This is a genomic window from Stenotrophomonas maltophilia (assembly GCF_006970445.1).
GTDB classification, from domain to species: Bacteria; Pseudomonadota; Gammaproteobacteria; order Xanthomonadales; family Xanthomonadaceae; genus Stenotrophomonas; species Stenotrophomonas maltophilia_AU.
Map to the genome: position 1 here is coordinate 286,290 of NZ_CP033877.1, position 91,211 is coordinate 377,500.

The 91,211-nt window shown below is 67.5% G+C and carries 90 protein-coding genes and 1 tRNA gene (2 of these 91 cut by a window edge); 47 read left to right on the top strand and 44 right to left on the bottom strand.

Going from position 1 to position 91,211, the window contains the following annotated elements; translation table 11 throughout:
* From EGM71_RS01210 to EGM71_RS01275, 14 genes are all read left to right on the top strand, one after another.
* A protein-coding gene (locus EGM71_RS01210; protein ID WP_188487228.1) for a hypothetical protein crosses the window boundary here: on the top strand, nt 1-113 show its end. The gene continues 1,024 nt to the left of window position 1, outside the view; 113 of the gene's 1,137 nt are visible here — the last part of the coding sequence; its start codon lies off the left edge, out of view; the stop codon is at nt 111-113.
* A gap of 152 nt (nt 114-265) precedes the next feature.
* Nucleotides 266-961, top strand: a complete 696-nt coding sequence (locus tag EGM71_RS01215) for a phage minor tail protein L (protein ID WP_188487230.1) — start codon at nt 266-268, stop codon at nt 959-961.
* Between the two features lie 61 nt (nt 962-1,022).
* On the top strand, nt 1,023-1,763 hold the full coding sequence (locus EGM71_RS01220; RefSeq protein ID WP_188487232.1) for a C40 family peptidase: 741 nt from the start codon (nt 1,023-1,025) through the stop codon (nt 1,761-1,763).
* Nucleotides 1,764-1,830: 67 nt separating this feature from the next.
* Nucleotides 1,831-2,370, top strand: a complete 540-nt coding sequence (locus tag EGM71_RS01225; RefSeq protein ID WP_262975128.1) for a tail assembly protein — start codon at nt 1,831-1,833, stop codon at nt 2,368-2,370.
* Nucleotides 2,367-5,855, top strand: coding sequence for a host specificity protein J (locus EGM71_RS01230; protein WP_188487235.1), 3,489 nt, complete (start codon nt 2,367-2,369; stop codon nt 5,853-5,855). Before EGM71_RS01225 ends, EGM71_RS01230 begins: the two co-directional genes overlap by 4 nt.
* A complete protein-coding gene (locus EGM71_RS01235; protein WP_188487237.1) occupies nt 5,855-6,133 on the top strand; it encodes a hypothetical protein in 279 nt (92 codons plus the stop codon). Before EGM71_RS01230 ends, EGM71_RS01235 begins: the two co-directional genes overlap by 1 nt.
* 1 nt (nt 6,134) lies before the next feature.
* Nucleotides 6,135-6,812, top strand: coding sequence for a hypothetical protein (locus tag EGM71_RS01240; RefSeq protein WP_188487239.1), 678 nt, complete (start codon nt 6,135-6,137; stop codon nt 6,810-6,812).
* Nucleotides 6,813-7,037: 225 nt separating this feature from the next.
* Nucleotides 7,038-8,492, top strand: a complete 1,455-nt coding sequence (locus tag EGM71_RS01245; RefSeq protein ID WP_188487240.1) for a SulP family inorganic anion transporter — start codon at nt 7,038-7,040, stop codon at nt 8,490-8,492.
* Between the two features lie 155 nt (nt 8,493-8,647).
* Nucleotides 8,648-9,241 carry a lysozyme inhibitor LprI family protein gene (locus EGM71_RS01250; RefSeq protein ID WP_188487242.1) on the top strand — a complete coding sequence of 198 codons (594 nt, stop codon included), beginning with the start codon at nt 8,648-8,650 and terminating at the stop codon, nt 9,239-9,241.
* Nucleotides 9,242-9,266: 25 nt separating this feature from the next.
* Nucleotides 9,267-11,663: a peptidoglycan-binding protein gene (locus tag EGM71_RS01255; protein ID WP_188487244.1), complete on the top strand. Its 2,397-nt coding sequence runs from the start codon at nt 9,267-9,269 to the stop codon at nt 11,661-11,663.
* A gap of 89 nt (nt 11,664-11,752) precedes the next feature.
* A complete protein-coding gene (dusA, locus tag EGM71_RS01260) occupies nt 11,753-12,784 on the top strand; it encodes a tRNA dihydrouridine(20/20a) synthase DusA (RefSeq protein ID WP_188487246.1) in 1,032 nt (343 codons plus the stop codon).
* A 212-nt stretch (nt 12,785-12,996) separates the two neighbouring features.
* A complete protein-coding gene (locus tag EGM71_RS01265) occupies nt 12,997-13,371 on the top strand; it encodes a hypothetical protein (RefSeq protein ID WP_010487000.1) in 375 nt (124 codons plus the stop codon).
* A 73-nt stretch (nt 13,372-13,444) separates the two neighbouring features.
* The gene (locus tag EGM71_RS01270; RefSeq protein WP_004136763.1) at nt 13,445-14,128 is read left to right on the top strand and encodes a response regulator transcription factor; all 684 of its coding nucleotides are present in this window, start codon (nt 13,445-13,447) and stop codon (nt 14,126-14,128) included.
* 25 nt (nt 14,129-14,153) lie between these two features.
* On the top strand, nt 14,154-15,578 hold the full coding sequence (locus EGM71_RS01275) for an ATP-binding protein (protein WP_188487248.1): 1,425 nt from the start codon (nt 14,154-14,156) through the stop codon (nt 15,576-15,578).
* Between the two features lie 127 nt (nt 15,579-15,705).
* Here EGM71_RS01275 and EGM71_RS01280 read toward each other — a convergent pair whose 3' ends face one another.
* Together EGM71_RS01280 and EGM71_RS01285 are read right to left on the bottom strand one after the other, a co-directional pair.
* Complete coding sequence (locus EGM71_RS01280) at nt 15,706-16,497, bottom strand: zinc-dependent peptidase (RefSeq protein WP_188487250.1); 792 nt, start codon at nt 16,495-16,497, stop codon at nt 15,706-15,708.
* A complete protein-coding gene (locus tag EGM71_RS01285; protein ID WP_188487251.1) occupies nt 16,464-16,742 on the bottom strand; it encodes a hypothetical protein in 279 nt (92 codons plus the stop codon). Before EGM71_RS01285 ends, EGM71_RS01280 begins: the two co-directional genes overlap by 34 nt.
* 144 nt (nt 16,743-16,886) lie before the next feature.
* Between EGM71_RS01285 and birA the strand changes: the two genes are divergently transcribed.
* The 4 genes from birA to EGM71_RS01305 all read left to right on the top strand — a co-directional run bounded on the left by birA (nt 16,887) and on the right by EGM71_RS01305 (nt 19,563).
* Entirely contained in the window at nt 16,887-17,855 is a 969-nt protein-coding gene (gene birA, locus EGM71_RS01290; protein ID WP_188487253.1) for a bifunctional biotin--[acetyl-CoA-carboxylase] ligase/biotin operon repressor BirA, read from the top strand.
* Nucleotides 17,852-18,583 carry a type III pantothenate kinase gene (locus EGM71_RS01295; protein ID WP_188487255.1) on the top strand — a complete coding sequence of 244 codons (732 nt, stop codon included), beginning with the start codon at nt 17,852-17,854 and terminating at the stop codon, nt 18,581-18,583. Before birA ends, EGM71_RS01295 begins: the two co-directional genes overlap by 4 nt.
* A gap of 9 nt (nt 18,584-18,592) precedes the next feature.
* The gene (locus EGM71_RS01300; RefSeq protein ID WP_188487257.1) at nt 18,593-19,447 is read left to right on the top strand and encodes an SPOR domain-containing protein; all 855 of its coding nucleotides are present in this window, start codon (nt 18,593-18,595) and stop codon (nt 19,445-19,447) included.
* Between the two features lie 40 nt (nt 19,448-19,487).
* A tRNA-Thr gene (locus EGM71_RS01305) sits at nt 19,488-19,563 on the top strand.
* Nucleotides 19,564-19,697: 134 nt separating this feature from the next.
* Here EGM71_RS01305 and EGM71_RS01310 read toward each other — a convergent pair.
* On the bottom strand, nt 19,698-20,120 hold the full coding sequence (locus EGM71_RS01310; RefSeq protein WP_188487258.1) for a hypothetical protein: 423 nt from the start codon (nt 20,118-20,120) through the stop codon (nt 19,698-19,700).
* Between the two features lie 333 nt (nt 20,121-20,453).
* Here EGM71_RS01310 and EGM71_RS20925 point away from each other — a divergent pair, with 333 nt between their 5' ends.
* The gene (locus EGM71_RS20925; protein ID WP_430544079.1) at nt 20,454-20,540 is read left to right on the top strand and encodes a hypothetical protein; all 87 of its coding nucleotides are present in this window, start codon (nt 20,454-20,456) and stop codon (nt 20,538-20,540) included.
* A gap of 57 nt (nt 20,541-20,597) precedes the next feature.
* Here EGM71_RS20925 and EGM71_RS01315 read toward each other — a convergent pair whose 3' ends face one another.
* Entirely contained in the window at nt 20,598-20,921 is a 324-nt protein-coding gene (locus EGM71_RS01315; protein WP_188487260.1) for a hypothetical protein, read from the bottom strand.
* A gap of 80 nt (nt 20,922-21,001) precedes the next feature.
* A complete protein-coding gene (locus EGM71_RS01320; protein ID WP_188487262.1) occupies nt 21,002-21,409 on the bottom strand; it encodes a hypothetical protein in 408 nt (135 codons plus the stop codon).
* A gap of 599 nt (nt 21,410-22,008) precedes the next feature.
* Between EGM71_RS01320 and EGM71_RS01325 the strand changes: the two genes are divergently transcribed.
* Nucleotides 22,009-22,779, top strand: coding sequence for a DUF3011 domain-containing protein (locus tag EGM71_RS01325; RefSeq protein ID WP_014035653.1), 771 nt, complete (start codon nt 22,009-22,011; stop codon nt 22,777-22,779).
* Nucleotides 22,780-22,803: 24 nt separating this feature from the next.
* Here EGM71_RS01325 and EGM71_RS01330 read toward each other — a convergent pair whose 3' ends face one another.
* Together EGM71_RS01330 and EGM71_RS01335 are read right to left on the bottom strand one after the other, a co-directional pair.
* Entirely contained in the window at nt 22,804-23,151 is a 348-nt protein-coding gene (locus EGM71_RS01330; protein WP_188487264.1) for a hypothetical protein, read from the bottom strand.
* Nucleotides 23,152-23,239: 88 nt separating this feature from the next.
* Nucleotides 23,240-23,689: a hypothetical protein gene (locus EGM71_RS01335; protein WP_188487265.1), complete on the bottom strand. Its 450-nt coding sequence runs from the start codon at nt 23,687-23,689 to the stop codon at nt 23,240-23,242.
* Between the two features lie 275 nt (nt 23,690-23,964).
* On the opposite strand from EGM71_RS01335, the gene rocF reads away from it, so the two are divergent.
* The 3 genes from rocF to EGM71_RS01350 all read left to right on the top strand — a co-directional run bounded on the left by rocF (nt 23,965) and on the right by EGM71_RS01350 (nt 25,609).
* Nucleotides 23,965-24,885, top strand: a complete 921-nt coding sequence (gene rocF / locus EGM71_RS01340; protein ID WP_004153767.1) for an arginase — start codon at nt 23,965-23,967, stop codon at nt 24,883-24,885.
* 162 nt (nt 24,886-25,047) lie between these two features.
* A complete protein-coding gene (locus EGM71_RS01345; RefSeq protein ID WP_008266021.1) occupies nt 25,048-25,185 on the top strand; it encodes an entericidin A/B family lipoprotein in 138 nt (45 codons plus the stop codon).
* Between the two features lie 202 nt (nt 25,186-25,387).
* Nucleotides 25,388-25,609: a CsbD family protein gene (locus tag EGM71_RS01350; RefSeq protein ID WP_004137109.1), complete on the top strand. Its 222-nt coding sequence runs from the start codon at nt 25,388-25,390 to the stop codon at nt 25,607-25,609.
* A 73-nt stretch (nt 25,610-25,682) separates the two neighbouring features.
* Here the strand turns inward: EGM71_RS01350 and EGM71_RS01355 are convergent, their stop codons facing one another.
* On the bottom strand, nt 25,683-26,486 hold the full coding sequence (locus EGM71_RS01355; RefSeq protein WP_188487267.1) for a hypothetical protein: 804 nt from the start codon (nt 26,484-26,486) through the stop codon (nt 25,683-25,685).
* 108 nt (nt 26,487-26,594) lie between these two features.
* On the opposite strand from EGM71_RS01355, the gene EGM71_RS01360 reads away from it, so the two are divergent.
* The 4 genes from EGM71_RS01360 to EGM71_RS01375 all read left to right on the top strand — a co-directional run bounded on the left by EGM71_RS01360 (nt 26,595) and on the right by EGM71_RS01375 (nt 31,172).
* On the top strand, nt 26,595-27,887 hold the full coding sequence (locus tag EGM71_RS01360; RefSeq protein WP_188487269.1) for a tryptophan--tRNA ligase: 1,293 nt from the start codon (nt 26,595-26,597) through the stop codon (nt 27,885-27,887).
* A 166-nt stretch (nt 27,888-28,053) separates the two neighbouring features.
* A complete protein-coding gene (locus EGM71_RS01365) occupies nt 28,054-28,350 on the top strand; it encodes a hypothetical protein (protein WP_188487271.1) in 297 nt (98 codons plus the stop codon).
* A 131-nt stretch (nt 28,351-28,481) separates the two neighbouring features.
* Nucleotides 28,482-29,414, top strand: coding sequence for an MBL fold metallo-hydrolase (locus EGM71_RS01370; protein ID WP_188487273.1), 933 nt, complete (start codon nt 28,482-28,484; stop codon nt 29,412-29,414).
* 105 nt (nt 29,415-29,519) lie between these two features.
* Nucleotides 29,520-31,172, top strand: coding sequence for a M28 family metallopeptidase (locus EGM71_RS01375; protein ID WP_188489721.1), 1,653 nt, complete (start codon nt 29,520-29,522; stop codon nt 31,170-31,172).
* 127 nt (nt 31,173-31,299) lie between these two features.
* On the opposite strand, the gene EGM71_RS01380 is transcribed toward EGM71_RS01375, so the two are convergent.
* A complete protein-coding gene (locus EGM71_RS01380; protein WP_188489723.1) occupies nt 31,300-31,596 on the bottom strand; it encodes a hypothetical protein in 297 nt (98 codons plus the stop codon).
* Nucleotides 31,597-31,663: 67 nt separating this feature from the next.
* A complete protein-coding gene (locus EGM71_RS01385) occupies nt 31,664-32,998 on the bottom strand; it encodes an MFS transporter (RefSeq protein ID WP_010486964.1) in 1,335 nt (444 codons plus the stop codon).
* Nucleotides 32,999-33,222: 224 nt separating this feature from the next.
* On the opposite strand from EGM71_RS01385, the gene yedA reads away from it, so the two are divergent.
* Nucleotides 33,223-34,128 carry a drug/metabolite exporter YedA gene (gene yedA, locus EGM71_RS01390; RefSeq protein ID WP_188487275.1) on the top strand — a complete coding sequence of 302 codons (906 nt, stop codon included), beginning with the start codon at nt 33,223-33,225 and terminating at the stop codon, nt 34,126-34,128.
* The gene (gene rarD / locus EGM71_RS01395; protein ID WP_188487277.1) at nt 34,125-35,021 is read left to right on the top strand and encodes an EamA family transporter RarD; all 897 of its coding nucleotides are present in this window, start codon (nt 34,125-34,127) and stop codon (nt 35,019-35,021) included. Before yedA ends, rarD begins: the two co-directional genes overlap by 4 nt.
* A gap of 153 nt (nt 35,022-35,174) precedes the next feature.
* Here the strand turns inward: rarD and EGM71_RS01400 are convergent, their stop codons facing one another.
* The 5 genes from EGM71_RS01400 to EGM71_RS01420 all read right to left on the bottom strand — a co-directional run bounded on the left by EGM71_RS01400 (nt 35,175) and on the right by EGM71_RS01420 (nt 42,927).
* Complete coding sequence (locus EGM71_RS01400) at nt 35,175-38,000, bottom strand: TonB-dependent receptor (RefSeq protein ID WP_188487279.1); 2,826 nt, start codon at nt 37,998-38,000, stop codon at nt 35,175-35,177.
* Nucleotides 38,001-38,379: 379 nt separating this feature from the next.
* Nucleotides 38,380-39,702 (bottom strand): ABC transporter permease, encoded by a 1,323-nt coding sequence (locus tag EGM71_RS01405; RefSeq protein ID WP_188487281.1) that lies wholly within the window; start codon nt 39,700-39,702, stop codon nt 38,380-38,382.
* A gap of 13 nt (nt 39,703-39,715) precedes the next feature.
* The gene (locus EGM71_RS01410) at nt 39,716-40,873 is read right to left on the bottom strand and encodes an ABC transporter permease (protein ID WP_188487284.1); all 1,158 of its coding nucleotides are present in this window, start codon (nt 40,871-40,873) and stop codon (nt 39,716-39,718) included.
* Nucleotides 40,874-40,887: 14 nt separating this feature from the next.
* Nucleotides 40,888-41,577 (bottom strand): ABC transporter ATP-binding protein, encoded by a 690-nt coding sequence (locus EGM71_RS01415; protein WP_049435531.1) that lies wholly within the window; start codon nt 41,575-41,577, stop codon nt 40,888-40,890.
* 102 nt (nt 41,578-41,679) lie between these two features.
* The gene (locus tag EGM71_RS01420) at nt 41,680-42,927 is read right to left on the bottom strand and encodes an efflux RND transporter periplasmic adaptor subunit (RefSeq protein ID WP_135967475.1); all 1,248 of its coding nucleotides are present in this window, start codon (nt 42,925-42,927) and stop codon (nt 41,680-41,682) included.
* 201 nt (nt 42,928-43,128) lie between these two features.
* Between EGM71_RS01420 and EGM71_RS01425 the strand changes: the two genes are divergently transcribed.
* Genes EGM71_RS01425 through EGM71_RS01440 form a run of 4 tightly spaced genes read left to right on the top strand, consistent with a single transcriptional unit; the run spans nt 43,129 to nt 46,618 of the window.
* Nucleotides 43,129-44,025 carry an ABC transporter ATP-binding protein gene (locus EGM71_RS01425; RefSeq protein ID WP_188487286.1) on the top strand — a complete coding sequence of 299 codons (897 nt, stop codon included), beginning with the start codon at nt 43,129-43,131 and terminating at the stop codon, nt 44,023-44,025.
* Complete coding sequence (locus EGM71_RS01430) at nt 44,022-44,798, top strand: ABC transporter permease (RefSeq protein ID WP_188487287.1); 777 nt, start codon at nt 44,022-44,024, stop codon at nt 44,796-44,798. Before EGM71_RS01425 ends, EGM71_RS01430 begins: the two co-directional genes overlap by 4 nt.
* Before the next feature lie 6 nt (nt 44,799-44,804).
* A complete protein-coding gene (locus EGM71_RS01435; protein WP_188487289.1) occupies nt 44,805-46,019 on the top strand; it encodes a sensor histidine kinase in 1,215 nt (404 codons plus the stop codon).
* Nucleotides 46,016-46,618 (top strand): response regulator transcription factor, encoded by a 603-nt coding sequence (locus EGM71_RS01440; protein ID WP_014645643.1) that lies wholly within the window; start codon nt 46,016-46,018, stop codon nt 46,616-46,618. Before EGM71_RS01435 ends, EGM71_RS01440 begins: the two co-directional genes overlap by 4 nt.
* Nucleotides 46,619-47,151: 533 nt before the next feature.
* Here the strand turns inward: EGM71_RS01440 and EGM71_RS01445 are convergent.
* The 10 genes from EGM71_RS01445 to EGM71_RS01490 all read right to left on the bottom strand — a co-directional run bounded on the left by EGM71_RS01445 (nt 47,152) and on the right by EGM71_RS01490 (nt 55,651).
* Entirely contained in the window at nt 47,152-47,688 is a 537-nt protein-coding gene (locus EGM71_RS01445) for a cytochrome b (protein WP_126928219.1), read from the bottom strand.
* Complete coding sequence (locus EGM71_RS01450) at nt 47,685-48,788, bottom strand: catalase family peroxidase (RefSeq protein ID WP_188487291.1); 1,104 nt, start codon at nt 48,786-48,788, stop codon at nt 47,685-47,687. Before EGM71_RS01450 ends, EGM71_RS01445 begins: the two co-directional genes overlap by 4 nt.
* Nucleotides 48,789-48,923: 135 nt before the next feature.
* On the bottom strand, nt 48,924-50,291 hold the full coding sequence (locus EGM71_RS01455) for a leucyl aminopeptidase family protein (protein ID WP_188487293.1): 1,368 nt from the start codon (nt 50,289-50,291) through the stop codon (nt 48,924-48,926).
* 3 nt (nt 50,292-50,294) lie between these two features.
* Nucleotides 50,295-51,014, bottom strand: coding sequence for an HAD family hydrolase (locus tag EGM71_RS01460; protein WP_188487295.1), 720 nt, complete (start codon nt 51,012-51,014; stop codon nt 50,295-50,297).
* Between the two features lie 62 nt (nt 51,015-51,076).
* On the bottom strand, nt 51,077-51,547 hold the full coding sequence (locus EGM71_RS01465) for a hypothetical protein (RefSeq protein WP_188487297.1): 471 nt from the start codon (nt 51,545-51,547) through the stop codon (nt 51,077-51,079).
* A gap of 95 nt (nt 51,548-51,642) precedes the next feature.
* On the bottom strand, nt 51,643-52,752 hold the full coding sequence (locus tag EGM71_RS01470) for an AI-2E family transporter (protein WP_188487299.1): 1,110 nt from the start codon (nt 52,750-52,752) through the stop codon (nt 51,643-51,645).
* A 67-nt stretch (nt 52,753-52,819) separates the two neighbouring features.
* Nucleotides 52,820-53,275 (bottom strand): protein sip-5, encoded by a 456-nt coding sequence (locus EGM71_RS01475; RefSeq protein WP_188487301.1) that lies wholly within the window; start codon nt 53,273-53,275, stop codon nt 52,820-52,822.
* Entirely contained in the window at nt 53,272-53,742 is a 471-nt protein-coding gene (locus EGM71_RS01480; RefSeq protein ID WP_188487303.1) for a phage holin family protein, read from the bottom strand. Before EGM71_RS01480 ends, EGM71_RS01475 begins: the two co-directional genes overlap by 4 nt.
* 8 nt (nt 53,743-53,750) lie before the next feature.
* The gene (locus EGM71_RS01485; RefSeq protein ID WP_099551487.1) at nt 53,751-54,116 is read right to left on the bottom strand and encodes a hypothetical protein; all 366 of its coding nucleotides are present in this window, start codon (nt 54,114-54,116) and stop codon (nt 53,751-53,753) included.
* Nucleotides 54,117-54,217: 101 nt separating this feature from the next.
* Complete coding sequence (locus EGM71_RS01490; protein WP_188487305.1) at nt 54,218-55,651, bottom strand: Do family serine endopeptidase; 1,434 nt, start codon at nt 55,649-55,651, stop codon at nt 54,218-54,220.
* A gap of 490 nt (nt 55,652-56,141) precedes the next feature.
* Between EGM71_RS01490 and EGM71_RS01495 the strand changes: the two genes are divergently transcribed.
* Together EGM71_RS01495 and EGM71_RS01500 are read left to right on the top strand one after the other, a co-directional pair.
* A complete protein-coding gene (locus EGM71_RS01495; protein ID WP_188487307.1) occupies nt 56,142-57,029 on the top strand; it encodes a histone in 888 nt (295 codons plus the stop codon).
* A 106-nt stretch (nt 57,030-57,135) separates the two neighbouring features.
* Complete coding sequence (locus EGM71_RS01500; protein WP_188487309.1) at nt 57,136-57,828, top strand: hypothetical protein; 693 nt, start codon at nt 57,136-57,138, stop codon at nt 57,826-57,828.
* 15 nt (nt 57,829-57,843) lie between these two features.
* Here EGM71_RS01500 and EGM71_RS01505 read toward each other — a convergent pair whose 3' ends face one another.
* A complete protein-coding gene (locus EGM71_RS01505) occupies nt 57,844-58,203 on the bottom strand; it encodes a DUF1428 domain-containing protein (RefSeq protein ID WP_049414306.1) in 360 nt (119 codons plus the stop codon).
* Nucleotides 58,204-58,294: 91 nt separating this feature from the next.
* The gene (locus EGM71_RS01510; RefSeq protein WP_188487310.1) at nt 58,295-60,697 is read right to left on the bottom strand and encodes a S9 family peptidase; all 2,403 of its coding nucleotides are present in this window, start codon (nt 60,695-60,697) and stop codon (nt 58,295-58,297) included.
* A gap of 210 nt (nt 60,698-60,907) precedes the next feature.
* On the opposite strand from EGM71_RS01510, the gene EGM71_RS01515 reads away from it, so the two are divergent.
* Together EGM71_RS01515 and EGM71_RS01520 are read left to right on the top strand one after the other, a co-directional pair.
* On the top strand, nt 60,908-61,480 hold the full coding sequence (locus EGM71_RS01515; protein ID WP_188487312.1) for an Ax21 family protein: 573 nt from the start codon (nt 60,908-60,910) through the stop codon (nt 61,478-61,480).
* Nucleotides 61,481-61,657: 177 nt separating this feature from the next.
* Complete coding sequence (locus EGM71_RS01520) at nt 61,658-62,356, top strand: response regulator transcription factor (protein ID WP_223224522.1); 699 nt, start codon at nt 61,658-61,660, stop codon at nt 62,354-62,356.
* Between the two features lie 6 nt (nt 62,357-62,362).
* Here EGM71_RS01520 and EGM71_RS01525 read toward each other — a convergent pair whose 3' ends face one another.
* Nucleotides 62,363-62,752, bottom strand: coding sequence for a DUF6165 family protein (locus EGM71_RS01525; RefSeq protein ID WP_026347234.1), 390 nt, complete (start codon nt 62,750-62,752; stop codon nt 62,363-62,365).
* Nucleotides 62,753-62,930: 178 nt separating this feature from the next.
* On the opposite strand from EGM71_RS01525, the gene EGM71_RS01530 reads away from it, so the two are divergent.
* Nucleotides 62,931-63,629 (top strand): TorF family putative porin, encoded by a 699-nt coding sequence (locus EGM71_RS01530; RefSeq protein ID WP_188487314.1) that lies wholly within the window; start codon nt 62,931-62,933, stop codon nt 63,627-63,629.
* Here the strand turns inward: EGM71_RS01530 and EGM71_RS01535 are convergent.
* Nucleotides 63,626-64,774, bottom strand: coding sequence for an MFS transporter (locus EGM71_RS01535; RefSeq protein ID WP_345775939.1), 1,149 nt, complete (start codon nt 64,772-64,774; stop codon nt 63,626-63,628). The two genes, EGM71_RS01530 and EGM71_RS01535, sit on opposite strands and share 4 nt — an antisense overlap.
* A gap of 144 nt (nt 64,775-64,918) precedes the next feature.
* Between EGM71_RS01535 and EGM71_RS01540 the strand changes: the two genes are divergently transcribed.
* Nucleotides 64,919-65,806, top strand: coding sequence for a LysR family transcriptional regulator (locus EGM71_RS01540; protein ID WP_188487318.1), 888 nt, complete (start codon nt 64,919-64,921; stop codon nt 65,804-65,806).
* On the opposite strand, the gene EGM71_RS01545 is transcribed toward EGM71_RS01540, so the two are convergent.
* Nucleotides 65,775-66,242, bottom strand: coding sequence for a DUF1456 family protein (locus EGM71_RS01545; protein ID WP_014645662.1), 468 nt, complete (start codon nt 66,240-66,242; stop codon nt 65,775-65,777). The genes EGM71_RS01540 and EGM71_RS01545 overlap by 32 nt on opposite strands.
* 149 nt (nt 66,243-66,391) lie before the next feature.
* Between EGM71_RS01545 and EGM71_RS01550 the strand changes: the two genes are divergently transcribed.
* Nucleotides 66,392-67,144 (top strand): SDR family NAD(P)-dependent oxidoreductase, encoded by a 753-nt coding sequence (locus tag EGM71_RS01550; protein ID WP_049448698.1) that lies wholly within the window; start codon nt 66,392-66,394, stop codon nt 67,142-67,144.
* Between the two features lie 90 nt (nt 67,145-67,234).
* On the opposite strand, the gene EGM71_RS01555 is transcribed toward EGM71_RS01550, so the two are convergent.
* From EGM71_RS01555 to EGM71_RS01570, 4 genes are all read right to left on the bottom strand, one after another.
* Nucleotides 67,235-68,149, bottom strand: coding sequence for an SPOR domain-containing protein (locus EGM71_RS01555; protein ID WP_188487320.1), 915 nt, complete (start codon nt 68,147-68,149; stop codon nt 67,235-67,237).
* A 21-nt stretch (nt 68,150-68,170) separates the two neighbouring features.
* The gene (argS, locus tag EGM71_RS01560; RefSeq protein ID WP_188487322.1) at nt 68,171-69,859 is read right to left on the bottom strand and encodes an arginine--tRNA ligase; all 1,689 of its coding nucleotides are present in this window, start codon (nt 69,857-69,859) and stop codon (nt 68,171-68,173) included.
* 113 nt (nt 69,860-69,972) lie between these two features.
* Nucleotides 69,973-70,677, bottom strand: a complete 705-nt coding sequence (gene radC / locus EGM71_RS01565) for a RadC family protein (protein ID WP_014035697.1) — start codon at nt 70,675-70,677, stop codon at nt 69,973-69,975.
* A gap of 70 nt (nt 70,678-70,747) precedes the next feature.
* Nucleotides 70,748-71,374, bottom strand: coding sequence for a response regulator transcription factor (locus tag EGM71_RS01570; RefSeq protein WP_049443446.1), 627 nt, complete (start codon nt 71,372-71,374; stop codon nt 70,748-70,750).
* Nucleotides 71,375-71,573: 199 nt separating this feature from the next.
* Here EGM71_RS01570 and coaBC point away from each other — a divergent pair, with 199 nt between their 5' ends.
* The 3 genes from coaBC to EGM71_RS01585 are packed head-to-tail and all read left to right on the top strand — an operon-like array spanning nt 71,574 to nt 75,694.
* On the top strand, nt 71,574-72,863 hold the full coding sequence (gene coaBC, locus EGM71_RS01575; RefSeq protein WP_188487324.1) for a bifunctional phosphopantothenoylcysteine decarboxylase/phosphopantothenate--cysteine ligase CoaBC: 1,290 nt from the start codon (nt 71,574-71,576) through the stop codon (nt 72,861-72,863).
* Nucleotides 72,860-73,333 carry a dUTP diphosphatase gene (gene dut / locus EGM71_RS01580; RefSeq protein WP_188487326.1) on the top strand — a complete coding sequence of 158 codons (474 nt, stop codon included), beginning with the start codon at nt 72,860-72,862 and terminating at the stop codon, nt 73,331-73,333. Before coaBC ends, dut begins: the two co-directional genes overlap by 4 nt.
* Before the next feature lie 12 nt (nt 73,334-73,345).
* Nucleotides 73,346-75,694 (top strand): phosphomannomutase/phosphoglucomutase, encoded by a 2,349-nt coding sequence (locus EGM71_RS01585; protein WP_188487327.1) that lies wholly within the window; start codon nt 73,346-73,348, stop codon nt 75,692-75,694.
* Between the two features lie 275 nt (nt 75,695-75,969).
* On the opposite strand, the gene EGM71_RS01590 is transcribed toward EGM71_RS01585, so the two are convergent.
* From EGM71_RS01590 to pyrE, 8 genes are all read right to left on the bottom strand, one after another.
* Nucleotides 75,970-76,683, bottom strand: a complete 714-nt coding sequence (locus EGM71_RS01590) for a response regulator transcription factor (protein WP_100474881.1) — start codon at nt 76,681-76,683, stop codon at nt 75,970-75,972.
* Nucleotides 76,664-79,324, bottom strand: a complete 2,661-nt coding sequence (locus tag EGM71_RS01595; protein WP_188487329.1) for a sensor histidine kinase — start codon at nt 79,322-79,324, stop codon at nt 76,664-76,666. The genes EGM71_RS01590 and EGM71_RS01595 overlap by 20 nt, the downstream gene beginning before the upstream one ends.
* A 51-nt stretch (nt 79,325-79,375) precedes the next feature.
* A complete protein-coding gene (gene kdpC, locus EGM71_RS01600; protein ID WP_188487331.1) occupies nt 79,376-80,026 on the bottom strand; it encodes a potassium-transporting ATPase subunit KdpC in 651 nt (216 codons plus the stop codon).
* Complete coding sequence (kdpB, locus tag EGM71_RS01605) at nt 80,023-82,080, bottom strand: potassium-transporting ATPase subunit KdpB (protein ID WP_188487333.1); 2,058 nt, start codon at nt 82,078-82,080, stop codon at nt 80,023-80,025. The genes kdpC and kdpB overlap by 4 nt, the downstream gene beginning before the upstream one ends.
* 10 nt (nt 82,081-82,090) lie before the next feature.
* On the bottom strand, nt 82,091-83,800 hold the full coding sequence (kdpA, locus tag EGM71_RS01610; protein ID WP_188487335.1) for a potassium-transporting ATPase subunit KdpA: 1,710 nt from the start codon (nt 83,798-83,800) through the stop codon (nt 82,091-82,093).
* 12 nt (nt 83,801-83,812) lie between these two features.
* Nucleotides 83,813-83,905 carry a potassium-transporting ATPase subunit F gene (locus tag EGM71_RS01615; protein WP_005407770.1) on the bottom strand — a complete coding sequence of 31 codons (93 nt, stop codon included), beginning with the start codon at nt 83,903-83,905 and terminating at the stop codon, nt 83,813-83,815.
* Between the two features lie 174 nt (nt 83,906-84,079).
* Nucleotides 84,080-84,745, bottom strand: a complete 666-nt coding sequence (locus EGM71_RS01620) for a hypothetical protein (protein WP_188487337.1) — start codon at nt 84,743-84,745, stop codon at nt 84,080-84,082.
* 18 nt (nt 84,746-84,763) lie between these two features.
* The gene (gene pyrE / locus EGM71_RS01625; RefSeq protein WP_010486876.1) at nt 84,764-85,423 is read right to left on the bottom strand and encodes an orotate phosphoribosyltransferase; all 660 of its coding nucleotides are present in this window, start codon (nt 85,421-85,423) and stop codon (nt 84,764-84,766) included.
* A 162-nt stretch (nt 85,424-85,585) separates the two neighbouring features.
* On the opposite strand from pyrE, the gene EGM71_RS01630 reads away from it, so the two are divergent.
* The 3 genes from EGM71_RS01630 (at nt 85,586) to EGM71_RS01640 (ending at nt 87,996) form a co-directional block, all read left to right on the top strand.
* Nucleotides 85,586-86,386 (top strand): exodeoxyribonuclease III, encoded by an 801-nt coding sequence (locus EGM71_RS01630; RefSeq protein ID WP_004153871.1) that lies wholly within the window; start codon nt 85,586-85,588, stop codon nt 86,384-86,386.
* On the top strand, nt 86,383-87,687 hold the full coding sequence (locus EGM71_RS01635; protein ID WP_188487339.1) for an AmpG family muropeptide MFS transporter: 1,305 nt from the start codon (nt 86,383-86,385) through the stop codon (nt 87,685-87,687). The genes EGM71_RS01630 and EGM71_RS01635 overlap by 4 nt, the downstream gene beginning before the upstream one ends.
* A gap of 78 nt (nt 87,688-87,765) precedes the next feature.
* Nucleotides 87,766-87,996 carry a hypothetical protein gene (locus EGM71_RS01640; protein ID WP_005420465.1) on the top strand — a complete coding sequence of 77 codons (231 nt, stop codon included), beginning with the start codon at nt 87,766-87,768 and terminating at the stop codon, nt 87,994-87,996.
* 72 nt (nt 87,997-88,068) lie between these two features.
* Here the strand turns inward: EGM71_RS01640 and EGM71_RS01645 are convergent, their stop codons facing one another.
* Together EGM71_RS01645 and EGM71_RS01650 are read right to left on the bottom strand one after the other, a co-directional pair.
* A complete protein-coding gene (locus EGM71_RS01645; protein WP_188487341.1) occupies nt 88,069-89,196 on the bottom strand; it encodes an anhydro-N-acetylmuramic acid kinase in 1,128 nt (375 codons plus the stop codon).
* Nucleotides 89,197-89,261: 65 nt separating this feature from the next.
* Nucleotides 89,262-90,734 carry a M23 family metallopeptidase gene (locus EGM71_RS01650; protein ID WP_188487343.1) on the bottom strand — a complete coding sequence of 491 codons (1,473 nt, stop codon included), beginning with the start codon at nt 90,732-90,734 and terminating at the stop codon, nt 89,262-89,264.
* 167 nt (nt 90,735-90,901) lie between these two features.
* Here EGM71_RS01650 and tyrS point away from each other — a divergent pair, with 167 nt between their 5' ends.
* Nucleotides 90,902-91,211, top strand: the 5' portion of a protein-coding gene (gene tyrS / locus EGM71_RS01655) for a tyrosine--tRNA ligase (protein ID WP_049405782.1). 902 nt of this gene lie beyond the right edge of the window; the window shows 310 of its 1,212 coding nt (coding positions 1-310); the start codon lies at nt 90,902-90,904; the stop codon falls past the right edge of the window.

Here is a 91,211-nt window from a genome sequence, read left to right on the forward strand (position 1 = left end):
CCGTGGACGCGGCCGTGCTGTCCACGATGTCCAACAACATGCAGCAGTGGGGCGCGGTGGTGGTGTGGTCGACCACCTCACAGGTGCTGGTGCAGGCCGATGCGGAGCTCTGAGCCATGACAACCACGCCTCCGCAGGCGTCAAAGCACGCCTGCTTCACTACCACTACGTCGCTGCGCCCGGGCCACCACGTCATCGTACCGCGCGGCCAGGAGCGGTATCCCGTGCCACCCTCTCTTCCCATTGCCGCACAGGAGTACACCCCATGATCACCGCCGATGCCCAGCAGCTTGAGCCGGGTGGCCGCATCACCGTCTACGAACTCGACGCCAGCAGTTTCGGTGCCGACAAGCTGTTCTTCCACGCACACCTGCAGAGTGGTGTCATCTGGTGGCAGGGCCAGGAGTATGGCCCCTGGCCGATCGAGGCCAGTGGCTTCGAACGCACCAGTGACCAGCCACCGAACCCACGCCTGCGCGTGAGCAACATCGATGGCCGCATCACCGCCATGTGCCTGCTGTTCGATGACCTGGTCGGTGCCCGCATCATCCGCCGGCAGACGCTGGGCAAGTACCTGGATGCCACCAACTTCGAGGAAGGCAATCCCAGTGCGGATCCTGCCGAGCATTTCCCCGACGAAGTCTGGTTCATCGAGCGCAAGATCGGCGAAGACAAGCAGATGGTCGAGTTCGAGCTGACCACCGCGATTGATCTCAATGGCCAGCAGTTGCCGGGCAGGCAGATCATCGCCGGCATGTGTGGCTGGCTGGTGCGTGGTGGCTATCGCGGCGCGTACTGCGGCTACAACGGTCCGGCGGTAGCGGACAGCGACGACGTCGCCACCGACGATCCGGCACGCGACCAGTGCGGCGGCCGGGTGCGCAGCTGCAAGCTGCGCTTTGGCCAGGACAAGCCGCTGCCCTATGGTGGCTTCCCCGCCGCAGGCCTGCTGCGCTCCTGATCGACCCCTCCCGACTCCACTTTCCAGGCCCGCCCGCGCGGGCCTTTTTCATGGGTGAAACATGCAACCGACAACCCTGCAGGCCATCCAGGCGCACGCCGTGGCCGAGTACCCGCGCGAATGCTGCGGGCTGATCGTCGCCATTGAAGGCCACGAACGCTATCTTCCCTGCCGCAACGTGGCCGCCACGCCCAGCGAGCATTTCCGCCTGCCGGCTGAAGACTATGCCGTGGCCGAGGACAAGGGCGAGGTGCTGGCCCTGGTGCACAGTCACCCCGATGCCGCCGCGACGCCCTCCGATGCCGATCGGGTCATGTGCGAGCGCAGCGGGCTGACCTGGCACATCGTCAGCGTCGGCCAGGTGGCCGGCGAGGCGCCGCTGTGCGGTGACCTGCAAACGCTGCATCCCTCGGGCTATGCGGCACCGCTGGTCGGTCGCCAGTTTGCCCACGGCGTGCTGGACTGCTACAGCCTGGTCCGCGATTTCCACGCACGCGAACTGGGCATCCCGCTGTCCGAGTACGAACGCCAGGACGACTGGTGGAGCCATGGCCAGGACCTGTACAGCCTTGAACGGCTGTACGCCGAGGGCTTCGACCTGATCGAGGGCGAACCGCAGCGGGGCGACATGATCCTGATGCAGATCCGCTCACCGGTCACCAATCACGCAGGCATCTACCTCGGCGACGGGCAGATGCTGCATCACCTGCATGGCCGCCTGTCCGAGACCGTACCCTACGGCGGCATGTGGGCCGAGCGTACCCGTTGCATCGTCCGCCATCGCGAGGTGCGTCATGACTGACCGTCTTCGTACGATCCGCCTGTACGGCAAGCTGGGTGCCCGCTTCGGGCGCAGGTTCCGGCTGGCGGTGAACAGCCCGGCCGAGGCCGTGCATGCGCTGTGCACGATGCTGCCGGGGTTCCAGCAGTACCTGATGGGGGCCAAGTCCAAGGGCATGGAGTTTGCCGTGTTCAACGGCCGGCAGAACCTGTCGCGGGATCAGCTGCACGACCCGCCGGGGAAGGATGACATCCGCATCGCGCCGGTGATGGTGGGGAGCAAGCGGGGCGGCGTGTTGCAGACCGTCATTGGAGTGGTCCTGATCGTTGTTGGCAACGTTATTACCGGCCTGTCATATGGCTGGGCCGCACCCGTTGGAGGTGCGTTGGTCAACATTGGTTGGGGCATGGTGTTCGGCGGCGTCGCCCAGATGCTCACCCCACAACCAAAGGGCGTAGGCGCCAAAGACTCACCCGACAACGCGCCCAGCTACAGCATGAACGGCACCGTCAACACACAGGCGCAGGGCAACCCCGTGCCGGTCGCCTATGGCGGCCATGACAGCAAGGGCATGTTCATCGGCTCGGCCGTGATCAGCGGCGGCATCCTGGCGGAGGACCAGTTTTGAATCAGATCACTCATTCCGTACCGCGTGCGCGCGGTGCAGCGGCTCCCCTGCTGGCGGGCGCGAAGAAGGGTGGCAGCAACGCCCGAACCCCGGTCGAAACCGCCGACAGCCTGCACTCGATGGCGGTGGCCCGCATCATCGACCTTGCCAGCGAAGGCGAGATCCGCGGCCTGGTCGCCGGCAAGCAGTCGATCTACCTGGACCAGGTGCCGATCGAAAACCCGGACGGCACGCTGAACTTCTCCGGCGTGGACGTGCAGACACGCTCCGGCACTCAGGACCAGGAGCACATCAGCGGCTTCCCCTCCATCGAGAACGAAGTCGGTGTCAACGTCGAGCTGCGCAGCGATGCGCCGGTGGTACGCACCGTATCGGGTGCCGACCTGTCGGCCGTCCGTATCCGCTTCGCGGTGCCTGCGTTGCAGAAGACCAATACCGAGAACGGTGATACCGAGGGCTACCGGATCATGTATGCGGTGGATCTTTCCACCGATGGTGGCCCGTTCAGCACGGTGCTGACCGATGCCTTCAGTGGCAAGACCACCAGCCAGTACGAGCGCAGCCGCCGCATCGACCTGCCTGCCGGCAGCCAGTGGCAGGTGCGCATCCGCCGGCTGACCGCCAACGCCAACAGCAGCACCATCGCCGATACCATCAACGTGCTGTCGATGACCGAGATCATCGATGCCAAGCTGCGCTATCCGAACTGTGCGCTGGCGGCAGTGCAGGTCGACGCCAGCCAGTTCCAGAACATCCCCACCCGGTCCTACCAGCTGTGGGGGCGCATTGTGCGCATCCCCTCCAACTACGATCCGCTCAGCCGTCTCTACAGCGGCGTGTGGGACGGTACCTTCAAGAGCGGGTGGACCAACAATCCGGCCTGGGTGTTCTTCGACATCGTCACCAACGATCGCTTCGGCCTGGGCCATCGTGTTCCGCTGGACTGGGTGGACAAGTGGCGGCTGTACCAGATCGCGCGCTACTGCGATGAACTGGTCAGCGATGGCCAGGGTGGCAAGGAGCCGCGCTTCACCTGCAGCCTGTATCTGCAGACCCGCGCCGAGGCCTATCGCGTGTTGCAGGACATCGCCACCATGTTCCGCGGCATCAGCTTCTATGCGGCGGGGCAGGTGATGGCCTCTGCCGACATGCCCAAGGACCCGGTGCTGACCTACAGCCAGGCCAATGTCATCGAAGGCCGCTTCCACTATGCCGGCAGCAGCCGCACGGCGCGGCACACGGTGGCCCTGGTGTCGTGGATCGATCCGGATGACTTCGGCCGGCAGAAGGTCGAAGTGGTACAGCACCTGCCCGGCGTGGCCCGCTACGGCATCAACCAGACCGAAGTGACGGCGGTGGGTTGCCACTCGCGCTCGCAGGCGCAGCGCGTGGGCAACCACATCCTGCATACCGAAATGCTGGAAACCGAAACCATCAGCTTCTCGGTGGGCCTGGACGCGCTGGGCTGCATGCCTGGCGATGTGATCCAGGTGGCCGACCCGAACCGCGCCGGCCGCCGCAATGCGGGTCGCATCCGCAGTGCGGGTACGCGCAGCCTGGTGCTGGATCGCATGCCGGAACAGATCGCTGCCGGTGACACCCTGCGCGCCACCCTGCCCAGCGGGCAGACCGAAGCACGCACGGTGCAGTCGGTGGACGGCGAGACGGTGACCGTCACCGCGCCGTGGTCGGCGGTGCCGGTGGCGCAGTCGGTCTGGGCGCTGGAATCACCGGAGCTGGCCCTGCAGCACTATCGCGTGCTGTCGATCAGCGAAGGCGAAGAGCTGACCTACCAGATCACCGCGCTCAAGCACGTGCCGGGCAAGTACGCCGCCATCGACGATGGCACGCGCCTGGAGCAGCCGCCGATCAGCATCATTCCGCCCAGCGTGCAGCCGCCTCCGGCCAACGTGCGGATGGCCTCGCATGTGGTGGTGGACCAGGGCATCGCCACGTCCGTGCTCTCCATCGAGTGGGATGCGGCGGACAAGGCGATCGGCTATGACGTGGAATGGCGTCGTGGTGATCTCAACTGGGTCCGCGCCGGTCGCGTCGGGACGCAGAGCCTGGAAGTGCGTGGCGTCTACGCCGGCCAGTATCTGGCCCGCGTACGCGCGGTCAATGCGCTGGGCGCGGTGTCGCAGCCGACGCTCAGCGCGCTCACCACCATTGAAGGCAAGACGACGCCGCCTCCCTCGCTGGCATCGTTGACCAGCGCTGCCCGCCCCTTCGGCATCGCACTGTCCTGGGGCTTCCCCGCAGGTGCAACCGATACCGAACGGACCGAACTCTGGTACGGCACCGGCCCCAATCGCGAGAGTGCGATCAAGCTGGGCGACTTCGCCTACCCGCAGGCCCAGCACCAGATGAACGGCCTGGCAGCTGGCGCGCGCTTCTGGTTCTGGGGACGGCTGGTGGATCGAAGTGGCAACATCGGCCCGTGGTATCCGGCGCAAGCAGGGGTGATGGGTGAGTCGAGCAGCAACCCGGATGACTACGACGCCTACTTTGCCGGCCGCATCAACGAAAGCGCGTTGGGCCAACAGCTGAGGGGCAAGATCGAGCGCGTCACCCAGGTGCTGCCGCTGGTCTGGGATGCCGAGGCAATCTACAGCCCAGGGCAATCCGTCATCCACGACGGCAGGATCTGGAGTTGGCAGGGCGCCGCTGCAGGCAACGAGACGCCGCCGGGCAGCCATTGGAAGAACATCGGCGACGCGATCGCCGAGGCGGGCGCCATCGTCGGCCGGGTCGACCAGCTGGAAATGGACGTTACCGACGTCGATGGCAAGGTGGCCGCGCAGGGGCAGAAGGTCGATGGCCTGTTCGCCCAGGTCAGCGACCACAGTGCCGGTGAGGAGGACTACAACGTCGGCGAGAACGATGTCAGTGCCGGCGCCATCACCGTCTACAGCGTGATGGCCGAGAAGGACGCGGCATTGGCCAAGCGTGTGGACACGGTCGAAGCGTCCATCGACGGTGTACCCGGCAAGATCGAAGGTGTCAGTGCTGCGGTCCAGCAGGTCTCGCAGGCCGTGGTCAACCTGGATGGCAAGGTCAGCGCGACCTATACGGTCAAGGCGCAGATCACCAGCGCCGGACAGATCTACATGGCTGGCATGGGGCTGGGCGTCGAGCAGCAGCCAGATGGCAGCTACCAGAGCCAGATCCTGATGCAGGCTGATCGCTTCGCGCTGATCAACGAGAGAAATGGACAGATCACCACGCCTTTCGTGGTCGAGAATGGCCAGACCTTCATCAGTCAGGCACTGATCGGAAACGGCAGGATCCAGAACGCGATGATCGGCGATTTCATCCAGTCCAATGCGGTGGGTGCGAGAGGGCAGCCACGTTGGCGGCTGGACAAGAGCGGCGCGATGACCATGACCGGCCCCGACAACGGCGGCTATCTGACCATCGTCAACAATGTGATCCAGGTATTTGATGCAGCCGGAACGCTGCGTGTGCAGATGGGGGTGTGGTGATGCCAGCAGGAATTCAGGTCTTCAACGCGGATGGCAGTCTGGGCTATGACCCGCAAGGCAGGTTGTTCCGCGTGCTTGCAAGCATCCAGTACAGCACGGTCGACGGCAGCGCAGCCTTCTCCCGGCAACCGGAAGATACCGATCTGACGGCGGTTGCCCGCGGCAGGTATGCCCCGGACTTCTCCATTGATGTGGCCTCCGGCATCGTCAGCTGGCGTCATGTCAATGTTCCCGCCAAGGACCGCTATCCCGGCATCGTCGAAATATGGGCCCGCTGACATGACTGCAGGAATCAAGATCATCAATGACTGGGGCACCGTACTGATCGACGATGCCTTCCCGACACTCGCGATGCTGGCTCAAGGCACGACCACGCTGGATGGGGAAGGAAGCAGGTACATCGGCAACCATGCCGGCATGGTTGCCGTGCGTTCGACCTCGGTGGTTGGAAGCCAGTACTACAATCAGATCGACGGATACTCGGCTGGGTTGTACCTGTTCGGTCCTCCAGGCGCAGTGGTGCAGTGGTATGTGTACGCACCGCCACAGGAACCACCGAGCAATTTTGGCCTGATCATCCGTGACGGTGCCGGCCGGCTGATGTTCGATGCGGGCAGGAAAGCCGCGCGGGTGGCTGGCCTTCGTTCTGCGTCGACACGGCCTGGCTGGCAGGGGAGCGCCCAGTTTGATCCGGGACGTGCATGGGCAGTGATGCCCCTGGTCTACGCGTACGACTCGGCGAACACATTCCAGCGATGGGGCGATCCACAGGAGTACCTGCAGCACGAGGACGTAAGTGTTTCCGGAGGGGCGGTCAACGGTGGAACCATCACCTTCGGGATGACGCAGACGGCGCGGCGTACCTACGGCCCCTACTACGGACTGCCTCTACCCACCCGGTTCACCTATACCGGGAACAATGCAGCCCTCGCGGTGCTGGATGTAACCGGCTACTAGCGCAGACCAGGTGTCGGTCTGGAAACAACGGCCCGGGCGGCCATTTGAGCCGCCCGGGCCCTTCCCGTAGACTTCGCCCCTCCCACGCTCCCCGACGACGCACTGCAGTGATCACGCCACCCTGACCTTTGCCGCACATCGGCAGCCGGCCCGCCCGGCTCAGGAACCCGTGTCTTTCCACTGCAGCGCCATGCGGCCACGCCCGCGTGTGCGCGGAGTTTTCCCATGCAAACGTCCTACCCCCTGCGCCAGCAATGGCTTGGCAACATCCGTGGTGATCTGCTGTCCGGCATGGTCGTCGCCCTGGCCCTGATTCCCGAGGCCATCGCCTTCTCGCTCATCGCCGGCGTCGACCCGAAGGTCGGCCTGTACGCCGCGTTCTCCATCGCGGTCGTCACCGCCATTGCCGGTGGCCGCCCGGGCATGATCTCCGCCGCCACCGGCGCGATGGCGCTGGTGATGGTCGACCTGGTCAAGGACCACGGCCTGCAGTACCTGTTCGCCGCCAGCATCCTGGCTGGCCTGCTGCAGGTGCTGGCCGGCGTGTTCAAGCTTGGCTCGCTGATGCGATTCGTCTCGCGCTCGGTCATCACCGGCTTCGTCAACGCGTTGGCGATCCTGATCTTCCTGGCGCAGATGCCCGAGCTGATCGGCCGTGGTCCCACGGTCTACGTGCTGTGTGCCGCCGCCCTGGCGATCATCTACCTGCTGCCGCGCCTCACCCGCGCGGTGCCTTCGCCGCTGGTGGCGATCGTCGTGCTTACTGCCGTGGTGATCGGGTTTGGTGTGGACGTGCGCAGCGTCGGCGACATGGGCCAGCTGCCCGACAGCCTGCCGCAGTTCCTCATCCCCGATGTGCCGCTCACCTGGGAGACCTTGCGCATCCTGCTGCCGGTGTCGGCCACGCTGGCCGTGGTTGGCCTGCTCGAATCGATGATGACCCTGCAGATCGTCGAGGACATCACTGAGACGCCCAGCGAGCGCAACCGCGAATGCATCGGCCAGGGCGTGGCCAACACGGTCACCGGTTTCCTCGGCGGCATGGCGGGCTGCGCGATGATCGGCCAGTCGGTCATCAACGTGACGTCCGGTGGCCGTGGCCGCCTGTCCTGCCTGGTGGCCGGCGTGCTGCTGCTGGTGCTTGTGGTGTACGGCAGTGACCTGGTGCGGCAGATCCCGATGGCCGCGCTGGTGGCGGTGATGATCATGGTCAGCATCGGCACCTTCAGCTGGCGCTCGCTGCGCGACCTGCGCACGCATCCGCGCAGTTCCTCGACCGTGATGCTGCTGACCGTGGTGGTCACCGTGGCCACCCACGACCTGGCCAAGGGCGTGCTCAGTGGCGTGCTGCTGTCGGCGCTGTTCTTCGCTCGCAAGGTTGGCCGCATGCTGGATGTGCAGCGCGAGGACGCCGGAGACACGCAGGTCTACCGCGTACGCGGGCAGGTGTTCTTCGCGTCCGCCGGCCAGCTGGGCGCCGCGTTCGACTACCAGCACGTGGCGCCGAAGGTGCAGATTGACCTGCGTGACGCCCATCTGTGGGACCTGACGGCGGTGGCCGCGCTGGAACGCGCGCAGGGAAAGCTGGCCGCGCATGGTGCCGAGGTGACGGTGGTGGGCCTGAATGTGGCCAGCCAGACGTTGATCGAACAGGTGGGCGGGCGCGCGGGTGGGCATTGAGGTTTACGCGTCCTGCTTCTGCGACGACGTGCACGCATTCTGAATCCAGTCAGGCATCTGAAATCCACGCTCGCGTAGCATGCGTTTCGTGATGGGGCCGATGGACGGCCCCGCGTTGACGGGCCACGCGCCTGGATGCCAAGGAGATGCAAGCAATGCAGGGAACGAACCACCTTCCAGCGGCCCCCCGTGAAACGTTCGGCAAGGCCGGGGCCATCGCGCTTGCGCTGGCCTTTGGCCTCAGCCTGGCGGCATGCCAGGCCAAGAGCCCGGAGGCGGATACGGCAGCTGCCCCCGCGGCCGCCGCGCCGGCCACTGCATCGCCGCCCGCCACTGCAGAGCCTGCACGCGCCGCACCTGCCACGACGGCGGCCGATGCTGATGACCAGGACATGCCGCCGCAGCGCCCGGATGATTCCTACAACAAGGCGACGTTGCGGCCGCAGTACGCCGCGTGCGTGAAATCCAGCGGCGGCGAGACACCGGCACTGCAGGCGTGTGGTGATGACGAGCTTGCCTGGCAGGAGCAGCGGCTCGAGCAGGCGTTCACCCGGATCGTCGACGGTCCCGACGGCAAGGACAAGGACAGGCTGATGGACGAGCAGGCCGCCTACATGTCCGATACCAATCGCTACTGCAGCTGGAACCCTGCCGAAGACGGGCAGGGGCAGATGCTGGACGCGCAGTCCTGCCGGATCAATCGCACGGCCAACCGTGCCGATGTGCTGCAGGCACTGACCTCGAAGTAATTCCCCCGCAAAGGAGTGCAGGAAAATGGATGTTGTGACCCAGGCAAAGCAGGCAATGGACAGCTGGCATCGCGGCCAGACGTCGGCGCATTTCGAAACCGGAGGTCGCGGCCCCGGCCACGTTTCCACTGGCAGGGGCGACCATGGCGGCGTGTCGTATGGCAGTTACCAGTACGCCACCAACGTTGGCGGCGTGGACGAATACGTCGCCGCCTCGCGCTATGGCAGCCGCTTCAACGGCCTGCAGGCAGGAACCCCGGCCTTCACCGAACGCTGGAAGGAAGTGGCGGCCGCCGACCCGGCAGGGTTTGCCAGGGACCAGCACGACTTCATCCAGCACAAGTACTACGACGTGCAGATGGGCCGCCTGAAGGATGTGGGCATCGATCTCTCCGGCCGTGGTGCGGCCGTGCAGGATGCGCTGTGGAGTACCTCGGTGCAGTACCGCGGCATGACCCGGTCGGTGTTCCAGAAGGGCCTGCAGCAGGCCTATGGCGAAGACTTCAAGCTGACTGAGCTGAGTGACGAGCAGATCGTCCGCGCGGTGCAGGACTACAAGCACGCCAATGTGCAGGTGCACTTCCAGAGCTCACCCACCCTGTGGGATTCGTTGCGTGATCGTGCGCTCACCGAGAAGACCGCACTGGTCGGGCTGGCGCGCTACGACCAGGTCAACCACAACCCCGAGGCTTACCGGGGCAAGGATTACCAGCAGGCGTTCGGTGAACCTGAGCCCAGCCAGCGTGGCCAGCGTGCGGCCGCATCGGCGATGGCCGACGGCGTGCTGGCACCCGGCGAGCGCGGTACCGAGGTCCAGGCCCTGCAGGCCAAGCTGATCCAGGCCGGCCATACCGGCCGCAACGGGCAACCTCTGACCGCCGATAGCCACTACGGTGCCAATACCGAGCATGCAGTGCGCGAGTTCCAGCAGGCGCATGGGCTGACCGTTGATGGCAAGGCCGGTCGGCTGACCCTGCAGGCCCTGGATACGGCGGTACGCGAGCACACGCCGGCGCAGCCTGTGGCACCGGCCACGCCTGCTGCGGCACCCGCACCCGCACCCGCGACTGCGCGCGAACCCGATGCCGCCGCCGCGCCCGGTGGCCAGCGCATCGTCGTGGTCGAACCCTTCGGCAACGGCAGCAGCAACCGCACACTGCGTCATGGCACCAGTGGCGAGGATGCCTACCGCGAACTGAAGATCCATCACCCGAACACCAACGCCGAGGCCGTGCGCACCGGCAATGCCGCCAAGGCTGACCGCCCGTCGGCAATGGTCGAGGGCGAGCTGGAAACGGTACGGACCCGCGGCGATCGCAACGGCATTCCGCTGGTGCACAAGGATCTGATCCTGAGCAATCCGCGCGGCGACCGTGAAGTGATGATTCCCAATCCCGTCGCAGGGTACGTGCAGGTCAACAACGACAAGTGGAACTCCGTCAGCATCTGGAGCCATCCGGCCGGGCATCCGCAGCGTGAACTGGTCGGGCAGGTGCTGCACGGTGCGCGTGGAACCACCCCCTACAAGACTGGTGATTTCGTCGAGTACGGTGCTCCGTTGATCCGCCAGTCCGATGCCGGTACCCCGGGTGCCGTGCACGCGCATATCGAGCTCGAGCCCGATCAGTACCGCAGGTTCCTGGGCGACATGCTCAACGACCGCATCACCCTGGGCGGCAAGGTGCAGGCACAGGGCCCGGAGGCCGCGCAGGCGGCACGCAGTGCACAGCAGGCGCCGATGGCCGATGGCGTGCTGAAGCAGGGCGAGCGCGGCGATGAGGTCAAGGCCTTGCAGGGCAAGCTGGCGGCGCTGGGCTATGCCGGGGCCGATGGCAAGCCGCTGCACGCCGATGGTGTGTATGGCAAGGACACGCTCGCAGCGGTCAAGCAGTTCCAGGCCAACAACGGCCTGGACGACGATGGCAAGGCGGGCCGCAAGACCCTGGCGCAGGTCGATGCCCCCAACGCGGTGAAGGCCGGTACCGCGCCGGCGGCACCGGCCCGGGTCGAACCTGCAGCGCCGGCCAGCATGCGCGACGCCGGGCATGCCGACAACGCGCGCTTCGATCAGGCGCTGGGCAAGCTGCAGGCGCTGGAGCAGCAGCGTGCCCAGGCCGGGCTGAAGCCGCTGTTCGACAACCCGCAGGAGGCCGAGCGGGCAGCCGGCCAGCTGGCCTACGAAAGCAAGGTGTCGGGCATGCGCCAGATCGACCACGTGGTGGCCCGCCCCGACGGCACCGGCCTGTTCGCGGTGCAGGGCGAGCTGGGGGATCCGGCGGCGCAGCGGACCTTCGTCGACCGCCAGCAGGCGGTGTCGCACTCGGTCGAGGCCAGCAGCCGGCAGAGTGAAGCGCTGGACAGTCAGTTCAACCAGCGTGCGCAGGAACAGCAGCAGGAACAGGTGCGCAACCGCGGGTTGTAAGCCACGCGGCATCCCGGGGCCGGTCGAGCGGCCCCGGATCCACCCGCCGCCATTCAGCCGTCCGGTGTAAACTATTGATCTCACTGGCAATGCCAGTCTCCACGATCAACACCCCGATGACGTCCGCCACCGCCCGTTACGCCGATTCCCTGCGCCTGTCCGTTGCCCCGATGATGGACTGGACCGATCGCCATTGCCGCGTGTTCCATCGCGTGCTGGCACCGGGTGTGCGCCTGTACACGGAAATGGTGCATGCCAACGCGGTCATCCACGGTGACCGCGAGCGCCTGCTCGGCTTCGACCGCAGCGAGCAGCCGCTTGCGCTGCAGCTGGGGGGCAGCGATCCCGCGCTGCTGGCGCAGGCTGCGCGCATCGCCGCCGAGTGGGGCTACGACGAGGTCAACCTCAACTGCGGCTGCCCGTCCGACCGCGTGCAGGCCGGGCGCTTCGGCGCCTGCCTGATGCGCGAGCCGGTACTGGTGGCCGAGTGCGTGGCGGCAATGGTCGACGCGGTCGAGATCCCGGTGACGGTGAAGTGCCGCCTGGGCGTGGACGAGGACAACGACTACGACGTGTTTGCCGCCTTCGTCGACCGCCAGGTTGCCGCCGGTGCCGCGATGGTGGTGGTGCACGCGCGCAACGCGTGGCTGAAGGGCCTGTCGCCGAAGGAGAACCGCGAGGTTCCGCCGCTGAAGTACGACTGGGCTTACCGCCTGAAGCAGGAGCGCCCGGCGCTGCCGGTGGTGCTCAACGGGGGCCTGGCCAGCATCGAGGCGGTGCAGGCGCAGGCCGCGCACGTCGATGGCGTGATGCTGGGCCGCGCGGCCTACCACGACCCCTACCTGCTGCATCAGCTGGAGGCGCTGCACACCGGCGCCCCGCTGCAGGCCCGCGGTGACCTGCTGCGCGCGCTGCGCCCCTACGTGGAAGCGCGCCTGGGCGAAGGCCTGGCGCTGAAGCACATCACCCGCCACCTGCTCGGCCTGTTCCACGGCCAGCCCGGTGGTCGCGCATTCCGCCAGGTACTGAGCGAGGGCGCACACCGCCCGGGTGCCGATTGGAGCCTGGTCGAGCAGGCGCTGGCGATGACCGAACGCGACGCCGATCGCGTCGCAGCGTGACGCCCGTCACATTCCTGACTTGACAAGGGACGGCGATTCGTCCCGAATGTTCACTTAGCTGAACGACGCGGGCGCAGGGCCGGAAAAGTTCAGACCGGATTCACCGCTGTAAACCAAGAATTTGCAAAAGATTTGTAAAACGCTGGGTTTCGAACCCGGCGCCCGATTTACGACTTTTGAACGAATCGCCGTGCTCGGCTAGGATCGCATCGATGTCTTCCGCTCCCTTCCATCGCCGCATTGCTCTGGCCACCTGCGTGGTCCTGTCGGCTGTGCCGCTGTCGTCGGCGCTGGCACAGCAGCCGCCGCGTGGCGAGCAGGCGCGGGCGGAGATGATGGAGCGGGGCGAGCGCGGCAACCGTGGCGACGAGCGTTCGCTGTCCGATGCCGTGCGCCGCGTGCAGCGCACCACCGGCGGCCACATCCTCGGCGCCGAGCGCGTGCCGTTCGATGGTCGTGATATCAACCGGGTGAAGTACATGGACGACCGGGGCCGGGTCCGCTACATGGATGACCCCGCCCCGTCGCGTTCACAGCCGCGCACGCCGCGGTCGGATATGTCATCACTACGCGGCGATAACCCCTGAACAGGGATAGTTGTCGCTATCAACCCGTACCCCACAGGCCTCCGGGCCACACCCAGGACACTAGGGAGAGTTCATGCGTATCCTTCTGGTCGAAGACGAAGCCCCGCTGCGTGAGACCCTGGCAGCCCGGCTCAAGCGCGAAGGCTTTGCCGTCGATGCTGCGCAGGACGGCGAGGAAGGCCTCTATATGGGGCGCGAAGTTCCGTTCGATGTCGGCATCATCGACCTCGGCCTGCCCAAGATGTCGGGCATGGAGCTGATCAAGGCCCTGCGTGACGAAGGCAAGAAGTTCCCGGTGCTGATCCTGACTGCGCGTTCGAGCTGGCAGGACAAGGTCGAGGGCCTGAAGCAGGGCGCCGACGATTACCTGGTCAAGCCGTTCCACGTCGAAGAGCTGCTGGCCCGCGTCAACGCGCTGCTGCGCCGCGCCGCCGGCTGGAGCAAGCCGACCCTGGAATGCGGCCCGGTCGCCCTGGACCTGGCTGCCCAGACCGTCAGCGTGGCCGGCAGCAATGTCGACCTGACCAGCTACGAGTACAAGGTGCTGGAGTACCTGATGATGCATGCCGGTGAACTGGTCTCCAAGGCCGACCTCACCGAGCACATCTACCAGCAGGACTTCGACCGCGACTCGAACGTGCTGGAAGTGTTCATCGGCCGCCTGCGCAAGAAGCTGGACCCGGATGGCGAACTGAAGCCGATCGAGACCGTGCGCGGTCGCGGCTACCGTTTCGCGATCCCGCGCAACGAGGGCTGAGCCGGCTCACCCTGGCGATAACACGATGTCCGGCCGTCTGTGGTTCTTCCGACGCTGGCGGCCGCGCTCACTGCAGGCGCGCCAGATGCTCGCCGCGTCCGTGGGCTTGGTTGCGTTCCTGGCCCTGGCCGGTTACGCGCTCGACGCCGCCTTCGCCGATACGGCGAAGGCGAACCTGCGTGAGCGCCTGAAGAACTACGCCACGTCCTACGCGGCCGGCATCGACTTCACCCGCGACCGCTCGCTGTACATCCGCGAGCAGCCGCCGGATTCGCGCTTCGACGTGCCGGGCAGTGGCCTGTACCTGCAGGTGGTGATGCCGCACGGCAAGGGCAATTCGATGTCCGCAGAAGGCCCCATGCTGCCCACCGTCGGTGGCGGCCTGCTGGCGCCGCGCCAGGAAGTGTTCGAAGGCCCGCTGCCGATGATCCAGATCGATGGCAGCCAGGGCTCGGTCTACCGCTATGGCCTGGGCCTGGTGTGGGGCGCCGACGCCGATCCCGCCACCGAATTCCCGTACACCATCTACGTGATGGAAGACTCGCGCGCGCTGGGTGCGCAGCTGCGCGTGTTCCGTGGCCGCGTCTGGTTCTACCTGGGCGGCATCGGCCTGATCCTGCTGCTGCTGCAGACCGTCATCCTGCAGTGGAGCCTGCGTCCGCTGCGCCGCGTGATCACCGAACTGACCAAGGTGCAGCGCGGCGAGACCGAGCGCATGAGCGAGCGCCACCCGCGCGAGCTGGAACCGCTGACCGACAGCATCAACGCCTTCATCGAAAGCGAGCGCGAGAACCTCGAGCGCCAGCGCAACACCCTGGCCGACCTGGCGCACAGCCTGAAGACGCCGATCGCGGTGCTGCGCACGCAGATGGACAGCGGCGCCGACGACAGCGCGCTGCGCGAAGAACTGGACGTGCAGCTGCAACGCATGAACAACCTGGTCTCGTACCAGCTGGCACGCGCGGCGTCGTCGGGCCACAAGCTGTTCTCCGCGCCGCTGCCGATCGAGTCCAATGCCGAGGAGATCGTGCGTGGCCTGGAAAAGGTCTACGCCTCCAAGGGCGTGCTGTGCGAATTCGATATCGACCCGGCGGCACGCTTCCACGGCGAACCGGGCGACCTGCAGGAACTGCTCGGCAACCTGCTGGAGAACGCCTTCAAATGGGCCAACCGCCGCGTGCTGCTGACCGCGCAGCCGCTGCCGGCCCCGAACGCGCGCCGCGCCGGCCTGCTGCTGGCGGTGGACGACGATGGCCCGGGCATTGCCCCGGACGATATCGGCAAGGTGCTGCAGCGTGGCGTGCGTGGCGACGAGCGCGTGCAGGGCCATGGCATCGGCCTGTCGATCGTGCAGGACCTGATCAAGGATTACCGCGGCGAACTGACCGTGGGCCGTTCCGCCGAACTGGGCGGCGCCCGCTTCGAAGTGCGTTTGCCGCCGGGGCCGTAAGCCGCGCGTTCCCGTCCGCCGGGTATCGCCTGGCGCAACAACGCGTGATGTTCCGGTAGTGCCGGCCGCTGGCCGGCAACCTCATGATCTTCGGTAGCCTTGCGTGGTTGCCGGCCAGCGGCCGGCACTACCGTATTTCGATCTTGGGCGGCTCGCCGTAGAACCGCCGCAGCTGTGCGGCCACCTCCGGCAACGCCTGCTGCAGCAGATCCGGCGCCGAGAAGTGGTACTCGCTGGCCACCGCGAAGAACTCTTCCGGCGCCTCGGCCGCGTACGGATCGATCAGCGTCTCTTCGCCTGCGTCCACCTGCGCACAGAAGGCGTCGTAGGCGCGCTGGAACGTGGCGGCCCACTCGCGCTGCCATTCGCGCGGCAGCGGCGGTGTGCCGTCCATCGCGCCATCCAGCGCATCCAGCTTGTGCACCATCTCGTGCACCGCCACGCAGTAGCCCTCGTGCGGCGCGGCCAGGTCGGCCTGCACGTCGGCCCAGGACAGGATCAACGGACCGCTGTCCCACGATTCGCCGATCAGCTCGTCATCCCACTCGTGCAGCACGCCGGCCGCATCCATGTGGCTGCGGTGCACGCGGAAGGCATCGGGGTAGACGATCAGCTGCGACCAGCCTTCCAGACCCACCTCGCCGAACTCCAGCAGCGGCAGGCAGCACAGTGCCGCCAGCAGCACGCCGTCGCCGGCCTGCAGCTGCAGCTCGCCGATCGGGGTAATGGTCTTCTCATGCAGGAAGCGCGTGGCCAGCACGCGCAGACGCGCGCGGCGCTTGTCGTCCAGGCCGTGCAGCCAGGCCGCGCGGCGGCAGGCCTCTTCCCAAAGTGCATCGTCGATCGGCCGCGGCGCAGGCCGCAGCCACTGCAGCAACGACTTGATCAGCGGAACATTCCCGGCAGGTAGCTGTGCCACTTCGGCGCGCGGATGCGCGGCAGCATGTCGTCGTCGCTGCCACCGCCGCCGGTGGTGGTGCTGGCCGCCGGGCGTACCGGTGCCGCCTTGGTGCTGGCGGCCGACGCGGTTGCGGTCGGCGCGCGCTGCGAGGCGGCATCACCGTTGGAGGACACGCAGGCGCCGCGGCTGTCGTCCAGCGCTGCCGTCGCAGACGCCGCGAAGGGCATCATCAGCAGGATCAGGCAATGGGCATAACGGCGCATTGACGACATCCACGTTAAGGGAGGGTGAGTTCCCGATTCTAGCCCGAACCCGGCGCCCCGTTGGAAGCCCCTGCGGAACCCAGCGTGGCGGGCGTCGCTGGCGGCTTTCCCGCATAATTCCTTCCTGACTTCGTGGAAGCTGCCGTGGACGATCGCCAATTACTGGCCAAACTCGCTGCCGGTCGCCTGTCCGGCGACGCCCTGGCCCGTGAGCTGGGCCAGACCCGGGCGGCTATTTGGAAGCGTATTCAAGGGCTTAGGGCCGCCGGTGTGGACATTGAGGGCCGCGCTGGCGAAGGCTATGGGCTCACCCGCCCGGTCGACCTGCTGGACCCGGCCGCGATCCGCGCCGGCCTGCCTGCCGACGCACAGGCCCTGCTGCACGACCTGCAGGTGGCCTGGACAGTGGACTCCACCAACGCCGAATTGCTGCGGTGCAGCGCGCCCCAGCGCGGGGTCAGCGTCCTGCTGGCCGAGCGCCAGACCGGTGGCCGCGGCCGTCGTGGCCGTACCTGGGCCTCGCCGCTGGCCGCGCATATCTACCTGTCGGTGATGCGCCTGTACTCCGGTGGCCTCGGCCGCCTGGCCGGGCTGAGCCTGGTGGCCGGCATCGCCGTGGCCGAAGCGCTGCACGATCTGGGCTATACCCAGGCGCAGCTGAAGTGGCCAAACGACCTGATCGTCGATGGCAAGCGCAAGCTGGTCGGCCTGCTCGCTGAAGGTGGTGGCGAATACGCCGGCCCGGCGCGCGCGGTGATCGGCATCGGCATCAACACGCACATGCCGCCGTCGTTCGCCGAGCAGATCACCCAGCCGTGGGTGGACCTGGACACGCTGGCCGGCAAGCCGGTGGACCGCAACGTGGTCGTTGCTGCCGTGCTGACGCGCCTGCTGCCGGCGCTGGAAGAATTCGATCGCGAAGGCCTCGCTCCGTTCCTGCCGCGCTACGCCGCCTTCGACATGCTGGCCGGCCGCGAAGTACGCGTGGAACTGGAAGGGCAGTGGCAGCACGGTACCGCGCTTGGCCTGGCCGATGACGGCGCACTGCGCGTGCGCATCGATGGCCAGGAACGCCTGCTGCACGCCGGCGAAGTCAGCGTGAGGGCGGCATGAGCGATTGGTTGTTCGACCTCGGCAACTCGCGCTTCAAGTTCGCGCCGTTGCAGGGCGACCGTGCCGGTGACGTGCAGGCCTGGGCGCATGGCGCCGAAGGCATGGCCGGGCAGCCGCCGCACAGCCTGCCCAGCGGCCGCACCGCGTTCGTGGCCAGCGTGGCCGCCCCCTCGTTGACCAGCGCCATGCTGGACCAGCTGCAGCGCCGCTTCGAAAACGTGCATGTCGTGCGCACCAGCGCCGAATGCGCCGGTGTGCGCATTGCCTATGCCAAGCCGGAAAAGTTCGGCGTCGATCGTTTCCTGGCCCTGCTGGCCGCGGCCAAGGCGCAGCGCCCGGTGCTGGTGGTCGGCGTGGGCACCGCACTGACGATTGATCTGCTCGACGCCGACGGCCGGCATCATGGTGGTCGCATCTCCGCTTCGCCCACCACCATGCGCGAAGCACTGCATGCCCGCGCGGTGCAGCTGCCGGCTACCGGCGGCGACTACAGCGAGTTCGCCAACGACACCGCCGATGCGCTGGCCTCCGGCTGCGATGGCGCTGCGGTGGCGTTGATCGAACGCAGCGCACAGCAGGCGCACACGCTGCTGGGTGTAGCGCCGTCGCTGCTGGTGCACGGTGGCGGCGCACCGGCGCTGATGCCGCTGCTGCCCGGCGCCGACTACCACCCCTCGCTGGTGCTGGATGGCCTCGCCCGCTGGGCGGTGCACCAGCCCGCAGGCTAGTATCCGCGCATGCTGACCCGTGCCCTGATCGTCGTACTGGCCATTCTCAATCTTGGCGTCGCCTGCTGGTGGCTGCTGCGCGATGCACCGCAGCCGCCCGCGCCTGCGCCGCAACCGGCTGGCGTCGCCGAGCTGCGCTGGGTACCCGGTGGCGTGGATGCCAATGCCGCAGCCGAGGCATCCGCCGCCGCCCCGACTGCACCGCTGATGGAGCGCGAACCGGCCGCGAAGACCGCAGTGGCTGCGACGCCTGCACCCGCGCCGGCCTTGCCGGCCAAGCCGGACATTCCCAAGCCGCAGGTGGCTGACGCTACGCCGGTTGCTGCCGCTGCCAAGCCGGTAACACCGCCTGCACCCGTTCCAGCACCGGAAAAGCCCGTAACCCCGCCCGCGGCCGCCGAGCCGCCGCGCTGCGTCGCACTGGGCCCGTTCGCCGACCGCGCCGCCGCGAGCAGCGCGCAGGGCAAGGCCGGCACGCTGCTCAGCCAGGTGCGCCTGCGCGAACAGCCCGCTGCCAGCGGCAGTGCCCGTTACCGGGTGATGCTGCCGGCCGCCGCCAACCGCGACGATGCGCAGGCCACGGTAAAGCGCATCGTTGCCGCCGGCCTGAGCGACTACTACATCATCAGCCAGGGCGAGGACATCAACGCCGTGGCGCTGGGCCAGTACCGCAACCGCGAAGGCGCCGAGCGGCGCATGGCGGCGGTGCAGGCCGCCGGCTTCCAGCCGCGCCTGGTCGCCAGCGGCGATGCCGGCCAATGGTGGCTGGAAGGGCAGCTGGCGGCGGGCACGCAGTCGGCCCAGGCCCAGCAGCGCAGCGGGGCGGCACAGAGCCGGTCGCTGGAATGCACGCGGTTGCGCTAGAATCCCCGGACCGCGGCGCTGCCGCCGGTGCACCACCCATGCCGCTTTAGCTCAGTTGGTAGAGCAACTGTCTTGTAAACAGTAGGTCATCCGTTCGATTCGGATAAGCGGCACCACTCGGGAAGCGCCGAAACGCCTTGAAAACAGGGCTTTCAATGAAAAGGGCCAGCGCGGTGCGCTGGCCTTTTTTGCGTCTGCCGGGAAAATTTCCGGGAAAATCAGCGAACCTTCTGGGGGTGTCACTGCCCCTTCATTCTTCCGGGCGTGGATCCGGCTGCTGGCCTGCGGCAAAGAGACTGAGAAGTCGCAGGGCGCGCGCATCCCCAGCGGCAACCTCCACCGAGGTCAGTCCTAAATTGCCAATCTCCCGTGCAGCTTTGTAATCACCAAGTAGATAGGCGATTCGAAGAAAGGCGATGCCTTCGACCAGGTTTGGCTGACTCTTCTCAAGATACGAATCTGACATTGCATAGAATGCGTAAGTATTTCCAGACATCGTCTGATCTCGAAGAATTGCCTGCCCTTCGAAGAAATTTCTTTCCAGAGATATCTTCTTTCCGAGTACAACTGCTGCGGTCGGGTTTCCTGCTTTGTATTCGTGTTCCAGTTCGGATGGCGACATTGCGCCCAGGCGATCTATTTCCATCTGAGTCGGATATTTGTGCTTTGCCATCCATGCTGCTTCAGCCTCTGACTTTGCCTCCAGCGGCCCGGTTGTGAAGCAATCTTTCCTGCATATGTACGCCGAAAGGTCTTCCTTCGCCGGCGATAGGGCTGGGCGCGGTGAAGTGGGGGGCGTTCTGGTCTCCAGGCTTTCCTCTGTCGCCGATCTGGTTGCAACTGTGGAATCGGGGGAGGCTGTCTGCTCGGTATCCTTGGAGCATCCGCCGAGCAAGGTGGCCAGTAGCAATCCCGAGTAAAATATCCCTGATTTCATCAATTCGCTCCGCAACTGTTCGCTTGCAATGCAACCCACCACGAGGAGCGCGAGAGCCTGTATTGCGCCCTGTCCGGCGAGCGAAGCCCCGATTTCGCGACCATCCCGAAGGTGACCCGTGCACTGGGCGTGCGATTGCACGTCAGCGCTGTGTGAGGCATCGGGGCACTGCGCTCAATCTCGACCACGTCAGGAGGTCTGGCGCGAGCACGTTCAATCAAACCGGATGATGCGGATCAACCCCCTGGTCAATGATCCATCTCCGAAGGCGGCCAGCGTGCCACAGGGGAAGGCCTCCTTCGCACCTTCGTAATTGATGAATGAGATTGTGCAGTTTGTCCGCGTTCCGGGACGGATCCGGGTGATGGCTCTGTCATTCAAGGCGAAGCTGTACCACATGAGTTCAGGGCTTATGGAAAGCGCCATGGGGCGTGCGGTGGAGGCGATCATCTCGGCAACAGCGCCGCCGCGCGAATCCACTTCGTCCAGCCGCAGCTCAACGAGGACAGGTTTCAGGTTTGGGTAGGGTGTGCTCATTCCAGCAGCGGGTCTGCCTGATTCGCTAGCCGGGGTTGCGACGCGCTGAACCTGCACGCAAGGGATCTCAACGTTCCGCATTATTGAGCCCCGCCCACCTGCAATGCCACATACTCCGCCAGCCCCCGGCAGGCCAGCATCAGCCCTTCGCGCGTGCCATCGCCGATATCGTCTTTCTCTTCGCCGTCCACGCGCACACGCTCGGCGGCGTGGTACAGCTCCAACAGCGACACCAGACCCACCGCGGCGCGATCCCGGCGTGCGGCGGCCACGGCATGGCCGGGTGTGCTGGCCGGCCCTTGCCACGTCTGTCCGTCGGCGGCATCACCGGCGCGGATGCGCTGTAGGCAGCCGGGAAGATTGATCGGTGCGGGCGCTTCGTTCGCAGCGGCAAAAGCAGCTTCCAACGGCTGCGCCAGTTCGGGCGGCAGGCGCAGGGCGGCCTCGCCCAGGGTGGCGGTCAGGTACGGGTGGAGGGTTCTGGACATGCGGGCATCCTCGTCAGGAACAGAGGTGCCACCGGAGAAGGGTGGCGGGCGATACGTGGTTTCCAATCCCGGGACTGAATGAGCCGGTGGGCACGAGGCCCCCACGCACCGCCCACCGTCGATCGGCGAACGGATTGCCAGCCGGCGCCGCTTTTGAGAAGTCGACGCCGGCTGGCAAGCGTATACAGCTTTCAGTCTTCGGGTTGGAAATCCCGGCCACCCCGCTGAAGGTGGCAATTCATCATGCGCACGCGAAATCACTGCCTGCCAGTCGTTTGTTTCGATGGCATCGGGTGATCTGAGAGGAAGAATGAATTATCGCGTTTGGCCTGTTTCGAGCAGTGCAATGCCAGATGCGACATATCGCGCAGTGCCGTCATCATCGGCAATCAGGGCCGCGCCCTCGTGGTGACACGGCTCACTCCGGCGTGCGAAGTAAAGCTGACTTAACAGGTTCGGCAAGGCACCAAGGCCACGATATCAGACCTGAAAGCCACAGCGCGCGCCGTCCGGATCTTGATATTCCTCACGGACAGCGAGCAACGCCCCATCGCATACTGCGGCCACACGCCCGCCTCGGGCCGCTTCGGGATCCGCCAATGCGTCGCCACGCCCTGCCGCTCACCGTCGCCCTGCTTTCCGCCGTGTTCGCAGCTCCGGCCATGGCGGCCGTGCCGTTCTTCAACGCCAGCTGCCCGGGCGGCATCGATGTGCACGCCGACGAGGGTGGGCCGGTCTACGTGCAGGGCCGCGAGACGGTGCTGAAGCGCTTCAACGACCGCTATTTCGAAGCACGCGACGCCAACAACGGCATCACCCTGTCGATCAGCCGCCACGATGGCGGCACGCCGCAGGTCAGCTACACCGGCCGTGGGGGCGCCAATGGCATTTGCCAGGTCAGTACCCGCGGCACGCCCGCGCCCGCTGCAGATGGCGCACACCCCCGCGAGGGTGCTACCGGCGATGCCGCGCTACCGCGCGAAGTCACCTGCGAATCCACGGGCCAGCAGCAGGTGTCGTGCGATCTGAACACCCGTGGCAACGTCGAAATCGTGCGCCAGCTCAGCCGCACCCGCTGTGAGGAAGGCAAGAACTGGGGGCTGGCGCGGCATTCGGTGTGGGTCAACGGCGGCTGCCGCGCGGTGTTCCGCAACGTGTCCTCGGTGACTACCCCCGCACCGGCAGGCGATACCGCGCTGGGCTCCTGCAATATGCGCAAGGGCGCGCAGGGCACGCTGGTGACCCAGATGCCGGTAGGCAGCGATTACCAGGAACTCATCATCGACTATCCCGAAGGCCGCTTCCTGTGCATGATGCGCAACAACGGCCAGGTGCAGAGCATGACGCCGGTTCGCCGCCGCGGCGGTTGAGTTCGCTGCGGGCAGGGACCTCCGTCAGCCGCCTGATGTCCGCAGCAGCACCCATGCCAGCATCAGCGCGAACACGCCAATGACGGTCAGGCCGAACCACAGCGCGGCCACCTCAACGTCGCCGATCAACGCCGCCAGCATACGGTCCAGTTCGCTTGTCAGGATCGGATACTCAGCGTGTGCCTTGCGCAGACGCTGCCAACCGAACGCCAAGAACGCCAGAAGCGAGAATGGCGTCAGCAGCAGCGTCGCCTGCATCAGCCAGCCGTTCGGCGACGCATCGATCGAGCTGCTCAACAGAACCGCAAAGAAAGCGATGGGAAGCGCGCCGATGAAGAAGCGTGGCCAGGCGGTGTTGATGAAGGGCGACATCACAATCTTCCATGAAGGGCGGCAGGTCCGTGCGGCATCATGCCATGCCGTTTCACTGCTGCACCGCCGTGGCACGCCAGGGCGGAGGTCAGCGCGGGTTTTCCGGGTCATTGCCCTTCTTGTAGGTGTACCCGGTGACATCCCAGCCGCCGCCATGGCCGGACGAGGGTTCCACCCAGGTGAATTCCCATGTCTGCAGGGAGCCGTCGGGAAGCAGGTTTTCCACCCGGTAGATCTCACCGGGAATGCCCTGCTCCGGCAGCTTTCCGGGAATCGATCCGTCCGAGCGTGCAGACGCGCCCCCTACGGAGAACGCACGCCGTTCCACCTGTACGTTGCCGTAGCCCTGGGGGGCGAACGACGGCTTTACCCGCTGCGCCACCCAGTCGAGCACCTGGCGTGCGCCTTGCGTGTGCATTGCAAACGCATCGGAGGTCACCGTATGCGTGATGCGCTGGGAAGACGCACGGGCATCTGCCGCAACCAGTCCGCCCAGGGCAATCGCCAATACTGCACATCCAGTAAGTGCATGTTTCATGCGCGTCGTTCTCCGTTGTTGGGGAATTGAAGAGGCACCGTTGGGGTGCCGGCGCAGCGTGGAGACAATGGCCGCCGTGGATAAGAGGCGATACCGACCTGGCTGTGAGGTCGGTCAAGAAAGGTCGTATTCCTTACGGGCCAGCGCTGGGATGTCTGACCAGGAACGCCAGCGTGGCCCCGGTGTTCTGGATCACCGCCTGCTGCACCGCCGCGAGTGGTGTCACACAGCTCTGGCTAGACTGTGCTTCTTTTTCCCCACCGCAGGAGGCACCCATGGCCCATCCCATTTCCGTATCCCTGATTGGCGTTCCCACCGATGTCGGTGCGGGCCATCGCGGTGCACGGCTGGGGCCGGAAGCACTGCGCGTGGCGGGCCTGCCGGAGGCGCTGGAGGCGCGCGGCGTGGACGTGCGCGACCTGGGCAACCTGGATGGCCCGCGCAACCCGTGGACCGCGCCGGTGGAAGGCTACCGCCATCTGGATGAGGTGGTGGCGTGGAATCACGCACTGATGGAAGCCAGCTACGCCGAACTGCAGGCCGGGCGCATGCCGATCATGCTCGGCGGCGACCACTGCCTGGGCATCGGTTCGATCACCGCTGTCGCGCGCTGGTGCCGCGAGCAGGGCAAGACCCTGCGCGTGCTGTGGCTGGATGCGCATTCGGACTTCAACACCAGCGATGTGACCCCGTCGGGCAACATCCACGGCATGCCGGTGGCGTGCCTGTGTGGCCTCGGCCCGGACGCGCTGACCCGCCTGGGCGGCACGTCGCCGGCGATCACCCCGGCGCAGATGCACCAGATCGGCATCCGCTCGGTGGACCCGGAAGAGAAGCGCCTGATCAAGACCCACAAGGTCGATGTGTACGACATGCGCTACATCGACGAGAACGGCATGAAGCGCGCGGTGGAAGCAGCGCTGGCCGGCATCGACGAGAACACCCACCTGCATGTCAGCTTCGATGTGGACTTCCTCGACCCGAGCATCGCGCCGGGCGTGGGCACTACGGTGCCGGGCGGGGTGAACTACCGCGAGGCGCAGCTGGTGATGGAGATGATTGCCGACACCGGGCGCATGGGTTCGCTGGACATCGTCGAGCTCAACCCCTTGCTGGACAAGCAGAATGCCACCGCCGAACTGGCCGTGGACCTGGTGGAAAGCCTGTTTGGCAAGTCCACGCTGATGCGCGACTGAGCGCCCCTGCTGAACGGAATCTCGAACCGTTCACACCCGCTCCACGCCCCTGCCGCCAGATTGCACTTCACGCGGCGGCAGTGGGCATTGGTGCCCTCCCGCCGAGCGAAAGAATCCCATCCGCGAATGAAGCGGTATAGCGGCGAACCCAAGGAGAAGCCCATGAAGCGCGTAGTTGCCCTGATGCTGTTGTCGATGTTCTCGGTGGCCCTGCTGGCCGGTTGCAACACCATTGCCGGCGCCGGCAAGGACGTGCAGAAGGCGGGCGAAAAGGTTGAAGACACCGCCAAGGGTCGTTGAGCCCTGCACGCAACTGAAAGAGAAAAGGCCGGGGACATCCCCGGCCTTTTTTTGTGCGTGCGTTTCGCTGCGTCTGTCGAAGCGGAGTGAACCATTCAAGCACGTGAGCATGTATTTCATTGCCGGTTGACCGGCACTCAACAGCCGCTGCGCGAAGCTGGAACCACGGTAAGAACGCCGTTGCAACCAAGGACTCCCAGCAATGAACAAAGACATCATTTCCGGCAAGTGGTCGCAGCTGAAGGGCAAGGCCCAGGCCAAGTGGGGCGATCTGACCAACGACGATTTCGATGTGGCCGAAGGCAATGCCGAGTACCTGGCCGGCCGCCTGCAGGAACGTTATGGCTGGGCCAAGGACCGCGCCGAGAAGGAAGTCCGTGAGTTCCAGGACAGCGTGAGCAAGGATTATCCGGACTACAAGTAAGCGCTACGGTTTCCCCCACAGCACGACGCCCGCACCGTGAGGTTGCGGGCGTCGTGTTGTCTGGGCAGGACGATCAGCGCGCCGGCGGGTCCGGCACGTAGCGGTTGGGGAACGCCTGCGGTTCGCGCGGCAGGCGCGACGGCGAATCGACCAGGATGCCGCGCGCGCGCAGGTTGCGCGCGCTGTCGTAGCGCAGCTGCAGGACCTGGGCGGGGCTGCGGCTGGCGCGCTCGAAGTCGGTATCGCGTACCGAGGACTGCTCGCGTGCGCCGTGGCCGGTACCCAGTGCCGGCGCCTGCGACTTGCTGGCGTAACCCTCGATGCGGCTGGCACTGGCGTTGGCACTGGCATCGGCCGCAGCTTCGGCCGATGCCGGGGCGGGCAGGCCCCGACGCAGGATCGGCTCGGGGCGCCAGCGGCGCGCTTCCTCGAACACGGCCACGCCGATAACGCCAATGTTGTCCGGGCGGCCGGTGCGGCTGGCATAGCTGCTGCTGGGGCTGCTGAACACGAACTGCGCCACTTCGTCCTGGCTCTTGCGCCAGCCGGTGATGTCGGCGCGCTGGCCGGGATTGAGCACGTAGCCGGTCTGCGAAGGATCGGCATCCTCGCCAGAGATGGCGTTGACGCCGTCCACCGACAGCACCACCAGCACCCGGCGCGGGCTGTCGTTGTACAGGCGCACGGCGTAGCGGTGGCCGCGTTCGCCGGCCACCCAGCGCTGGCCTTCGGCCGGGTAGCTGCGCAGTTCGGTGCCGCGGTCGCGGTCGACCAGGGCCATGCGCACGGGGCCGCTGTCGTACACCGGCGGCGGCATCGGGGCCGGGCGGAAGCCGGCCAGGGGCAGGATCAGCAGCAGGGGCAGCAGGCGTTTCATCGGGCGTCTCCAGCGGGGTTGCGTGAATGAACGCGCCGCAGGCCCTGACGGGGTTGGTGGCGTGCAAGGTAAACTGGCCCCGTTCATCGAAGGTTACCCCACGCAGTCATGACGACCCGAGTCCTTACCGGCATCACCCCCTCCGGCACGCCCCACCTGGGCAACTACGTTGGCGCCATCCGTCCGGCCATCGCGGCCAGCCGCGCGCCGGGCATCGAGAGCTTCTTCTTCCTGGCCGACCTGCACAGCCTGATCAAGTCGCAGGACCCGCAGCGCACCCAGCGCGCGACCCTGGAGATCGCGGCCAGCTGGCTGGCCTGCGGCCTGGACCCGGAACACGTGTGGTTCTACCGCCAGAGCGACATCCGCGAGACCACCGAGCTGATGTGGTTCCTGACCGCCATCGCCAGCAAGGGCATCCTCAACCGCGCGCACGCCTACAAGGCGGCGGTGGACAAGAACCGCGAGGAAGGCGTGGACGAGGACGCTGGCGTCAGCGCCGGCCTGTTCATGTACCCGGTGCTGATGGCGGCCGACATCCTGATCTTCAAGGCCAACCAGGTACCGGTGGGCCGTGACCAGATCCAGCACATCGAGATGGCACGCGATTTCGCCCAGCGCTTCAACCACGTGTACGGCAAGGAGTACTTCCCGCTGCCGGACGTGGTGATCGACGAGCAGGTGGCGACGCTGGCGGGCCTGGATGGCCGCAAGATGAGCAAGAGCTACCACAACACCATTCCGCTGTTCGTGCCGCGCGAGGAGCTGAAGAAGCTGGTGTTCTCGATCCTGACCGACTCGCGCGCACCGGGTGAGCCGAAGGACACCGAGGGCTCGGCGCTGTTCCAGATGTACCAGGCGTTCGCTACCCCGGAACAGACTGCGGAATTCGCCAGGGCGTTCGCCGCCGGCATCAGCTGGGGCGATGCCAAGCAGCAGCTGTTCGAGCGCATCGACAGCGAGCTGTCGCCGCTGCGCGAGCGCTACAACGCGCTGATGGCCGAGCCGGAGAAGATCGAAGCGCTGCTCAAGCGCCGTGGCCAGCAGCTGCGCGAGCAGCTGGCGGCACCGCTGCTGGACGAGCTGCGCCATGCGGTGGGCCTGCGCGACCTGTCCACTGCGGGCGACATCGCCAGCGAGGACGCTGGCGTGGCCCGCGTGGCACCGCCGCTGTTCAAGCAGTACCGCGAAAAGGATGGCCGCTTCTACTTCAAGCTGACCGCCGGTGACGGCACGCTGCTGATCCAGAGCGAAGGCTTCGATTCGCCGCGCGATGCCGGCCAGTTGATTGCCGTGATCAAGCAGGCCGAGCAGGGCGACCAGCTGCAGAGCGAGCTGTTCAAGCTGGATGCCGAGGTGGACGCCGTGCTGGCCGCCCTGGCCGTGCTGCGCGCCGAGTAAAGGTAGTGCCGGCCGCTGGCCGGCATTTGCATAGGAAACGCCGGCCAGCGGCCGGCACTACCACGGCATTTGCATAGGGAATGCCGGCCAGCGGCCGACACGACCGCGGCACAGCGCCCATGGCATGATGTCCGCGCGCCTCCGGCGCGATGACATGGAGTCTGCGATGGCCTGGTTGTCGCTGCTGCTGTTCCTGCCTTGGTTCCTGCTGCTGGGCAGCCTGTACTGGCTGTTCCCGCGCCAGCCGCGCACCGCGCGGCGGCGCCTGTTCGATACCACCACGCTGGTGCTCGCATTCGCGCTGAGCATCGTGTCGATGCTGTGGGGCTACCGCATCGGCGTGGTGCAGCCCGGCGCCGGCCCGATCTGGCCGCAGGTGCTGGCGGTGCTGTATGCCTATGGCGCGTTCCTGGCGGTGCTGGTGCTGGCGTTGCTGCTGCGGCCGCGCTGGCTGGACCGGTAGTGCCGGCCGCTGGCCGGCAACTGCATTTTGTCGGCCAGCGGCCGGCACTACCCGACCAAAGCCGCATCGAATCCGGGCCGCCTGCGCGCCTACCATGGGGGTCCGTTCCCGATCCTGCCAGGTGCGTGCCGATGACCGCCGACCCCAGCATCCACACCATCGATACCGGCTTCCAGCGTCCCGATTTCGACGCGGCCTACCTGATCGTTGAAAACGGCCGCGCGGCCTTCGTCGACTGCGGCACCGGGCTGTCGGTGCCGGCGATGCTGCAGGCGCTGGCAGACGCCGGCCTGGGCGTGGAAGCGGTGGATTGGTTGCTGCTCACGCATGTGCACCTGGACCACGCCGGTGGTGCGGGCCTGCTGATGCAGGAGCTGCCAAACGCGAAGGCGGTGCTGCATCCGCGCGGTGCGCCGCACATGATCGACCCGACCCGGCTGATTGCCGGTGCGACGGCGGTATACGGCGCCGAAGAGATCGCGCGCAGCTATGGCCGCATCGAGGCGATTGCCGAACACCGCGTGGTAGTGGCCGAAGACGGCCACCGCATCGACCTGGCCGGCCGCGAGCTGTTGCTGCTGCACACGCCGGGTCACGCGCTGCACCACTACTGCGTATGGGATGCGCGCAGCCGCAGCTGGTTCACTGGCGATACGTTCGGCATCTCCTACCGCGAGCTGGACAGCGCGCAGGGCGCTTTCATCTTCCCGACCTCCTCGCCGGTGCAGTTCGACCCGGAGGCGATGAAGGCCTCGATCCGGCGGATACTGGGCTACGCGCCGCAGGCGATGTACCTGACCCACTATGGGCGCGTGGAGCAGGTGGAAAAACTGGCAGGGGACCTGTTCGAGCAGATCGATGCGATGGCCGCCATCGGCCGCCAGTGCGATGGCCGTCCGGACCGCCACCGTTGTCTGTTGGCCGCACTGCAGGCGCTGTACCTGGAACGTGCACAGCTGCATGGCTGTGCGCTGGACGATGCGGCGGTGACTGCGGTGCTGGCGATGGATATCGAACTCAACGCACAGGGCCTGGCCTGCTGGCTGGATCGCATCAGCCGGTAGATCCACGTCATGCGTGGATGACGCAGGCCCAGGCCGCGCCGTGGTGTCACGACCACGTTACACTCTGGTGACTTCCAAGCTAGCCGTGGTACTGCCGTGAATCCGATGCGCGTGTTGCTGCTGTCGTCCTGCCTGTTTGTCGGGGGCCTGGCCCATGCGGCCAACGACCTGCCGGGTGGCGGCATCGATCCGCAGGCATTGTCGCGCCACGTGCGTGTGCTGGCATCAGATGAATTCGAGGGCCGCGCGCCGGCCACCGAGGGCGAAGAGCGCACGGTGCAGTACCTGATCGAGCAGTTCCGCAGCTACGGCCTGCAGCCGGGTGGCGTGGATGGCAGCTGGGTGCAGCCGGTGCCGCTGGTGCGCGCGCAGCTGGACGGCCCGGCCAAGGCCAGCCTGTCGCTGAAGCAGGGCAACCGCGCGCTGGCCAACGGCGTGGACGTGACCCTGCAGAGCCTGCAGCCGCGCAAGCGCGTGCAGATCAGGAATGCGCCGCTGGTGTTCGTCGGCTACGGCATCGATGCGCCGGAACGCCAGTGGAACGACTACAAGGACGTGGACCTGCACGGCAAGATTGCCGTGGTGCTGATCAACGACGCCGATTTTGAGGCCGATGCGCCGGGTGCGTTCGACGGCAAGGCGGTGACCTACTACGGCCGCTGGACCTACAAGTTCGAGGAAGCTGCGCGCCGTGGTGCCGAAGGCGTGCTGATCGTGCACGAGACTGCGCCGGCTGCGTATGGCTGGGCCACGGTGAAGAGCTCGGGTACCTCGCCGCTGTTCGACATCGAGCGCGGCCAGGCCGAGGCGATGGCGCAGCACACGCCGCTGCGCGGTTGGATGCAGCGCGAGCTGGCCGAGGCAATCTTCGCCGACGCCGGCCTGGACTTCGACGCCGAGAAGCGCAAGGCGATGCGCGCCGACTTCCGCCCGGTTGCGCTGGACAACGCGAAGCTGAGCGTGGATTTCGCGCTCAAGCGCGAGCAGGTGGTGACCCGCAACGTGGTGGCCAAGCTACCCGGCGGTGAGCATGGCGACGAGGCGGTGATCTTCTCCGCGCACTGGGATGCGTTCGGTATCGGCCAGCCAGACGCCAAGGGTGACCGCATCCGCCGTGGCGCGATCGACAATGCCACCGGCGTGGCCACGGTGCTGGAACTGGGGCGCGTATTCGCCGCCGGTCCGCAGCCTCAGCGCACGCTGTACTTCGTGGCGCTGACCGCCGAAGAGAAGGGCCTGCTGGGCGCCAGCTACTACGCCGCGCACCCGCTGGCGCCGCTGGACAAGACCGCTGCGGTGCTGAACATCGAGATGTTCAGCCCGGATGGCCCGACCCGCGACATCGCTTCGTGGGGCAAGGGCCGGGTGTCGCTGGAAGGCGACCTGGAACGCGTGGCCAAGGCCCGCGGTCGCAGCTACAGCCCGGACCCGAACCTGGAAGCCGGCTTCTTCTACCGTGCCGATCACTTCGCCTTCGCCCGCCTGGGCGTGCCGGCGATCACCATCGGCCCCGGCCTGGACAAGCTGGACGGTGGGGTTGAAGCCGGCCGCGCGCTGCGCGAGAAGTACTTCGCCGACTGCTACCACCAGGCCTGCGATGCGTGGACGCCGAGCTGGGACCCGAGCGGCCACGCTGCCGATACCCTGTTGGTCTACGACCTGGGCGCAGAGCTGGCCAACAGCCGCCGCTGGCCGACGTGGGAAAAGGAATCGGAGTTCCGCGGCGCGCGCGACAAGAGCGAAGCGGCCCGACGCTGAGGTCGTGCCGGCCGCTGGCCGGCAACGCTCTGCGCTTTCCGGAGGTTCATGAGGTTGCCGGCCAGCGGCCGGCACTACCGAAAGAAGGTGGGGTTGCCGGCCAGCGGCCGGCACGACCGGGTGTTCGTCAGCGCCGGCGCAGCAGCTTCCATGCGCCCCAGCCGCCGGCAGCGAGCGCTGCCAGATAGCACGCCACCATCGTACGCAGGCCAACCAGGGGGGCCGGACTGACGCCGCGATGCAGGCGCAGTTGCAGCGAGCTGTGGCCGCTGCCCAGGTCCACCGCCAGCTGCAGCACCAGCGCGGCGCAGAACACCAGCAGGGCGACCCCGAACCCGGTGCGCGGCCACGCGGCCTGCGCATTGGGCCGGCGCAGCAGCCAGGCCAGTGCCGTGGCTGCGGCCAGCGTCACCGCGATCCACATCAACGGGGTGGCGGGAGACGCAGCGGCCACCGGCAGTGCACCGGTGGCCGCGATCACGGCAACGCGCTTACTTGCGGGTGCCGTCGAGCCAGTTCGGGCCCTTGTTGGTGAGGAAGAACACATAGACCACCAACGATACCGCGATCGTGGCGGTCACGTAGATGGCGAACCAGTCGACGTGGCCGGTCTTCAGCGCGCCCTGGTACAGCAGCGGGGCGGTGCCACCGAACAGCGAGTTGGCCAGCGCATAGCCAAGGCCCACGCCCAGTGCACGCACGTGGGTGGGGAACAGTTCGGCCTTCACCACCGCGTTGATGGAGGTGTAACCGGTGAGGATGACGAACGCCATGGCCAGGGTCAGGAAGGCCAGGGTGGCGTCATGCTGGTGCGGCAGCTGGGTGATCAGGTACCAGCTGTACAGCACGCCGCCGACGCCGAAGAACACCAGCAGGGTCTTGCGGCCGATGATGTCCGACAGCCAGCCACCGACCGGCTGCAGCACCATCAGGAAGGCCAGCACGCCCAGGTTGATCAGGGTGCCGGTCATCGGGTCGTTGCCGGCGAAGGCGCTCTGGATCATCTTCGGGCCGTTCACCGAGTAGGTGTAGAAGGCCACGGTGCCGCCCGCCGTGATCAGGAAGCACAGCAGCAGCGGCCGCCACTGGTGCACGAACAGTTCGTACATCGAGCCGGACTTCTGTGCCTTGCCCTCGCGCGCGGCCTCGATCGACGACTCCGACAGCGACTCGTCCATGCCCCGGCGCAGCCAGAACACCACCACCGCGGCGATGCCGCCGATGCCGAAGGCGATGCGCCAGCCCCATTCGGAGATTTCCGGCTTGCCCCAGAAGGTCAGCATCAGCAGCAGGGTCAGCTGGGCCAGCACATGGCCGCCGACCAGGGTGACGTAGTGGAAGGAGGACAGGAAACCGCGGCGGCCGGGAATGGCGGCTTCGGACATGTAGGTCGCGCTGGCACCATATTCGCCACCGGTGGCGAAGCCCTGCAGCAGGCGTGCGAACAGCAGGATGACCGCGGCCCAGATGCCGATGCTGGCGGCGGTGGGGGTGATGGCGATGAGGAACGAGCACAGCGCCATCAGCGTGACCGAGACGGTCAGCGCCAGGCGGCGGCCGTGGCGGTCGGCGAAGCGACCGAAGAACCAGGCGCCGATCGGGCGCATCAGGAACGTTGCGGCGAAGATCGCCCACACGTACATCGTGGAGTTCTTGTCGTCCGGCGAGAAGAACTGCGATTCGAAGTACACGGCGAACACCGAGTACACGTAGACGTCATACCACTCCACCAGGTTGCCGGCGGAGCCTTTGAGGGTGTTGGAGATCGACCGGCGCAGGGCGGCGCGGTCGTTCGCGGGTACGGCGGGTTGGGACGTGGTGCTCATCTGGGTGGGAATCCTCGATGCGGCGCGTCCGTGCGCAGGGAAAACGGCGCCCGGTCATCGGGGCGGCGCGACCGGGCAGCCCTCTTGGTACTGCATCGGCCGTCAACACGGGGTAGCAGACCAGAGCAGGGTGCATGGATGGATGACAGCGTGCCACCGTCTGGGGTCACGGACCATACTCAAAACGTCCTAGAATCCGCGTTCCCCCGGCTCCCTGGTGTGTCATGTCGGTTCCCCCTTCTTCGTCTGCGGCTGCCCCCCGGGGTGGCCTTGTCGCGCTGGCACTGCTGCTGGTCTACGTGGTCTGGGGCTCGACCTACCTGGGCATCGCCAAGGCCCTGCACGGCGGCGCGCTGCCGCTGACGATGGTCTCCGGCAGCCGGTTCATCATTGCCGGCGGGGTGATGTTCGCGGCGCTGCGGCTGTTCTGGAAGATGCCGAATCCGACCCTGCGGCAGTGGCGCAACCTGGTGGTGATGGGCGTGACCATGCTGGTGCTGGGCAACGGCATGGTGGTGCTGGCCGAGCGCGAGGTGTCTTCGGGCCTGGCCGCTACGGCGGTGGCCTCGGTGCCGCTGTGGATGGCGCTGTTCTCGGCACTGCGCGGGCAGCATGCCAGCCGCGGTGAGTGGCTGGGCATCGCCATCGGCTTCCTGGGCGTGGTCTGGCTCAACGCCGGCAGCAGCCTGACCGCCTCGCCGACAGGGCTGGTGCTGCTGCTGATCGCGCCGATCGGCTGGGCGTTCGGTTCGGTGTGGGCACGCGGGCTGGACCTGCCGGGCCCGTTCATGACCGCGGCCGGGCAGATGATCTGCGGCGGCGTGCTGCTGGTGCTGATCGGCCTGGCGGTCGGCGAGCGCCCGACCACGCTGCCGGACACCGGCGGCCTGTTGGCGATGGCCTACCTGTGCGTGTTCGGCTCCATCGTCGCGTTTACCGCCTACGTGTGGCTGCTGCAGAACGTGCGCCCGGCGCTGGCCGGCAGCTATGCGTACGTCAATCCGGTGATCGCGGTGCTGCTCGGCGCGCTGCTCAACGGTGAACGATTCGGCTGGCGCGACCTGCTGGCGATGGCGGTGATTCTTCTGGGTGTGGTGGTACTGACAATGGCAAGGACGAGAAAGAAGTGAGCATGGACGAGAAAGAACAACGCCGGGGCCTGCTGGTCACCGCTTCGACCTTCGTGATCTGGGGCCTGGTGCCGGTGTACTGGCACCTGCTCAACGAGGTGCCCTCGTTCCAGATCATCGCCCACCGCATCATCTGGAGCACCGTGATGGTGCTGGGCTGGCTGCTGATCAGCTCGCGCCTGGGCTGGTGGCAGAAGATCGCCGCACAGCCGCGCGCGCTGCCGATCCTGCTGGTGTCGAGCCTGACCATCGCCTTCAACTGGGGCCTGTATATCTGGGCGATCAATGCCGGCCACGTCATCGAGACCAGCCTGGGCTACTTCATCAACCCGCTGGTGAACGTGCTGCTGGGCGTGCTGGTGCTGAAGGAGCGACTGCGCCGCCTGCAGTGGGTAGCGGTGGCGATGGCGGCGGTGGGCGTGGCCTGGCTGACCATCGACGCCGGCACGCCGCCGTGGATCGCGCTGGGCCTGGCCTGTTCGTTCGGCCTGTATGGCCTGCTGCGCAAGCTGGTCTCGGTCGACCCGGTGGCCGGCCTGGGCGTGGAAAGCATGTACCTGTTCCTGCCGGCGCTGGCCTTCGCGATCTGGGCGGAAAACGGCCATGGCGGTGCGTTCTTCCATGGCTGGGGCTGGCGCAACGACCTGCTGCTGATCTTCGGTGGCGCGATCACTGCGGTGCCGCTGATCGGTTTCGCCTACGGCGTGAAGCGCATTCCGCTGTCGCTGGTCGGCATCCTGCAGTACATCGCGCCGAGCCTGCAGCTGCTGCTGGGCGTGTTCTTCTTCCACGAAGCGTTCGACACCGCCAAGGCGATCGGCTTCGCCGCGATCTGGGCCGGCCTGGTCCTGTTCGTCGGCGACAACATCCGCACGATGCGGGCCAAGCAGTAGCGCCGGCGGGGCTGCGGGGTCAGAGTCCTTCGCAGGGCGAAGGGATCCGACCTCGCTTCCACCCAAAAAAGAACGGCGCCCCGAGGGGCGCCGTTCTGCTTCCATCCACGGCCAGGAGAGAGGGATGGCCGTGGCGGGAACGCGGTTGCAGGCTTAGAAGCGCTGCTGGTACTTCATGTACATGAAGCGGCCGATGTCGAAGCCACCGTAGTAGGTGAAGCTGCTGTTCGGCTGGCTGTACATGATCGGACCCTGGTGGTTGAACACGTTGTTCACGCCCAGCGACACGGTGCCATCCCACGGCAGGTTGTAACGCACCTGCAGGTCGTGGAAGGTGTTGGAGCCCACCTTGTTGGTCGGCGATGCGCTGGTGTACGACGAGTTGAAGCCCGGCATGTTGCACTCGTCCATGTACGAGCACTTCTCCTTCATGCTGGAGTAGTAGCGCGCGGTCCAGCCGATGCCGAGGTCGCCGTACTGCCAATCCAGATTGAAGGTGGAGCGCACGCGGAAGTCACCCGCCCAACCGGTACGCTGTTCCACCGGAGTGGTGGCGGCGCTGTCGTTGCGCTGCTCCAGGTAGTCGGTGTAGGTGGTGTTCCAGTTGACGGCGAACTTGCCGAACGCGGTTTCCGGCAGGCGGTAACGCACGTTGATGTCATAGCCGGCGGTTTCGCGGTAGCCCGCGTTGACCAGCGAGCGGTCCAGCGACGAGACCTGGCCGTTGCTGCCACGGGTGAAGCGGCCGCAGGCGGCATCCGAACCCTGCACGTAGCACTGTTCCAGGATGTTGGTGGCCGACTCACCGACGATGGCGTTGTCGATGCGGATCTTCCACCAGTCCAGGCTGACGTCCAGGCCCTGCACGAAGTCCGGGCTGTAGACCAGGCCCACGGTCCAGGTCTTGGCGGTTTCCGGTTTCAGGTCCGGGTTGGAGCCCGAGCTGAAATCGGTGGTGGCCTGCTGGCCGGGCTTGGTGGCCACGCTGCCATCGCTGTTGAGCTGGCGGAAGTTGGCCGGCACCTTCAGCGCCTGGCAACGGGCAGCAACGGTCGGGCTGGTGGCGGCGGTACCGAAGGAGGTATCGCACGGGTCGGTGAACGAGTCGCGGCTGCTGACGGTGCCGCCGTACAGGTCATCCACGGTCGGCGCACGGAAGCCGGTGCCGTAGGTGGCGCGCACCAGCAGGCTGTCGATCGGCTTCCACTTCAGGCCGAACTTGCTGTTGGTGGTGGAACCGAAGTTGTTGTAGTCCGAGTAGCGACCGGCCACGTCCAGCGATAGTTCGCGGGCGAACGGCAGGTCGGCCAGCAGCGGCACCTGCAGTTCCAGGTAGACCTCGTTGAGCGAGTAGTTGCCGCGGGTCGGCTGGCCGCCGGTGCCGGCGATCTCGCCCTTCTGCACCATCATGTCCGGCGTGTAGCTGGCTTCCTCGCTGCGGTGCTCGAAGCCCATCGCGGCCAGGATGTCGCCGGCCGGCAGGGTGAACAGCGAGCCGGAGATGTTGCCGCTGGCGACCTTGGTGGTGCTCTGCATCTTGTCGACGAAGCGGGTGAACAGGTAGTCCTGCACATCCTGGTTGCTCAGCGAGCCCGGGCCGGTGTAACCCATCGGGGCGGACGGGTTCCACGGCACGCAGCCGGCGATCACCGCGCCCGGCGCACCGCAGCGGGCCACGTTGCCGTCCATGAAGGACGGGCCGACGGCCAGGTTGACGTGCGGCTGGTACATGCTGCCGGTACCGATGCGCTCGCCTTCGTTGCGGTTGTACATGTAGTTGACGTTCCAGTCCCAGTACCGCGAACCGGTTTCGAAGCTGCCTTCCAGGCCGATGCTGGCGCGCTTGGTTTCCAGGTTGTTCTCGGTACCGCGCGGCAGTTCCTCGGTGCGGTGCGCGAACAGCGCGTCCTGGCCCCACAGGTTGAACGCGCTGTCCTTGGACAGGGCGGCACGGCTGCCATTGCGGGCCTGTGCGGCGCTGACCGAGTACGGGTAGCCGGCCAGGTGCTTGGTCGACTCGCGCTTGCTGTACAGCGCGTCGGCGACGATGCGCAGGTTGTCGGTGATCGAGAAGCCACCGTTGGCGAACACCGAGGTGCGCTCCAGGCCGGTCAGCAGGCTCATGTTCGACTTGGTGTTGGCACCATCGGCCGGATCCGGCGCATGGAAGTTGCCGGCCTTGCTCGGGTCGCCGCCCGGGCCCACGGTCAGGTTCTTGCCACCGACGGTGACGTAGCCCCACGGGGTGTTGCCATTGAGGCCATCGTTCGGGTGGCGCGGGCCGTTGGTGTAACGGCTGAACTCGCGGTCCTTGCCCAGCACCTCGTCTTCCTTGGTGCGCTCGGCGCCCACGCTGAACCAGCCGCGCTCGAAGGTCTTGCCGAAGGTCGCGCTGTAGGCGCGCTTCTGGCCGTCACCCTGACCGTACTGGCCGACATAGACACTGGCTTCGCCACCATCGAAATTCTTGCGGGTGATGATGTTGACCACGCCGGCGATGGCATCGGAGCCGTACAGCGCGGACGCGCCGTCGGTCAGCACTTCTACGCGCTCGACGATGGACGACGGGATCGAGGCCAGGTCGGAGTAACCGCCGGCGCTGACACCCATGCGGCGGCCGTCGATCAGCACCAGGCTGCGTTCCGGGCCCAGGTTGCGCAGGCTGACGTACATGCCGCCGAAGTCGCGCGAAGAGGTCAGCGACGAGGCGCGGCTCATGCTCGGCGCACCGGCGGCAGGAATGTCCTGCAGGATGTCGGCGACGTTGACGTAGCCCTTCTTCTCGATCTCGGCGCGGTTGAGCGCGACCACCGGCTGTGCGGTTTCGACACTGGCCTGGCGGATGCGCGAGCCGGTGATTTCGATGCGGTCGAGGTTGGTCGGGGTATCGCCGGCGCTCTGTGCGAAGGCGGGGGTGGTGCAGCTGGCGGCCAGCGCGATGACGATCGCGTTGCGCAGCGGATTGGTTTTCAGGGACATCCGTGAAATCTCGTGTTTCAGTAAAAACAAGCGCCCGTTCTATGGGCGCGTGGGGTGCTGCAAACCAACGTGGGGGGCGCGATTCTAGAATGTTTCCATTCGTAACTGTTTGTCTCCGCGCTGTGCGATGTGCGCGAAAATGAATCGCAACCAACAATCCACAGATGCGCTGTGCGCAGCGTCACGCGCGCTGCGTTTGCGATGGGCAGAGGCATCGATAGCGGCGGATTTCCTGCAATCTGTAGCAGCGCATGTGCGCAGGCATCCATCCACGCATGGCGTGGATCTACTGCACCGGGATCTGACCCCGCCAACGAAAAAGGGACGGAGCCTTCGCTCCGTCCCCCTGCGTGATGCGCAGTCCACCGCTGCGTGATGCTCAGGTTTCGCGCAGCGCCGTGGTGATCGGCAAACGTGCCGCACGCAGTGCCGGGAACAGGCCGCCGACCAGGCCGATGCCCAGTGCCCATTTCAGGCCGGTCCACAGCAGTTCCGGCGACACATGGAACTTGAACACCACCGCGCTGAAGTTGCTGCCGATGGTGGACACGCTGTAGCCATTGAACAGCAGCCACGCGACCGCACAGCCGAGCAGGCCACCGAGCAGCGCCAGCAGCATCGTCTCCAGCATCACCGCCGTCACCACCGGCAGGCCGCGGAAGCCGATCGCACGCATGGTGGCGATTTCGCGGGCGCGCGTGGCCACTGCCGCATACATGGTGTTGAGCGCGCCGAACACCGCACCCACCGCCATGATCGTGCCGATCACCTTGCCGAGGATGTCGATCAGCTTGGTCAGCCCGCCGCCCTGCTTGCTGTAGTAGACGCGGGTGGTTTCCACGTCCAGTTTCAGGCGCGGGTCGGCGGCGACGGCGGCCTTGAACTGCTCGAAGCCGGGCTTGCCATCGGTGCGCACGCTGATCGACTGCCAGGCACTGCGCTGGTAGGTGGTGGCCAGCGTATCGGCGTCGGTCCACAGCTCCGAATCATGCGCGTCGCCGGTGGCGAACACACCCACCACGGTCCAGGCCTGGTTGCCCAGGGTCAGCGTCTTGCCGACGTCCATATCGCGGAACTGGCCCTTGGCGCCCTGGCCGACCACGATCTCGCGCAGGCCGGTGGCGAACTTGCGGCCCTCAACGATCTTGACCTTTTCATGCACCGCCCACGCCTGCGGGCCCACGCCGCGGAACTGCGCGTTGACGTCGGTGCCATCGGACTTCGACACCAGGTTGACTACCTGCGATAGCTCCGGCGAGAGCAGCGGCCGGCCTTGCGCATCGCGGCTGATGCCGGGCAGGGTGGACAGCATCGGTACCTGCTCGCGGGTGATCACCGAGTTGGTCTCGGCCTGCGAGCCACCGCGCAGCACGATGGCAGTGGTGTCATCGCCGGTGTTGTTGAGCGTGGCCTGGAAGCCTTCGCCCATCGCCAGCATCGCCACCAGCACGCCGACCACGCCGGCGATGCCGACCACGATCACCGAGGAGGCGCCCCAGCGCTGTGGCAGGCTGGCCACGCCGATGCGGGTGGCGGCCAGCGCCAGTCGCCCACCGCGGGTCAGCAGCAGCCACAGTGCGACCAGCACGGCCACGGCCAGCACGCCGATCCACGGCAGGCTGATCCACAGCACCAGGCCGATCACCAGCAGCAGCACCGTCACGCCGTTGCCCAGCCACTTCTTGAGTTTGCTCTTGAACATGTCTGTGTTCTCCTCAGCGGCCGGCCAGTGCGTCGACGATCTTCAGGCGCTTGGCACGCAGCGCCGGCAACAGGCCGACGATGATGCCGATCACCACGATCAGGCCCAGCCCCATCAGCCAGGTCGGCGTCGGCACGTGCGGCGGCAGCATGCCGATGCTCTTCGGGCTGATGACCGGCAGGATCAGCGCGGCCAGGCCCATGCCGATCAGGCCGCCCAGGCCGATCAGCAGCACCGACTCCACCATCACCAGGGTCAGCACAGTGCTGTCCTTGAAGCCCAGCGTCTTCAGCGTGGCCAGTTCGGGCACGCGCTCGCGCACCGCCTGCGCCATGGTGTTGCCGGTCAACAGCAGCAGGGTGAAGAACACCGCGCCCATGATCGACGTGACGATCATGCCGATGTCCGCGAACTGCTTGACGAAGGCCTGCTGGAACGCCGATTCGGTCTGGGTCTTGGTTTCGTGGTCGGAGTTGGCCGAGATCGCATCGATGGCCTGTGCCACCCGCGAGGAGTGGTCCGGGTTGTCCAGCGTCACCGTGTACCAGCTCACCTGGTTCTTGATGTAGTCGTTGGACTCATCGAAGTACTTCCAGTTCATCATCAGCTGGCGTTCTTCATTGGCGGCCAGCGCACGGTCCTTGGAGCGGTAGATGCCCTTGAGCACCAGTGGCCAGTCGTTGCTGCCGCCGCGCGGGAAGATCGTTGCCTGCAGCGGGATGGTGTCGCCGATCTTCCAGCCGAACTGCTTGGCCAGGGTCTCGCCGACGATGGCGCCGGTGCGGGTCTGCTTCCAGTCCTCCAGCTGCGCTGGATCAATCTGCAGCTCGCGGTAGACATCGAAGTAGTTGGGTGACACCGAGAAGTTCGGGAAGAAGTTCTTCGGGTCCTGGTAGATGCCGCCGAACCACATGCCATAGGCCACGTCGCGCACGCCGGCCACCTGGCGCACCTGGGCTTCCAGGCGGATCGGCAGCGACTGGGTGATCGACAGGCGCGAAGCGACCACCAGGCGGTTGGCCCCTTCCACGCTGCCACCAGAAGTGAACGCCACGCGCACCGAGTCGAGCATGCCGAACAGCAGGAACGCGGCGACCACCGAGAGCAGGGTCAGCAGGGTACGGGTGCGGCTGCGGAACAGCTGTGCCCACACCAACGAGAAGTATTTCATCGCCGTGGCCTCCGTCAGTGGGCCAGCGGCGCGTCGGCCAGCTCGCCCTTGTCCAGGTGCACCGTGTGCGTGGCGTACTCGGCGGCCTTCGGGTCATGGGTGACCATGATGATGGTCTTGCCGTGCTCGCGGTTGAGCTGCTGCAGCAGGCCGAGGATCTCCTCGGCCGATTGGCGGTCGAGGTCGCCGGTCGGTTCGTCGCAGATCAGGAAGGTCGGGTCGGAGACGATCGCCCGGGCGATCGCCACGCGCTGCTGCTGGCCGCCGGACAGTTCATTGGGACGGTGGCTGCGGCGGTCGGCCAGGCCGACCAGGGTCAGCGCGATCTCGGCGTTGCGCTTGCGCTGCGCCGCGCTGAGGTGGGTCAGCAGCAGCGGCAGTTCCACGTTCTTCTGCGCGGTCAGCATCGGCATCAGGTTGTAGAACTGGAACACGAAGCCGACGTGGTGGCTGCGCCAGGTCGACAGCTGGCCACCGCTCATCTGGTCGATGCGCTCGCCTTCGATGCTGATTTCGCCGCCACTGGGATTGTCCAGGCCGCCGATCAGGTTGAGCAGGGTGGTCTTGCCCGAACCGGACGGGCCCATCAGCGCGACGAAGTCGCCGCTGGCGATGTCCAGGTCGATGCCGTGCAGCACCTGCACTTTCTCGGGGCCACGCTGGTAGGTCTTGGTGATGTTGCGCAGTGAAACCAGGGTCGACATGGGTGGTTCTCCACGGAAGGCGGGAAACGGGGAAGCGCACCCGCGATGGCCGCGGGCGAGCGTCGAGCGGTGCTGCCGGCGGCGCCTACGGGCGCCAGGCCGTTACTGCGCTTGTTTCTGTTGCACCTTGGCGCCATCGCGCAGGGTGTCCGGCGGGTTCACCACCACCGATTCACCTGCGCTCACGCCCTTGAGGATCTGGCGGTCCTTGCCCATCGCCTGGCCGGCCTCGACCGTGCGCTGCTGCACGCGGCTCTCGTCACCCAGCACGAAGGCCACCGAGGCGCCCTCGCGCTGCACCACGGCGCCGCCCGGCACGCGCACACCCTGCGGCTTGGCGGCCGCCTGCGGCTGCGCCTGTTCCAGGAAGCTGACGCGCACGCCCATCTCCGGCACGATGCGCGGGTCCTTCACCTTCAGCGCCACGCGCACCTTCACCGTGGCCTTGCCGCGGTCGGCGGTGGGGATGATGGCGATCACCTCGCCGGGAATCTTCCATTCCGGGTAGGCGTTGAGCGTGGCCTCCACCGGCATCTTCGGCTGAACGCGGCCGATGAAGGCCTCGCCGACCTCGACTTCGATCTCCAGCGAGTCCATGTCGACGATGGTGCCGATGCCGGTACGGGTGAAGCCGCCACCGGCCGACAGCGGCGAAACGATTTCGCCCGGTTGCGCCGCCTTGGCGGTGACCACGCCGGAGAACGGTGCGCGCACGATGTTGTTGTCCACGCCGAGGTCGGCGATGGACAGCTGGTCGTGTGCCACCTTGACGTTGCGCTGCGCGGTATCCAGCTGCGCGCGCAGGCTGTCACGCTGGGCCACGGCCTGGTCGTACTGCGAGCGCGACACCAGCTGCTGGCCGACCAGCGCCTGCAGGCGGCTGGCTTCGGCGGCGGCCTGCTTCTGCTGTGCCTCCAGCCCGGCGACCTGGCTGCGTGCAGCCTGCAGCTGCGAGGCGTACAGGCTGCGCTGCGCGTCCGCATCGATCGGGTCCAGCGTGGCCATCACCTGGCCGGCCTCGACCCGCATGCCTTCCTCGATCATCACTTCACGCACCTTGCCGGTGATCTTGGCCGACACCGTGGCCATGCGACGGGCCACCACATAGCCGCTGGCGTCGAGCACCGAGCTGCTGGCGCTACCCTGCTGGATGGCCACGGCGGGGGCGGTTTCCACCTCCACGGCCGGTGCGCGACCGAACAGGAAGGCCACGGCCGCAGCGATCAGCAGCACGACCACGATGATCGCGATCCACAACCAGCGGCGGCCACCGCCATTGCCTCCGGAGGCCGGCGGGGGCGACTTGCGGTCGATACGGAGTTCCTTCAACAGCTCGGCAGAAGCGTTCATTCGTTCCATCACAGGCGTTCGGGCGGGTATGGCCGGAAGGGCGGACGGCGGCGGTTCCGGCGGTGAGCGTGCGGCACAGCATGAAGGCAGGCACAGCGATGACGGCAGTGACAGCTGTCACCCGATGACACTGACGGCGGCAACTGCGAAATGTGACCACGGCGGCACAGGATGGCAACGTCCCCGCTACCGGTACCGCCCATGGATCCGATCGCCCCGTCGCTGGCCCGCCTGCAGCAGGTGCAGGTGCGCTATCGCGACCATACCGCCCTGCAGGGCATCGACCTGCAGGTCCGCGCTGGCCAGGTGCTGGCATTGCTGGGCCGCAACGGTGCCGGCAAGAGTACCGCGATCAGCGTGCTGTTGGGCCTGCGTCGCGCCGATGCCGGGCAGGTCGAGCTGCTCGGCGGTGACCCGCAGCAGCGCGCCAGCCGTATCGGCCTGGGCGTGATGCTGCAGAGCACCAGCCTGCCACCGATGCTGCAGGTGGACGAACTGGTGGCACAGGCCAGCGCCTGCTACCCCGACCCGATGCCGCTGCAGGAGGTGCTGCAGCGCGCTGGCCTGCAGGCACTGGCGCGCCGTCGCTACGGCCAGCTGTCCGGGGGCCAGCAGCGCGCGGTGCAGTTCGCCATCGCGCTGTGCGGCCGCCCGCGCGTGCTGTTCCTGGACGAGCCCACCACCGGCCTGGACATCCAGGCGCGGCAGGCGATGTGGCAGGCGATCCGGCAGCTGGTGGCCGAAGGCTGCGGCGTGCTGCTGACCACCCACTACCTGGAGGAGGCCGAAGCGCTGGCGCAGCAGGTAGTGGTACTGGAGCAGGGCCGGGTATTGGCCGATGCACCGCTGAGCGAGCTGCGGCTGGCCGACCGGCCGCGTCGGATTCGTTGCCGCAGTGTGCTGTCCGCCGACGACGTGCAGCAGTGGCCGGGTGTGCAGCAGGTGCAGCGCGACGGCGAGCATCTGCAGCTGCTGGCGAGCCCGGCCGAGCCGGTGGTAGCACGCCTGTTGGCCGCCGATGCGCAGCTGCGCGAACTGGAAGTACAGGGCGCGGCGCTGGCTGACGCCTTCCTCGACATGACCCGGGAGGCCGCATGAACACGCTGATCCGCGCCGCCAGTCAGCCGGTGCCCGTGTGGCGCCAGGCACTGCGCCCGTACCGCGCTGAACTCACGGCCGAACTGCGCCGCGCCTGGCGCACGCCGGCGTTCGCGGTGCCCTCGCTGCTGTTTCCGGTGTTGTTCTACCTGCTGTTCGGCGTGCTGCTGGGGCGCGGTCACGCACCGCTGTACCTGCTGGCCACCTACTGCGTGTTCGGTGCGATGGCTCCGGCCTTGTTCGGCTTCGGCGTGCAGCTGGCGCTGGACCGCGAAGGCGGCCTGCTGACCCTCAAGCGCGCGCTGCCGATGCCAACGGCGGCACCGCTGCTGGCGCGGCTGGCCATGGCGATGATGTTCGCGCTACTGGTGGCTTCGTTGTTGATCGGCGTGGCGCGCGTGTTCGGTGGCGTCCAGCTGCACGCGCTGCAGGTGCTGCAGCTGCTGGCGGTGGCCGGACTGGCGGCGCTGCCGCTGGGGGCGATCGGCCTGCTGATCGGCAGCCATGTCAGTGCCAGTGCGGCGCCAGCGATGGTCAACCTGGTCTATCTGCCGCTGGCGCTGCTGTCGGGCCTGTGGTTGCCGCTGTCGGCACTGCCCAAGGTGTTCCCGACGATGGCACCGCTGTGGCCGACCTGGCATCTGGCGCAGCTGGCGCTGCCAGTGGTCGGGCTGCCGTCGGAGGGCAGTCTCGCCGGCCATCTGCTGGTGCTGCTGGCGGTCACGGTGGTGGCGCTGCTGCTGGCACGGCGCCGCCTGCGCCGGATCGGCTGAACTGGCATGATCGGCAGCGGTCGTCCCCGCCTGGATCCTCCCGTGCCACCGAGCTGGCTTGCCTCCCTGCTGCGCCCCGCACCGGATTCGGCGGTGGCCGAGCTGCTGCGACGTGGCAAATCGCCCTGGAGCGGTGCGATCCACCTGCTGTGGTCGGTATGGATCTTCCTCACGCCGGTGCTCGGCAATGGCTTCACGCTGCGCTGGCTGCTGCTGACCCTGGCCAGCTATCCGCTGTTCCTGCTGTTCTACGCCAAGGTGATGCTGGCGCCACGGCACCATGCATGGCGCTATGCGCTGGGCATGATCGTGCTCGCTCTGGTACTGCTGCCGTGGTACCCGTCGGGTCTGAGCTACTTCGTGTTCGGCTGCGTGATGATCCGCATGAGCAGCCGGGGCGGCTGGTGGCACTACCTGCTGCAGCTCACCGGGCTGAACCTTCTGTTCTGCAGCACCGCGCTGTACTTCGGCTATCCGTGGCAGGCCATGGTGTGGATGCCGGCGGTCTCGTTCATCGTCGGGCTGGTGGTGAACGTGGAGGCCTTGAGCCAGCAGCGCGACGTCGCATTGCAGCTGTCCCAGGACGAGGTGCGGCGGCTGGCGACCACCGCCGAGCGCGAGCGTATCGGCCGCGACCTCCACGATCTGCTGGGCCATACCCTGTCGCTGATCACGTTGAAGCTGGAACTGGCGCGCAAGCTGCACGACCGCGGTGATGCGCGCGCCCGGCAGGAGATCGGCGAGGCCGAGGCCATTGCCCGCGAGGCGCTGGCACAGGTGCGCAGTGCGGTGACTGGTATCCGCGCCAGCGACCTCGCCGGCGAGCTGGCATCGGCGCGCCTGCTGCTGGAATGCCAGCAGGTGCATCTGCAGTACACGACGCCACCTGCCATGCCGGTGGACGTCGAACGTGGCCTGGCGCTGGTGCTGCGCGAGGCGGCAACCAACATCGTGCGCCATGCACAGGCGACCCGGGTGCAGGTGGATTTCATGCTTGAGGAACGACAGTTGGCGATGCAGATACGCGATGACGGCCGTGGCGGCGTGCAGGCCGAGGGCAATGGACTGTGCGGCATGCGTGAGCGGGCCGCAGCGCTGGGGGGGCAGTTGACGTTGCAGTCGCCGCGCGGGGCGGGGACAGTGCTGACGGTACGCGTGCCGTTGATGGCCGCGACCACGCCGCTGTCGTCCACATCGCTGGCGCAGGACGGTGCCGCATGATCCGCATCCTGCTGGCCGAGGACCAGGCGATGGTGCGCGGCGCACTGTCGGCGCTGCTGGGCCTGGAACCGGATATCGAGGTGCTGGGCAGCGCCGCCGACGGCGAAACCGCGTGGCGCATGCTGCAGCAGCTGCAGCCCGACATCCTGGTGACCGACATCGAGATGCCCGGCTTGTCCGGTCTGGAACTGGCCCAGCGCATCGCGCGTCACGAGCTGCCGATCAAGGTGGTGATCGTGACCACCTTCGCCCGTGCTGGCTTCCTGCGCCGCGCGCTGGAAGCGGGCGTGCTGGGCTACCTGCTGAAGGACGCACCGGCCGAGAACCTGGCCGATGCACTGCGCAAGGTGAAACAGGGCATCCGCGCGATCGACCCGCAGCTGGCTTTGGATGCATGGTCGCAGGCCGACCCGCTGACCGACCGCGAGCGCCGCGTGCTGCGGCTGGCGGGCGAGGGCCGCACCGCCAGCGAGATCGCCGAGCAGTTGGGGTTGTCGCACGGCACGGTGCGCAATTACCTGTCCGAGTGCATCGGCAAGCTGGGCGTGGCCAATCGGATCGAGGCGTATCGGCTGGCGCGGCAGAAGGGGTGGTTGTAGCGGATCATTTCCGCGCCTGCGGAGAGGTGTCACTTTCTTTGCTCGTGCAAAGAAAGTAACCAAAGAAACACACCGCCAGGTCGCGAGCCGGTGCTGCGCACCGGTGCCCTGTGCTTCTCGGTGAATCAGGGGACGGCGCCGAACTCGCTGCGCTCAAACACCGGCGCCTCTTCGCCCCTGATTCCCCTGCGATGCTCGGCTCGCTCAAGGCGGACCCAACGTCAAAGACAAAAGCTGCACCCAGTAGATCCACGCCGCGCGTGGATGCTCTTGTTGTTGATCTTGACCTTCAAGTCCGCCTTGAGCGAGCCGAGCACCGCAGGTCCGGCGAGGGCGAAGAGGCGCGGGTGTCTGAGCGCAGCGAGTTCCCGCGCCGTCCCTCGACGGACCGAGGAGCGCAGGGCATCGGCGTGCGAAGCACGCCGGCTCGCGGCCGGCGGAGCGTTTCTTTGGTTACTTTCTTTGCGCGCAAAGAAAGTGACACCCCTCCGCGGTCGCGGAAACGATCCGCCGTGAACGCCCGGCGAACCCGATCAATCCTTCCCGCGCGCCATCGCCTGGAACACCCCATCGCGCCGCACCCACAGGTGGAACAACGCCGCACCCACGTGCATCAGCACCGTGGCGAACAACACATACGCCAGCAGGCTGTGCGCATTGCGCAACGCGGCATACAGCGCCGGGGTGTGCGGCACGATCGGCGGCAGGTGCAGGCCGCCCCACAGCACGATCGGGTAGCCACCGGCCGACAGCATCGCCCAGCCGATCAGCGGCATTGCCAGCATCAGTGCATACAGCATCCAGTGCGAGGCCTTGGCGGCCATCACCTGCCACACCGGAAGATCCGCCGGCAGCGGCGGTGGGCGATGGCGCAGCCGGTTGTACAGGCGCAACAGCACCAGTACGCCGATGGCGATGCCCAACGGGCGGTGCAGGTCGATCAGCATCGGCCGCAGGTGCAGCGAGGCGACCATGGTCACGCCGACGAACAGCATGGCGATGATCATCAGCGCCATGGACCAGTGCAGCACCCGCGCCAGCAGGTTGAAGTGGCCGTTGCCGGTGCTCATCGTGCGGCCTCCTTCGGTTGCTCGACGTTGCCGGTGGCGCGCTCGCGTTCGCGGCGGTTGAAGGACTGCGAATAAACCGCCGAGCGGGCCGCCAGGATCGGATCTTCACTGCCGCGCACGCCACTGGGCAGGATCAGCGGATCGAAGTTGATCTGCCCGCAGGCGCCGTGTTCCTGCGACTGCATGCGGTCCAGGCTGAGTACGCCGGCCACGACCTGATCACGCGACTCGGACCACGGTACCGACGGATCATCGATGGCATCGCCGGGCTCGGCGGTGGTCACGACCAGGTTCCAGCGCACCGGACCATTGGCCAGGCGCTGCTGCAGTTCCTGGCTGAGGAAATCGACGCTGGCCTGCTTGCGGGTTTCCGCATCCATCTCCACCACCGGCGCCTGCGGCTGCCAGCGCCAGCGCACGGCGCGTTTCTGGCCCTGCGCGTTGGTGAACCAGAAGCTGTTGACGCTGTTGAAGGTGGTGTCGGCCCAGCTGCTGGTCCACGGCGCGGTCTTGGCCCACTGCTGGAAGGCCTGCGCACTGGGGTATCTGGCCAGCACTGCGGCCATCTTCTGCGGGTCGGGCTTGCCGGTGGCCGGGTCGGGAATGGAGGCGCGCGTCTGCTCGTAGAACGCCTCGGCGTTGGGCACGGCGAAGAACGGGAAGCTGTTCATCGCCATGCGCCATTCCTGGCCATCATCGCTGACCATCTGCACCGCGAGGCTGCGCACGCGTGCGGTGTTGTCGGCGCCGTAGGGATCGCCGCCGCCGATCGACAAGCGGCCCATCACCGGCACGCGGCGCTGCGAGAACACCCGTGCACTGGACAGGGTGGGGGCCTGCGCGCTGGGTTCGAACCAGCCGCTCACGCAGATGCCCTTGCTGTGCGCACGGCGGAACCCGGGATGGGCCGGACCGGTGGCCTCGATGGTGTCGGTGAAGCGCTGCGCGGTGAGGCGGTCACCAATCCAGCCGGCCAGCCAGGCGAAGGCCAGTGCGACGGCACCCAGGATGAGCGCGATCAGTGCGATCCAGGGCAGCGGCGAATGCCTGCGCGGTGCGTCCGCTGCCTGGCCGGCGCGGGTGTAGCGGAAGAGCGACATGGTCGGGTTCCTGCCTTCACGGAGCGTGTGGGTGGTCGACCCACACATCCTCGCAGAACCCTTCCAGGCCCGGTATTCAATTTTTCGTCAAGTTTGCCGGGGACGGCGTGCCGACGAAGGTCGGCACCCACCCGATCAGCTGTAACGCGCCTTCAGCATCGCCCACGCCGAACGCAGCGCCAGCGCTTCGCCACCGGCCGGACGGCCCGGGCGTTCGCCGTCGTTCCAGGCGTACACGTCCAGGTGCGCCCAGCGCTGGCCGTCTTCCAGGAAACGCTCCAGGTACAGCGCGGCGGTCACCGAGCCGGCCATGCGCGAACCGGCGTTGGCCAGGTCGGCGATGCCGCTGCTGAGGTAACGCAGGTAGGGGCGCCACAGCGGCATGCGCCAGACCGGGTCGCGGGTCGCGTCGCCGGCCTGCAGCCACTGCTGGGCCACGCGGTCGTCATTGCTGAAGAGCGCCGGCAGATCCGGGCCCAGTGCGATGCGTGCGGCACCGGTGAGGGTGGCGAAGTCCAGCACCAGGTCCGGCTTCTGCTCACCGGCGAAGGTCAGCGCATCGCACAGGATCACGCGGCCTTCGGCATCGGTGTTGTCGATCTCCACGCTCAGGCCCTTGCGGGTGGCGATCACTTCGCCCGGGCGGAAGGCATCCGGACCGATCGCATTTTCCACCGCCGGCACCAGCAGGGTCAGGCGCACCGGCAGCCCGCGTGCCATCACCAGGCCGGCCAGGGCCAGTGCATGCGCGGCACCGCCCATGTCCTTCTTCATGTTGCGCATGCCGTCGGCCGGCTTGATGTCCAGGCCGCCGGTATCGAAGCACACGCCCTTGCCGACCAGCACCAGTGCCGGATCGGTGTCCTTGCCCCAGCGCAGCACCACCAGGCGCGGTGCGCGGTGCGATGCGCGGCCCACGGCGTGGATCGCCGGGAAGTTCTGCTTCAGCAGTTCATCGCCGGTGATCGCTTCGACCTGCGCGCCATGCGCATCGGCCAGGGCGCGTGCGGCGTCTTCCAGCTGCTGCGGGCCCATGTCTTCGGTCGGGGTGTTGACCCAGTCGCGCACGCGCAGGCTGGCGGCGATCAGGTCGGCCACCTCGCCGGACGGTGCAGCCACCAGCTGTGCCGGTGCACGGTTGCGCTTGCGGTAACGGTCGAAGCGGTAGCTGCCCAGGCCCCAGCCCAGCTGCAGCAGCGCCAGTTCGGCGGCCGGCAGTTCGCTGGCCAGCTGCCACACGCTGCCCTCCGGCAGGGCGTGCGGGGCGTGCGCATAGCTGTAGGCATCGCCACGATCACCCACACCCATCACCGCACCGGCCAGGCCATCGCTGCCGGGCAGCAGGGCCACGCTGTGCGCGCCGGCGGTGAAACCCTGTGACGCCAGCCAGGCCTGGGTGGCGGCCGGCTGGCCGTCCTTCCAGGCGGCGAACTGCTCGCGGTCCAGCACGTACAGCGGCAGCGCTGCGGCGGTGTCGGCGGTGAAACCAGTGATCTCGCTCATGCGTCAGATACTCCGGGGTGCGGCGGCATCGAGGTTGGCGTCCAACCAGTCGGCCAGGCCGGTGAGGGTGTCGAACTGCAGGTCCGGCTGCAGTTTCGGATGGGTCCAGGTGGCTGCTTCGCGGTTGATCCAGCAGCCGCGCAGGCCGGCGGCGATCGCCCCGGCCACGTCCATCTCGGCGTGATCGCCGACGTGCAGTACCTGTGCCGGCGCCACACCCAGTCGGGTGCAGGCGGCGTGGAAGATGCTTGCCTCGGGCTTGGCCGCGCCGTGTTCGCGCGCGCCCAACTGGAAGACGAAATGATGGGCCAGGCCGATCCGCTCCAGATCGGCATTGCCGTTGCTCAGCGCTGCCACCGGCACCCGCGCGGCAATCCGCGCCAGCGCATCGATCGCATCGGGGTAGCACTCGACCTGGTTGCGCGCGGCGAAGAACACTTCGTACGCCGGCTCCAGCAGATCGAGGCTGGCGCCGCTGGCGTGCAGGGCTTCGTGCAGGGTCAGCCGACGCAGCGCGCTCAGGTCGTGGTGGAGGTGCGGATGGGCGTGGTACAGGCGCTCGCGCAGTTCGCGCATCGCCGCCACCGGATACATCTCGGCCGTGGCAGGGCTGTTTTCACGCATCCACTCGTGCAGGACCAGGTCGATGCGGGCGCCGATCGGAGCGAACGGCCACAGCGTGTCGTCAAGGTCGAGAGTGATGGCTTGGACGGGGAAATTCACCCCGCCATTCTACGCCTGCCCGCGCGGGCTTTCATGCGCGCGACAGGCAGGCGCTGTCGTCGTCAGTGGCTGCGCAGGTCGAACTGGCAGTACAGGATGGTCTGGCCGTCGAGGCGATCCACGACCAGATCATGCCGGCCCACCTGGCGGCGGTAGCTGCCTGCCACCGGTGGCGGCATCTTCGCCAGCGCGGCGACCCTGCTGATCTCCGTATTGCCGAAGTACGCCGTGTAACTGTCCACGCCATCCTCGCCACTGGAACCGTCGTAGGCGTTCACATGGGTCACCGGCAGGCCAAGCACCATCAGTGGCGCGGCCAGGGTGTAGCCATTGTCATGCTCGTCCCTGGCCTTGGCCCCGGCGGGCATCAGTACCTTGGCCATCGCATCGAACTGTTCGGGTGTCAGATGGCGCTGGCAGGTGACAGCCTCCACCAGCTGGGTGCGGGCCACGTCCGCACTGGGTGGGGCCGCGGCAAAGGCAGGGGCAGCCAGGCAGGTCAGGGCGAGGCAGCGACGCGCAAAAGAGAACATGGGGAAGGTTCCATCCTGGAAAAAGCGGGCGACTATTCTGCCAGCCCTGGCCGTCCCACCGTTCCTCTTCCGGTCCACCCAACGATGGGCGGCGGTCACTCCAGCAACCGCGCCCAACCCTGCATGCCGTCCAGCCGTGCCAGCACCAGCTTGATGCAGACCAGCAGCGGCACCGCCAGCAGCAGGCCGATCATGCCCCAGGCCCAGCCGAACACCATCAGTGCCAGGATCAGCACCAGCGGCGACAGCTTCATGCGCCGGCCCAGCACGATCGGGGTCACCATCTGTCCTTCCAGGGTGTGCAGGGCCAGGTACGCGGCCGCCGGCAGCAGGGCCTGCAGCGGGTCGCGGAACTCCACGAAGCCCATCAGCAGCATCAGTGCCACGCCGATCAGCGGGCCCACATAGGGAGCGAAGTTCAGCAGTGCGGCCACCGTGCCCCACAACAACGCTTCCTGCAGGCCGATGCCGAGCAGCATCAGGATGCCGGCAAACACCAGGCCCACCAGGGTGTTGATCACGCTGATGGTCAGCACGTAGCGCGAGACCTCGCGTTCGATCGACCGCAGGATGTCGCTGGTGAAGCGCTGCTGCTGGCGGTTCGGGAACAGCGCGATCGCCGCGCGCTGCAGGCTCTGCCCGTAGATCATGAAGAACAGGGTCAGCAGCACCACGGCCAGCACCGACGCGGCCAGTCGTGGCGCGCGCGTCAGCATCCGGTAGGGGTCGTCGAGCTGGGCGCGGATCACCTGCACCTTGCGGTTGCTGTCGCCACCGGCAACACGGGCGAAGTTCTCCGCCGCCTGGTTGGCCTGCTGCACCGGCTTGGTCAGGTCCTGCACCTGGCGGGCAATCTTGCGCAGCTGCTGCGGTGCCTCCTGCGCCCATTCCATCGCCGGTCCGATCAGCTGCACCGCCAGTGAACCGGTCACGCCCAGGCCGGCGCCGAGGATCAGCAGGGCGCCCAGCGCGCGCGGAATCCACAGCTTCTGCAGCAGGCGCAGGATCGGATTGCCGACCAGTGCGAAGAACACCGCCAGCAGCACCGGCAGGATGATGTCCTGCGCGGCCCACAGCGTGTAGCCCACCGCCAGGGTCGCCAGTACCACCAGCGACATCGGCCCGCGCGGGCGCGACGGGGGCGGCAGCGGTGCCTCCGGGTCCTGCGGATCGGCCGGTGACGGGGACAGGAGGGACTCGCTCATCGACGCACCAACCGGGAAGGGGAGCGCATTATCCGCCGGCCGTGATCGGCGCGGCGGATTCCATGGATCAACGTTCGGACAGCTCGGTGGCGGCTTCGGCCGGGCGCGGCTCGCGCAGTTCCGGTTCGGGTTCCGGCACCGGTCGCGGTGCGGGCCGTGCGTCGGTGGCGGAGGCCGCCGCCCGTGCCTGTTCGCTGGCATCGTCGGCTTCTTCAGCCGCGTCGTCGGCGGTCGCGGCGGCCTGCGCCGCCATCGCCGTGGCGAACGCCGCCTGTGCACTGGCGAACAGGTTCGAGACCGAACCGACCATCTGCAGCCAGCGCGCACCGTTGACCTTGCCCGGCACTTCCAGCTTGCCGGCGATGAAGCCACCGGCCAGGCCGACCACCACGATGCGCAGTGGTGACCAGCCCTGGCGCCAGACCTGGCTGAGCGTGGACCAGTGGTCCTGGGTCTCGCCCAGGCGCACGGTCACCACCTGTTCGCAGCGTTTCACCCGCCGCTGCAGCGCGCCGAACTTCATGGCTTGCCCTCGGGCAGCTGCACGCCGGCATCGGGGTCGTCGTCGCTGGGCTCGTCGAACAGGCCCAGGCGTGACAGCTGGCGCCGGGTGGCATGCATGCCGGTGTGGTGGAAGAAGTAGGACACCCGCCAGATCGCATAGCCGGTGACGGCCAGGCTCAGCAACGAGGTGATCAGCAGGGCCTGCAGCCAGCTCAGGCCCCAGCTCTGCAGCAGGGCGATGAGGGTGGCGGCCATCAGCAGCCAGGCCGACGCACCGAATACGATCGCCACGCCGGCCCAGGCCAGCGCACGACCGAACGCGCTGCGCGCCATCGCGAAGTCGGCCGAAGCCAACCGGCGCAGCGAGCGCACGGTGTGCTTGGCCGAATCGGCGGCGGCACGACCGGCCGCACCGACCTGGCGGATGCTCTCGTCCAGCGGCGGGGTGGCCGCCGGATCAGGCGTTTGCGCGTTGTCTTCGCTCACGCCGCGGCTTACTTGTCGCTGCTGCCGCGGGCCAGCTTGGCGATGATCCAGCCGGCAGCGAAGGCGACGCCGAACGAAGCCAACGGACGCTCACGGATCAACTCGGCGGCGCTGTCGATCAGGTCCTTGCCCTTGTCCATCAACGCGTCGACCTGCTCCTTGGCGGCGGCACCACCGAATTCGGCGGCGGCCAGGCCGGACAGCGCGCTGTCGGACAGTTCCGCCTTGACGTTGGCCTTGCCGATGCGCAGTTCGTCGCTCGCTGCACCGGTAGCGCCCTTGATCGCACCGCCGGCAGCGCTGGCGGCCTGCTTCAGGTGGGAACCGGCTTCACCCAGGTGTTCCTTCAGGTTCTCGGTATTGGTGGGGCTCATCGAATCACTCCTGTTGCGATGGGGGAACGGATGTCGGCGGTGCCGACCTGGACTGACAGCAATAGCATTGCCGGGGTATAGGGGGTGTTACGGCAGGGCGATCAGCGCATCACGAGCTGGCCCTGCTGCTGGCCATTGTTGCGCAGCACGCGTACCACCAGGGTCGGCGGGCGCTGCTGGAAATTGGCACGCCAGCTGGCCAGGTCGGCGAATTCACCCACGGTGGCGTCGGTGATGATGTCGCCCTGCTGCAGGCCGTTGGTGGCCGCGCGGCTGCCACGCTTGACCTCGCTGACCAGCACGCCGCCGACCCCCGACTGCCGCAGCGACTCGGGCAGGTCGACGAAGGTGGCACCGGTCAGCCGCGGGTCCAGGCTCTCGCCGGTGACCGCACGCGCCTGTTCCTTCAGCGTGGCCTTGATCTGCAGCGGCTTGCCTTCACGGCGCACTTCCAGCGCCAGCGGGCTGCCGACTGCGGCCAGGCCTTCCACGTTGTGCAGGGCTTCGGCGCTGTCCACGCGTTGGCCGTTGGCCGAGACCACCACATCGCCCGGCTTCAGACCGGCTGCGGCGGCGGCCGAACCGGCCAGCACGCGGGTGATCAGCGCGCCACGCGTTTCGCCCAGGCCCAGCCCCTGCGCGATCTGCGCGGTCAGGTTCTGGCTCTCCACGCCCAGCGTGCCACGCACCACCACGCCGTGCTTGACCAGCTGGTCGACCACGCTGCGCGCCAGATTGGACGGAATCGCCAGGCCCAGGCCGATGTTGCCGGCCATGCTGCCCTGCGGATTGAAGCTGGCGGTATTGATGCCGACCAGCTGGCCCTGCAGGTCGACCAGTGCGCCACCGGAGTTGCCCGGGTTGATCGATGCATCGGTCTGGATGAAGTTCTGGTAGCCCAGGCCACGGATGCCGCTGCGGCCCACCGCCGAGACGATGCCCGAGGTGACCGTCTGGCTGAAGCCGAACGGGTTGCCGATGGCCACCACGAAGTCACCCACCCGCAGCTGGTCACTGTTGCCGAGCTTGATGTCGGTCAGGTTCTGCGCCGGGATGCGGATCAGCGCGATGTCGGTATCGCGGTCCGAACCGAGGAACTCGGCCTTCACCGTGCGCCCGTCGGCCAGTGTCACCTGTACGTCATCGGCGTTCTCGATGACATGGTGGTTGGTCAGCACCAGGCCTTCCTTGGCATCGATGATCACGCCCGAGCCCAGCGATTCGTTGATGCGCTCCTGCGGAATGTCCGGGAACAGGCGGCGGAAGAACGGATCGTTGAAGAACGGGTTGCGCACGCGCACCACCTGCTTGGTGTTGACGCTGACCACCGCCGGCATCGCCTTCTCCAGCATCGGTGCCAGCGACGGCACTGCCTGTCCGGCCACCGAGGCCGGCAGCGCGGCCGTGGTCGGCAGCACCGCCGGCAGTGGCGCTGCATCGGCACGGTTGTCCAGGTGGGCATTGATGCCGGTGGCAACGAAGCCACCGAAGGCGGCGGCGATTGCGAGCGTGAGCAGGGTGGGAAGCGGTCGCATGGTTGTCGGTTCGCTGGCGTGGGTGGGGGCGGTTCGGCCCTACGGTAAAACAAGCTGAATGAGTGTGTCGCGATCTGGATAAATGCGCCATGAAAACCGCGTGCATCGAAGGGGGCGGCGGAGCCCGGAAACGGGGGTATGGCGACACCCGGGCAGGTGATTCGTGCGCCACTCAAGGCCAACGCGTGCCGCGCTGACACAGGCGGATACTTGCGCAGTTCCGCGCAAGCCGGTGCCGCAATGCGCCACGATGCATGCCGGACGCTGCATCCGTGCACGTGCGCGCGACGACTGCCAGGCAGTGCGCGGTTCGTGTGGCGCAGTACTGAAAAAAAGGGGTTTGCTGCAAACCACAGGCGATGACCGGGGCCGTTGCCTACTCCATCTGCGTCGCAGCAGATGCGATTGCTGGCGCATGCCCCGTTCCACGATCGTCAATGTCGGTATAGCATCGCCCCGTTTTGATACTTAAGGCCCCCAGGAGGGCAACATGAGCAACGGTAATGGTGTGTCGGTCGTGACCGACGCTGTCGAGAACGTGAAAGAAACCGCCACCAACGTCGGCGAGACCATCGCCCACGCTGCCGAAGACGCAGTGAAGTCGGTCAAGAAGACCGTCAAGCGCGCCACCAAGGCTGCCGGCACCCGCGTTGCCAAGGCCAAGAAGGCCGTGGCCAAGGTCGAGAAGACTGTCGCCAAGAAGGCCGAGAAGGCTGCCAAGTCGGTCGGCAAGACCGTTGCCAAGGCCAAGAAGAAGCTGGAAGCCGCCAAGAAGAACGCCAAGGCCGAAGCCGCTGCCCTGAAGAAGGAAGTGGCCAAGAAGAAGGCGGCTGCAGGCAAGGCCGCGACCAAGAAGGCCGCCGCTGCCAAGAAGACCACCAAGGCCGCCACCAAGGCTGCCGGCAAGAAGGTCGCCACCGTGAAGAAGGCCGCCACCAAGAAGGCTGCCGTCGCCAAGAAGACCGTTGCCAAGAAGACCGCGGCCGCCAAGAAGGTTGTCGGCAAGAAGGTCGCCACCGCCAAGAAGGCTGTGGCCAAGAAGACCGTCGCCGCCAAGAAGGTCGCCGGCAAGAAGGTCGTGGCTGCGAAGAAGGTTGTCGGCAAGAAGGTTGCCGCCACCAAGAAGGTCGCCACCAAGAAGACCGCCGCTGCGAAGAAGGTTGTCGGCAAGAAGGTTGCCGCCACCAAGAAGGTCGCCACCAGGAAGACCGCGGCTGCCAAGAAGGTTGTCGGCAAGAAGGTCGCTGCGACCAAGAAGGTCGTCGCCAAGAAGGCAGCGCCGCTGAAGAAGGTCGCCGCCAAGAAGGCTCCGGCCAAGAAGGCTGTTGCCAAGAAGGCACCGGCCAAGGCCGTGCGCAAGGTCGCCAAGCGCAAGTAATCGCGCCGTGACCGAAGGCCCTGTCACCCCTGGGTGGCGGGGCCTTTCGCGTTTCTGGGGCGCTGTCTGGGGCAAGATGCAGGTTCTTCCCGCCGGAGCCCCGATCATGCGCGGTATCGACTTCAGTTCCTGGCAGGGCGTGCTGTCCACCTTGGCCGGCCTGGTCCTGATCACCCTGTTGGGCGTGGGCATCCGCCTGCTGGTGATGCAGACCCTGCAGCAGCGCCGCGAGCGCGAGAACCGGCAGATCAACGAACGGCTGCGCACACTGATGGCCGCCTACAAGACCCTGGGCGGTTCGTTCACTGGCGAACTGGGCGTGGACCCCAGCCATCGCCGCGACCTGCGCCAGCGCGAAGATGCCGAAGGCATCGCCGAGCCGCGCTCGGATCGGGCGCGCCGCATCCGTGATGCCGTCGAGGCCGCGTTGTCGGACATCCTGCTGCTGGGCACCGACGAACAGGTGCGGCTGGCCACGCGTGCCGCCAACGAACTGGCACAGGGACGGCCGGTGCATACCCACGAACTGGTTGTCTCGCTGCGCGACTTCGTGCGCGAAGCGCTGGATCTGGCACCGATTCCCCCCGACCTGCAGATTCCACCGCAGGGACCGACCCGGCCCGGTGCCAGTGGGGGCGGCAAGGGCCGCAATGATGGCGATGCCAAGGGCGGCCGTGCGGGTGGTGGTGGAGGCGGCGGTGGAGGAATGGGCGCTGGCATGGGCGGCATGGGCCTCGGCGCCGGCGCCGCACTGGGCGCCGGCCATGCCGCTGCCGGCGATGAGACGGACGCGCGCTGAGCACGTCCGCCGGGTTCAGCGCGTCAGCTCGTAGATCGGCACGAAGCCGCCGTAGATCATCCGTGCGCCGTCGAACGGCATCGGATTCTTCGTTGGATCAAACCGCGGGTCTTCCATCATCTTCTTCATGCCGGCGTCGCGGGTCGGCTTGTCCGGCCATTCGATCCAGGAAAACACCACCGTCTCATCCGGCGTGGCTTTCACCGCGCCGAAGAAATCGGTGGTCTTGCCGTGCGGCACGTCATCGCCCCAGCACTCGACCACGCGCAGCGCGCCGTACTCGATGAAAACGGGATCACCTGTGCGTGCATGGGCGAGGAACTTCTCCTTGTTGGCGGTGGGCACCGCCAGGACGAAACCATCGATGTAGCTCATTGCCTGCCTCCGGATGGACCGTGCCACATGCACGGCCTTCAAGTACCCGACGAACCAGCGCGTCGGGGATCGACATCCCGCGTGTGCCTGTTCAGCCCGGGCCACCCGGGAGCGGCGCCAGCACCGTATCCGGCGGTTCCCGGCCGGCCAGGTGACGCACGAAGTAGTCCCACATGCGGTGCGTGTAGGTGGCGTCGTTGCGGAACAGTTCGTGGTCCTGCCGGGCCAGGTACAACAGGTCGTAGCGGCGCTGGGCCGTGTTCAGGGCCGCAGCCAGCTGCAGGGTCAGCGCCGGTGGCGCGTTCTCGTCCAGTTCGCCGTAGACCAGCAGCAGGTGCCCGCGCAGGTTGCCGGCCAGCGCGGCATTGTCGAGCCCGGCAAAGGGCGCTGGCACGCCATCGGCCATGGCCGTAGCTGGCAGCACGCCACCGAACAGCCGGTCCATGCCGTGCAGGGCGCCGCCGTACATGCCCTGGAAATTGTGGCTGCCGGCCGAGGCCACGCCCACCTTGTAGAACGCCGGGTAGCGCAGCAGAGCACGCGCCGCACTGTAGCCGCCGAACGAATGCCCGTAGATGCCGACCCGCTGCAGGTCGATCCCCCGGTAGCGTTCGCCCAGCTGGTGCAGTGCAGCCACATGGTCATCCAGCTGCACATCGGCACCGTGCAGGAAGCTGCTGTCATGGAACGCCTTGTCGCGGCCGCCGGTGCCGCGCGCATCGATGCTGACCACCACGAAGCCGAGCTCGGCCAGGCTGGCGCGGGATACCGGGTTCTGGGCCGAAACCGCTTCGGCATAGGTCACTGGCGCATTGCTGATGAACGCACCGCCGTACATCGCGTCGATCACCGGGAAGCTACCGTCATCGCGGTAGTCGCGGGGCAGGTAGACGGTGGCGAAGATCGGCGTGCGCCCGTCGGCGGCCAGCAGCCGCTCGCGCCGCGGCGGTCGCCAGCCAGCAGCAATGACCGCCTGTGGATCCGCAGCCTCCAGCACCATCACTTCGCGGCCATCGTTGCTGGCACGCAGCACCGTACGTGGCGGCTGAGCGAGGCTGGACACCGTATCCACCAGATAGCGGCCGCCGGGCGACAGCGCCTGCGGTGCGCGTCCACCGAACAGCATGCCGGTGCCGGCATCGGCCAGGTGGTCATTGCCATCGGCAGCCAGGCGCTGCACCGGTCCACCCTGCAGCGATACCCGGTACAGGCCACGCACGTAGGGATCGCCGCCCTCGACACCACCGGCACTGAAGTACGCCCAATCGCCTGCGCTGTCCACGCCAACCAGGTCACGTACCGCCCAACGGCCACGGGTCAGCTGGCGCATCACCTTGCCGTCGGACAGGCGCACCCGGTACAGATGGCCCCAGCCATCACGCTGCGAGAACCACACGGCCGTGTCCTGGCCGGGCAGGATCGCAACCGAGGCACGGTTGTAGGAGTACAGGCTGAGCTGCAGGCGCGCGTCGCCGGCTTCTTCCAGCACGGTGCGCAGCGCACCGCTGCCGGCATCGATCTCCACCAGGCGCAATCGTCGTGGCACGCCGAAGTGCGCGATCGCGGCATACAGCCGGTGCCCATCCCATCCCAGCACGCCGGCCTCGCTGAGGGTGTTCCAGCCCTCGGGCAGGGTGATGTCCAGTTGCCGACCGCTGCGTACATCGACGATGTACAGGCTGTCATGCACCTGCTGTGCATCGCCCAGCAATCCCAGTTTCACCGTATGCACGCGGGGCCGCGCGCCGCTGGCCGGGGTGCTTTCCAGATAGGGGTAGTCCTGCAGTGCACGTTCGTCGTAGCGGACGCCGGCAACATAGCGCCCATCGGGCGACCAGCCGACGGCGAACGGCCGCGCCGGCATCCGGCCCTGGCTGCGCGGAATACCGCGCAGGGTGAAATCGGGCAGTACACCATAGCCATGGCCCGCTACACCGCCGGTGGTCAGCGCCCGCGGCGCCTGTCGGCGTTGCTGCAGCCATAAATTGTGGTCGCGTACCTGCAGCCAGGCCTCGCCGTCGGGTGCTGGCAGTGCATCGGCAGGGGGCGCGGCATCCTGAGCCTGCGTGCACTGCCAACGTGGCCACTGGCAGTCGATGCCGGTTTCACCGCTGAAGCGCAGGCGCAGGCCATCGGCCAGCACCTGCACATTGACCAACCGCAACTGTTGCCCGTTCACCCCCAGGGGGCCCGCAGCACTGTCCAGCGCAGTGCGATCGAACAGGATCTGCCGGGTGGCCCGCGCCGGATCGACCAGCACACCCTCGCGCCGGCCCTGGTCGTCTTCGCGTTCGTACCAGAACCGGCCATCGGCCAGCCAGTTCGGCAGGAGCGAGGCATTGCGCAGCGCACCGCGCAGGTGACTGTCGTGCACGCGCTCGGCGCGCTGGTAGTCGGAAGGCTGCAGCGGCTGTGCCGATACAGTGGAAGACACGCCGATGAAGGCGAGGACGGCAGCGCAGAACGGGAACCGCAGCGGGGCAGGCACGCGCAAGGCAACCTCCTGTTGCAAGGGTCAGCGGAACTCAAATGCACGCGCGCCGCGCGCGTATGCCAGACGCAGCCTGAATCAAGGCAAAAAATTCAGCAATGCGAAGACCGCTGTTTTCAGGGAGCGTTGTGGCGAATAACGGAGAATTTACATTCCCGATGCGATGGCGCCCTGGCGCTGCTGCACACCATAAGAAAGTAAAGGTGTACCCCCATGAAGAATTCGCTGATTGCTCTGGCCCTGGCCGCTGCCCTGCCGTTCACCGCCTCGGCTGCTGAGAACCTGTCCTACAACTACGCCGAAGCCGACTACGCCAAGACCGACGTCGATGGCATCAAGGCTGATGGCTGGGGCGTGAAGGGTTCCTACGCCTTCCTGCCGAACTTCCACGCCTTCGGCGAATACAACCGCCAGGAAATCGACCACACCAACCTGAAGGTTGACCAGTGGAAGATCGGTGCCGGCTACAACGTTGAAATCGCTCCGAGCACCGACTTCGTTGCCCGCGTTGCCTACCAGAAGTTCGACCCGAAGCACGGTCTGGACTTCAACGGCTACAGCGCTGAAGCCGGTATCCGCACTGCCTTCGGCGCCCACGCCGAGGTCTACGGCATGGTCGGCTACGAAGACTACGCCAAGAAGCACGGCGTCAATCCGGATGGCCAGTGGTACGGCCGCCTGGGTGGTCAGGTCAAGCTGAACCAGAACTGGGGCCTGAACGGCGAGCTGAAGATGAACCGTCACGGCGACAAGGAATACACCGTCGGCCCGCGCTTCAGCTGGTAATTGCTGCCTCGGCGCGATTGCGCGCTGGAAAAGCCTCGACAGGCCCGGCTCTTGCCGGGCCTGTTGCGTTTGCGATGGCGCAAAACAGAATGTTATCTGACTGGTGGCGCACCCGGGGCGAGCATTGCAAGGAATTGGATTCCGCCGCTGCGGGCGCCGCCCTACGGTGGATGTCCCATGTTGCCTGGACATGCCGCGATGCCGCCGATTCTTCCTCCCCTGCTTCCTGATCGGCCGCGTCGCCTGGCGCTGCTGGATCCGCACCCGGTATTGCGGTTGGGCGTGGAAGTACTGCTGCGGCAACACAGTGGCGTGCAGGTTCGGGTGAGCCTGTCCAACGAGGCCGACCTGCTGCAGCTGCTGGAGCACAGCCCGAGCTGCGTCGACCTGCTGCTGACCGACGCGTTGCCGATGGGCGACGTGGGCGATGGATTGGCCTTGTTGCGGGTACTGTCGCAGCGCTGGCCGGCACTGCCGGTGCTGGTGTTGTCGGCGCACTGCAACGCCAGCACGGTGACCACCGCGATGCGCGCCGGTGCGCGCGGCTTCCTGTCCAAGTCGACGCCACCGGAAACGTTGCTGCGCGCCATCGACGTGGTCGCTCGAGGAGGGCGCTTCGTGCCACCGGAACTGCGTGAGGAGCTGAAGCTGCCACGCACACGCCGGGCATCCGCACCGGTGCTGGCGCCGCTGAGCCAGCGCGAACGTGAAGTGCTGAGGCTGGTGCTGAAGGGCTTCAGCACCAGCGAAATGGCCGTGCGATCGGGGCGCTCGGCCAGCACGATCAGCTCGCAGAAAACCTCGGCCTACCGCAAGCTTGGCATCCGCGGCGATGGTGACCTGTTCCGCTTCCGCCACCTGCTGGAATGCGGATGAGCGGCGTTACTCGCCCTGGTACTGCTTTTCTTCCACCAGCGCCGAACCGGCCACGCGGTTGATCTCGTTCTTCACCTGCACGCGCTCGCCATTGGTGCCATAGACGCCGCGTGCCAGCTGGATGAAGGCATCGTCGAACACCTGGGCCGCTTCCTTGTCGCGCAGCTGGTCCTGGATGTCCCACATGCGCTCGTTGATCGCCTTCAGCTGCTGCTTCAGCACGGCCAGCGCCGGCTGTGCCTGCAGCTGCTGCTGCAACAGGGGCAGCAGGCCGTCCAGCTCGGTGCGCACGTTGCTCAGCTTGGCCGCATCGTCGATGCGCTCGGCCTTGATCTCGAGAATGGTGATCTTGTCGATCAGCTCGCCGATCGATACCGGGGTCAGGATGGCGTCCACGCGGTTGGTTCCTGGAAACAAGGCGCCATGATACCGCGCCGTTGGCGCGTGGCCCCGATCCACGGGATTTACGCCGAATTTGCGCCGCAGGCCAGGCAGCACCCTCGATCCGTTACGGGCACGCGCCCGACACTGCCGTCCCGGCGGCGCGACCGCCTTCGACGAGGAACACAGTGCAGTGAACAGCAAGGGGATGATGGCGGCGGTGGTGGCCGCCCTGGCAGGGCTGCTTGGCATCGGCAGCGCGCAGGCACAGGTGCAGGTCAGTGGCAGTGCTGCATTGACCAGCGATTACGTGTGGCGCGGCAGCTCGCAGAGCGATGGCGACCCGGCGGTGCAGGCCGGCGCGAAAATCTCGATCCCGTCGGGCTGGTATGCCAGCGCCTGGGGTTCCAACGTTTCGTTCAAACCGGACAATGGCGCGCGCAGCGAGTTCGACCTGGTGGCGGGTTGGTCCGGCGCGCTGGCACCGGACTGGACACTGGATGCCAACCTGACCCGTTACGTGTACCCGGGTACCGGCCGCGCGCTGGACTGGACCGAGCTCAACACCACGTTGACCTGGAAGCAGCGCGCCTGGCTGCAGGTCGCCCATTCCAGCGACGCACTGGCCGGCGGCCATCGTGGCACCTACGCCCAGCTGGGCGTGCGCGTGCCGCTGCACGAGCGCTTCCGCCTGGAAGCAGCGGTGGGCCAGTACTGGCTGGCCACCGCACAGGGCCCGGACTACCTGCATGGCCAGCTCAGTGCCATTGCCACGCTGACTCCAGCATGGGAGCTGCGCGCCACCGTGCATGACACCGACAACGCGGCCAAGCGCCTGTTCCCCGGCAATGCCGGTGGACGGTGGGAGCTGGCGCTGCAGGGCAGCTTCTAGTTCGACGACACCGCTTGGCGCGCACGCAGCGCGCCAGGCAGCCACAGCAGCAGGGCCAGCACGGCCACCGTGGCACCGGCCACGCAGACGCCGGTCCAACCGTAGCGCTGGTAGACCTGTGCCGACAGCAGCGAACCCAGCGAACCGCCGATGAAGTAGCCGGTCATGTAGCCGGCATTGAGGCGATTGCGTGCCGCAGGCTGCAGCGCGTAGATCAGGTTCTGATTGCTGACGTGCAGCAGCTGCGCAGCCAGGTCCAGCACCACCACGCCGACCAGCAGCGCCAGCAAGGAGTGCGTCGACAGCCCCAGCGGCAGCCACGAGAGCAGCAACAGCACCAGCGCGATGGCGGTGGCGCGTCCGGTCTGGCCGCGGTCGGACATGCGGCCGGCCAGACCGGCCGCCAGCGTGCCGGCCGCACCGACCAGCCCGAACAGGCCGATGGTGGCGTCGCTGTAGGCGTACGGAGGCTGCGCCAGCAGGAACGCGAGCGGGGTCCAGAAGATCGCGAACATGGCGAAGCTGCAGGCGCCCAGCAGCGTGCGCTGGCGTAGTACCGGTTCCTGCACGAACAGCACGCCGATGGAGCGCAGCAATGCGAAATAGCCGAGGCCGGCGCTGTGGTGGAATCGCGGCAAGCCGCGCTGCAATGCCAGTGCGGTCAGCACCAGGGTGCCAGCAGCGATCGCATACACCAGGCGCCAGTCGCCCAGGCTGGAAAGCAGGCCGGCCACGGTGCGCGCCAGCAGGATGCCCAGCAGCAGGCCACTCATCAATGTGCCGACCACGCGGCCACGATGTTCCGGCGCGGCCAGCGTGGCCGCGAACGGTACCAGCACCTGGGCGACCACCGAGAACAGGCCGGTGATCGCGGTGCCCACCAGCAACCAGGTCAGTGACGGCGCGCAGGCACTCATCACCAGGCCACCGGCCGACAGCAGGCTCATCACCACGATCAGGCGGCGGCGCTCGAACAGGTCACCCAGCGGCACCAGCAGGATCAGCCCGGCGGCATAGCTCAGCTGTGCGGCAGTAACCACCATGCCGACCTGGCCGAACGGCACGCCGAAGGCATCGGCGATGGTGTGCAGCAGCGGTTGCGCATAGTAGTTGCTGGCCACGGCCACGCCGGTGGCGACCGACATCAGCAGTACCTGCCAGCGGTGCAGAGGGGGGAGGGACGGGCTCACGCGGTGTTCCAGGAAGCGGGAGTGCACAGTGTCCGCCTGCTGCGATCATGATGGAAATGAATCATCATCATCCCTGTCATCTGAAAATGAGATGGTTGCATGAATCTCAAGCAGCTCGAATTCGCCGTGGCGCTGGCCGAAGAGGGCAATTTCACCCGTGCGGCCGAGCGCTGCCACGTGGTGCAGTCCGCGCTCAGCCACCAGATCGCCCATCTTGAACAGGAACTGGGCACAACGCTGTTCGAGCGCCTGCCGCGCCAGGTGCGGGCCACCGCCGCCGGCGAGGCGTTGCTGGTGCACGCACGCCAGGTGCTGGCCAGCCTGCGCCATCTGCGCGCCGACGTGGCCGCCGTCAGTGGCGAGGTGCGCGGGTTGCTGGCCATCGGGCAGATCTCTTCGCTGACCGGCATCGACGTCGTGGCGATGCTGGCGGCCTTCCAGCAGGTGCACCCGCAGGTGGAGTTCCAGTTGCGCGTGGACAAGAGCGAAGACCTGATCGCACAGGTGCAGTCGCGCGCGCTGGATGTGGCACTGGTCGGTCTGGCGCCTTCGGCAGCGCTGGACGGCGTCTGCCACCAGGTGCTGCAGGAGGAGGATCTGGTAGCGGTACTGGCGCCGTCGCACCGGCTGGCCGGGCGCAAGCGGCTGCCATTGACCGCACTGCAGGATGAAGCGCTGGTCGACTTCCCGCGCGGCACCGGTGCGCGCCGGCAGACTGACGATGCCTTCGCCGCCGCTGGCCTGCCGCACACGGTGCGTTTCGAGGTCAATCTGATGGAACTGATCGAGCGCTTCGTCCGCCATGGATTGGCGGTCGGCATCGTGCCGGCGTTGATCGCCGAAGGTTTCCAGGGCGTGGTTCAGATTCCACTGCAGCCGACCCCGACCCGGCGCGTGCACCTGGTCTGGCAGCGGCTGCCGACACCGGCGGCGCGGGCGTTCGTCGAGGCCGTGCTCAGCCGCGCAGGCGCAGGCTCAGGCCCTTGAGGAAATTGCGCAGCATCTGGTCCAGGCAACGCCGGTAGTTGGTGTGCCCGGGCTGGCGGAACAATGCGCCCACTTCCGACTTGGACACGTTGAAACCTGCGCTGGCAAAGATCTCCATCAGATCGACGTCGCGCAGCTGGAAGGCCACGCGCAGCTTCTTCAGCACCAGGTTGTTGTCGATGCGGGTTTCCACCGCACGCTGCGGCTGGCTCTCGTCGCGACCGCGCAGGTGCACGATCAGGCCGTCGAGGAAGTGGGCCAGCGCGCTGTCGTTCATCGCCTCGAAACCGGCTTCGTCCTCGCGGCGCAGCCAGGCTTTCACCTGCTCGGTATCCACGGCGAAGGCCGGGTCGGCCATCTGGCACAGGGTGACCACGTGCTGGTCACCCAGGTCCAGGGAGTAGCGCACGCTGCGCAGGACATCATTGTTGATCATGGCCCAATTGTACCGGTCACCCCGACAGGTGGGGTCAGATCCCTTTGTGGAGCAAAGGGATCTGACCCCTGGATCTGGCTGATCCGGCAACACAGAGACCAACCGACGGTGCCAGAATGGGGGTCTGGTTTTCCCCCTGGAGTTGCCTGATGACCCGCACTGTCCTGATTACCGGCGCCACGTCCGGCTTCGGCGCCGCCGCCGTTCACCGCTTCGCCCAGGCTGGCTGGAAGGTGATTGCTACCGGCCGCCGCAGCGAACGCCTGCAGCCGCTGGTCGAGCGCTACGGCAAGGACGTGGTGCACGCCGCCGCCTTCGACATCCGCGATCCGGTGGCGATGGAGGCGGCCCTGCTGGCGCTGCCGCCGGCCTTCGGCGAGATCGACCTGCTGGTCAACAACGCTGGCCTGGCGCAGGGCACCGCGCCGGCACAGAGCGCCAAGCTGTCGGACTGGACCACGATGATCGACACCAACATCACCGCGCTGGTGACCCTGACCCACCGCCTGCTGCCGCAGCTGGTGGAGCGCAAGGGCGCGATCATCAACATTTCGTCGGTGGCCGGCGTCTACCCGTACCCGGGCGGCAACGCCTACGGTGGCACCAAGGCTTTCGTCAGCCAGTTCTCGCTGGGCCTGCGCTCGGATCTGCACGGCACCGGTGTGCGCGTGACCACGATCGAGCCGGGCATGGCCGAAACCGAGTTCACCGTGGTGCGTACCCATGGCGACCAGGCCGCGTCGGACAAGCTCTATACCGGCGCCAACCCGATGACCGCCGAGGACATCGCCGAACAGATTTTCTGGGTGGCAAGCCTGCCGCCGCACCTGAACATCAATCGCCTGGAACTGATGCCGGTCAGCCAGTCGTTCGCCGGTTTCCAGGTCGCCCGCGAGGGTTGATGGCCGTTTGTAGCGTCGAGCCATGCTCGACTCCACGGAAACAAAAAAAAAGCCGGGCGATGCCCGGCTTTTTCATTCACATCGGCAGGCTTACTGCGCCTTGATCGCCATCGCCTGCAGGCCGGTGCCATCCAGCTTCTGCTTGGCTTCGGACAACTCGCCGGCACTGCCGTACGGGCCCATGCGCACGCGGTATACGGTCTTGCCGTTGATCTGCGCCGACTCCACGCGTGCCGCCAGGCCCATCATGGCCAGCTTGGCCTTGGTGGCTTCGGCGTCGCCGGACGCACCGAAGGCACCTGCCTGCAGGATGTAGCGGGCGTTATCGGCGGCCGCCGGTGCAGCAGCGGTAGCGGCCGCCGGCGTCGCCGATGTAGCGGCCGCGGTTTCCGCGCGCGGCGCCGGGGTGGTGGCCACCGTGCTGGTGGACGCCGGTGCGGTGCTGGCCGACGGGGTTGCCGCGGCTGGGCGCTCGCTCAGCGGTGCCGGCAGCGGACGGTTGGTCGCGGTCACCGGTGCGGTGCTTGCGACGCTGGCCGTTGCGGTCGGTGCCGGAGTGGCCGCACTGGCCGGCGGTACCGGCTTGCCTTCCAGCGCGGCCTGCGCGCGCGATGCTTCGGCCTTGGCCCGGCGCTGGTCCTCGGCGCGCGCGCTGGCGGCCAGTTCGGCGTCGGACATTTCCACTTCCTTGCCCGGCAGCAGGGTGTAGAAGTCGTACTGCGTCGCGGCGGGCTTCTCCGGTTCGGCCGGCTTCGGCGTGGCCGGCTGCGCGGCCGGCTGGCTGCCGACATCGCTGTCGGCATCAGCGACCGGGGCCGGCTGCGCGTTCGGGTTCGGCTGCGGACCGGCGCGCAGGAAGCCATCGCCTTCGCCCTTGAACAGGTTCGGCGCCGCCAGGAACACCACGGCGGCGATCGCCACACCGGCCACCAGCCACACCCATCCGGGTGTGCCCTGGCTGCTGCTGTTGCGTCGTGCCTGGGTTTTGCCGCGTCGTGCTGCCATGTGTACTGCGTCTCCTGATGCTTACATTTTTTCCGGGGCACTCACGCCCAGGAGTTCGAGGCCGTTGGCCAGCACCTGGCGCGCCGCGCAGGCCAGGGTCAGCTTGGCGTTGCGATCGGCGGCGTCGTCCACCAGCACCGGCGTCCCGTGATACCACGTGTGGAAGGCATGCGCCAATTCACGCAGGTACTGCGCCACCAGGTGCGGCTCCAGCGCCACGCCGGCCGCTTCCACCACTTCCGGATACCGCGAGATCTCGTTCATCAGCACCAGCGAGGCATCGTCGGCCAGGCGGCCGAGATTGGCCAGGCCATTGCCCTGCTCGTACACCAGGCCCTTTTCCTGGGCCTGGCGCAGCAGGCTGCAGACGCGGGCGTGTGCGTACTGCACGTAGAACACCGGATTGTCGTTGCTCTGCTGGCGTGCCAGGTCGATGTCGAAGGTCAGCTGCGAATCGGGCTTGCGCGCGATCAGGAACCAGCGGGTCGCATCGCGGCCGGCCTCTTCGATCAGGTCGCGCAGGGTGAAGTAGCTGCCGGCACGCTTGGACAGCTTCACTTCCTCGCCGCCGCGCATGACGGTGACCATCTGGTGCAGCACGTATTCCGGCCAGCCCTGCGGGATGCCCACTTCCATCGCCTGCAGGCCGGCGCGCACGCGCGCCAGCGAGCCGTGGTGATCGGCGCCCAGTTCGGTGATCGCGCGCTCGTAGCCGCGCTGCCACTTGGACAGGTGGTAGGCCACGTCCGGCACGAAGTAGGTGAAGGTGCCGTCGGACTTGCGCATCACGCGGTCCTTGTCGTCACCGAAGTCGGTGCTGCGCAGCCACAGCGCGCCGCCTTCCTCGTAGGTATGCCCCGAGGCCTGCAGCTTGGCCACGGCCTCGGCGACCTTGCCATCGGCGTACAGCGAGCTTTCCAGGAAGTAGATGTCGAAGTCGACGCCGAACGCGGCCAGGTCCAGGTTCTGCTCGTTGCGCAGGTACGCCACGGCGAAGCGACGGATCGCCTGCACGTCGTCCGCATCCTTGGCGCCGACCACCAGGGTGCCTTCGAGGTCGACGCTGGCGCCGGCCATGTAGGCGCGGGCGACGTCGGCGATGTACTCGCCGCGGTAGCCGCCTTCCGGCCAGCCGTCCTGGTCCGGCGCAATGCCCTTCACGCGGGCCTGCACCGACAGCGCCAGGTTCTCGATCTGCACACCGGCGTCGTTGTAGTAGAACTCGCGCTTGGCGTTCCAGCCGTTGGCATCGAGCACGCGGGCCACGCAGTCGCCGATCGCCGCCGCGCGGCCATGGCCGACATGCAGCGGGCCGGTCGGGTTGGCCGACACGTACTCCACGCCCACCGTGCGGCCATTGCCGGACAGGTTGCGGCCGTAGTCGTGGGCTTCCTTGATGACCGAGGCGGCTTCGCGCTGGTACGCGGCCGGGGCCAGGTAGAAGTTGATGAAGCCGGGGCCGGCGATCTCGACCTTGCTGACGTCCTCGCTGCGCGGCAGCGCCTCGACCAGCGCCTGTGCCAGTGCGCGCGGATTGCTGCGCGCGGCCTTGGCCAGCAGCATCGCGGCGTTGGTGGCGAAGTCGCCGTGGTCACGGGTCTTCGGGCGCTCGACCACGAAGTCCGGCGGCAGGGAGTCGGCGGGCAGGGTGCCATTGGCGCGCAAGGCTTCGATGCCTTGGCTGATCAGGGCGCGGAGGAGATTTTTCACGAGGCCTGCTGTGAGAATGAGCGGCGGAATCGCCCATTTTAGCGCAGATACCCGCGCCCACGCTGACCAGAACATGCCTGCGGGGGCTCCTGCCTGCCCCCGGCCAAGGCCGCTCAGCCGAACAGGCGTGGCTGGGGCGGGGACAGCAGGCCCCGTTCAGCAAACGAAACGGGGCGGCCCTCGCCGACCACGAAGTGGTCCAGCAGGCGTACGTCCACCAATGCCAGTGCCTGCTGCAGTTCGTCGGTGATGCGGGTATCGGCGCCAGAGGGCTCCGGGTCGCCGGAGGGATGATTGTGGCTGAGGATCACCGCGGCCGCATTGTGCAGCAGGGCTCGCCGCACCACCTCGCGGGGATAGACCGGGGCAGCATTGATGGTGCCCTGGAACAGCTCCTCGCAGGCAATCAGGCGGTGGCGGTTGTCCAGGAACAGCGCCATGAAGATCTCGCGGGCCTGGCCACGCAGGCGGTGCTGCAGGTAGCGGCCGACCGCGGCCGGGTTGTTGCCGACCGCCTCGCCCTGTTGCAGCTCGGCGGCGAGGTAGCGGTGGGCCAGTTCCAGCCCGGCGGCCAGTGCACAGCTTCTTGCCGGGCCCAGTCCCGGCAAACGGGCCAGTTCGCGGGCCGGGCGGTCCAGCAGCACTCGCAGGGGACCATGTGCCTGCAGCAGGTCGCGCGCGGTCTGCACCGCGTCGCGTCCACCGAAGCCGGAGCCGAGGAACAGCGCCAGCAGCTCGGCGTCGGACAGCGTGGCAGGGCCGCGCGCGATCAGCTTCTCGCGGGGACGTTCCTGTTCGGGCCAGTCATGGATGGGCATGCCTGCATCATCGCCAGTGCAGGCGATGCGTCCCATCAGGGCAGGGCGCACGTCCGGGTCGGCCGTTGCCTCAGTCGCGTCGCGACTGCAGGTAGGCGAACAGCTCCTGGTTGTTCTGCAGCCCCAGCTTGCGCTTGGCCTCGGCCTTCTGCCGGCTGATCGTCTTCGGGCTGCGGCCGCAGTGGACGGCGATGGCGTTTACCTTCAGCCCGGCGGCCAGCAGGTCCAGCACTTCCTGCTCGCGGGCCGACAGCGCCGCCGGTTCACGCGCGAACATCAGGTCGCGCGCCTGCAGGTGGTGGCGCAGCTGCTGCGAGACGAACACCTGCCCGGCCATGGCCGCGTTCAAGGCCTGCGGCAACTCGCCGAAATCGGCGCATTTGTCGACCAGGCCGCTGACACCCTCACGCAGCAGGCCATCGAGCAGGCCGGGGTGGCGGGCGCCGGTAAGCACCACTACGGGCATGCCCGGGTGGCGTGCGCGCAGTTCAGCGATCAGTTCCGGGCCATCCGGGCCGGTGCCGGGCATGGAGAGGTCGGTCAGTACCGCGTCGCAACCGTGGTGCTCGACCAGCTGCAGCAGCTGGGCGCCGTCCCGCGCGCTGCCGACGACCTCCATCAGATGGGTCTGCAGCACGATGCGGATGCCGTGCAGGACGACGGGATGGTCGTCGGCGATGATGATGCGCGGGTGCACGCGGAATCCTCGAAAAGCGAAGCGGCACACCTGCGGTGGCCACTGACGATTCTGCAAACGTGACCGGCCTACAGGTATAGGAAAGTTCCGAATCGCAGTGACTTGAACCCCGGAAGCGCCGTGGTGCAAGTCCCATCTGCTGATAGCCGCCCGCTATGTGCGTTGTGCACCGGGACATTACCGACCATCGGGTAAGCTAATGCCCTCGTTTGCACAGGAATTCCAGGTGGCTGACTCCCCCAACGCTTCCCCCGCGCCCAGCCGCGCGCTGGAAGGCCAGAAACTGCTGTTGTGCGTCGGAGGCGGGATCGCGGCCTACAAGGGCCTGGAACTGGTGCGGCGCCTGCGTGACGCGGGCGCCCAGGTGCAGGTGGCGATGACCGCCGGCGCCCAGCAGTTCGTCACCCCCCTCAGCTTCCAGGCCCTGTCCGGGCAGCCGACCCGCACCACGCTGTGGGACAGCGCCGCCGAACAGGCCATGGGCCACATCGAGCTGGCCCGCTGGGCCGACCGCATCGTGGTCGCGCCGGGAACGGCCGATCTGCTGGCCCGGCTGGCCCAGGGCCATGCCGATGACCTGGTCAGCACCTTGTGCCTGGCCAGTACCGCACCGCTGACGATCTGCCCGGCGATGAACCATCGCATGTGGCTGCATCCGGCCACCCAGGCCAACATCGCCCTGCTGCGCCAGCGTGGTGCGCAGGTGATCGGCCCAGTCGATGGTCCGCTGGCCGAAGGTGAATCCGGCCCCGGTCGGCTGGCCGAACCGGGCGACATCGTGGCCGCACTGGCGGCCAGTGGCGGTACCGCTGCGACGGTTGCCGCGCCGGAAACCCGTGCCCTGCAGGGGTTGCGCCTGCTGATCAGTGCCGGCCCGACCTACGAGGACATCGATCCGGTGCGCTACGTCGGCAACCGCAGCAGCGGCAAGATGGGCTTCGCCCTGGCCGCCGCCGCCGCTGCGCTGGGCGCACAGGTGGTGCTGGTCAGTGGCCCGGTACAGCTGCCGACGCCGCCGGGCGTACAGCGCATTGATGTGCGCTCGGCCGCGCAGATGCGCGATGCCGTGCTGAAGTCGCTGCCCGCCGACATCTATATCGGTGCTGCAGCGGTGTCCGACTACACGCCGCGCCAGGTCGCCGCGCAGAAGCTGAAGAAGACCGCCGACAGCCAGTCGCTGGTGATCGAGCTGGTGCGCACGCCGGACATCCTTGCCGAAGTCGCCGCGCAGACCCAGTCGCTGAAGCTGGTGGTCGGCTTCGCCGCCGAAACCCACGACGTGGAGAAGTACGCACGCGGGAAGCTGATCGACAAGCGCCTGGATTTGGTGATCGCCAACCAGGTGGGCATCAGTGGCGGCGGTTTCGAGAGTGACAACAATGCCGCCACTGCCTTCTGGCAGGACGGCGAACAGGTATTCCCGGCCACCTCCAAGCGCGAGCTGGCTGAACAACTGCTGGCGCTGATCGCGCGGAGACTCCAGGCATGACCCAGGCATCCCTTTCCCAACCACTGCAGGTCAAGCTGCTCGATCCGCGCTTCGGCGACAGCTGGCCGCTGCCGGCCTATGCCACCGAGGCCAGTGCCGGCATGGACCTGCGCGCAGCGCTGGATACCGCGCTGACCCTGCAGCCGGGCGACACCGCGCTGATGCCCAGCGGCCTGGCCATCCACATTGCCGACCCGGGCCTGTGCGCGGTGATCCTGCCGCGTTCGGGGCTGGGCCATCGGCATGGCATCGTGCTGGGCAACGGCACCGGCCTGATCGATGCCGACTACCAGGGGCCGCTGCTGATCAGCGTCTGGAACCGTGGCCGCGAAGCCTTCACCATCGAGCCGGGCGATCGTATCGCGCAGCTGGTGGTGGTTCCGATCGCCCGCGTGAGCCTGCAGGTGGTGGATACTTTCACCGACAGCGTGCGGGGCGCGGGTGGATTCGGCCATACCGGGGTGCGTTGACAGGGGACATCGATGAGCGGCATCGGGGAAGGACAGCGGGGACGGTCGTTGGGTCGCAGTGCACCTCTACTGGGGGTGCTGCTGATCCTGCTGGCCGGCTGGTTCGGTTGGAGCGCGGTGCAGCAATGGCGGCAGGAGGCCAACGGGCAGGCGCTGGAAGAGGCGCGTGACCAGGCCGTGCAGGGCCTGCAGCAGGCCGCTGCGGGCCAGCTGCAGCAGCTGCAGCAGCAGTTGAAGAATGATCGCGTGCAGCAGGCGCTGCAGGCCGGCGATGCCGCTGCGGCGGCGCTGGCCGTGCGCGAGAGCTGGACCGGGGTCGAGCAGGTCGAGGTGCTGGCGGCCGATCTGGCCAACGCCTATGCCGATCCGGCCACCTTCGGGTATTCCCGCCTGGCGCTGCTGGAAGCCGCGCTGGCCGAGGCCAAGCCAAGCCTGCGCGTGGTCCGCGACGGCGGCGGCAACCGCCTGGGCCTGGCCGCGCCGGTGCAGCTGGGCAGCCTGGGGCCGGCCGTCATCTATGTCCGCCAACCGCTGCTGCGGCTGACTTCGCCGCTGGACCAGGTGCGTGCGCCGTCCGCCGGCTTCCTTGGCCTGCGCCAGGGTGGGTTCGATCTGGTCACCCAGGGCGACGCGGGCCTGGCCGAAAGTGCGGAAGCCCTGGCGCGCCCGGTTGCAGGCACGCCGCTGCGGCTGGTCGCGTCGGTGCCGAATGTCGAAGCCGGTCCGCTCGGCCTGGGCGCGTTGGCCAGCGCCATTGTGGCGTTGCTGCTGGCGTTCATTGCCGTGTTGCTGGTGGTCGGTCGCGGCCGCTTGCCGAAGTCGCTGCCGTTGCCGCGCCGCGCCGCCGCGTCCGAGGCCGACCATGGCCCGACCCTGAGCGAGAGCCTGCAGCAGGCGCCGCCCCCGGTGGCCGCCGTAGCCAGCAGTGGCGATGCCACGCCGCCGCCACCGCCCCCGGTGCCGGCCGAAGAACTGGCTGCCGGTATCTTCCGCGCCTACGACATCCGCGGCGTGGTGGGCAGCGAACTGACACCGAAGACCGCGGCGCTGATCGGCCACGCCATCGGCACCGTGGCGTTGGAGCAAGGGCTGCGCGAGGTCGTGATCGGGCGCGATGGCCGCCTGTCCGGGCCCGAGCTGACGGCCGGGCTGGCTGAAGGCCTGCGCCGTGCCGGCTGCGCGGTGATCGACATCGGCCTGGCGCCGACCCCGCTCGTGTACTACGCCGCCTTCCATCTGCGTACCGGTACCTGCGTGGCGGTCACCGGCAGCCACAACCCACCCGAATACAACGGCTTCAAGGTGGTCATCGGCGGCGAGACGCTGTCCGGCGATGCCATCACCGATCTCTACCAGCGCATCGTCGAGGGCCGCCTGGTGCAGGCCGCCGAGCCGGGTGACTACCAGCAGCGCGACGTCAGTGCCGACTACATCCAGCGCATCGCCGATGACGTGCAGCTGGACCGCCCGCTGAAGGTCGTGGCCGATGCCGGCAATGGCGTGGCCGGCGCACTGGCACCACAGCTGCTGGAAGCGATCGGCGCCGACGTCATCCCGCTGTACTGCGATGTCGACGGCACCTTCCCCAACCATCATCCCGACCCGAGCGAGCCGGCCAACCTGGAAGACCTGGTGCAGACGGTCAAGCGCTTCGGTGCCGACCTCGGCGTGGCGTTCGATGGCGACGGCGACCGGTTGGGCGTGGTCACCGGCGAAGGCAGGATCATCTATGCCGATCGCCTGCTGATGCTGTTCGCTGCCGATGTGCTGATGCGCAATCCGGGCGCGATGGTGATCTACGACGTGAAGTGTACCGGCAAGCTGTCCGACCACGTGCTGCGCAATGGCGGCAGCCCGCTGATGTGGAAGACCGGGCATTCGCTGATGAAGGCGAAGATGCGCGAGACCGATGCCGAGCTGGCCGGTGAGATGAGTGGCCACTTCTTCTTCAAGGAACGCTGGTTCGGTTTCGACGACGGCCTGTACGCCGCTGCGCGCCTGCTGGAGATCCTGGCCCAGCGCGAGGAGACCCCGGACGAAGTGCTGGGCGAACTGCCGGAAATGGTCGCCACGCCGGAGCTGAAGGTGCCGGTGGCCGACGGGACGCCGCACGCGCTGGTGGCGATGCTGGTGGCGGCGGCGCAGTCGCCGGACAACCCGTATGTGGGCGGTCGCCTGTCGACCATCGACGGCCTGCGCGTGGACTTCGCCGATGGCTGGGGCCTGGTGCGTGCCTCCAACACCACGCCGGTGCTGGTGCTGCGATTCGAGGGCAACGACGAGGCCGCACTGGAACGCATCCAGGCCTTGTTCCGCAGCCAGCTGCAACCAGTGCTGGGCGACACCCCGCTGGGGTTCTGAGGTGGGCCGGGCTGCGCCCGGCACCCGCCGAAGCAACGGCAACAGCAACATCAACATCAAAAGCGGGCTATCCGCGGGAGGGTGGGGCGGTGTCGGAGTGCGGGAACGCCGCAAGTACGTCCCTGTAGGCTTGGCAGCCGCATCCATGCGGCTGACACCCCGCACTCCGACACCGCCCCACGTCTGACAGTGTCCTGGTGCTGTTGGTAGGTGTCGACCTTGGTCGACACACTAGATCCACGCATGGTGTGTGCCGACCGTTGGTCGGCACGCTTTCACCCCTTGAACCGCAGTCCCACGCCCGGTTCGGTGAACAGGTAGCGCGAATCCAGCGCTGAATCGCCCAGCTTGTGCCGCAGCTTGCCGACCAGGATGCGCAGGTAGTGGGTGTCGTGCTGGTGGGTCGGCCCCCAGATCTCCTGCAGGATCTGCGGCTGGGTCACCACCCGCCCGGCGTTGCGCAGCAGCAGCGACAGCAACGCGTATTCCTTGCGGGTCAACGCGACCGGCTCACCCTCGAGAGCGACTTCGCGACGCACCAGGTCCACGTGCAGGTGGCCGTCGTCGAACACCGGTGGTGTGCCATCGGTCGGCACGCTGCGCGTGCGCAGCAGCGCCCGCACCCGCGCCATCAGCTCCTGCGTGCCAAACGGCTTGGTCACGTAGTCGTTGGCGCCGGTGTCCAGCGCCCGCACCTTCTCGGCTTCGCCCGCACGCACGGTCAGCATGATCACCGGTACCTGGCTCCACTGCCGCAGCTGTTCCAGCACCTCGTGGCCTTCCATGTCAGGCAGGCCGATATCCAGGATCACCAGGTCCATGTCTTCGCTGGCGGCCAGTTGCAGGCCTTCCTGGCCGGTCGCCGCCTGCCGCACCTGGTAGCCCTGCGCGCGCAGGCTGATGTCCAGGAACCGGCGGATCTGGGTTTCATCATCGATCACCAGCACGCGCGCGGCCGGCACGCTGGCGTCAATCGGGGTCGGGCTCATCGTGGGAGGCTGGCTTGAGCAGGGGCAGGGTGATGCGGATCAGGGTACCGCGACCGTCGCGTCCAGGCAGCGCCTGCACGCTGCCGCCATGCGCGCCGATCATGCCCTGGCAGATGGTCAGGCCCAGGCCGGTGCCATGGCGGCCACGGTCACCGCGTTCGACGCTGTAGAACATGTCGAAGATGCGCGCACGCTCGTCGTCGGGAATGCCGGGGCCGGCATCGATCACGTCGATGCGCAGCTGGCCGTCCAGTTCGCGCGCCTGTACCTGCACGGCGGCGTCGGGCGGTGAGAACTTGGCCGCGTTCTCCATCACGTTGAACACGGCCTGTTCGACCAGTGCCGGGTGTACCCAGATCGGCGCCAGCGTGGACGGAATATCCAGTTCCAGCCGCACCTTCGGCTGGTAGCGCTGCAGGCGTCGTGCCGCCGAGCCGATCAATTCGTCCACGCCGATCCAGTCGCGGTTGATCTTCAGGCCTTCATGGCCAAGCCGGGTCATGTCCAGCAGGTTCTGGATGTAGCGGTCCAGCCGTTCACCCTCGACCAGGATGGTGTCGAGCAGGGCGCGACGATCGGCGGTGTCCATCGCCGCACCGTAGCTGGCCAGGCTGTCGGCCGAACCGATCATCGCCGCCAGCGGCGAGCGCAGGTCGTGCGATACCGAAGAGAGCAGGGCCGAGCGCAGTCGCTCGGTCTCGTTGCTGACGTGTGCCTGTTCCAGTTCCGCCACCAGCCGGGTGCGCAGCGCGGCCTGCGCGATGTCATCGACCATCGCTTCGGCCAGTTGCCGTTGTTCGGGCAGCAGGCGCGCCTGCGCGCCGGGCAGGTACAGGCCGGCCACGCCGATCGCGCGATCCTCGCCGTCGAGCAGCGGCAGGAACCACCATTGCGCGCCGGCCAGGGTGTCGGTGAAACGCCCGCTGGGCTGGCCGTGGCGCAGCGCCCAGTCGGCGGCGGCCAGGTCGGTGTCGCCGGGCTGGTTGCGTCCACCAGCGGCGGTGTCGCCGCCGATGCGCAGCCACGCCGGTACATCCATGGCCTGTTCCAGGGCATGTCGACCCGCCTGTGCCACCTCGCCGTGGCCGGCGGCGCTGGCCAGCTGGCGGCCCAGCTGCTGGCGCGCACGCGCATGCCGATTCGCCGCACGCAGCGCGATCACCTGCATGCGCAGGCGCGAGGCCAGGCGTCCAGCCACCAGTGCGGCGGCCAGGAACAGGAAGACGGTGATCACGCCCTGGCGCGCACCGATGGCGAAGGTGAAGCGGGGCGCGATGAACAGGAAGTTGTAGGCGAGGAAGCACAGGATCGCCGCCATCACCGCCACGCTGGCGCGGGTGCGTGCAGCCACCAGCACCACCGCGACGATGAACACCATCGACAGGTCGGCCATGCCCACCCAGCGTTCTGCCAGCCATGCCACCGCGCAGGCCAGTGCGGTGGCGATCAGGGCCTGTGCCGGTTCGTAGCTGATGCCACGCATCGGCGGCAGCAGGCCCTCGCGGCGCGAGCGCGCACGTGCCTGCGGTGTGCTGATGATGGTGATCTCGTAATGCGCGCCGCGCTGGATCAGCTGCTGGGTCAGGGTGCGGTTGAACATCCGTGCCAGTGGACGTTCGCGGGTCCGGCCCAGCACCAGGGTCGATACGCCATTGTGTGCGGCATGGTCGAGCAGGGCATCGGCGATGCTCGATCCGTGCAGCAGCTCGGCGTCGCCGCCCAGGCGCCTTGCCAATGCGAAGGCCGCATCGATCTCGCGCCGGGTCGCCTCGTCCTGGCGACGGCCCTGCACGGTCACCACCGTCCACGGCGCGTCGCGGCGCTCGGCAATGCGACGCGCCACGCGCACCAGGTACTCGCTCTGGCCGCCCCCATCGATGGCCACCAGCACGCCGCGACGCAGCGGCAGATTGCCTTCGCCACGCGCGGCGCGGGTTTCGCGCAGGCTGCTGTCGACGCGGTCGGCCGCCTCCTGCATGGCCAGTTCGCGCAGCGCGGTCAGGTTGGCCGGCGAGAAGAAGGCCTGCAGGGCCTGCGCGGCCTGTTCGGGCACATAGACCTTGCCCTGTTGCAGGCGGGCGATCAGTTCGCGCGGCGGCAGATCGACCAGCACGATGTCGTGCAGGCGGTCGAGCACGCCGTCCGGCACGGTCTCGCTGACGCGCACGCCGGTGATGCGCATCACCACATCGTTGAGGCTTTCAAGATGCTGGATGTTGACCGTGGTCCAGATGTCGATGCCCGCATCCAGCAGCTCCATCACATCCTGCCAGCGCCGCTCATGGCGGCTGCCCGGTGCGTTGCGGTGGGCCAGTTCATCCACCAGCACCAGCGCCGGGCGCCGTGCCAGCACGGCATCCAGGTCCATCTCCTGCAGGGCGTGGCCGTGATAGGCCACTTCCTTCAGCGACAGCTGCGGCAGGCCCTCCAGCAGGGCCTGGGTATCGGCGCGGCCATGGGTTTCCACCAGCCCGACCACCAGGTCAACGCCGCGGCGCAGCTGTTCCTGCGCGCGGGTCAGCATGGTATAGGTCTTGCCCACGCCCGGTGCCGCGCCGAGGAACACGGTCAGCTTGCCGCCGGCTTCGCGTTGCAGGCCTTCGACCAGGGCATCGGCCTGGCGGGTACGCGCATCAGTCATGGGTGCCGCTGTCATGGCCGCCATTGTGCGCGCAGCCGGTGCAGGCTGGCATCACGGTGCCTTGGCCGCGTGGTCCAGCGCGAAGTTCAGCGTTACCACGTTCACCCGCGGCTGGCCGAACAGGCCCCACTGGCGGCCTTCGGTGTGCGCCTGTACCAGCGCCTGTACGCGCTCCACCGGCAGGCCACGGGCACGCGCCACGCGTGCCACCTGCAGCTGTGCCGCCGCCGGCGACAGCTGCGGATCCAGGCCGCCGGCAGACTGCGTGACCAGATCCGCCGGTACCTGCGCGGGGGCGACGCCTTCGCGTGTGGCCACCGCTGCGGTGCTGGCCGCAACACGCTCGGCCAGGGCCGGGTTGCTGCGCGCCAGGTTGGAACCGGCCGCGGCCATCGGGTCGTAGTTGGCGGCCGACGGTCGTGCCTGGAAGTAGCCATCACCGGTGAACGGCTGCGCCAGCCATACCGAGCCACGCACCTGGCCGCTGCCATCGCGCAGCAGGCTGCCCTCGGCCTGGGTCGGGTACGCCAGGCCGGCAAAACCGGTGGCAATACCGGCGTAGACCGCGCCGGCCAGCAGCAGGGTGGCCAGGCCCAGGCCGATCGCCGGGCGCCAGCTGGCGCCGTCCTGCAGGCTGGCCACGCGGGCCTCGGCTTTCGCTTCGCGGGGCAGGGAGGTGGAAGTGGAAACAGAACGGTTCATGCGCCGAATACCAGGACAAGAAGGAGGTCGATCAGCTTGATTGCCGCGAACGGCAGCAGCACGCCGCCGAGGCCGTACACCAGCATGTTCCGGCGCAGCAGCGCGGTGGCGGTGGCCGGGCGGAAGCGCACGCCACGCAGAGCGAGCGGGATCAGGGCCGGAATCACCAGGGCGTTGAAGATCAGTGCCGCCAGCACCGCGTTGCGCGGGCTCGACAGCTGCATCACGTTCAGTGCGGCCATGGTGGGAACGGCGGCGGCGAACAGCGCCGGCAGGATCGCGAAGTACTTGGACACGTCGTTGGCCAGCGAGAAGGTGGTCAGCGCGCCGCGGGTGATCAACTGCTGCTTGCCCACCTCCACCACCGCCAGCAGCTTGGCCGGGTCCGAATCGAGGTCGACCATGTTGCCGGCCTCCTTCGCCGCCTGCGTGCCGGAGTTCATCGCCAGGCCGATGTCGGCCTGGGCCAGCGCCGGCGCGTCGTTGGTACCGTCACCGACCATCGCCACCAGGCGGCCACCGGCCTGCTCCTGGCGGATGCGTGCCAGCTTGTCTTCCGGGCGGGCCTCGGCGATATAGTCGTCGACACCGGCTTCGGCAGCGATGGCAGCGGCGGTCAGCGGGTTGTCACCGGTGATCATCACCGTGCGGATACCCATCGCCCGCAGCTGCGCGAACTTCTCGCGCATGCCGTGCTTGACCACGTCCGACAGCTCGATCACGCCCAGCACATGGCGGCCCTCGGCCACCACCAGCGGGGTGGCACCATTGCGCGCGACCTGCTCGACGCGCCCGGCCAGTTCAGCCGGCACGCTGCCGCCCAGCGCCTGCACGTGGGCGCGGATCGCATCGGCGGCGCCCTTGCGGATCTGCCGGCCATGTTCCAGATCCACGCCGGACATGCGGGTCTGTGCACTGAAGGCCAGGTAGTCGGCATGGTCCGGTTCGGCGGTGGCGCAGCCCTGTTCGCGCGCCAGGCGCACGATCGACTTGCCTTCCGGGGTCGGGTCGGCCAGCGAGGACAGCAGTGCCGCCTCGCGCAGCTGGCTGGCGTCGATGCCGGCCAGCGGATGGAAGTGGCTGGCCTGGCGGTCGCCGTAGGTGATGGTGCCGGTCTTGTCCAGCAGCAGCACGTCGACGTCGCCGGCCACTTCCACTGCTTTGCCCGACTTGGCCAGCACGTTGGCAGCCAGCGCACGGTTCATGCCGGCAATACCAATCGCCGGCAGCAGGCCGCCGATGGTGGTCGGGATCAGGCACACCAGCAGCGCGATCAGCAGCAGCGGATCGACCTTGACGCCGACCGCGGCACCAATGGCCGGCAACGTGGCCACCACCACCAGGAAGGTCAGCGTCATCGCCGCCAGCAGCAGGGTCAGCGCGATCTCGTTGGGGGTCTTCTGGCGGTTGGCACCCTCCACCAGCGCGATCATCCGGTCCAGGAAGCTGTGGCCCGGCTCGGCGGTCACCCGCACGATGATCTGGTCGGACAGCACCTTGGTGCCGCCGATCACGCCGGAACGGTCGGTACCGGCCTCGCGCAGCACCGGTGCCGATTCGCCGGTCACCGCCGCTTCGTTGATGGTGGCCAGGCCCTGCACGATCTCGCCATCGGCCGGCACCAGCTCACCGGCACTGACGATCACATGGTCGCCCGGGCGCAGCTCGGCGGCCGGCACCTGGGCTTCTGCCGCGCCTGGCTGCGGCGCCGCCAGCCGGCGTGCCACCAGGTCCTGGCGGGCACGGCGCAGCGAGGCGGCCTGGCCACGGCCACGCGCTTCGGCCACCGCCTCGGCGAAGTTGCCGAACAACACGGTCACCAGCAGGATCACGGTCACTGCCAGGCCGAAGCCCAGCGGCGCATTGCCGGTCAGGGTGACGATCGCGGCGACGATCGTACCGGCCATCACCACCGCCATCACCGGGCTGCGCACCAGATGCATCGGCGACAGCTTGCGCACCGCTTCGACCAGCGCACGGCGCAGGCCGGCGCCATCCAGCAGGGCAGGGCGCGGTGCATGGGTACTACGGGTTGAACTTGCTTGGGTACTCATCAGGGTGTCCTTAGTGCAGTCCCAGGCTCAGGTGGTCGGCGATCGGGCCGAGTACCAGCGCCGGCATGAACTGCAGCACGGTCAGGATGACGATCACCGAGACCAGGGTCAGGGCGAAGGTCGGGGTTTCGATCTGCAGGCTGCCGGCAGACTCCGGCGCCTGGCGCTTGGCGGCCAGCTGTGCGGCCACCACCAGCGGGATGATCAGCAGCGGGAAACGGCCCAGCAGCAGCACCAGCGAGCAGCTCAGGTTCCACCACAGCGTGGCGTCACCCAGCCCTTCGAAGCCCGAACCGTTGTTGGCGTAGGCCGAGACGTACTCGTAGAACACCTGGCTGATGCCATGGAAGCCGGGGTTGGAGGTGCCCGCCAGGCCGGGTACGGCCAGGGTGATCGCAGTGAACACCAGCAGGGTGATCGGCTGCAGCAGCACCAGCAGGGCCAGCAGGCGTACCTGTGGCGTCTCCAGTTTGCGGCCGAACAGTTCCGGCGTACGCCCGGTCATCAACCCGGCCAGGAACACGCCCAGCAGCAGGTACACGATGAACTGCTGCAGGCCGCAGCCAATGCCGCCCCAGATCGCGCTGACCAGCATGTTGACCATCGCGATGCCGCCACTCAGCGGCGCCAGCGAGTCATGCATGCCGTTGACCGAGCCGTTGGAGACCTGGGTGGTCACCGCCGCCCACAGCGCAGTGCCGTCGGCGCCGAAGCGCACCTCCTTGCCTTCCATCAGCAGCGGCGTGGCGGCGCTGGCGCTATGCCCTTCGCTCCACATCATCGCGCCGGTGGACAGCAGCGACATGCCCAGCATGCAGCTGAACACCAGGGCGCCGAAGCGACGCCGGCCAGTGAACGCACCGATCATGAAAATCACCGCCATCGGCACCAGCAGGATGCCAACGATCTCCAGCGCGTTCGACAGCGGGGTCGGGTTCTCCAGCGGGAAGCTGCTGTTCGGGCCGTACCAGCCGCCACCATTGGCGCCGAGCTGCTTGGCCGCGACCATCGCCGCCACCGGGCCCAGCGGCAGTTTCTGTTCGGCCATGCCGGCGCTGGCATCGATCGGCGTGGCCTGTGGACCACCGGCCATCGTCGAAGGCACGCCCTGGCTGGTCAGCACCAGCGTCCACACCAGGCACAGCGGCAGCAGGAAGCGCACGCACAGGCGCACCACGTCCACGTAGTAGTTGCCCACCGCGACCTGGCGATCATCGCCGGTACCGGTCGCCGCCGCAGCCTGCGGCGCACGCGAGAACAACGCGCGCAGCGTCGCCACCGCCAGCGCCAGGCCCATCATCGGCGTCACCACCTGCAGGCCGGTGATGCCGGTCATCTGCGAGAGGTAGGACAGCTGCGCCTGGCCCGAATAGTGCTGCTGGTTGGTGTTGGTCAGGAACGAGATCATCGTGTGCAGCGCGGTGTCCCAGCGCATGTTCGGGATCTGGTCCGGGTTCAGTGGCAACCAGGCCTGGGTCATGAACACCGCCTGGGTCAGGACCGCGACCACCACGTTGCTCAGCACGAAGGCCAGCACGTAGCCGCGCCAGGACATCGCGCGTGAAGGATCGACGCCGAACACCTTGTACAACGGCTTTTCGATCCAGTTGAACAGCACGTCGACCTTCATCGGCGTGCCGCGCATCACGCGCGCCAGGTACAGGCCCAGCGGCCACGCCAGCAGCAGGCTGGCGGCAAGAATGACAAGCATCTCAGTCATGGCAGGCTCCGTTCAGAACGACTCGGGCCGCAGCACGACATAGAGAAGATAGGCGGCGGCGACCAGCACCAGCACGCCACACAACAACGACAGCCAGGGGGACATTGCAATAGCGTCCTGGTGGAACCCCTCCACCTCAGGCCGTCATCGTCGTCCTGCCGCCCATAAACGCACTACGCGCCGGACCGGGCCGACGCGTAAAGAGTGCATAAATTCCGTGGGCCAAGCCGTAACCAGGCCCCGGGTAGCGCCGGGTCATGCCCGGCAGCGGGAGCGTGGTCAGCCCGCCGGGACCGCCGCCTGCGCCACGCCCTTCAGCTCGCGGTAGCGCTGCAGCGTGCTGTCGATCTCGGCCTTCAGCGCCTGCTGCTGCTGCAGGAATCCGGCCTGCAGGCGCTGTTGTGCCTGCAACTGCACGTGCCGCTGGCGGATCGCCCCGGCCTGCTTGTCGGCCACCTTGCCACCGGCCAGTTCACGGTCACCGGCCGCCGACAGCAGCGCCACCAGCGATTCGCGCAGGCTGGTGACGTTGTACTCGGCGGTCTTGAGGTTGTTGTCCAGCACTTCCTGGCGTTCGGCGAACACCCGGCGCAGGTCGTCCTCGCTGCCATAGGTGGACAGCATCGCCTGCTCGGTACGCTGGCGGGTCTGCTCGGCCATCAGGTCCAGCTGCTGCTGTTGCGCCTCGGTGCTGGCGGCGGCGCGCTCCTCGTCGGTCAACGCGCGCTGGACCTGCGCATTGCGCAGGCCGCTCTTCGCGTTGAACTCCTCGCGGGCGTGATTGACCGCGTCGGCCGGCAGCGAATCACTGCAGATCCGCTCCTTGCCCTCGTTCCAGCAGTACAGCTTCTTTTCCACCTTGCCGCCGTCGCGCGACTGCGCCGGCACGGTGAACGGCACGGCCAGCAGCAGGCCGGCAAAGAGAACAGCAGGAACTCGGGACATGACCTTTCCCCTGGTCGGTCAGCGGATCGAACGGACGCCGTACTGGGCCCGGTAGGCTTCCAGCGGCTGCCGGTAACCCACAAGTTCCGGGTTGCCGGAGGCGAAATCAAGCAGATCGGCCAGCGACGCCACGGCGATCACCGGAATGCCGGCCTCTTCGGCCACCGACTGCGCCGCCGAACGGCGGTCGGTTTCCGAGGCGATCTCCTGGCGATCCAGGGCCACCACGATGCCGGCCGGAGTGCCGCCGGCGGCGCGGATGATGCCCAGCGCTTCGCGGATCGCAGTACCGGCAGTGATCACGTCATCGACGATCAGCACGCGCTTGCCGTTCATGTCGGCGCCGATCAGCTGGCCGCCCTCGCCATGGTCCTTGGCTTCCTTGCGGTTGAACGACAGCGGCAGGTCGCGGCCACGCTGGGCCAGCTCGCAGGCCATCGCGGTCGCCAGCGGAATGCCCTTGTAGGCCGGGCCGAACACCACGTCGTACTTGATCCCGGTGGCATCGATGGCATCGGCGTAGCACGCGCCGAGCTGCGACAGCAGCGAACCGGAGTCGAAACGACCGGCGTTGAAGAAATAGGGGCTCAGCCGGCCGGACTTGAGGGTGAACTGGCCGAAGCGCAGGGCGTCGGCGGTCAGGGCCAGCTGCAGGAAACGGTGGCGGTGGTCGCTCATCAAAACTCGATTCATCTTCATTTGGAGCACAAATCCTAATCCAGCTGGGCGTTTCGCGCTCGTCCAGCCCCGTGTGAAAGCCGTCCAGGCCCGCCCTGGCGGACTGCGCAGCCCCGCAGGCAACCGGTATGCTTGCCCGGTTTCCCGCCGCAGGTCCCCCGCATGCGCATCATCAGTTTCAACGCCAATGGCATCCGTTCCGCCGCGACCAAGGGCTTCCTCGACTGGTTCCGTGCCCAGGACGCCGACGTCCTGTGCATCCAGGAAACCAAGGCCCAGGAAGACCAGCTGACCGACCCGATGTTCCGTCCGGATGGCCATCACTGCTTCTACCGCGACGCCATCACCAAGAAGGGCTACAGCGGCGTGGCGATCTACAGCAAGCGCGAGCCGGACCAGGTCATCACCTCGCTGGGCTGGGCGCCGTTCGACGACGAAGGCCGCTACATCGAGGCGCGCTACGGCAATCTCAGCGTGGTCTCCTTCTATATTCCCTCCGGCAGCTCGGGCGACCTGCGCCAGGGTTTCAAGTTCGAAGTGATGGAATGGCTGCGGCCGATTCTCGAGGAGTGGGCGCGCAGCGGCCGCGACTACGTGCTGTGCGGCGACTGGAACATCGTGCGTTCGGCGCTGGACATCAAGAACTGGAAGTCCAACCAGAAGAACTCCGGCTGCCTGCCGGAAGAGCGCGACTGGCTCAACGCCCTGTGCGCCGACCATGGCCAGGCCACCGATGTCGGCGCCGGCCGTGGCTGGGCCGATGCCTACCGCCTGCTCAACCCCACCGGCGAGGACTACACCTGGTGGAGCAACCGCGGCGCGGCCCGTGCCAACAATGTCGGTTGGCGCATCGACTACCAGTTCATCACCCCGGGCCTGCGTGACCGCCTGCGCAGCTGCTCGATCTACCGCGACGAGCGCTTCTCCGACCACGCCCCGTTCATCGTGGACTACGACCTGTGACCGAGGCCGCCACGCCGGTCAGCTACAAGGGCTGGGCAGGAATCAAGCGCGCCTTCGGTACCCCGTCGGCGCTGACCATGGCCATGCTTGGCTTCGGCAGCGGCCTGCCGTTCCTGCTGATCGCTTCGCAGACCCTGTCCACGCGCCTGCGCGACGTCGGCCTGGACCTGGGCAGCATCGGCCTGATCAGCCTGGCCAGCTTCTTCTACCTGCTCAAGTTCCTGTGGGCACCGCTGCTGGACCGCTATGCCTTCCCGCTGCTGGGCGGGCTCGGCCGCCGCCGTTCGTGGCTGCTGGTATCGCAGGTGCTGGTGCTGGTCGGCCTGGTCGCACTGGCCTTCGTGCGGCCGGAAGAGGGTGTCTGGCCGCTGGTGATGTGGGTGCTGGTGGCGTCGTTCGCCGGCGCCACCCAGGACTCCGCCGTCGACGCCTATCGCATCGAGATCGCACCGCAGGCCGCCCAAGCGGCGCTGGCGGCCACCTATACGCTGGGCTACCGGATCGGCCTGATCCTGGCCGGTGCCGGCGCGCTCTACCTGGCCCAGTTCGAAGGCTGGATCGTCGCCTACCTGGCGATGGCCGCGCTGATGCTGCTGCCGATCGTCACCACCCTGCTGTGCGCCGAACCGGAGCGCCCGGCCACGGCCGTGCAGCGCCGCATCGATATCGCCGAAGCCTTCATCCAACCCATCTCCAGTTTCTTCAGCCGCAACGGCGTGGCGCTGGCACTGGTGCTGTTGGCCTTCGTCGGCCTGTTCAAGTTCCCTGATCAGGTGATCGGCGTGATGGCCGGGCCGTTCTATCTCGATTCGGGGTTCGACAAGGCCGACATCGCCACCGTGTCCAAGCTGTTCGGCGTGTGGATGGGGATCGGCGGTGCGTTCCTGGGCGGTATCGCGGTGGCCGCATTCGGCTTCCGCCGCATGCTGCTGGTGGCCGCACTGGGCGTAGCGCTGTCCAACCTGGCCTTCCTGCTGATGGCGCACAACCCGGGCGAGCTGTGGGCGTTCTATGCCGCGCTCAGCGCCGACAACCTGTTCCAGGGCTTTGCCGGCACCGTGCTGGTGGCCTTCATGTCGTCGTTGACCGACCGCAACTTCACCGCCACCCAGTACGCGTTGCTGGTCTCGCTGGCCAACCTGCCGGGCAAGTTCGTCGGCGGTGTCTCCGGCTATATCGTCGAAGCCACGTCCTACAGCACGTTCTTCATCCTCAGCTCGATCACCGTGGTGCCGACCCTGCTGCTGCTGGCGTGGCTGTGGCCGCGGATCGCCGACCGCGGGCCGCCGCCGGTCGCCTGATTGCCTGCCCGCCCGGTCTGCGGGATCATCGCCCCCGACGCGCCGAGGGGGCGGTGCCTTGCGAACGGGGAAGTGAGCATGGCCGACGTTGTGCTGCGGGACCTGGACCCGCTGCTGCTGGAACGTATTCGACGCGTCGCGGTCGCCCGCGGCTGGACCCACGAACAGACCTGCGCCGCCTTGCTGGAGCAGGGTCTGTTCAGCAGTGAACTGGAGGTGCGCTCCGGCTTCGGCGATCCCGAAGTGGACGCGCTCTCCGACGCCATCGCCGCCCTGCAGGCCTTGCCCGCAGGGCAGGGCTTCGATTAGCACCTTTGTAGAGGCGAGCCATGCTCGACTGCCGTTCCCGGTAGATCCACGCCATGCGTGGATGGCGCCACCTCACGCCAGATGGATCGCACCCAGGATCCGTGGGCCCGTCGCCCCGGTCACGCTCGGCAGGTTGCCGGCCAGTCCGTCCATCGTCCGCTGCGCCAGCCAGGCGAAGCCCATCGCCTCCACGTACTCCGGGTCCAGCCCATGCACTGCGCTGGACTCCACCTGCACCTCCGGCAGCCGCACCGCCAGCCGCTTCATCAGCTGCCGGTTGCGCACCCCGCCGCCACAGACCAGCAGGCGCCGGGTCCGCGGCTGCTGCGCCAACAGCGCGTCGGCCACCGTCGCCACGGTCAGCTCCAGCAGGGTCGCCTGCACATCGGCAGCGGCGTATTCGCCTTCCCCAATGTGTGCCTCGGCCCAGGCCAGGTGGAACTGTTCGCGCCCGGTGCTCTTCGGCGGGGGCAGCGCGAACCACGGGTCCGAGCGCCAGCCGGCCAGCAGGCCCTCGTCCACCGCGCCACTGGCCGCGTACGCGCCATCGGCATCGAAGGTACGGCCGGTGTGGCGCTGGCACCAGGCGTCCATCAGCGCATTGGCCGGGCCGGTATCGAAGCCCCGCACCGCGCCTTCGCGCGGGATCAGGGTCAGGTTGGCGATGCCGCCCAGATTGAGCACCGCGCGGTCTTCATCGGCGGTGCCCAGCATGCCCAGGTGGAAGGCCGGCATCAGCGGCGCGCCATGGCCACCGGCTGCCACGTCGCGGCGGCGGAAGTCGGACACCGTGGTGATCCCGGTCAGTTCGGCGATGCGGTTGCCGTCGCCCAGCTGCACGGTGAAGGCGGGATTGGCCAGCGGGCGGTGGCGCACGGTTTGGCCGTGCGAGCCGATCGCGCGCACCTGGCTGCGATCCACGCCGGCCTCGGCCAGCAGCTGGTTGGCGGCCCCTGCAAAGTTGATCGCGATCCGCGCGTCCAGCTCGCCCAGCTCCTCCAGCGAATCCAGCGGCCCACCTTCACCCAGCGCCACCAGCCGGGCACGCAGCACCGGTTCCCAGCGGGCGGTCAGGCCGTGCACGAAGCGGCAGCCACCGCTGGCGGGGAACTGCACCAGCGCGGCGTCGATGCCGTCGGCGCTGGTGCCCGACATCAGGCCAAGGTACAGGGGGGCGTCAGCGTCGGCAGTCGTGTTCATGGCAGGCATAAAAAAAGGACGCGGCAAGCTTGGGCTGCCGCGTCCTTCTTCGTCAACGCAGGGGCTCAGCCGCGCTTGCGGCTGCTGGACGGCTTGTCCTTGGCGCTGGCCACCTCGGGCGCAGCCTCGTCGCGGCTGGTCGGTGCCGGGCTGGCGTCGGCGTAGATCAGCTTCTCCATGCCTTGGATGCGGGCCATCGCAGGCGCGGTCTGCGCGCGGAAGGCCACCAGCTCGGCGCCCTTCAGCGGTTCCGGCGGCGGCATGGTCACGGTCAGCGGGTTGCGGTGCTCGCCGTTGACGCGGAATTCGTAGTGCAGGTGCGGTCCGGTCGCCAGGCCGGTCGAGCCGACATAGCCGATCACCGTGCCCTGGGCCACGCGCTGGCCGGTCCTGATGTTCGCAAAGCGCGACATGTGGCCGTACAGGGTGGTGTGGCCGCGGCCATGGTCGAGGATCACCACATTGCCGTAGCCGTTCTGCACGCCGGCAAACTGCACGCGGGCATCGCCGGCGGCCATGATCGGGGTGCCGGTGCGCGCAGCGTAGTCCACGCCCTTGTGCATGCGCATCTTGCCCAGCACCGGGTGCTTGCGCGCGCCGAAGGTCGAGCTCAGCCGCGCGAACGGGATCGGCATGCGGATGAAGCTCTTCTTCAGCGAGCGGCCGTTGATGTCGTAGTACTCGGACTTGCCGTTGCGGTCGAAGCGGAAACCGGAATAGGTCTTGCCCCCGGTGGTGAAGGTCGCTGCCAGGATCTTGCTGGTGTCCACCTTCTCGCCTTCGCGCCAGGTTTCATCCATCACCACGCTGAAGCGGTCGCCCGGTTGCAGGTCCTTGGAGAAGTCGATGTCGTACTTGAAGATGTCGTCGGTCATCGTCGCGATCGCCGACGGCGACAGCCCGGCCCGCCGGGCCGCGGCATACAGCGAACTGGTGATCTCGCCGCTGGTGACCACGGTGCGCGTGGAGGACTCGCGTTTGGTCACCTTCTCCTTGATGTCATCGCCGGCCAGGCTCAGTTCCACCCGGTTGTCGGCATCCCGGTCGAAACGGATGCTGCGCAGGTCGCCGGACAGCGGCATGTCGAAGGCGATCTCGGCACCGGGGCGCAGCTTGGTCAGCGCCTCGCGTGCACCGGGATGGTCCAGCACCCGGTGCAGGGTGGTGGCCGGAATGCCGGCCTTGTCGAACAGGTCGCTCAGGGTCTGGCCCCGCTGCACGCGCAGCACCTGCCAGCTGTCGCCCGGCACCTGCTGCTGGCGGGCCATGGTCAGCGGCGGCAACGGCAGCGCCAGGCTGGTGTGGCTGTCGGCGTAAGGCGCATCGATGGTGTGCGAGAAACCGGGGACGATCGTCGCCACCAGGGCGCCGATGGTCGCGAACAGGCTGGCGTGCATCCAATGGCGGCGGGTCCAGCGCTCATTGAAGGCGGCGGGGAGGTGTTGCCTGAGCTTCCGATGCAGGGCGTTGTCGTGCAGGACGTGGAGGCGTTCCTGGAAGCGCTGCTTGCGTGCGCGCCCTTGTTCGGAATTGTGCATCGGCGGTTTTTTCCTGGCAGCCCGGGAGCGCGGGCCTGATCGCCGGTTACCATAGACACCTGAGAAAACCGCGTCAAACCCTTGTGCCCATTGGCTTTTGTGAAGCCAATCGGGTTAACTTTGCTTTAACACCCCACACAAGAATCGGCGTTGCCGGGAGTAGTCACGTGTCCTCGATTGAAGAAGCCCTTGCCCTGATCGGCCGCGGTGCCGACGAGATCCTCAAGCTCGAGGATCTGCGTGCGCGCCTGCAGGAAGGTCGCCCGCTGCGGATCAAGGCCGGCTTCGACCCCACCGCGCCCGACCTGCACCTGGGCCATACGGTGCTGCTGAACAAGATGCGTCAGTTCCAGGACCTCGGCCACCAGGTCATTTTCCTGATCGGCGACTTCACCGGCATGATCGGCGACCCGTCCGGCAAGAGCCTGACCCGCAAGCCGCTCAGCCGCGATGACGTGCTGGCCAACGCCCGTACCT

What these genes read in the sequence shown, in the direction of transcription:
- EGM71_RS01215 (WP_188487230.1), top strand. Translation starts at nt 266, where the DNA reads ATGATCACCGCCGATGCCCAGCAGCTTGAGCCGGGTGGCCGCATCACC.
- EGM71_RS01220 (WP_188487232.1), top strand. Translation starts at nt 1,023, where the DNA reads ATGCAACCGACAACCCTGCAGGCCATCCAGGCGCACGCCGTGGCCGAG.
- EGM71_RS01235 (WP_188487237.1), top strand. Translation starts at nt 5,855, where the DNA reads ATGCCAGCAGGAATTCAGGTCTTCAACGCGGATGGCAGTCTGGGCTAT.
- EGM71_RS01240 (WP_188487239.1), top strand. Translation starts at nt 6,135, where the DNA reads ATGACTGCAGGAATCAAGATCATCAATGACTGGGGCACCGTACTGATC.
- EGM71_RS01245 (WP_188487240.1), top strand. Translation starts at nt 7,038, where the DNA reads ATGCAAACGTCCTACCCCCTGCGCCAGCAATGGCTTGGCAACATCCGT.
- EGM71_RS01250 (WP_188487242.1), top strand. Translation starts at nt 8,648, where the DNA reads ATGCAGGGAACGAACCACCTTCCAGCGGCCCCCCGTGAAACGTTCGGC.
- EGM71_RS01255 (WP_188487244.1), top strand. Translation starts at nt 9,267, where the DNA reads ATGGATGTTGTGACCCAGGCAAAGCAGGCAATGGACAGCTGGCATCGC.
- dusA (WP_188487246.1), top strand. Translation starts at nt 11,753, where the DNA reads ATGCCAGTCTCCACGATCAACACCCCGATGACGTCCGCCACCGCCCGT.
- EGM71_RS01265 (WP_010487000.1), top strand. Translation starts at nt 12,997, where the DNA reads ATGTCTTCCGCTCCCTTCCATCGCCGCATTGCTCTGGCCACCTGCGTG.
- EGM71_RS01270 (WP_004136763.1), top strand. Translation starts at nt 13,445, where the DNA reads ATGCGTATCCTTCTGGTCGAAGACGAAGCCCCGCTGCGTGAGACCCTG.
- EGM71_RS01275 (WP_188487248.1), top strand. Translation starts at nt 14,154, where the DNA reads ATGTCCGGCCGTCTGTGGTTCTTCCGACGCTGGCGGCCGCGCTCACTG.
- EGM71_RS01285 (WP_188487251.1), bottom strand. Translation starts at nt 16,742, where the DNA reads ATGCGCCGTTATGCCCATTGCCTGATCCTGCTGATGATGCCCTTCGCG.
- EGM71_RS01295 (WP_188487255.1), top strand. Translation starts at nt 17,852, where the DNA reads ATGAGCGATTGGTTGTTCGACCTCGGCAACTCGCGCTTCAAGTTCGCG.
- EGM71_RS01300 (WP_188487257.1), top strand. Translation starts at nt 18,593, where the DNA reads ATGCTGACCCGTGCCCTGATCGTCGTACTGGCCATTCTCAATCTTGGC.
- EGM71_RS01310 (WP_188487258.1), bottom strand. Translation starts at nt 20,120, where the DNA reads ATGGCAAAGCACAAATATCCGACTCAGATGGAAATAGATCGCCTGGGC.
- EGM71_RS01315 (WP_188487260.1), bottom strand. Translation starts at nt 20,921, where the DNA reads ATGAGCACACCCTACCCAAACCTGAAACCTGTCCTCGTTGAGCTGCGG.
- EGM71_RS01320 (WP_188487262.1), bottom strand. Translation starts at nt 21,409, where the DNA reads ATGTCCAGAACCCTCCACCCGTACCTGACCGCCACCCTGGGCGAGGCC.
- EGM71_RS01325 (WP_014035653.1), top strand. Translation starts at nt 22,009, where the DNA reads ATGCGTCGCCACGCCCTGCCGCTCACCGTCGCCCTGCTTTCCGCCGTG.
- EGM71_RS01330 (WP_188487264.1), bottom strand. Translation starts at nt 23,151, where the DNA reads ATGTCGCCCTTCATCAACACCGCCTGGCCACGCTTCTTCATCGGCGCG.
- EGM71_RS01335 (WP_188487265.1), bottom strand. Translation starts at nt 23,689, where the DNA reads ATGAAACATGCACTTACTGGATGTGCAGTATTGGCGATTGCCCTGGGC.
- rocF (WP_004153767.1), top strand. Translation starts at nt 23,965, where the DNA reads ATGGCCCATCCCATTTCCGTATCCCTGATTGGCGTTCCCACCGATGTC.
- EGM71_RS01345 (WP_008266021.1), top strand. Translation starts at nt 25,048, where the DNA reads ATGAAGCGCGTAGTTGCCCTGATGCTGTTGTCGATGTTCTCGGTGGCC.
- EGM71_RS01350 (WP_004137109.1), top strand. Translation starts at nt 25,388, where the DNA reads ATGAACAAAGACATCATTTCCGGCAAGTGGTCGCAGCTGAAGGGCAAG.
- EGM71_RS01355 (WP_188487267.1), bottom strand. Translation starts at nt 26,486, where the DNA reads ATGAAACGCCTGCTGCCCCTGCTGCTGATCCTGCCCCTGGCCGGCTTC.
- EGM71_RS01360 (WP_188487269.1), top strand. Translation starts at nt 26,595, where the DNA reads ATGACGACCCGAGTCCTTACCGGCATCACCCCCTCCGGCACGCCCCAC.
- EGM71_RS01365 (WP_188487271.1), top strand. Translation starts at nt 28,054, where the DNA reads ATGGCCTGGTTGTCGCTGCTGCTGTTCCTGCCTTGGTTCCTGCTGCTG.
- EGM71_RS01370 (WP_188487273.1), top strand. Translation starts at nt 28,482, where the DNA reads ATGACCGCCGACCCCAGCATCCACACCATCGATACCGGCTTCCAGCGT.
- EGM71_RS01375 (WP_188489721.1), top strand. Translation starts at nt 29,520, where the DNA reads ATGCGCGTGTTGCTGCTGTCGTCCTGCCTGTTTGTCGGGGGCCTGGCC.
- EGM71_RS01380 (WP_188489723.1), bottom strand. Translation starts at nt 31,596, where the DNA reads ATGTGGATCGCGGTGACGCTGGCCGCAGCCACGGCACTGGCCTGGCTG.
- EGM71_RS01385 (WP_010486964.1), bottom strand. Translation starts at nt 32,998, where the DNA reads ATGAGCACCACGTCCCAACCCGCCGTACCCGCGAACGACCGCGCCGCC.
- yedA (WP_188487275.1), top strand. Translation starts at nt 33,223, where the DNA reads ATGTCGGTTCCCCCTTCTTCGTCTGCGGCTGCCCCCCGGGGTGGCCTT.
- EGM71_RS01400 (WP_188487279.1), bottom strand. Translation starts at nt 38,000, where the DNA reads ATGTCCCTGAAAACCAATCCGCTGCGCAACGCGATCGTCATCGCGCTG.
- EGM71_RS01405 (WP_188487281.1), bottom strand. Translation starts at nt 39,702, where the DNA reads ATGTTCAAGAGCAAACTCAAGAAGTGGCTGGGCAACGGCGTGACGGTG.
- EGM71_RS01410 (WP_188487284.1), bottom strand. Translation starts at nt 40,873, where the DNA reads ATGAAATACTTCTCGTTGGTGTGGGCACAGCTGTTCCGCAGCCGCACC.
- EGM71_RS01415 (WP_049435531.1), bottom strand. Translation starts at nt 41,577, where the DNA reads ATGTCGACCCTGGTTTCACTGCGCAACATCACCAAGACCTACCAGCGT.
- EGM71_RS01420 (WP_135967475.1), bottom strand. Translation starts at nt 42,927, where the DNA reads ATGAACGCTTCTGCCGAGCTGTTGAAGGAACTCCGTATCGACCGCAAG.
- EGM71_RS01425 (WP_188487286.1), top strand. Translation starts at nt 43,129, where the DNA reads ATGGATCCGATCGCCCCGTCGCTGGCCCGCCTGCAGCAGGTGCAGGTG.
- EGM71_RS01430 (WP_188487287.1), top strand. Translation starts at nt 44,022, where the DNA reads ATGAACACGCTGATCCGCGCCGCCAGTCAGCCGGTGCCCGTGTGGCGC.
- EGM71_RS01435 (WP_188487289.1), top strand. Translation starts at nt 44,805, where the DNA reads ATGATCGGCAGCGGTCGTCCCCGCCTGGATCCTCCCGTGCCACCGAGC.
- EGM71_RS01440 (WP_014645643.1), top strand. Translation starts at nt 46,016, where the DNA reads ATGATCCGCATCCTGCTGGCCGAGGACCAGGCGATGGTGCGCGGCGCA.
- EGM71_RS01445 (WP_126928219.1), bottom strand. Translation starts at nt 47,688, where the DNA reads ATGAGCACCGGCAACGGCCACTTCAACCTGCTGGCGCGGGTGCTGCAC.
- EGM71_RS01450 (WP_188487291.1), bottom strand. Translation starts at nt 48,788, where the DNA reads ATGTCGCTCTTCCGCTACACCCGCGCCGGCCAGGCAGCGGACGCACCG.
- EGM71_RS01455 (WP_188487293.1), bottom strand. Translation starts at nt 50,291, where the DNA reads ATGAGCGAGATCACTGGTTTCACCGCCGACACCGCCGCAGCGCTGCCG.
- EGM71_RS01465 (WP_188487297.1), bottom strand. Translation starts at nt 51,547, where the DNA reads ATGTTCTCTTTTGCGCGTCGCTGCCTCGCCCTGACCTGCCTGGCTGCC.
- EGM71_RS01470 (WP_188487299.1), bottom strand. Translation starts at nt 52,752, where the DNA reads ATGAGCGAGTCCCTCCTGTCCCCGTCACCGGCCGATCCGCAGGACCCG.
- EGM71_RS01475 (WP_188487301.1), bottom strand. Translation starts at nt 53,275, where the DNA reads ATGAAGTTCGGCGCGCTGCAGCGGCGGGTGAAACGCTGCGAACAGGTG.
- EGM71_RS01485 (WP_099551487.1), bottom strand. Translation starts at nt 54,116, where the DNA reads ATGAGCCCCACCAATACCGAGAACCTGAAGGAACACCTGGGTGAAGCC.
- EGM71_RS01490 (WP_188487305.1), bottom strand. Translation starts at nt 55,651, where the DNA reads ATGCGACCGCTTCCCACCCTGCTCACGCTCGCAATCGCCGCCGCCTTC.
- EGM71_RS01495 (WP_188487307.1), top strand. Translation starts at nt 56,142, where the DNA reads ATGAGCAACGGTAATGGTGTGTCGGTCGTGACCGACGCTGTCGAGAAC.
- EGM71_RS01500 (WP_188487309.1), top strand. Translation starts at nt 57,136, where the DNA reads ATGCGCGGTATCGACTTCAGTTCCTGGCAGGGCGTGCTGTCCACCTTG.
- EGM71_RS01505 (WP_049414306.1), bottom strand. Translation starts at nt 58,203, where the DNA reads ATGAGCTACATCGATGGTTTCGTCCTGGCGGTGCCCACCGCCAACAAG.
- EGM71_RS01515 (WP_188487312.1), top strand. Translation starts at nt 60,908, where the DNA reads ATGAAGAATTCGCTGATTGCTCTGGCCCTGGCCGCTGCCCTGCCGTTC.
- EGM71_RS01520 (WP_223224522.1), top strand. Translation starts at nt 61,658, where the DNA reads ATGTTGCCTGGACATGCCGCGATGCCGCCGATTCTTCCTCCCCTGCTT.
- EGM71_RS01535 (WP_345775939.1), bottom strand. Translation starts at nt 64,774, where the DNA reads ATGTCGGTCGCCACCGGCGTGGCCGTGGCCAGCAACTACTATGCGCAA.
- EGM71_RS01540 (WP_188487318.1), top strand. Translation starts at nt 64,919, where the DNA reads ATGAATCTCAAGCAGCTCGAATTCGCCGTGGCGCTGGCCGAAGAGGGC.
- EGM71_RS01545 (WP_014645662.1), bottom strand. Translation starts at nt 66,242, where the DNA reads ATGATCAACAATGATGTCCTGCGCAGCGTGCGCTACTCCCTGGACCTG.
- EGM71_RS01550 (WP_049448698.1), top strand. Translation starts at nt 66,392, where the DNA reads ATGACCCGCACTGTCCTGATTACCGGCGCCACGTCCGGCTTCGGCGCC.
- EGM71_RS01555 (WP_188487320.1), bottom strand. Translation starts at nt 68,149, where the DNA reads ATGGCAGCACGACGCGGCAAAACCCAGGCACGACGCAACAGCAGCAGC.
- radC (WP_014035697.1), bottom strand. Translation starts at nt 70,677, where the DNA reads ATGCCCATCCATGACTGGCCCGAACAGGAACGTCCCCGCGAGAAGCTG.
- coaBC (WP_188487324.1), top strand. Translation starts at nt 71,574, where the DNA reads ATGCCCTCGTTTGCACAGGAATTCCAGGTGGCTGACTCCCCCAACGCT.
- dut (WP_188487326.1), top strand. Translation starts at nt 72,860, where the DNA reads ATGACCCAGGCATCCCTTTCCCAACCACTGCAGGTCAAGCTGCTCGAT.
- EGM71_RS01585 (WP_188487327.1), top strand. Translation starts at nt 73,346, where the DNA reads ATGAGCGGCATCGGGGAAGGACAGCGGGGACGGTCGTTGGGTCGCAGT.
- EGM71_RS01590 (WP_100474881.1), bottom strand. Translation starts at nt 76,683, where the DNA reads ATGAGCCCGACCCCGATTGACGCCAGCGTGCCGGCCGCGCGCGTGCTG.
- EGM71_RS01595 (WP_188487329.1), bottom strand. Translation starts at nt 79,324, where the DNA reads ATGACTGATGCGCGTACCCGCCAGGCCGATGCCCTGGTCGAAGGCCTG.
- kdpC (WP_188487331.1), bottom strand. Translation starts at nt 80,026, where the DNA reads ATGAACCGTTCTGTTTCCACTTCCACCTCCCTGCCCCGCGAAGCGAAA.
- kdpB (WP_188487333.1), bottom strand. Translation starts at nt 82,080, where the DNA reads ATGAGTACCCAAGCAAGTTCAACCCGTAGTACCCATGCACCGCGCCCT.
- kdpA (WP_188487335.1), bottom strand. Translation starts at nt 83,800, where the DNA reads ATGACTGAGATGCTTGTCATTCTTGCCGCCAGCCTGCTGCTGGCGTGG.
- EGM71_RS01615 (WP_005407770.1), bottom strand. Translation starts at nt 83,905, where the DNA reads ATGTCCCCCTGGCTGTCGTTGTTGTGTGGCGTGCTGGTGCTGGTCGCC.
- EGM71_RS01620 (WP_188487337.1), bottom strand. Translation starts at nt 84,745, where the DNA reads ATGTCCCGAGTTCCTGCTGTTCTCTTTGCCGGCCTGCTGCTGGCCGTG.
- pyrE (WP_010486876.1), bottom strand. Translation starts at nt 85,423, where the DNA reads ATGAGCGACCACCGCCACCGTTTCCTGCAGCTGGCCCTGACCGCCGAC.
- EGM71_RS01630 (WP_004153871.1), top strand. Translation starts at nt 85,586, where the DNA reads ATGCGCATCATCAGTTTCAACGCCAATGGCATCCGTTCCGCCGCGACC.
- EGM71_RS01640 (WP_005420465.1), top strand. Translation starts at nt 87,766, where the DNA reads ATGGCCGACGTTGTGCTGCGGGACCTGGACCCGCTGCTGCTGGAACGT.
- EGM71_RS01645 (WP_188487341.1), bottom strand. Translation starts at nt 89,196, where the DNA reads ATGAACACGACTGCCGACGCTGACGCCCCCCTGTACCTTGGCCTGATG.
- EGM71_RS01650 (WP_188487343.1), bottom strand. Translation starts at nt 90,734, where the DNA reads ATGCACAATTCCGAACAAGGGCGCGCACGCAAGCAGCGCTTCCAGGAA.